The 113,197-nt window shown below is 67.9% G+C and carries 105 protein-coding genes and 1 other RNA gene (1 of these 106 running past the window's edge); 58 read left to right on the forward strand and 48 right to left on the reverse strand.

The window, feature by feature from the left end; all coding sequences use genetic code 11:
• The 5 genes from AC099J_RS22215 to AC099J_RS22235 all read right to left on the reverse strand — a co-directional run.
• A protein-coding gene (locus tag AC099J_RS22215) for a CHASE2 domain-containing protein (RefSeq protein WP_479617468.1) crosses the window boundary here: on the reverse strand, positions 1-1,626 show its 5' portion. Its footprint begins 543 nt before the window's first position; 1,626 of the gene's 2,169 nt are visible here — the first part of the coding sequence; the start codon lies at positions 1,624-1,626; the stop codon falls past the left edge of the window.
• A gap of 112 nt (positions 1,627-1,738) precedes the next feature.
• Complete coding sequence (locus AC099J_RS22220) at positions 1,739-3,664, reverse strand: FecR family protein (protein WP_479617469.1); 1,926 nt, start codon at positions 3,662-3,664, stop codon at positions 1,739-1,741.
• 74 nt (positions 3,665-3,738) lie between these two features.
• Positions 3,739-5,064 carry a surface lipoprotein assembly modifier gene (locus AC099J_RS22225; RefSeq protein WP_479617470.1) on the reverse strand — a complete coding sequence of 442 codons (1,326 nt, stop codon included), beginning with the start codon at positions 5,062-5,064 and terminating at the stop codon, positions 3,739-3,741.
• A 227-nt stretch (positions 5,065-5,291) separates the two neighbouring features.
• Positions 5,292-5,789: a substrate binding domain-containing protein gene (locus tag AC099J_RS22230; RefSeq protein WP_479617471.1), complete on the reverse strand. Its 498-nt coding sequence runs from the start codon at positions 5,787-5,789 to the stop codon at positions 5,292-5,294.
• Positions 5,761-6,213, reverse strand: a complete 453-nt coding sequence (locus AC099J_RS22235) for a LysR family transcriptional regulator (RefSeq protein ID WP_479617472.1) — start codon at positions 6,211-6,213, stop codon at positions 5,761-5,763. The genes AC099J_RS22230 and AC099J_RS22235 overlap by 29 nt, the downstream gene beginning before the upstream one ends.
• 175 nt (positions 6,214-6,388) lie before the next feature.
• Between AC099J_RS22235 and AC099J_RS22240 the strand changes: the two genes are divergently transcribed.
• Together AC099J_RS22240 and AC099J_RS22245 are read left to right on the forward strand one after the other, a co-directional pair.
• Complete coding sequence (locus tag AC099J_RS22240; protein ID WP_479617473.1) at positions 6,389-6,808, forward strand: carboxymuconolactone decarboxylase family protein; 420 nt, start codon at positions 6,389-6,391, stop codon at positions 6,806-6,808.
• A 70-nt stretch (positions 6,809-6,878) separates the two neighbouring features.
• The gene (locus AC099J_RS22245; protein ID WP_479617474.1) at positions 6,879-7,844 is read left to right on the forward strand and encodes a Bug family tripartite tricarboxylate transporter substrate binding protein; all 966 of its coding nucleotides are present in this window, start codon (positions 6,879-6,881) and stop codon (positions 7,842-7,844) included.
• A gap of 76 nt (positions 7,845-7,920) precedes the next feature.
• Here the strand turns inward: AC099J_RS22245 and AC099J_RS22250 are convergent, their stop codons facing one another.
• The 6 genes from AC099J_RS22250 to AC099J_RS22275 all read right to left on the reverse strand — a co-directional run bounded on the left by AC099J_RS22250 (position 7,921) and on the right by AC099J_RS22275 (position 11,683).
• Positions 7,921-8,889: a toll/interleukin-1 receptor domain-containing protein gene (locus AC099J_RS22250; protein WP_479617475.1), complete on the reverse strand. Its 969-nt coding sequence runs from the start codon at positions 8,887-8,889 to the stop codon at positions 7,921-7,923.
• An 86-nt stretch (positions 8,890-8,975) separates the two neighbouring features.
• A complete protein-coding gene (locus AC099J_RS22255) occupies positions 8,976-9,314 on the reverse strand; it encodes a type II toxin-antitoxin system PemK/MazF family toxin (RefSeq protein ID WP_479617476.1) in 339 nt (112 codons plus the stop codon).
• A gap of 4 nt (positions 9,315-9,318) precedes the next feature.
• Complete coding sequence (locus AC099J_RS22260; protein ID WP_479617477.1) at positions 9,319-9,516, reverse strand: hypothetical protein; 198 nt, start codon at positions 9,514-9,516, stop codon at positions 9,319-9,321.
• Between the two features lie 163 nt (positions 9,517-9,679).
• Entirely contained in the window at positions 9,680-10,390 is a 711-nt protein-coding gene (locus tag AC099J_RS22265; RefSeq protein WP_479617478.1) for an SDR family NAD(P)-dependent oxidoreductase, read from the reverse strand.
• A gap of 35 nt (positions 10,391-10,425) precedes the next feature.
• Complete coding sequence (gene phhA / locus AC099J_RS22270; protein ID WP_479617479.1) at positions 10,426-11,340, reverse strand: phenylalanine 4-monooxygenase; 915 nt, start codon at positions 11,338-11,340, stop codon at positions 10,426-10,428.
• A 10-nt stretch (positions 11,341-11,350) separates the two neighbouring features.
• The gene (locus AC099J_RS22275; RefSeq protein WP_479617594.1) at positions 11,351-11,683 is read right to left on the reverse strand and encodes a 4a-hydroxytetrahydrobiopterin dehydratase; all 333 of its coding nucleotides are present in this window, start codon (positions 11,681-11,683) and stop codon (positions 11,351-11,353) included.
• A 115-nt stretch (positions 11,684-11,798) separates the two neighbouring features.
• On the opposite strand from AC099J_RS22275, the gene AC099J_RS22280 reads away from it, so the two are divergent.
• The gene (locus tag AC099J_RS22280) at positions 11,799-12,284 is read left to right on the forward strand and encodes an Lrp/AsnC family transcriptional regulator (protein WP_479617480.1); all 486 of its coding nucleotides are present in this window, start codon (positions 11,799-11,801) and stop codon (positions 12,282-12,284) included.
• Positions 12,285-12,394: 110 nt separating this feature from the next.
• Here the strand turns inward: AC099J_RS22280 and AC099J_RS22285 are convergent, their stop codons facing one another.
• Both AC099J_RS22285 and AC099J_RS22290 read right to left on the reverse strand, forming a co-directional pair.
• Positions 12,395-13,834: an amidase gene (locus AC099J_RS22285; protein WP_479617481.1), complete on the reverse strand. Its 1,440-nt coding sequence runs from the start codon at positions 13,832-13,834 to the stop codon at positions 12,395-12,397.
• 140 nt (positions 13,835-13,974) lie between these two features.
• Positions 13,975-14,418: a universal stress protein gene (locus AC099J_RS22290; RefSeq protein ID WP_479617482.1), complete on the reverse strand. Its 444-nt coding sequence runs from the start codon at positions 14,416-14,418 to the stop codon at positions 13,975-13,977.
• A gap of 105 nt (positions 14,419-14,523) precedes the next feature.
• Here AC099J_RS22290 and AC099J_RS22295 point away from each other — a divergent pair, with 105 nt between their 5' ends.
• On the forward strand, positions 14,524-16,926 hold the full coding sequence (locus AC099J_RS22295) for a heavy metal translocating P-type ATPase (RefSeq protein WP_479617483.1): 2,403 nt from the start codon (positions 14,524-14,526) through the stop codon (positions 16,924-16,926).
• The gene (ccoS, locus tag AC099J_RS22300; RefSeq protein ID WP_479617484.1) at positions 16,926-17,060 is read left to right on the forward strand and encodes a cbb3-type cytochrome oxidase assembly protein CcoS; all 135 of its coding nucleotides are present in this window, start codon (positions 16,926-16,928) and stop codon (positions 17,058-17,060) included. Before AC099J_RS22295 ends, ccoS begins: the two co-directional genes overlap by 1 nt.
• A 45-nt stretch (positions 17,061-17,105) precedes the next feature.
• Here the strand turns inward: ccoS and AC099J_RS22305 are convergent, their stop codons facing one another.
• Complete coding sequence (locus AC099J_RS22305) at positions 17,106-17,363, reverse strand: DUF2442 domain-containing protein (RefSeq protein ID WP_479617485.1); 258 nt, start codon at positions 17,361-17,363, stop codon at positions 17,106-17,108.
• A gap of 292 nt (positions 17,364-17,655) precedes the next feature.
• Here AC099J_RS22305 and ccoN point away from each other — a divergent pair, with 292 nt between their 5' ends.
• Genes ccoN through AC099J_RS22340 form a run of 7 tightly spaced genes read left to right on the forward strand, consistent with a single transcriptional unit; the run spans position 17,656 to position 22,757 of the window.
• Positions 17,656-19,092, forward strand: a complete 1,437-nt coding sequence (gene ccoN, locus AC099J_RS22310) for a cytochrome-c oxidase, cbb3-type subunit I (RefSeq protein WP_479617486.1) — start codon at positions 17,656-17,658, stop codon at positions 19,090-19,092.
• Positions 19,093-19,113: 21 nt separating this feature from the next.
• Positions 19,114-19,737 (forward strand): cytochrome-c oxidase, cbb3-type subunit II, encoded by a 624-nt coding sequence (gene ccoO / locus AC099J_RS22315; RefSeq protein ID WP_479617487.1) that lies wholly within the window; start codon positions 19,114-19,116, stop codon positions 19,735-19,737.
• A 9-nt stretch (positions 19,738-19,746) separates the two neighbouring features.
• On the forward strand, positions 19,747-19,884 hold the full coding sequence (locus AC099J_RS22320; protein ID WP_479617488.1) for a cbb3-type cytochrome oxidase subunit 3: 138 nt from the start codon (positions 19,747-19,749) through the stop codon (positions 19,882-19,884).
• 15 nt (positions 19,885-19,899) lie between these two features.
• Positions 19,900-20,799 carry a cytochrome-c oxidase, cbb3-type subunit III gene (gene ccoP, locus AC099J_RS22325; protein ID WP_479617489.1) on the forward strand — a complete coding sequence of 300 codons (900 nt, stop codon included), beginning with the start codon at positions 19,900-19,902 and terminating at the stop codon, positions 20,797-20,799.
• 16 nt (positions 20,800-20,815) lie between these two features.
• Entirely contained in the window at positions 20,816-22,249 is a 1,434-nt protein-coding gene (gene ccoG, locus AC099J_RS22330; RefSeq protein WP_479617490.1) for a cytochrome c oxidase accessory protein CcoG, read from the forward strand.
• Positions 22,250-22,267: 18 nt separating this feature from the next.
• Positions 22,268-22,516, forward strand: a complete 249-nt coding sequence (locus tag AC099J_RS22335; protein WP_479617491.1) for a nitrogen fixation protein FixH — start codon at positions 22,268-22,270, stop codon at positions 22,514-22,516.
• A gap of 4 nt (positions 22,517-22,520) precedes the next feature.
• A complete protein-coding gene (locus AC099J_RS22340; RefSeq protein WP_479617492.1) occupies positions 22,521-22,757 on the forward strand; it encodes a hypothetical protein in 237 nt (78 codons plus the stop codon).
• A gap of 68 nt (positions 22,758-22,825) precedes the next feature.
• Here the strand turns inward: AC099J_RS22340 and fnr are convergent, their stop codons facing one another.
• Positions 22,826-23,545: a fumarate/nitrate reduction transcriptional regulator Fnr gene (gene fnr, locus AC099J_RS22345; RefSeq protein WP_479617493.1), complete on the reverse strand. Its 720-nt coding sequence runs from the start codon at positions 23,543-23,545 to the stop codon at positions 22,826-22,828.
• Between the two features lie 111 nt (positions 23,546-23,656).
• Between fnr and hemN the strand changes: the two genes are divergently transcribed.
• The 4 genes from hemN to AC099J_RS22365 all read left to right on the forward strand — a co-directional run bounded on the left by hemN (position 23,657) and on the right by AC099J_RS22365 (position 29,580).
• Entirely contained in the window at positions 23,657-25,081 is a 1,425-nt protein-coding gene (hemN, locus tag AC099J_RS22350; protein ID WP_479617494.1) for an oxygen-independent coproporphyrinogen III oxidase, read from the forward strand.
• A gap of 89 nt (positions 25,082-25,170) precedes the next feature.
• On the forward strand, positions 25,171-25,884 hold the full coding sequence (locus tag AC099J_RS22355; protein WP_479617495.1) for a sulfite exporter TauE/SafE family protein: 714 nt from the start codon (positions 25,171-25,173) through the stop codon (positions 25,882-25,884).
• A gap of 280 nt (positions 25,885-26,164) precedes the next feature.
• Complete coding sequence (locus AC099J_RS22360; RefSeq protein ID WP_479617496.1) at positions 26,165-27,463, forward strand: HD-GYP domain-containing protein; 1,299 nt, start codon at positions 26,165-26,167, stop codon at positions 27,461-27,463.
• Positions 27,460-29,580: a putative bifunctional diguanylate cyclase/phosphodiesterase gene (locus AC099J_RS22365; RefSeq protein ID WP_479617497.1), complete on the forward strand. Its 2,121-nt coding sequence runs from the start codon at positions 27,460-27,462 to the stop codon at positions 29,578-29,580. The genes AC099J_RS22360 and AC099J_RS22365 overlap by 4 nt, the downstream gene beginning before the upstream one ends.
• Positions 29,581-29,613: 33 nt before the next feature.
• On the opposite strand, the gene AC099J_RS22370 is transcribed toward AC099J_RS22365, so the two are convergent.
• Positions 29,614-31,116: a Ppx/GppA phosphatase family protein gene (locus AC099J_RS22370; protein WP_479617498.1), complete on the reverse strand. Its 1,503-nt coding sequence runs from the start codon at positions 31,114-31,116 to the stop codon at positions 29,614-29,616.
• Between the two features lie 199 nt (positions 31,117-31,315).
• Here AC099J_RS22370 and pstS point away from each other — a divergent pair, with 199 nt between their 5' ends.
• The 7 genes from pstS (at position 31,316) to phoR (ending at position 38,040) form a co-directional block, all read left to right on the forward strand.
• Complete coding sequence (gene pstS / locus AC099J_RS22375) at positions 31,316-32,356, forward strand: phosphate ABC transporter substrate-binding protein PstS (protein ID WP_479617499.1); 1,041 nt, start codon at positions 31,316-31,318, stop codon at positions 32,354-32,356.
• 83 nt (positions 32,357-32,439) lie between these two features.
• Positions 32,440-33,441 (forward strand): phosphate ABC transporter permease subunit PstC, encoded by a 1,002-nt coding sequence (gene pstC, locus AC099J_RS22380; protein ID WP_479617595.1) that lies wholly within the window; start codon positions 32,440-32,442, stop codon positions 33,439-33,441.
• A complete protein-coding gene (gene pstA / locus AC099J_RS22385) occupies positions 33,438-34,331 on the forward strand; it encodes a phosphate ABC transporter permease PstA (protein WP_479617500.1) in 894 nt (297 codons plus the stop codon). The genes pstC and pstA overlap by 4 nt, the downstream gene beginning before the upstream one ends.
• A gap of 24 nt (positions 34,332-34,355) precedes the next feature.
• A complete protein-coding gene (gene pstB / locus AC099J_RS22390; protein ID WP_479617501.1) occupies positions 34,356-35,141 on the forward strand; it encodes a phosphate ABC transporter ATP-binding protein PstB in 786 nt (261 codons plus the stop codon).
• Positions 35,142-35,166: 25 nt separating this feature from the next.
• Positions 35,167-35,868, forward strand: a complete 702-nt coding sequence (gene phoU, locus AC099J_RS22395; RefSeq protein WP_479617502.1) for a phosphate signaling complex protein PhoU — start codon at positions 35,167-35,169, stop codon at positions 35,866-35,868.
• Positions 35,868-36,626 (forward strand): phosphate regulon transcriptional regulator PhoB, encoded by a 759-nt coding sequence (gene phoB / locus AC099J_RS22400; RefSeq protein ID WP_479617503.1) that lies wholly within the window; start codon positions 35,868-35,870, stop codon positions 36,624-36,626. Before phoU ends, phoB begins: the two co-directional genes overlap by 1 nt.
• Before the next feature lie 64 nt (positions 36,627-36,690).
• Positions 36,691-38,040 (forward strand): phosphate regulon sensor histidine kinase PhoR, encoded by a 1,350-nt coding sequence (gene phoR / locus AC099J_RS22405; RefSeq protein ID WP_479617504.1) that lies wholly within the window; start codon positions 36,691-36,693, stop codon positions 38,038-38,040.
• Between the two features lie 15 nt (positions 38,041-38,055).
• On the opposite strand, the gene AC099J_RS22410 is transcribed toward phoR, so the two are convergent.
• The 5 genes from AC099J_RS22410 to trxA all read right to left on the reverse strand — a co-directional run bounded on the left by AC099J_RS22410 (position 38,056) and on the right by trxA (position 43,373).
• Positions 38,056-39,390, reverse strand: coding sequence for an MATE family efflux transporter (locus AC099J_RS22410; protein ID WP_479617505.1), 1,335 nt, complete (start codon positions 39,388-39,390; stop codon positions 38,056-38,058).
• 17 nt (positions 39,391-39,407) lie between these two features.
• Positions 39,408-41,120 carry a hypothetical protein gene (locus tag AC099J_RS22415; protein ID WP_479617506.1) on the reverse strand — a complete coding sequence of 571 codons (1,713 nt, stop codon included), beginning with the start codon at positions 41,118-41,120 and terminating at the stop codon, positions 39,408-39,410.
• A gap of 87 nt (positions 41,121-41,207) precedes the next feature.
• A complete protein-coding gene (locus tag AC099J_RS22420; RefSeq protein ID WP_479617507.1) occupies positions 41,208-41,465 on the reverse strand; it encodes a type B 50S ribosomal protein L31 in 258 nt (85 codons plus the stop codon).
• Between the two features lie 120 nt (positions 41,466-41,585).
• On the reverse strand, positions 41,586-42,848 hold the full coding sequence (gene rho, locus AC099J_RS22425; RefSeq protein ID WP_479617508.1) for a transcription termination factor Rho: 1,263 nt from the start codon (positions 42,846-42,848) through the stop codon (positions 41,586-41,588).
• Positions 42,849-43,040: 192 nt separating this feature from the next.
• Entirely contained in the window at positions 43,041-43,373 is a 333-nt protein-coding gene (trxA, locus tag AC099J_RS22430; protein WP_479617509.1) for a thioredoxin TrxA, read from the reverse strand.
• A gap of 144 nt (positions 43,374-43,517) precedes the next feature.
• Here trxA and AC099J_RS22435 point away from each other — a divergent pair, with 144 nt between their 5' ends.
• Positions 43,518-44,804, forward strand: coding sequence for a TIGR03862 family flavoprotein (locus AC099J_RS22435; protein ID WP_479617510.1), 1,287 nt, complete (start codon positions 43,518-43,520; stop codon positions 44,802-44,804).
• Between the two features lie 68 nt (positions 44,805-44,872).
• Here AC099J_RS22435 and ffs read toward each other — a convergent pair.
• Positions 44,873-44,969: signal recognition particle sRNA small type (ffs, locus tag AC099J_RS22440), an RNA gene on the reverse strand.
• Between the two features lie 120 nt (positions 44,970-45,089).
• On the opposite strand from ffs, the gene dnaX reads away from it, so the two are divergent.
• The 5 genes from dnaX (at position 45,090) to AC099J_RS22465 (ending at position 50,863) form a co-directional block, all read left to right on the forward strand.
• Positions 45,090-46,982 carry a DNA polymerase III subunit gamma/tau gene (gene dnaX, locus AC099J_RS22445; protein WP_479617511.1) on the forward strand — a complete coding sequence of 631 codons (1,893 nt, stop codon included), beginning with the start codon at positions 45,090-45,092 and terminating at the stop codon, positions 46,980-46,982.
• Positions 46,983-47,014: 32 nt separating this feature from the next.
• Positions 47,015-47,347, forward strand: coding sequence for a YbaB/EbfC family nucleoid-associated protein (locus AC099J_RS22450; protein WP_479617512.1), 333 nt, complete (start codon positions 47,015-47,017; stop codon positions 47,345-47,347).
• 12 nt (positions 47,348-47,359) lie between these two features.
• Positions 47,360-47,950 (forward strand): recombination mediator RecR, encoded by a 591-nt coding sequence (gene recR, locus AC099J_RS22455; protein ID WP_479617513.1) that lies wholly within the window; start codon positions 47,360-47,362, stop codon positions 47,948-47,950.
• Between the two features lie 126 nt (positions 47,951-48,076).
• Complete coding sequence (locus AC099J_RS22460) at positions 48,077-49,123, forward strand: ABC transporter substrate-binding protein (protein ID WP_479617514.1); 1,047 nt, start codon at positions 48,077-48,079, stop codon at positions 49,121-49,123.
• A gap of 114 nt (positions 49,124-49,237) precedes the next feature.
• Positions 49,238-50,863 carry a methyl-accepting chemotaxis protein gene (locus AC099J_RS22465; protein ID WP_479617515.1) on the forward strand — a complete coding sequence of 542 codons (1,626 nt, stop codon included), beginning with the start codon at positions 49,238-49,240 and terminating at the stop codon, positions 50,861-50,863.
• Between the two features lie 49 nt (positions 50,864-50,912).
• On the opposite strand, the gene AC099J_RS22470 is transcribed toward AC099J_RS22465, so the two are convergent.
• Both AC099J_RS22470 and gloB read right to left on the reverse strand, forming a co-directional pair.
• On the reverse strand, positions 50,913-52,460 hold the full coding sequence (locus AC099J_RS22470) for a transglycosylase SLT domain-containing protein (protein WP_479617516.1): 1,548 nt from the start codon (positions 52,458-52,460) through the stop codon (positions 50,913-50,915).
• The gene (gloB, locus tag AC099J_RS22475) at positions 52,457-53,251 is read right to left on the reverse strand and encodes a hydroxyacylglutathione hydrolase (protein WP_479617517.1); all 795 of its coding nucleotides are present in this window, start codon (positions 53,249-53,251) and stop codon (positions 52,457-52,459) included. Before gloB ends, AC099J_RS22470 begins: the two co-directional genes overlap by 4 nt.
• On the opposite strand from gloB, the gene AC099J_RS22480 reads away from it, so the two are divergent.
• Complete coding sequence (locus tag AC099J_RS22480) at positions 53,250-54,074, forward strand: class I SAM-dependent methyltransferase (protein WP_479617518.1); 825 nt, start codon at positions 53,250-53,252, stop codon at positions 54,072-54,074. The two genes, gloB and AC099J_RS22480, sit on opposite strands and share 2 nt — an antisense overlap.
• Entirely contained in the window at positions 54,071-54,520 is a 450-nt protein-coding gene (rnhA, locus tag AC099J_RS22485) for a ribonuclease HI (protein ID WP_479617519.1), read from the forward strand. The genes AC099J_RS22480 and rnhA overlap by 4 nt, the downstream gene beginning before the upstream one ends.
• A 34-nt stretch (positions 54,521-54,554) precedes the next feature.
• Here rnhA and AC099J_RS22490 read toward each other — a convergent pair whose 3' ends face one another.
• Positions 54,555-55,922, reverse strand: coding sequence for a serine hydrolase domain-containing protein (locus AC099J_RS22490; protein ID WP_479617520.1), 1,368 nt, complete (start codon positions 55,920-55,922; stop codon positions 54,555-54,557).
• A gap of 90 nt (positions 55,923-56,012) precedes the next feature.
• Between AC099J_RS22490 and sbcB the strand changes: the two genes are divergently transcribed.
• Positions 56,013-57,467: an exodeoxyribonuclease I gene (gene sbcB, locus AC099J_RS22495; protein WP_479617521.1), complete on the forward strand. Its 1,455-nt coding sequence runs from the start codon at positions 56,013-56,015 to the stop codon at positions 57,465-57,467.
• Positions 57,467-58,336 carry an NAD-dependent protein deacetylase gene (locus tag AC099J_RS22500; RefSeq protein WP_479617522.1) on the forward strand — a complete coding sequence of 290 codons (870 nt, stop codon included), beginning with the start codon at positions 57,467-57,469 and terminating at the stop codon, positions 58,334-58,336. Before sbcB ends, AC099J_RS22500 begins: the two co-directional genes overlap by 1 nt.
• Here the strand turns inward: AC099J_RS22500 and AC099J_RS22505 are convergent.
• The 3 genes from AC099J_RS22505 to AC099J_RS22515 form a co-directional block, all read right to left on the reverse strand.
• Positions 58,305-59,009: a glutathione S-transferase N-terminal domain-containing protein gene (locus AC099J_RS22505; RefSeq protein ID WP_479617523.1), complete on the reverse strand. Its 705-nt coding sequence runs from the start codon at positions 59,007-59,009 to the stop codon at positions 58,305-58,307. The genes AC099J_RS22500 and AC099J_RS22505 overlap by 32 nt on opposite strands.
• 132 nt (positions 59,010-59,141) lie before the next feature.
• Complete coding sequence (locus AC099J_RS22510) at positions 59,142-62,918, reverse strand: patatin-like phospholipase family protein (RefSeq protein ID WP_479617524.1); 3,777 nt, start codon at positions 62,916-62,918, stop codon at positions 59,142-59,144.
• A gap of 137 nt (positions 62,919-63,055) precedes the next feature.
• Complete coding sequence (locus AC099J_RS22515) at positions 63,056-64,342, reverse strand: amidohydrolase family protein (protein WP_479617525.1); 1,287 nt, start codon at positions 64,340-64,342, stop codon at positions 63,056-63,058.
• Positions 64,343-64,704: 362 nt separating this feature from the next.
• Here AC099J_RS22515 and AC099J_RS22520 point away from each other — a divergent pair, with 362 nt between their 5' ends.
• From AC099J_RS22520 to AC099J_RS22530, 3 genes are all read left to right on the forward strand, one after another.
• Positions 64,705-65,142 carry a hypothetical protein gene (locus AC099J_RS22520; protein WP_479617526.1) on the forward strand — a complete coding sequence of 146 codons (438 nt, stop codon included), beginning with the start codon at positions 64,705-64,707 and terminating at the stop codon, positions 65,140-65,142.
• Complete coding sequence (locus AC099J_RS22525) at positions 65,129-65,323, forward strand: hypothetical protein (RefSeq protein ID WP_479617527.1); 195 nt, start codon at positions 65,129-65,131, stop codon at positions 65,321-65,323. Before AC099J_RS22520 ends, AC099J_RS22525 begins: the two co-directional genes overlap by 14 nt.
• Positions 65,324-65,828: 505 nt before the next feature.
• Positions 65,829-67,013, forward strand: coding sequence for a sensor histidine kinase (locus AC099J_RS22530; RefSeq protein WP_479617528.1), 1,185 nt, complete (start codon positions 65,829-65,831; stop codon positions 67,011-67,013).
• Between the two features lie 108 nt (positions 67,014-67,121).
• Here AC099J_RS22530 and AC099J_RS22535 read toward each other — a convergent pair whose 3' ends face one another.
• Entirely contained in the window at positions 67,122-68,069 is a 948-nt protein-coding gene (locus tag AC099J_RS22535; protein ID WP_479617529.1) for a LysR family transcriptional regulator, read from the reverse strand.
• A gap of 101 nt (positions 68,070-68,170) precedes the next feature.
• Between AC099J_RS22535 and AC099J_RS22540 the strand changes: the two genes are divergently transcribed.
• From AC099J_RS22540 to AC099J_RS22555, 4 genes are all read left to right on the forward strand, one after another.
• The gene (locus AC099J_RS22540) at positions 68,171-69,025 is read left to right on the forward strand and encodes an SDR family oxidoreductase (protein WP_479617530.1); all 855 of its coding nucleotides are present in this window, start codon (positions 68,171-68,173) and stop codon (positions 69,023-69,025) included.
• A gap of 46 nt (positions 69,026-69,071) precedes the next feature.
• Positions 69,072-71,063: a ferritin-like domain-containing protein gene (locus AC099J_RS22545; RefSeq protein WP_479617531.1), complete on the forward strand. Its 1,992-nt coding sequence runs from the start codon at positions 69,072-69,074 to the stop codon at positions 71,061-71,063.
• 252 nt (positions 71,064-71,315) lie between these two features.
• Positions 71,316-71,681: a YciI family protein gene (locus AC099J_RS22550; protein ID WP_479617532.1), complete on the forward strand. Its 366-nt coding sequence runs from the start codon at positions 71,316-71,318 to the stop codon at positions 71,679-71,681.
• A 3-nt stretch (positions 71,682-71,684) separates the two neighbouring features.
• Complete coding sequence (locus AC099J_RS22555; RefSeq protein ID WP_479617533.1) at positions 71,685-72,932, forward strand: RNA polymerase sigma factor; 1,248 nt, start codon at positions 71,685-71,687, stop codon at positions 72,930-72,932.
• 373 nt (positions 72,933-73,305) lie between these two features.
• On the opposite strand, the gene AC099J_RS22560 is transcribed toward AC099J_RS22555, so the two are convergent.
• Genes AC099J_RS22560 through AC099J_RS22570 form a run of 3 tightly spaced genes read right to left on the reverse strand, consistent with a single transcriptional unit; the run spans position 73,306 to position 76,846 of the window.
• Positions 73,306-74,229 (reverse strand): ABC transporter permease, encoded by a 924-nt coding sequence (locus tag AC099J_RS22560; protein ID WP_479617534.1) that lies wholly within the window; start codon positions 74,227-74,229, stop codon positions 73,306-73,308.
• Between the two features lie 11 nt (positions 74,230-74,240).
• Positions 74,241-75,284, reverse strand: coding sequence for an ABC transporter permease (locus tag AC099J_RS22565; RefSeq protein WP_479617535.1), 1,044 nt, complete (start codon positions 75,282-75,284; stop codon positions 74,241-74,243).
• A complete protein-coding gene (locus AC099J_RS22570; RefSeq protein WP_479617536.1) occupies positions 75,281-76,846 on the reverse strand; it encodes an ABC transporter ATP-binding protein in 1,566 nt (521 codons plus the stop codon). Before AC099J_RS22570 ends, AC099J_RS22565 begins: the two co-directional genes overlap by 4 nt.
• 266 nt (positions 76,847-77,112) lie before the next feature.
• Between AC099J_RS22570 and AC099J_RS22575 the strand changes: the two genes are divergently transcribed.
• The 3 genes from AC099J_RS22575 to AC099J_RS22585 are packed head-to-tail and all read left to right on the forward strand — an operon-like array spanning position 77,113 to position 79,132.
• Positions 77,113-77,493, forward strand: coding sequence for a response regulator transcription factor (locus tag AC099J_RS22575; RefSeq protein ID WP_479617537.1), 381 nt, complete (start codon positions 77,113-77,115; stop codon positions 77,491-77,493).
• The gene (locus AC099J_RS22580) at positions 77,490-78,101 is read left to right on the forward strand and encodes a chemotaxis protein CheC (protein WP_479617538.1); all 612 of its coding nucleotides are present in this window, start codon (positions 77,490-77,492) and stop codon (positions 78,099-78,101) included. Before AC099J_RS22575 ends, AC099J_RS22580 begins: the two co-directional genes overlap by 4 nt.
• Entirely contained in the window at positions 78,098-79,132 is a 1,035-nt protein-coding gene (locus AC099J_RS22585; protein ID WP_479617539.1) for a GGDEF domain-containing protein, read from the forward strand. Before AC099J_RS22580 ends, AC099J_RS22585 begins: the two co-directional genes overlap by 4 nt.
• 29 nt (positions 79,133-79,161) lie before the next feature.
• Here the strand turns inward: AC099J_RS22585 and AC099J_RS22590 are convergent, their stop codons facing one another.
• The 7 genes from AC099J_RS22590 to AC099J_RS22620 all read right to left on the reverse strand — a co-directional run bounded on the left by AC099J_RS22590 (position 79,162) and on the right by AC099J_RS22620 (position 87,134).
• Positions 79,162-80,163, reverse strand: coding sequence for a BMP family protein (locus AC099J_RS22590; protein ID WP_479617540.1), 1,002 nt, complete (start codon positions 80,161-80,163; stop codon positions 79,162-79,164).
• A gap of 67 nt (positions 80,164-80,230) precedes the next feature.
• Positions 80,231-80,860, reverse strand: coding sequence for a uracil phosphoribosyltransferase (gene upp / locus AC099J_RS22595; protein ID WP_479617541.1), 630 nt, complete (start codon positions 80,858-80,860; stop codon positions 80,231-80,233).
• Between the two features lie 10 nt (positions 80,861-80,870).
• Positions 80,871-82,133, reverse strand: a complete 1,263-nt coding sequence (locus AC099J_RS22600; RefSeq protein ID WP_479617542.1) for a URC4/urg3 family protein — start codon at positions 82,131-82,133, stop codon at positions 80,871-80,873.
• Entirely contained in the window at positions 82,130-83,389 is a 1,260-nt protein-coding gene (locus AC099J_RS22605; RefSeq protein WP_479617543.1) for a GTP cyclohydrolase II, read from the reverse strand. Before AC099J_RS22605 ends, AC099J_RS22600 begins: the two co-directional genes overlap by 4 nt.
• A gap of 73 nt (positions 83,390-83,462) precedes the next feature.
• The gene (locus tag AC099J_RS22610; protein WP_479617544.1) at positions 83,463-84,425 is read right to left on the reverse strand and encodes a threo-3-hydroxy-L-aspartate ammonia-lyase; all 963 of its coding nucleotides are present in this window, start codon (positions 84,423-84,425) and stop codon (positions 83,463-83,465) included.
• Positions 84,422-85,510, reverse strand: coding sequence for a metal-dependent hydrolase (locus AC099J_RS22615; protein ID WP_479617545.1), 1,089 nt, complete (start codon positions 85,508-85,510; stop codon positions 84,422-84,424). The genes AC099J_RS22610 and AC099J_RS22615 overlap by 4 nt, the downstream gene beginning before the upstream one ends.
• 106 nt (positions 85,511-85,616) lie before the next feature.
• Complete coding sequence (locus tag AC099J_RS22620; protein ID WP_479617546.1) at positions 85,617-87,134, reverse strand: helicase HerA-like C-terminal domain-containing protein; 1,518 nt, start codon at positions 87,132-87,134, stop codon at positions 85,617-85,619.
• Between the two features lie 66 nt (positions 87,135-87,200).
• On the opposite strand from AC099J_RS22620, the gene AC099J_RS22625 reads away from it, so the two are divergent.
• The 11 genes from AC099J_RS22625 (at position 87,201) to rng (ending at position 97,703) form a co-directional block, all read left to right on the forward strand.
• On the forward strand, positions 87,201-87,920 hold the full coding sequence (locus tag AC099J_RS22625) for a YebC/PmpR family DNA-binding transcriptional regulator (RefSeq protein ID WP_479617547.1): 720 nt from the start codon (positions 87,201-87,203) through the stop codon (positions 87,918-87,920).
• Between the two features lie 82 nt (positions 87,921-88,002).
• On the forward strand, positions 88,003-89,292 hold the full coding sequence (gene purD, locus AC099J_RS22630; protein WP_479617548.1) for a phosphoribosylamine--glycine ligase: 1,290 nt from the start codon (positions 88,003-88,005) through the stop codon (positions 89,290-89,292).
• A 73-nt stretch (positions 89,293-89,365) separates the two neighbouring features.
• Entirely contained in the window at positions 89,366-90,286 is a 921-nt protein-coding gene (gene hemF / locus AC099J_RS22635) for an oxygen-dependent coproporphyrinogen oxidase (protein WP_479617549.1), read from the forward strand.
• Positions 90,277-90,894: a nicotinate (nicotinamide) nucleotide adenylyltransferase gene (nadD, locus tag AC099J_RS22640; RefSeq protein WP_479617550.1), complete on the forward strand. Its 618-nt coding sequence runs from the start codon at positions 90,277-90,279 to the stop codon at positions 90,892-90,894. Before hemF ends, nadD begins: the two co-directional genes overlap by 10 nt.
• The gene (rsfS, locus tag AC099J_RS22645) at positions 90,891-91,679 is read left to right on the forward strand and encodes a ribosome silencing factor (protein ID WP_479617551.1); all 789 of its coding nucleotides are present in this window, start codon (positions 90,891-90,893) and stop codon (positions 91,677-91,679) included. Before nadD ends, rsfS begins: the two co-directional genes overlap by 4 nt.
• Positions 91,680-91,685: 6 nt before the next feature.
• Entirely contained in the window at positions 91,686-92,165 is a 480-nt protein-coding gene (gene rlmH, locus AC099J_RS22650) for a 23S rRNA (pseudouridine(1915)-N(3))-methyltransferase RlmH (RefSeq protein WP_479617552.1), read from the forward strand.
• A 15-nt stretch (positions 92,166-92,180) separates the two neighbouring features.
• Positions 92,181-94,073: an ABC transporter ATP-binding protein gene (locus AC099J_RS22655; protein WP_479617553.1), complete on the forward strand. Its 1,893-nt coding sequence runs from the start codon at positions 92,181-92,183 to the stop codon at positions 94,071-94,073.
• A complete protein-coding gene (locus AC099J_RS22660; protein ID WP_479617554.1) occupies positions 94,070-94,672 on the forward strand; it encodes a Maf family protein in 603 nt (200 codons plus the stop codon). The genes AC099J_RS22655 and AC099J_RS22660 overlap by 4 nt, the downstream gene beginning before the upstream one ends.
• A gap of 374 nt (positions 94,673-95,046) precedes the next feature.
• Positions 95,047-95,361, forward strand: coding sequence for a hypothetical protein (locus AC099J_RS22665; protein ID WP_479617555.1), 315 nt, complete (start codon positions 95,047-95,049; stop codon positions 95,359-95,361).
• Between the two features lie 93 nt (positions 95,362-95,454).
• Positions 95,455-95,910, forward strand: coding sequence for an SRPBCC family protein (locus AC099J_RS22670; RefSeq protein WP_479617556.1), 456 nt, complete (start codon positions 95,455-95,457; stop codon positions 95,908-95,910).
• Between the two features lie 278 nt (positions 95,911-96,188).
• The gene (gene rng / locus AC099J_RS22675; RefSeq protein WP_479617557.1) at positions 96,189-97,703 is read left to right on the forward strand and encodes a ribonuclease G; all 1,515 of its coding nucleotides are present in this window, start codon (positions 96,189-96,191) and stop codon (positions 97,701-97,703) included.
• 86 nt (positions 97,704-97,789) lie between these two features.
• Here the strand turns inward: rng and AC099J_RS22680 are convergent, their stop codons facing one another.
• The 5 genes from AC099J_RS22680 to AC099J_RS22700 form a co-directional block, all read right to left on the reverse strand.
• Positions 97,790-99,742, reverse strand: a complete 1,953-nt coding sequence (locus AC099J_RS22680) for an acyl CoA:acetate/3-ketoacid CoA transferase (protein ID WP_479617558.1) — start codon at positions 99,740-99,742, stop codon at positions 97,790-97,792.
• A 5-nt stretch (positions 99,743-99,747) separates the two neighbouring features.
• Positions 99,748-100,875, reverse strand: coding sequence for a zinc-dependent alcohol dehydrogenase family protein (locus AC099J_RS22685; RefSeq protein WP_479617559.1), 1,128 nt, complete (start codon positions 100,873-100,875; stop codon positions 99,748-99,750).
• On the reverse strand, positions 100,865-102,556 hold the full coding sequence (locus tag AC099J_RS22690) for an acetolactate synthase large subunit (protein WP_479617560.1): 1,692 nt from the start codon (positions 102,554-102,556) through the stop codon (positions 100,865-100,867). The genes AC099J_RS22685 and AC099J_RS22690 overlap by 11 nt, the downstream gene beginning before the upstream one ends.
• 1,623 nt (positions 102,557-104,179) lie before the next feature.
• Positions 104,180-104,326 (reverse strand): hypothetical protein, encoded by a 147-nt coding sequence (locus AC099J_RS22695; protein ID WP_479617561.1) that lies wholly within the window; start codon positions 104,324-104,326, stop codon positions 104,180-104,182.
• A gap of 236 nt (positions 104,327-104,562) precedes the next feature.
• Positions 104,563-105,474 (reverse strand): substrate binding domain-containing protein, encoded by a 912-nt coding sequence (locus AC099J_RS22700; protein ID WP_479617562.1) that lies wholly within the window; start codon positions 105,472-105,474, stop codon positions 104,563-104,565.
• A 138-nt stretch (positions 105,475-105,612) separates the two neighbouring features.
• Here AC099J_RS22700 and AC099J_RS22705 point away from each other — a divergent pair, with 138 nt between their 5' ends.
• From AC099J_RS22705 to AC099J_RS22720, 4 genes are all read left to right on the forward strand, one after another.
• Positions 105,613-106,584 carry a Bug family tripartite tricarboxylate transporter substrate binding protein gene (locus AC099J_RS22705; protein WP_479617563.1) on the forward strand — a complete coding sequence of 324 codons (972 nt, stop codon included), beginning with the start codon at positions 105,613-105,615 and terminating at the stop codon, positions 106,582-106,584.
• A gap of 1 nt (position 106,585) precedes the next feature.
• On the forward strand, positions 106,586-107,488 hold the full coding sequence (locus tag AC099J_RS22710; RefSeq protein WP_479617564.1) for an alpha/beta fold hydrolase: 903 nt from the start codon (positions 106,586-106,588) through the stop codon (positions 107,486-107,488).
• Positions 107,485-107,847 carry a hypothetical protein gene (locus AC099J_RS22715; RefSeq protein WP_479617565.1) on the forward strand — a complete coding sequence of 121 codons (363 nt, stop codon included), beginning with the start codon at positions 107,485-107,487 and terminating at the stop codon, positions 107,845-107,847. Before AC099J_RS22710 ends, AC099J_RS22715 begins: the two co-directional genes overlap by 4 nt.
• 535 nt (positions 107,848-108,382) lie before the next feature.
• Complete coding sequence (locus AC099J_RS22720) at positions 108,383-108,619, forward strand: hypothetical protein (protein ID WP_479617566.1); 237 nt, start codon at positions 108,383-108,385, stop codon at positions 108,617-108,619.
• Positions 108,620-109,443: 824 nt separating this feature from the next.
• On the opposite strand, the gene AC099J_RS22725 is transcribed toward AC099J_RS22720, so the two are convergent.
• The 4 genes from AC099J_RS22725 to tnpA all read right to left on the reverse strand — a co-directional run bounded on the left by AC099J_RS22725 (position 109,444) and on the right by tnpA (position 112,094).
• The gene (locus tag AC099J_RS22725) at positions 109,444-109,665 is read right to left on the reverse strand and encodes a hypothetical protein (RefSeq protein WP_479617567.1); all 222 of its coding nucleotides are present in this window, start codon (positions 109,663-109,665) and stop codon (positions 109,444-109,446) included.
• On the reverse strand, positions 109,662-111,269 hold the full coding sequence (gene tnpC, locus AC099J_RS22730) for an IS66 family transposase (protein WP_479617568.1): 1,608 nt from the start codon (positions 111,267-111,269) through the stop codon (positions 109,662-109,664). Before tnpC ends, AC099J_RS22725 begins: the two co-directional genes overlap by 4 nt.
• Before the next feature lie 105 nt (positions 111,270-111,374).
• A complete protein-coding gene (gene tnpB / locus AC099J_RS22735) occupies positions 111,375-111,665 on the reverse strand; it encodes an IS66 family insertion sequence element accessory protein TnpB (protein WP_479617569.1) in 291 nt (96 codons plus the stop codon).
• Between the two features lie 39 nt (positions 111,666-111,704).
• Positions 111,705-112,094, reverse strand: coding sequence for an IS66-like element accessory protein TnpA (gene tnpA / locus AC099J_RS22740; protein WP_479617570.1), 390 nt, complete (start codon positions 112,092-112,094; stop codon positions 111,705-111,707).
• Between the last annotated feature and the right edge of the window lie 1,103 nt (positions 112,095-113,197).

Here is a 113,197-nt window from a genome sequence, read left to right on the forward strand (position 1 = left end):
CTCGCGGTGGTCGGGCTGGGGAATGGGGGCCGAGAACATGATGGCGATGCCGTCGCCGACGATGCGGTCCAGCGTGCCCTGGTGCTTGAAGGCCACGGCGATCATGCCGTCCAGGTAGTCGTTCAACAGCCCCACAGCCTCGCTCGGATCGATGCGTTCCATGAGGCCGGTGAACCCCGCGAGGTCCGAGAAGATGAAGGTGCAGTGCTGCCGTTGGCCACCCAGCGCCAGCTGCTCTGGGTGCTGGACGATGTGCGCCACCAGGTTGGGTGAGACATAGCGCGAGAACGCTTGCGAGACCCATCGGCGGCGCTTCTCGCTGGTGTGGTGGCGCAGCAAGGTCGGCACGATGAAGGCGCCGATGATGCCGAGCGCGGGTGTCAGCGGATCGAGCAGCAGGCGATGGTCGGTGAACGCCCACCACGAGGTGGCGCCGATGGTGCCCAGCACGGCAGCCGCTGCCGCACTGGCGACGGCCGGCCTGGTGGTCAGGGCCAGTGCGCCGACCGCGATGCCGCCCAGCAGCAAGGTCAGGGCCTCGACGGCCTGCGCCCATGCCGGCCTGGACAGCAGGCCATCGGTCAGGATCTGCTCCATCGCCTGGGCGTGGATTTCCACGCCCGGCACCACATGGCCCTGGGTGCCGAAGCGCAGATCCAGCAGGCCTTGCGCGGAGCTGCCCACCAGCAGCAGCCGGCCTTCCAGTTCGCTGGCCGGTACCTGGCCTTGCAGCAGCTTCCACGCCGGGATGGTGCGCGCAGGCGCTGGCGGCGCGTAGTGGACCCACAGCTCGGCGGTCTGCGTCGTCGCAATGGCGTGACCGCCGACGCGGACCTCCTGCACGCCATCGGCCTCGGTCAGCACGGTGATGTTGCGCTGGCGCTGTGCCACGCGCAGCATCTCGGTGACCAGGCTGGGCAGCAACTGGTCGCCGACCCGCAGCAGCAGGGGCACCCGGCGCACGACGCCGTCCGAGTCTGGCAGGAACGCCAGGGCGCCCAGCCCGGCGGCATGGTCGGCCAATGGCTGGACCGGGCCGATCGTGCTTGCGAAATCCCGCAGGAAGGGGGCCGCCGGTGGGCCGAGCACCACGAACCGGGCCTGGGCAGGCAGCGATGCGGGGGCGGTGGCGCCGGGCGGTGCCGATGGTGCTGGCGTCGGCCGCAGTGCGAAGCCCAGCACCACGCCGCCGCCGGTCATGGCCTGCGCAAACACCGTGTCGTGGTCGGGCCGCACATCGGTGATGGCGCACTGGGTCGGCGACACCTGCCCGTTGCCTGCGGCCGCTGCCGGTGATGTCCTGTCGGGCTCGGCGAACACGACGTCGAAGCCCAGCGCCGCCGCCTTGGCGGCCGTGGCCTGCATGGCCAGTTGGGCCATGGTGGTGCGCGGCCACGGCCACTGGCCGATGCGCGCCAGGCTCTCCTCGTCCACATCGATGATGCGCACCGCCGTGTCTTGCCACACCCGCGGCTGCCAGCGCTGGTACTGATCGAACACTGCGTGGCGCAGGGTGCGCAGCCACGGCGGGTCCGCCAGCAGAACAGCAGCGGCCAGCAGCAGCAGGACCAGCCAGCCGGCCGCCTGCGCTGCGGTGCGCCAGTGGCGGCGGCGCGGCGAAGTCACGACGGGCGCGAGGCCGGGCTCTGCGGCCCGCGCATCCCCACGGGCCCGTCGGGGCGAGACGTTGTGCGCGCCAACACGCTGCGTTACCAGCGAGCGGGCAAACGACTGGCCCTCATGGCTTGAAGACCATGGCGCCAGTCACCACGCCCAGGCTGCTGCTGAACCCATAGAGCAGCCCGGCACGCGAGCTGCCGGCCCCGCCCACCAGGCCGCGCACGGCGGCCCCGTTGCCGAGCGCGCCTCGGCAGACACTGGCGCAGCCGGCGCCGGTGCTGGCGATCGATGCGGCGCCCGCGAAGCCGTAGGTGCCCGTCTGCTGCGCGGTGCCGGTCAAGGAGAAGGTCTGGCTGGAGACCGGCACCGTCAGCGCGAACGATGCGAAGCCGCCCGAGGTGCCGGGGAACGTGACCCGCAGGCTTCCACCCGCTGCGTTCTCCACGCCCGTGGCCACCAACTGCCCACGGGTCGAGGTGATGGTCGTGGCGGTCGAGCCGAACGAGTTGAACGTCTTCACCACCGGGAGCGAGGGCGTGCCCGAGAAGGTGAAGTAGTGAAGGGCGCGCGTCTGGCCCTCGCCACCCCTGTCGTCGTCATCGTCGTCGTCGTCATCATCGTCGTCATCGTCATTCGGGCCGATGTCGTGCCTGCCATCCGTCCAGCGGCCCCACGCGATGTTGCCGTCCGAGTGCGTCTGCGTCGTCTTGCCGTCGCTCAGAAACCTTGTTCCAGACCCCTCGCGTTCCCGCACTTCGGTCAGCTGCGTTCCGGTGAATTTGCGGTGGCCCACCGCTGTCAGTGCTTCCGTATCGCCGTTGCGGTCGCTGGTGACCGCCATGACCGTGCCCAGGCTCGACGGCATTGGAGTTTCGACCAGCGGTGGTGGCGCCGGCGTGGGGCCTGGCGCTGGGGCGGGGCTCGGGGCTGGAGCCGGGCCTGGCGCGGGGGAGGGTGCCGGAGAAGGAGAAGGAGACGGCCCAGGCGCAGGTGCGGGTGCAGGTGCAGTCCCAGTTGCGGGCGCAGGTGCAGGTGAGGGTGAAGGTGAAGGTGAAGGCGACGGCGACGGCGACGGCGACGGCGACGGCGACGGCGACGGCGCGCCTGGCCCGGCTGCCGGTGGCGCAGGTGGCGGATCGATCGGCGCGGGGGCCGGAGCGCCAGTCGGCGGCGAGAAACTGCCTGGGGCTGGCGCCGGCGCCACAACGGCGACGTCACCTGGAGGCGTTGGCTGATTCGGCTGGCCGGCATCGGCATCCGGGGCGACCAGACTCTGCAAGTACGTCTGCACCTGCTCCCCAGCAGAGCGCACGACGGCCGACGATGCGGTGGCGACCACCGTGGGCGTGGCAGGCTGGGCGGCGGCATCGGCCGAAGCGGTCTCCTGCGCCGGCGCCGGCGCGGCAGCACTCGTGGTGGCCGGCACCACGGTGGAGACCAGTTTCGACATGACGGGCTGGGCCGTGCGGCTGGCGGCAAACGCCGACATGCCGCGTGCGACGTCGCTGCACCCGGTGTCATTGCACAGCGCCACGCGGCCCCCGGCCACATTGACCGTGAGGCCGTCGCGCAGCACCGCGGTGTATTCCGTGCCGCGGATGCCGATCAGGCCGACCGGAGTTTCCATCCGGTAGTCGTCGGGGCGGGCCTTGCCGATCAATCCACTCACGGTGCGCAGGCCGCCCTTGAGCAGGCTCATGAAGCCTTTGGCGCCAGCGCCACCGGCAGCGCCCATGTGGTATTCGTCCAGGCGCAGGGCCGAGCCCGGATGCAGCGAGATCATGCCGCCATCGACCATGCGCAGCTGCACACCGCCGCTGCCGGTTTCGATGGTGTCACCGGAGGACAGCGTCATGCCTTGTGCGGCGGCGCGGCGCTTCCCGTCCGCCTGCACCACGCTGGCGCCGGCCGTGGCGAAGATGACCGTTGCGGATGGCGTGGATTGCGCATGGGCGTATCCGGTGATCGCGAGGGCAAGGCCGATCGCGCTCAGCTGCGGAAGCCGACGCCATGCAGTGGCGTTCGGGTGGCGTGGCATGTTCATGATGGTGGTTTCAATGGCTTGCGCCAGTGGCCGCGTGGCGGACAGGCTCGATGGGCAGAGGATGGAGCGCGGCTTCAATTGAACTCCCGGCGCACGGCCAGCTGCCAGACGACACGGCGGTAGGCATACAGCACGACATTGGAGTCGGCGCGTGCAAAGGACAGTTGCGGGGAGATGCGCCACAGCGGCGAGGGCGTGAAATGCACACCGGCCGTGAAGTCGAGCTGCCGGTCTTCGCGGCGGGTATCGAAGAATGGCTCGGTGCCGCCGTGGCGGCGGCGCTCGTACTGCAAGGCGGCAAAGACCACCTTGCCGGTGCCGACCATGGCCTCGGCGCCCACGCGAACGCCCAGCGCGCGGTGGCCGTAGTTGTCAAAGCCGGTGCCGCGGGCCTTCTCGTCGGCGTGGTACAGACTGGCGTAGGCGACCTGGCGGCCGTCATGGAACGCGCGCGCATAACCTGCTCCCACCACGGTGCGGTCGGCATCGCGGGCGTTGTCCTGCGCGTAGGCCAGCCGGCTCTGCTGCGCGAAGACGCTGAGCTGCGAGCGCTTGTCCAGCGTGTATTGCCACTGCACGGTGGCGCCGGATGCGCGGCGATAGCGGCGCTGGTCGATGTCGTACTGCGTTGTCTGCAATGCTGCGGAAAAGCGGCTCGCCCCCGTGGTGTATGAAACACCTGCGCTGGCGTCCACGTGGCGGTTGTCCATCTGCTCGACATTGCGGTGGTAGGTGCCGCGCGTGTTCACGGACGCATCGAGTTCCCAGGCGGCGGTCAGTGGCAGCCGCAGGCCCACGCCTGCGCCCAGGCCGGCGAACGTGTCGCCACGCTGCTGGTTTTCGGGCGCCAGGTTGAAGACGATGCCGCCGAACGCAGGCAGCGCGAACTGCCCAGCGGCCGTGGCGCTGTTGACGTTGCTGTCGTGGCCAAGGAAGGCTTCCACATGGCCCCGCCAGATGCTGGCGGCGGTGTCGGTCACCTCGGGTTCGATGGCGCCCAGCACGCGGTCGATCGCCGCAGCGGCCTCGGCCGGCATCTGACCGCGCCGCGCCGTGCGCAGCTCGGCGCGGGCGTTCGCCGGCTCACCGGCGGCCAGGTAGGCCCGCGCCAACTCGGCGCGCGCGAGGTTGTTGTCGGGCGTCAACGCGACCACGCGTTCCAGCGCAAAGATGGCGCGCGTGGGCTGTCCTGCGTCCAGCGCGGCGATGCCCAGCAGGTAGCTGTAGTGCGGATCGCCGGCGCGCTGTGGCTCGACCGGCTCCAGCAGGCGAAAGGCGGCCTGCGGCTGGCCCGCCGCCATCAGCGCACGCGCCTGGTCGAGCATCGGATCAGTGGGCTGTGCGGCGGCACAGAACGTGAGAAACGCCAACGTGACGGATGCGGCCGTCTTGTGGGCCATGCGGCGCAAAGCGCGGGCTGAACGGGAATGCAAAGCTTTGAATCCGGGGTTACGCGTTGTGTTGTTGTTGTGCTGTTGGGGTTCCTCTGAGGAGGGCGATTAGTCCATATTTTCGACTGAACCAATAAAAACTTTAGTGCAGAAATCGATCAAATAAACTCGTTGGCGGCCGGACAGGCGCCGTCGTGGTGGTGCAGCACCCGCCGCAGCGATGCGCCGCTGCGAGGTCACGGCCGGTATGGCGCAGCCCAGGCCGGCGGCGTCCGCGCCCACGCTTGCAAATGCTCCAGCAGCAACCGCACGCGCCCCGGCAGATGCCGCCGCGATGAATACAGCGCGACGACATCCAGCGGGCGCGGCGGTGTATCGGGCAGTACCTGCTCCAGCCGGCCGGCGCGCAGGTCGTGCTCGACCATGTAGACCGGATGCACCGACAAGCCTTCTCCGCGCAGCGCCGCCTGGTGCAGCACGTCACCGAAGTTCGCGCACAGGCTGCCGCGCACGCGCACGGCGATCTCATCGGCCCCGGTGCCGCCGAAGCGCCAGATGCCGGTCGGCGACTTGATGGTGTGCACCAGGCAGTTGTGCCGCGCCAGGTCGCGCAGGCTGCGTGGCCGGCCGGCCCGCCGCAGGTAGGCGGGCGATGCCACCAGCACCTGGGGCGCGGTCAGCAGCGGCAGCGCGACGTGGCTGGCGTCATCCAGAGCCGAGGCAATGCGCACCATCACATCCAGCCCGTCGGAGACCAGCGCCGAGCGGCCGTCGTCGATGGAGGAGCGCGATCTGGATGTCCGGGTGCTGGCGCGAGAAATCGGTGACCAGCGGCAGCAGCTGGTGCGTGCAGAACGATTGCGGCGCGCTGACGCGCACCACGCCGCGCGGGGCCGTCACGGTGTCGCGCACGTCGGCCACGATCTCGTCGTAGCGCTCCAGCAGCAGGGCGCCGTTCTCCAGCACGCGCAGGCCGGCATCCGTCAGCCCCACCTGCTTGGTGGTGCGCTGCAGCAGCTGCGCGCCGAGATCGCGCTCGAGCTGGGCGATGTGCTTGCTGACGCTGGCGCGTGACATCGACAGGCGGTGCGCAGCCAGCGTGAAGCTGGTGGCGCGTGCCACTTCGGCGAAGACGTGCAGGCAGGCGAGGCGGTCCATGGCGGTTGCGGGCGTTGTTTCCAAATTGGAACGAGGCATTTTCGGCAGACAGTGCCGCAACACCACCCGTGCTTCCCATAATCGGCACGCACGCCCATGCACCGTTGAACATCTGCTGACCTGGCGTTTCCATTCGGGAAGCAACGGCGCACACCCTACAAGGACCACGCACCCCATGAAAAGTGAAACCTACGAGGCCGGTCTGGCCGTGCGGCGCCAGGTGCTCGGTGACGCGTATGTCGATGCCGCGCTGGCACGCGCGGACGAGTTCACCGGCCCGCTGCAAGACTTTCTGACCGAGCACGCCTGGGGGGCTGTCTGGACGCGCGCGGGCTTGTCGCTGAAGCAGCGCAGCATGCTGAACCTGGCCATCCTCACGGCCATCAACCGGCCCGCCGAACTTGCCATTCACGTGCGCGGCGCGCTGAACAACGGCGTCACGCGCGACGAGATGCGCGAGATCTTTCTGCACTGCGGGGCCTATTGCGGCGCACCCGCCGCGCTGGACGCGTTCAAGACAGCAGCGCGCGTGTTTGCCGACATCGAGGCCGAGAAGGCTGCGCCGGCATCACCTGCGGCATCACCTGCGGCCTGAGCGCAGCCGTCACCGTGGGCGGCTGGCCGCTCCACTTCCCGTTTCTCGACACCATCCACCAGGAGACTCCATGCAACGAAGGCTTGTCTTGCAAGCCGGCGCCGCCGCGGCGCTGGCGCCTGCCGCCCATGCCCAGCCAGCGCTGGAGCGCACCGTGCGCATCGTCGTGCCGTTCTCGGCCGGTGGGCCCACGGATGTGCTGGCGCGCGTGCTGGCGCCGCTGCTGTCCGAATCGCTCAAGCGCACCGTCATCGTGGAGAACCGCGTGGGCGCCACCGGCGCCATCGGTGCGGTGCACGTGGCCAAGGCCACGCCCGATGGCGATACGCTGCTGCTGGGCACCAGCAGCATCATGGCGGCCAGCCCCAACCTGTCGAGCAAGCTGCCCTACGACCCGGTGCGCGATTTCGTTCCCGTCTCGTTGATCGCCACCATCGAGAACGTGCTGGTGGTGCACCCCAGCGTGCCGGCGCGCACGGTGCAGGAGCTGATCGCCTATGCGCGCGCCAACCCCGGCAAGCTGACCTACGCCAGCTCCGGCGCCGGCAGCACCTACCACCTGGGCGGCGAGCTGTTCCGCGCGCAGACCGGCATCGACATCACGCACGTGCCCTACAAGGGCGCGGCGCCGGCCATCCAGGACGTGCTGGCGGGCCATGTGAGCATGATGTTCGACAACATGTCGTCGGCCATCCCGAACATCCAGGCCGGGCGCGTGCGTGCACTGGGCGCGGCCAGCCTGAAGCGCTATCCCAGCCTGCCCGATCTGCCGACGATTGCAGAGTCCGGCGTGGCGGGCTATCAGACCACGATCTGGCTGGCGTTCTTCGCGCCGGCCGCCACGCCGCCGGCGGTGCTGGAGCGGCTGGGCACACAGGTGCACGCGGCCGTGAATTCGTCGGCGTACCGGGAGCGGCTGCAGGCGCTGGACATTCAGCCGGCGACCAGCACGTCGGCAGAGCTGGCGGGCTACCTCAAGGCCGAGTTGGCCAAGTGGAACAAGGTCGTGAAGGACGCGGGCATCAAGGTGGAGTAAGAGCCGTTGCGGCGGCGCGGGCCCGTTGGCGTCCGAGGCGCGCCGCAGCGTGGGCGGGCGGGCGACATCGGCCGCGTCAACGTGCCGCGGCCGAGGCCGCTGCTGCAGGCGTAGCCGCAGCCACAGCCACGCGCGTGGCTTCGAACTCCAGCGGCTTGTTGCTGTCGAACGCGCCGCTGGTCTGCATGCGCAGCGCCAGCCGTTCGTCGGGCGGCTGGCCCCGCAGCTCGGCGCTGTAACGGTGCGTCAGCTCGCGCGATTCGCTGCCCATCGTCTGCTGGGTCCGCGTCTCGAAGTGCAGGTTGACGCCGTCGAACTCCAGCTTGTCGATGGCGCGCGGGTACTTCAGGAAGGACGCTGTGCCCGTCAGCTGCCCGGCGTGGCGCTTGAACTCGAAGCGCTCCGTGTGCCTGGCGCCCCAGCCGTAAGCGACTTCGGCTTGCCAGGTGCCGACCAGCCGCGCAGATGGGTCGGCCGGTTCGGCCGACCCCCAGGGCTTCAGCCAGCACAGCGCCGCGACGGCACTGGCGGCAACGGCCGCGCCCCCCAGCGCCCAGGGCCAGACGCTGCGTTGGCGGGGCCGGGGCGGCGCGATGGCGTCGGCCAGGCGGGCAATGTCGGCATCCCAGTGCGCATCGGCCAGGCTCAACGCATTGCGCCGCGCCAGTGGTTGCATCGGCGTGGGCAGGTCGTCCTCGATCGGCATTTGGGCGCCGGGCAGCAGCACCGGCACCACGCGCGCGCCGCTCTCCAGCGCGATCGCCACCTCCAGCCGCACGAAGTCGTCGGGCTCGTCGATGCGCCGCTGACCGGGCGCCTCCCCGCCGGCCCAGCGCGGGCCGATCAGCACCAGCACCGTCTGCGCACCAGCCAGGCGCGTGCGGATCGCGGCAGCGAAGTCTTCACCCGGCGGAATGTCGAGCACATCGCGGAAGACGCTGCCGCGGCCGATGCGCTTCTCCAGCGCTTCTTCCAGCCGGCCGGCGTAACCGGCGGCATCGTCACGGCGGTAGGAGATGAAGATGCGGTTCGCGGTGGGGTCCATGGGGTGCGATGGAGGTGCCGCGTTGTCCCCCGCGGCACGGGCTCATTGTGGGCCGAGGGGGAGCGGCCAACTCGTCCAGTGCCGCGTCACGGCCCGATGACGCGGGAAAGAATGGCCCGCAGATTGACACGATCCGCTCCGGTCAGCGACCCCATGGTCCGCACGACGAGTGATTGCTCGATGGTGGTGAGCACGGGCTTGAAGACGGACAGTTTGACGAGCCCGGCGCCGTGCCAGTCCGTAACCATGGCCTCACCAAAACCCAGAGGCTGGCGAATCTGGCTCGTGATGGCCATGATGATGTAATCCCGGCGATCGGCGTTGTAGCCGGCGCTGGAGACCACCACAGCGGGACGCTTTTTCGTGCCGGACTGATCGGTGAACGGAAACGGCACCAGCACAACATCGCCGAATGAACAAGACACCGGTTCAGAGCGCGTCGTAGACAGCGTCTTCGTCGTTGTCCCAGACGGCAGCGAAGCTGGCTTCACTGGCCAGCGCTGCGCCCTGGGTCAGACGGCTTTCATCCTCGCGGGCGCGCAGGAAGTCAACGAAGTCTTCGACCTCGGCCATGCGTTGCGGCGGCAACTGCCGGATCTTGTCAATGAGGATGTGGTCCGCCTTCATGGATGGTCTCCCGTGCTTGCGATCAGTGGTTCGTGGCGACGCAGATGCCTTTGGGGGCTCCAGCGACCCGCTGCGTGGTGATTGTCAACGCTGATCGGATAACTTTCTACCGTACGAACGGAACACCACCATGCTGCCGCTACGCGGGGCGCGGAGTGGCCTGTCAGCTCAACCCCGTCACCGGCACAGCCGCCCCATGCACGGCCCGCGCCGCGTCGGACGCCAAAAACACGATCACGTTCGCCAGATCTCCCGGTGCCACCCAGCGCGCCGGGTCGGCGTCCGGCATGTCCTTGCGGTTCTCGGGTGTGTCGATGATCGTGGGCAGCACGCAGTTCACGTTGATGCCGCGCTCGCGCAACTCGGCGGCCATGCTCTCGGTCAGCCGGATCACGGCGCTCTTGGATGCGATGTAGGCGCCCATTTGCGCCGCGCCTTTCTGGGCGGCGAAGGCGCCGACGTTGACGATGCGGCCCTGGCCGGCGGCCAGCATGTGCGGCACCACGGCCCGGACCATGTGCAGCACGGTGCGGGCGTTCAGGTCGAACAGAAAATCCCAGTTGGCAGAGCTGGTCTCGTGCACGGCTTCGCCCATGCGAAAGCCGCCCGCCAGGTTGCACAGCACGTCGATGCGGCCGAATTGGCGCATCGCGGATTGGGCGGCGTTCACGGCCTCGGCGCTGTCCAGCAGGTTGGCGGACACAAAGGCGCGCGTCGGGCCTTCCTCCGCGCCGAAGGCCGCGACAAGCGCTTCGCGATGGCGGTCCACCAGCACCAGGTTGACGCCCTGCGCGGCAAAGGCCGTGGCGACGGCGCGGCCCAGGTTGCCGGCGGCGCCGGTCAGCAGCACGGTCTTGTTCTTGAATTGGGTCATATGGAGATCTCCGTTGTGCGCACGGCGGTGCGCGCTTACGCCGTTTCCTTGGCCTGAACGCGGCGCGCGGCGTGGTAGCTGCCCGTGCCTCGGGTGATGACGCGGTCTTGTGGCAGCACCATGCCCGGGGTGTAGCCATCGTCGTCGCGCACGCGGTCGTACAGCGGCGCGAAGTCGATGCGGGCCAACTCCAGCAAAGCGTCCAGGTGCTCGATCACGAAATAACTTTCCTGGAAATCGTCGATGCGGTAGTGCGTGCGCATGACGCGCTCCAGCTCGAAGGCGATGCGGTTGGGCGAGGGATCTTCCAGTGCGAACAGCGTCTCGGTGTAGCTCGATGCGATGCCGGCGCCGTAGATGCGCAGGCCGTCTTTCTGCTGCACCAGGCCGAACTCGACCGTGTACCAGTAGACCCGGGCCAGCTTGTCCAGCACGCCCAGCGTCTTGGCGCGCAGGCCACCCTGGCCGTAGGCCTGGATGTAGTCGGCAATCGCAGGGTTCATCAGCATCGGCACATGGCCGAACACGTCGTGGAAGACGTCGGGCTCTTCCAGGTAGTCCAGCTCGTGCGGCTTGCGGATGAACTGGCCCGAGGGAAAGCGCCGGTTCGCCAGATGGTCGAAGAACACGTCGTCCGGTACCAGGCCGGGCACGGCCACCACCTGCCAGCCGGTCTTCTTCATCAGCACATCGCTGAGCGCGCGGAAGTCGGGGATCTGCTCGGCGCCGATCGGCAAGTCGTGCATGCCCTGCACGAAGGCGTCGCAGGCGCGGCCGGGCAGCAGCTTGCTCTGGCGCTCGAAGAGCGTCTTCCAGACACCATGTTCTTCGGCGGTGTAGTTCGCCCAGCCTTGGTCGATGGTCCAGTCGGCCGAGGGCGGCGCGGCGTCTTCGGCGGCCAGGCCGTGCTTGGTCTTGGCGGGGGCTTCGGCGGTGGGGGTGTTCAGCATGGCGTCGACCTCAAGCGGTGCAGCGGGCGGCGGCGTGGTCGGCCAGCCGGGCCAGGTCGATGTCGCGCGCGGTGAGGCCGTCGGCATCGTGCGTGGTGAGCACGATGGTGACGCGGTGGTACACGTTCGACCACTCCGGGTGGTGGTTGCGCTTCTCGGCCTGCAGGGCCACGGCCGTCATGAAGCTGAAGGCGGTGACGAAGTCGATGAACTCGTACTGCCGTGTGATCAGCCCGCCGCGCTCAGGGCCATAAGTCCAGCCGGGCAGGGTGGCCAGAGCGGCGCTGCGTTCGGCATCGGTCAGCCGCTGGGGGGCGGCGGTGGGGGGTGTGGGGCTGGCCATGGTGGAGGCGTCCGTGTTCGGGTGGGCGAAGGCTCCACTGTAGGCCGCGAGCGTTGCAATTTCCATGGCATCTGGCGTCAGGTAATCCCTCGCTTGTGCAAGAATCTGGCGCCATATGCCAAACGACGCACCATCAGACCTGGATACGCTGGACCGGCGCATCGTCGCGCTGCTGCAGGAGCGGGGCCGCGCTACCTTCGACGAGCTGGGCGCGGCCGTGGCGTTGTCGTCGTCCACGGTGCTGCGCCGCGTGCGCCGGCTGGAGGAATCGGGCGTCATCACCGGTTACCGCGCGACGGTGGACGCGCGGCGCGTGGGCCTGGCTTTGTCGGCCTATGTGAACGTGAGCCTGGAGAAGCAGTCTGCCGGCAAGGGCACGTCGACACAGGATTTCCGCGCCGCCGTGGCGCTGTGGCCCGAGGTGATGGATTGCGTGGCGCTGACGGGCGAGATGGACTATCTGCTGCGCGTGGCCGTGCAGGACATGGCGCACTTTTCACGCTTCATCACCGACAAGCTGCTGGCGCATCCGGCGGTGCGCGATTGCAAATCCAGCTTCGTGATGGAGGTGCTGAAAGCGGCCGCCGCCGTGCCGGTGTAGCTCGGCTGGCGCGCCGCGCGTGACGTGCGTGGGCGGGAACGCCTGAGCCGGCGCCCCGCCGAGGCGCGGCACCTGGCAGGGCTGCGCCGGGCCAACACGGTCATGGCATGTCAGTCCGCCAGACCATCCGGCCAGCGGTGCCCCCAGGGCGCGGCGGCTTCGTAGGCCGCGCCGATGTCCAGCAGCAAACTGTCGCCCCCGTACGGCCCGATCAGCTGCAGGCCGATGGGCAGGCCCTCGCGCGAGGGCGTGGCCGGCAGCGCCAGGCCCGGCAGCCCGGCGGCGTTGACCCAGCCGGTGTAGGCGGCGTGGCCGCGCGGGCCGACTTCCTGGCCGTCGATCTGCGTGGGGTAGGCCTCGTGCGCGGGCCAGGGCAGGGCAGCGGCGGCCGGCATGGCGATGACGTCGTAGTGCGCGAACATGGCGGCGCTGTCGCGGCGCAGCTGCGTCACCATGCCCATGATCTGCCAGACGCGCGAGCCCGACACGCGCCGGCCCGCCTCGGCGCCGGCCTGGTACTTGGCGCTGGCCCGCGCCTCCCAATCAGGGTGTTGGTCGAACATGGCCGCCAATCCCACCTGGCCGATCTCGGACCAGGCCTGCATCACGAAGCGCACATCCAGCGGCAGCGCGCCGGTGTCGACCTGGTGGCCCAGTGCCGCCAGCTGGCGCATGGCGGCGCTGCAGCTTTCGGCGATCTGGCGGTCCAGCGGATTGGCATCCAGGTGCTCGACGTACAGCACGCGCAGGCGGGCCGGCGCGGGTGGGCGGGTCTGTGTCGCCCAGGCCGCCGCCATGGAAGATCGGTCCGCCGGCGACGGCCCGCGCAGCGCCTCGAACAGCAGCCGCACATCGGCCACCGTGCGGCCGATCGGTCCGATGCAGTCGAAGTCCAGCAGCAGGCCGGGCAGCGTGTGCTGCCGGGGCCACGCGCTGAGCGAAGGCTTCAGGCCCACCAGCCCGGTGTGCGAGGCCGGCCGGCGGATGGAGCCGCCGCCGTCCTGTGCGATCGCCAGCGGCCCCATGCCTGCGGCCACGGCCGCCACCGCGCCGCCGCTGGAGCCACCGGGCGTGAGATCGGGCGCCCACGGGTTGCCGGTGACGCCGAACACCGGGTTGGCGGTGTAGCCGTCGTTGGCGAACTCGGGCACGTTGGTCTTGCCCAGCAGCAGCGCGCCGCCTTCGCGCGCACGGGCCGCTGCCAGTTCATCGAAGCCTGGGCGGTGGTCGGCCAGCGCCGGTGTGCCGCAGGTGGTCGGCAGATCGGCCAGGTACAGGCTGTCTTTCACCGTCATCGGGATGCCGTCCAGCGGCGACAGTGGCTGGCCCGACGCGAAGCGTTGGGTGCTGGCCTGCGCCTCCTGCAGCACGGCCGCGTCGCGGCGCGACACGACCGCCTTCAGCCGCGGGTTGACCGCGTCGATGCGCTGGTGAATGGCCTGCACCACGGCCAGCGGCGTGAGGCTGCCCTCGCGGTAGCGTTGTTGCAGGGTGGTGGCGGGCAGCGCCCACAGGGCGTCGGGTGGGGTGGAGGGTGCGGGTGGCGTCATGTCCATCATGATCGCCGCATACGGCAACGCGCCCCAGATGGCGTCTGCAAAGGCTCGGGCCGGCCAGCCCTGGGTCAACGATCAGGTCGACCTGGAGGCCATCTTCAGGAGCTGACGGCGCGCCGCCGCCCGGCCCGCCCTCAGCGCAGCACCAGCACCGGAATGTGCGAGTGCGTCAGCACATGCTGGGTCTCGCTGCCCAGCAGCAAGCGGCCGATGCCCCGGCGCCCGTGCGATGCCATGACCACCAGGTCGCAATGGTGCTTCTTGGCCGTGGAGATCACCGCCTCTGCAACCTGATCGGAATGCACGACCACCGGCGACACGGTGACCTCGCGCTCCAGCCCGGCGGCCTGTACCGATTTGAGCTCCAGCATGGCGGCGGTCGCCCAATGCTCTTCGGTGCGGGCGACCTCTTTCAGGTCGATGGCGATCGAGCCTTCGAAATAGCTGACAGGGTAGGGCGCGATCACCTTCATCGCGACCACGGTGGCGCCTAGCTTGGCGGCCAGCTGCAGCGCGCTGTCGACGGCCTTTTTCGAGAGTTCGGATCCGTCGGTGGCGACAAGAATGCGTTGGTACACGGTGAGCTCCTGGTGGTTGTGTCATTTCAGAATAGTGGGCCCGTCGGCCGTTCGCATTGATCAGCATCAAGACGCAGCGGGATGGGCGCCTTAAGCTTCGCACCCATGTCCACTGCCGATACTGAGCCCCTGCGCGCCCATGGCCCCGCCAAGCCCGCACTGGCGTGGATCGACGATGCGCGCGAGTGGCCGGCGTTCAGCCGCGCCGTGCCTGCGCAGGGCGCTGATGCGTGGGAATCCAGCCTGGCCATCGAAGGCATGACCTGCGCCGCCTGCGCGCTGAACGTGGAGGCCGCGCTGCGCGGCGTGCCCGGGGTGGTGGCGGCCGAAGTCGGCGCCGCCAGCCAGCGTGCCCGCGTGGTCTGGCGCGCCGACGCGGTGCGCCCTTCGCAGTGGCTGGCGGCGGTGCGTGCGGCAGGCTATTTCGCCGCGCCACTGGACGATCTGGACCTGAAGACCGAGCGGCTGCGCTCCTCGCGCCGCATGCTGTGGCGCTGGGGCGTGGCGGGGCTGTGCATGATGCAGGTGATGATGTATGCGTATCCGGCCTACACCGCAGCGCCGGGCGACATCAGCGCCGATGCGCAAGGGCTGTTGCGCTGGGCGTCATGGGTGCTGAGCCTGCCGGTGATGCTGTTCGCGTGCGGGCCATTCCTGCAGGCTGCGCTGCGCGACCTGCGCGCGCGCCGCGTGGGCATGGACACGCCGGTCGCGCTGGGCATCGTCATCACCTTTGCCGTCAGCACGCTGGGCACCTTCGAGCCGCAGGGCATCTTCGGCGCCGAGGTGTATTTCGATTCGCTGACCATGTTCGTCTTCTTTTTGCTCAGCAGCCGCTGGCTGGAAGCGCGCCTGCGCGAGCGCACCGGCGGCGCGCTCGACCTGCTGCTGCGCCGCCTGCCCGACGGCGTGCAGCGCGAGCGGGCCGATGGCGCTTTGGAGCGCGTGGCCGCGCACCGCGTGGCCGTGGGCGATGTGCTGCACGTCAAGCCCGGCGAGGCCTTTGTCGCCGATGCGCTGGTGCTGGAGGGGCACACGCTGGCCGACGAGGCGCTGCTGTCCGGCGAGTCGCGCCCGGTGCCGCGCGGGCCGGGCGATGGCGTGCTGGCCGGCAGCTACAACCTGGCTGCCGCCGTGCGGGTGCGCGTGAAGGCCGTGGGCGAGGCCACACGGTTCTCGCAGATCGCCACGCTGATGGACGAGGCCGCCCGCTCACGCCCGCGCATGGCGCAGCTGGCCGACCGCATCGCACGGCCCTTCCTCATTGCGGTGCTGCTGGCCGCGGCCGGCGCTTGTGCCTACTGGTGGCCGCAAGACCCTGGTCACGCGCTGATGGTGGCCGTGGCCGTGCTGGTCGTCACCTGTCCGTGTGCGCTGTCGCTGGCCACACCGGCGGCCATGCTGGCCTCGGCCGGTGCGCTGGCGCGGCGTGGTGTGCTGGTGCGCCGGTTGCAGGCGCTGGAGGCATTGGCCAAGGTGGACACCGTTGTCTTCGACAAGACCGGCACGCTGACGCGCGACGCGCTGGCGCTGGGCGAGGTGCGCACGCGCCCCGGCATCGCGCGTGAGCAGGCGCTGGCCATGGCGGCGGCGCTGGCCGGGCGCTCGCTGCACCCGGCCTCGCGCGCGCTGGCCGCAGCCGGGCGGGAGGGGCCGAACGCCGACCACTGGCAAGTCTCCGATCTCGCGGAAGAGGCGGGCGCCGGCATCCGCGCGCGTCTGGCGCGCAACGGCTGGCCGTGGCCGGGCGAAGTGCGCCTGGGTTCGGCCGCGCATTGCGGCCTGCGCCCCGACCAGTCCGAAGAGGGCGCGCTTTTGCAGGCGCGAGGTGGAGGCGCGGCTGTCCACGCTGCACCTGGCGGGGCAATGGCGGTGTGGTTGTGCGATGAACAAGGCATGCTTGCCTCGTTCGAGCTGCACGAAGACCTGCGTGCCGATGCCAAGGCCACGGTGGCGCAGTTGCAGAGCATGGGGTTGCAGGTGCATCTGCTTTCCGGCGACGCCAGCCCGGCCGTGGCGCGTGTGGCGGCGGCACTGGGCATCGCCCAGGCGCGGGGCGGCTGTTCGCCGCAGCACAAGCTGCAAGCGCTGCGCGCGTTGCAGCGGCAAGGCCGGCACACGGCCATGGTGGGCGATGGACTGAACGATGGGCCGGTGCTGGCCGGCGCCGATGTGTCCTTCGCGTTCGGCCACGCCGTGCCACTGGCGCAGGCCCAAGCTGATTTTGTGGTGCCGGGCGATGCGCTGGGGCGCGTGGCCGACACGCTGGCGCTGGCCCGCCGCACGCTGACTGTCGTGCGCCAGAACCTGGCCTGGGCGGCGGTCTACAACGCCGTCTGCGTGCCGCTGGCCGTGGTGGGGTGGATGCCGGCGTGGCTGGCCGGGCTCGGCATGGCGCTCAGCTCGCTGCTGGTGGTGCTGAACGCACTGCGGCTGTCGGTGGCGCTGCCGCCGCTGGAGATCGGACCGGCGCCTGTGCGGCTGCTGCTGCCGGTGGAGGTACGCTGATGGACATTCTTTTCCTGCTGATTCCGCTCTCCGTGGTGCTGGTCTTCTTCATCCTCGGCGGCCTGTGGTGGGCGATCGAGCGCGGGCAGTTCGAAGACATCGAAGCCGAGGGCGAGCGCATCCTGCGCGATTGAAGAGCGCGGACCGCCACGCCCGTCGGTGTCGACGATGGTCAGTCGTCAGCCACAAGCTTTGTCATGAAGCGGGAAGGCTGCCGGATTTCGCAGCGAGGCCACCGACACATCGATGTCCAGCTGAGGCCAGTACAGGTGGTCGTCACTCGGCCTTTCCACGGCGATGAGCTGCTCGATGGTCGCCTTCTTGAACCAGGGGAAATCCGCGAAGGGCACGGCCAGTTCCTCGTCGCCGAGCAGCAACCAGAACCCATGCGTCGAGACGTGGGTGACTTCAGCCGCCGAGATGTCGATACCAGGCATCTTGGATCTCCTGCAAATGCGCGCTGACGACGGCCTGCGCGCGATTCTTCGCGCGAGAAGAAGAACAAGCGGAACGGACCGTCGCGGACGATGGTGGGTGCCATTGGGTCAATGCAGCCGATGGGGTGAGGTCGGTTCGTGCCAGGCGCCGCGCCTTGATTGCTTGCAGTGTGATCCGCGCTGTGGTGCCTCCCCGACGCGCTGCTCTGCCCTTGACCTGCATCAAAGCACAACGCGCCTCACCCTTTGACACTGCATGCAACGCGCATGGAGCGCCAACTGAGAGGCGAGGATGGAACAGTCGAACAACAAGGCCGCGGTCTACAACGACACCGTGGTGCGCCAGTTCACGGTGATGGCCGTGGTGTGGGGCGTGGTGGGCATGCTGGTGGGTGTGATCATCGCGGCCCAGCTGACGTGGCCCGAGCTCAACCTGGGGATTCCGTGGCTCAGCTACGGGAGACTGCGGCCGTTGCACACCAACGCAGTGATCTTCGCTTTCGGCGGCTGTGCGCTGTTCGCCACGGCCTACCATGTGGTGCAGCGCACCTGCCAGGTGCGCCTGTTCAGTGACAAGCTGGCGGCCTTCACGTTCTGGGGCTGGCAACTGGTGATCGTGGCCGCAGCCATCAGCCTGCCCATGGGCTACACCTCCGGCAAGGAATACGCCGAGCTGGAGTGGCCCATCGACATCCTGATCGCGCTGGTCTGGGTGTCGTACGCGGTGGTGTTCTTCGGCACCATCGGCATCCGCAAGGTGCGCCACATCTATGTGGCCAACTGGTTCTACGGCGCGTTCATCATCGCCGTGGCGCTGCTGCACATCGTCAACAGCATGGCCATGCCCTCGGGCCTGTTCAAGAGCTACTCGGCCTACGCCGGCGTGCAGGACGCGATGATCCAGTGGTGGTATGGCCACAACGCGGTGGGCTTCTTCCTCACGGCAGGCTTCCTCGGGATGATGTACTACTTCATTCCCAAGCAGGCCGAGCGCCCGGTCTACAGCTACCGACTGTCCATCGTGCACTTCTGGGCGCTGATCTTCACCTACATGTGGGCCGGCCCGCACCATCTGCACTACACGGCGCTGCCGGACTGGACGCAGTCGGTTGGCATGGTGTTCTCGCTGATCCTGCTGGCGCCTTCCTGGGGCGGCATGATCAACGGTGTGATGACGCTGTCGGGCGCCTGGCACAAGCTGCGCGACGACCCGATCCTGCGCTTCCTGATCGTCTCGCTGTCGTTCTACGGCATGAGCACGTTCGAGGGGCCGATGATGTCGATCAAGACCGTCAACGCGCTCAGCCACTACACCGACTGGACGGTGGGCCACGTGCACAGCGGCGCGCTGGGCTGGGTCGGGCTGATCTCGATGGGCTCGCTGTACTACCTGATCCCGCGGCTGTTCGGCCAGAAGCAGATGTACAGCGTCAAGGCGATCGAGCTGCACTTCTGGAGCGCCACCATCGGCATCGTGCTGTACATCGCCGCGATGTGGATCGCCGGTGTCATGCAGGGCCTGATGTGGCGAGCGATCAACACCGACGGCACCCTCACCTACACCTTCGCCGAGTCCGTCAAGGCCACCTACCCGTTCTACGCGGTGCGCCTGCTGGGCGGCCTGTTGTACTTCGGCGGCATGTGTCTGATGGCCTGGAACATGGTGATGACCATGCTGAACGCGCGCCCGGCGACGGTGGCCATCCCGCAAATTGCGGCGGCCCATTGAACATCACGAACGAGAAAGACCATGTCGCAGAACACCCAGAAGCCGTCGACGCACGAGAAGATCGAGACCAACAACTTCCTGATGATCGTGCTGATCCTGCTGGTGCTGGTGGTCGGCGGGTTGGTGGAGATCGTGCCACTGTTCTTCCAGCGCTCCACCACCGTGCCCGTGGCGGGCGTCAAGCCCTACACCGCGCTGCAATTGGCCGGGCGTGACATCTACGTGCGCGAAGGCTGCTACAACTGCCACTCGCAGATGATCCGCCCGCTGCAGGCCGAAACGCTGCGCTACGGCCACTACTCGCTGGCTGGAGAATTCGTCTACGACCGCCCGTTCCAGTGGGGCAGCAAGCGCACCGGCCCGGACCTGCACCGCGTGGGCGGCAAGTACAACGACGAGTGGCACCGCATCCACCTGATCAACCCGCGTGACGTGGTGCCCGAGTCCAACATGCCGGCCTATGCCTGGCTGGACAAGGATCTGGTCGATGCCCCGCAGACGGCCGCCAACATGCGCGCGCTGTGGCGCCTGGGCACGCCCTACACCGACGAGGAGCTCGCCAAAGCGGCCGAAGACGTGAAGGGCAAGACCGAGATGGAAGCCATGATCGCTTATCTGCAATCCCTCGGCCTGGCGGTCAAGTAAGGACTGACCATGGACATCAACGTTTTGCGTTCGCTGGCCACCGTGGCCTCCCTGGTCTGCTTTCTCGGCATCTGGGTCTGGGCCTGGTCCCGGCGCAACCGCCAGGGCTTCGACGAAGCCGCGCAACTGCCGTTCGAACAAGACTGACGACACGAGAACATCATGAGTGACTTCACAAGCGGCTTCTGGTCGATTGCCATCATTGCGGTGACCCTGGGCGGCATCGCCGGCTGCATGCTGCTGCTCTGGGCGGCTGGCAAAGCCCGGGTTTCGCCCACGGGCGACAACTCGACCGGCCACGTCTGGGACGGCGACCTGCGCGAGATGAACAACCCCCTGCCGCGCTGGTGGGTGTGGATGTTCGTCCTGACCACCATCTTCGGCATCGTCTATCTGGTGCTGTACCCCGGCCTGGGCGACAAGCCCGGCACGCTCAACTGGACGTCCACCGGCGAGCACCAGGCCGACGTGCAGGAACTGCAGGACCGCACGGCCCCTCTGTACGCGCGCTTCGCCGCCATGGGGGTGCCCGAGATCGCCAAGGACGCCCAGGCCATGGCCATTGGCGAGCGGCTGTTCATGAACAACTGCGCGCAGTGCCACGGCTCGGATGCACGTGGCAGCAAGAGCTTTCCCAATCTGTCGGACGGCGACTGGCTGTTCGGCGGTGCGCCGGAGCAGATCCTGGAATCCATCACCAAAGGCCGCATGGGCGTGATGCCGCCGATGGCTGCAGCCGTGGGCTCGCCGACCGACGTCAAGAACGTGGCGCATTACGTGTTGAGCCTGTCCGGCGGCGCCCACGATTCGGTGCGCGCTGCGCTGGGCAAATCCAAGTTCACCGCCTGTGCAGCCTGCCACGGCAGCAACGGCAAGGGCAACCCGCTGCTGGGCGCCCCCAACCTGACCGACAACATCTGGCTGCACGGCTGGGGCGAAGATGCCATCGTGGCCATCATCAACAACGGCAAGACCAACCAGATGCCCAGCCAGACTGGCAAGCTGGGCGAGGCGCAGATCCGCGTGCTGGCGGGGTACGTCTACGGCCTCAGCAACAAGTGATGCAGCGGTAACCCCCATGGCAAGCCGCAAGGTGATCCCGATCCAGCCCGGCAAGACATCGGGCGAGGGTGAGCTCGTCTCTCTGTTCGAGGCGCACCAGACCATCCACCCGCGCACGGTCAGCGGCCTGTTCACCAACTGGCGCTGGGGCATGGTGTGGCTCACACAACTGGTGTTCTACGGCATGCCGTGGCTGCAGTGGGGCCAGCGCCAGGCCGTGCTGTTCGACCTGGAGGCGCGGCGCTTCTACATCTTCGGCCTGGTGCTGTACCCGCAGGACTTCATCTACCTGTCCGGCCTGCTGGTGATCTCGGCGCTGTCGCTGTTCCTGTTCACGGCGGTGGCCGGGCGGCTGTGGTGCGGCTTCACGTGCCCACAGACGGTCTACACCGAAATGTTCCTGTGGATCGAGCGCAAGATCGAAGGCGACCGCGGCGCCCGCATCAAGCTGGAAGCCTCGGCCATGACGATGGAAAAGTTCGTCAAGAAGTGGTTCAAACACATCGTTTGGCTGATGGTCGGGCTGTGGACAGGCTTCACCTTCGTCGGCTACTTCACACCGGTGCGCGAACTGGCCATGGCCTTCTTCACTACGCAGATCGGCCCGTGGCAGGCGTTCTGGGTGTTCTTCTACGGGCTGGCCACGTATGGCAACGCCGGCTTCCTGCGCGAGCAGGTCTGCAAGTACATGTGCCCCTACGCGCGCTTTCAGAGCGCGATGTTCGACAAGGACACGTTGATCGTCAGCTACGACACCGCGCGCGGCGATCCACGCGGGGCACGCCCGCGCAACACCGACCCGGCCGCGCGTGGCCTGGGTTCGTGCATCGATTGCACGCTGTGCGTGCAGGTCTGCCCGACCGGCATCGACATCCGCAAGGGCCTGCAGTACGAGTGCATCGGCTGCGGCGCCTGCGCCGACGTCTGCGACGGGGTGATGGACAAGATGGGCGACGCGCGCGGGCTGGTGCGCTTCACCACGCAGCAGGGGCTGGCGCAGGGCTGGAGCCGCGCGCAGATCTGGCGCCGTGTGATGCGTCCGCGCGTGCTGATCTACTCCACGCTGCTCGTCGTGATCAGCGTGGCGCTGCTGACCAGCCTGCTGATGCGTACGCCGTTCAAGGTCGACATCGTGCGTGACCGGGGCGCCATGGCACGCATCGTGGCCGGCGGCATCGAGAACGTTTACCGTCTGCAGATCATGAACGCGACGGAATCGCACCAGCGCTTCCAGATCACGGCCAGTGGCCTGGCCGGGCTGACGGTGGCCTCCGAGGCCGTGGTCGAGGTCGATGCCACGCAGTCGCGTTGGGTGCCGGTGCGGCTGCAGTTGCCGTATCCGCAACAGGGCGGCACGGCCGTCGGTTCGCACCCCATCCATTTCGAGGTACGCATGCTGGATGGCGACGGCCAGCTGCGCGAAAAGTCTGTGTTCCTTGTTCCGCGTTGAATGCCAGAGGTGATCTCCATGCCCAACCCCCAAGCAACTCCAAGCGTGCGCCCCTGGTGGCGCTACGGCATGGTCTGGATGGTGATCGCCGGCCCGCTGGCGGTGGTGATCGCCGGCGTCGCCACGGCCGTCATCGCGTTCCGTGGTGCCGACCCGGTCGTCCGCAGCAGCCACCCTGCGGTGCGGGCACAGAACCAGCCCATTGCGCTGCAGCCGGCCCTGGTCGGGCGCAACCACGCCGCCACAGGTGTGGCCCCGGCGCGCTGACACCATGTGGATGCGACGCGTGATGTGGATCGGCTGGCCGGCCTTCCTGGCGGCCGGCGTGCTGGAAATGCTGGTGTTCGCCTTGGTCGACCCGCATGACCTGCACTGGCTGGGCCGCGAACTGAACTGGTCGCCGATGGCGGTCTATGCGGCCAGCTTCTTCAGCTTCTGGGCGGTGGCGATCGGCTGCAGCGCGTTGACGCTGCTGCTGGCGACGCCGGAGCGGGGCGCGCAGCGTTAGACGGCGCTCGCGCCGTCGACACCCCGCCGGGCCGTGTTGCGCCGGCCGCCGCCTGGGCCGCAGGCCGTTCAGTGGCAGACCAGCGGGTTGACGATGCGCTGCAGCGCGTCGGAATCCAGGATGCGCAGGTGGCGCTGCTTGACTTCGACGATGCCGTCTTCCGCGAACTTGGAGAAGGTGCGGCTGACCGTCTCCAGCTTCAGCCCCAAATAGCTACCGATCTCCTCGCGCGTCATGCGCAGCACCAGCTCGCTGCGAGAGAAGCCACGCGCGTGCAGACGCTTGACCAGGTTCAACAGGAAGGCGGCAACGCGCTCTTCGGCGCGCATGCTGCCCAGCAGCAGCATCACGCCATGCTCGCGCACGATCTCGCGGCTCATGATCTTGTGCACGTGGTGCTGCAAAGCATTGACTTCCCGTGACAGCTCTTCGAGCCGGTCGAAGGGCATGACGCACACTTCGGCGTCTTCCAGTGCCACGGCGTCGCAGTTGTGCTGGTCGTTGACGATGCCGTCCAGCCCGATCACTTCGCCAGCCATCTGGAAACCGGTGACCTGTTCGCGGCCATCGTCGGTGGCCACCGTGGTCTTGAAAAACCCGGTACGGATGGCATAGAGCGAGGTGAATTTGTCGCCACTGCGGAACAGGGTGGTTCCGCGTTTGACGGGGCGCCGTGTGGCCACAACCTCGTCGATCCGTTGCAGTTCCTCCGGGTTCAGCAGCATGGGCATGCAAAGCTCACGCAGGTTGCAGTTGGAACAGGCGACTTTGATCGTGTGCGGGTTCATGGCGTCCTTTCATGACGTGGCGCAAATTGTCGCAAAACCACTGCGATAGGACTTGATGTGGGTCAAGGACACGATACACGAGCGGCGTCACAGTGCGCCTCTGGAGTGACCATGAACCCACCGCAGCTACTGGCCGCGCAAGCGACTGCCCCCGTGCCCCTGGATGTGTTGCGCCGCCTCGACAAGCCGGGGCCACGTTACACCTCTTATCCGACGGCGGACCGGTTTGTCGAGGCTTTCGATGCCGACGACTGGTTGCAGGCGATGCGTCAGCGCCGCGTCGGCGCGGCTGGGCGTGTGCTGCCGCTGTCGCTGTATGTGCACATTCCGTTCTGCGAATCGCTGTGCTACTACTGCGCCTGCAACAAGACCATCACACGGCACCACACGCGCGCCACCCGCTACCTGGACCATCTGGAGCGCGAGATCGGCCTGTACGTGCAGGCGCTGGGGTCTGGGCAGGCGGTGTCGCAGCTGCACCTGGGCGGTGGCAGCCCGACGTTTCTGAGCGACCACGAGCTGGCCCGGCTGATGGCGATGCTGCGGTCCCAGTTCACGCTGGCCCCGGGCGCCGAATGTGCCATCGAGGTCGACCCGCGTACCGTGGATGCCGGCCGCCTGCAGGCGCTGGCGGCGCTGGGTTTCAACCGCCTGAGCTTCGGCGTGCAGGATTTCGACCCGGCCGTGCAAAAAGCCGTGCACCGCGTGCAGCCCTGGGAACAAGTGGCCGCCCTGGTGCAAGCCGCGCGCGAGGTCGGCTTCGAATCGATGAATCTGGACTTGATCTACGGCCTGCCGCTGCAGACGCCCGATTCGTTCGCACGCACGCTGGCGCAGGTGGTCACGTTGCGGCCCGAGCGCATCGCGCTGTATGGCTATGCCCACCTGCCCGAGCGCTTCAAGCCCCAGCGGCGCATTCACGCTGCGGAACTGCCTGACGGCCCGGCGCGCGTGGACATGCTGGCGGCGGCATTGGCGACGTTCCAGGAGGCCGGTTACGTGCACGTGGGCATGGACCATTTCGCGCTGCCCACCGACAGCCTGGCCGTGGCCCGGCGCCAGGGCCGGCTGCACCGCAACTTCCAGGGCTACAGCACGCAGCCCGATTGCGATCTGGTGGCCCTGGGCGTCTCGGCGATCGGCAAGTTCGGTGCCAACTACGCGCAGAACGCCAAGTCACTGGAGGTGTATGGCGACCTGCTGGACCAGGGCCGGCTGCCGATCGAGCGCGGGCTGGCGCTGTCGCGCGACGACCTGCTGCGCCGCAGCGTGATCATGGCGCTGATGTGCCAGGGCGAGCTGCAGTTCGAGTCGATCGAGCTGGCCTGGCTGATCGACTTCCGCCAGACCTTTGCGGCCGAGCTGGAGGCCCTGCGCCCGTTCGAAACGGACGGGCTGGTGCAGATCGACGCCGGGCCGGGCGGCGGCCTGCGCGTGACGGCCAAGGGCTGGCTGCTGGTGCGTGCGGTGGCCATGGTCTTCGACGCCTACCAGGCGGCCGATCGCAAGCGGGCGACGTTCTCTCGCATCCTCTGAAATGACACTGCCCCCACGTTTACCGCTTCGCGTATCGCTGCCCTCCGAGGGGACGCGCCAGCGGCTTCGGGCGGCCGGGCGCCACTGACATGGCCGTCGAACTCGGCACGACCGCACTGTTGATGGGCCTGGCCGGTGGGCCGCATTGCGCACTGATGTGTGGCGCAGCCTGCGCCGGCATCGGCCGTGGCGGCGCAGCGGGCGGGCAGCGGGCGCTGGTGCTGTTTCACTTCGGGCGGGCGGCCGGCTACGCGGCCATGGGTGCGCTGGCGGCCTGGTCGCTGCAGGGCCTGGGCTGGTTGGGCGGTGCCAGTGTGGCGCTGCGGCCGGCCTGGTCGTTCATGCATCTGGCGGCCTTGGCGCTGGGTGTGGTGCTGCTGGTGCGCGGCCGCCAGCCGGCCTGGCTGGAGCGTCACGGCAAGGCACTGTGGCAGCGCGCCCGCGCGCGGCTGCCGGCGCGCGCCGGCCCTTTGTGGCTGGGGATGGCCTGGGCACTGATGCCATGCGGGCTGCTGCAGGCGGCGCTGATGACCGCTGCGCTGACCGGCCACCCCGCGGCCGGCGCCAGCGCCATGCTCGGCTTTGCAGGTGGGTCTGCGCTGTCGCTGTGGGCCGCGCCCTGGTTGCTGCAGCGGCTGCCGGCGTGGACTGCGGCCGGTGGCCCCGCTGCATCTGTGGCACGCATCGACACCGGTGCTGCCTGGGGCACGCGCGCGGCTGGTCTGGCGCTGGCGGCCAGCTCTGCCTGGGCGCTGTGGCGCGGGCTGGTGCATGACCAGGCGCCCTGGTGCCTGCCAGGTTGAGGGCGGGGTGCCCCCGTCGGGCGGTCGGGCTGGGCCTGCCGGATCGCTGCCAGGGTGGCCGTCAGGCGCGTGGGTTTGCGCCAAACGACGGCGCCTGTTCCGCGTGTCGGCAGGTTGCACTGTGCACATGCGCTGCCCGGCATCGGGCGCCACCGCGCCTCGTTCAGGGTTCGTTTGTGCGCGAATTGAACGATTAGTGTCGCGCACTTGCAGCAGTTGTTACCGAGTGTCAAACAAGCGCGACATAATATTTGCATGCAAAAAGCCCCCTCAGCCACCCATGGATGACATTTCGTCGCGCATGATCGATGTCGGTCAGCTGCGGCGCGGGCTCTTCGTGCAACTGGATCTGGGGTGGATGGACCACCCCTTTCCGAAGGGCAGCTTCAAGATCTCCTCGGACGACCAGATCCGCACCATCCGCGGCCTGGGCCTGACCCAGGTGCGCTACTTCCCGAACAAGAGCGACCCGGCCGAGCCCTTTGACCAGCCCGAGATCCGCGGCAACCAGCCGGCCGGCGTGACGGTCCACACGGCCAGCGAACGCCTCCAGATGGAAGCAGAAGCCCTGTTCGCCCAACACCGCCAGCGGCTGGAGGCGCAGGAGAACAGCCTTGCGCAATGCGAACGCCGATTCGGTGAGGTGGTGCACACCTACCAGGGTGTGGTGGCCGAGGCGGCCCTCAAGCCCGTGGAGGTGCGTGAGCGGTGCGAGGTGTTGGTGGCCAGCTGCGTGGCCGAGGTGCTGATGGACGGCGAGGCCGCCATCCGGCTGCTGTCCGAGGCGCCCGGCGAACGCAGCGCGACGCATCCGGTCAATGTCATGGTCATCTCGCTGCTGCTGGGCAAGGCGCTGGGCATGCCGGCGCAAGAGCTGGCAGACCTGGCGCTGGCGGCGCTGTTGCACGACCTGGGCAAGTCCCAGTTGCCCGAGCGTCTGCGTTGGGCGGACCCGGCCTTCACGGCCGGCGAGATGCAGATCTACGGTGAGCACGTGGGCGAGAGCGTCAAGCTGGCCAAGCGCATGGGCGTGCCGCAGCGGGCCATCCAGGCCATGGCCGAGCACCACGAAATGGTGGACGGCAGCGGCTTCCCGGGTGCGCTGTCCGGCGACCACATGAGCATCGGGGGCAAGGTGCTGGCGCTGGTGAATGCTTACGACAACCTGTGCAACCCGGGCCGGCTGGTGCATGCGATGACCCCGCACGAGGCCCTGTCGCTGATGTTCGCCAACCAGCGCACGCGCTTCGACACTGCGGCGCTCGGCGCCTTCATCCGCATGATGGGGGTGTACCCGCCGGGCTCGGTGGTGCAACTGGTCAACGACCGTTACGCGCTGGTGGTGTCGGTCAACCCCGCCCGGCCGCTCAAGCCGCGCGTGGTCGTGCACGATGCGGCCGTGCCACGCGAAGACGCGTTGATCGTCGATCTGGAGGCCGTGCCGGAGCTGGGCATCCGCCGCAGCCTGAAGCCCGCCCAGCTGCCCCGCGCGGCGCAGCAGTATCTGGCGCCGCGCCAGCGCGTGCGCTATTTCTACGAAAGGCCGCCGACCGGCACGCCCGCCGAGGCGCGCAGGTGAGCGGCGGCAGGCCGCCCACGCGTGGCCCCCAACCGGCTGCGGACAGCGAAGCTGCCCCTGCCAACGGCGAGCTGCTGGCCCCTCTGGTCGACTGCCTGCTGGAGGCCGTGCTGATCGTCGACGCGGCCAGCCTGCGCGTGCTGCACGCCAACCCGGCGGCCCAGGCGCTGACGCAGTTGCGGGCCGAAGATGTGCGCGGCCAGCGCGTGGAACTGCTGTGCCCTGCGCCGGAGGACCAGTTCTTCTGGGCCGAGGTGGCGCAGGGCCTTACCGATGTGATCCATTCCGAGACACTGCTGCGCCGCGCCAGCGGCCAGAGCCTGCAGGTGGAGCGCCGCGTCAGCCGGCTGTGGCTGGGCGACGGCACCAGCGTGTTCGTCGTCGGCCTGCACGACCGCACGCCACTGCAGCGCGTGCAGCATCAGCTGGAGATGATGCTGGCCGAGATGCAGGCCACGCTGGAATCGACTGCCGACGGCATCCTGGTGTCCGATCTGGACGGCAGCACCACCGCCTGCAACCGGCGCTTCAGCGAGTTGTGGGACCTGCCCGAGGCGCTGCTGGTGCGGCGCGACGACGAGGCCATGCGCCGCCACATGGCCGATTGCATGCGCGACCGCGACGGCTACCTGCGCCGGCTCGACGAGATCGTTGCCAGCCCGTTGGGCGAGGCGACCGACCTGCTGGAGCTGCGCTCGGGCAAGCTGCTCGAACGCACCACGCTGCCCAAGCAGAGCCAGGGCCGATCGGTCGGCCGCGTCTATTCCTTTCGCGACATCACCGAGCAGCGGGCCAGCCAGCAGCGCATCGAGCAGCTGGCCTACACCGACCTGCTGACGGGCTTGCCGAACCGGCTGCTGATGTCCCAGCGCATCGACTACGCGCTGCGGCTGGCCGAACGCGAGGGTGGCGAGTTCGCCGTGCTGTTCATCGACCTGGACCGCTTCAAGAACATCAACGATTCGCTGGGCCACCCATTCGGCGACCGCGTGCTGGTGGACGTGTCGCGGCGCCTGCAGGACTGCCTGCGCCAGGTCGACACGCTGTGCCGCCTGGGCGGCGACGAGTTCCTGGTGCTGCTGCACAAGGCCGACGTCACCGCCGCCGAGATGGTGGCGCGGCGGGTGATCGACGCGCTGGCGCAGCCGTTCGAGCTGGACGCGCTGCAGTTCTCGATCAGCTGCAGCATCGGCGTGGCCATGTTCCCGGCGGATGGCGTGTCCATGGACGTCCTGATCCAGTGCGCCGACACCGCCATGTACAGCGTCAAGGAGCGCGGGCGTGCCAACGTCGGCTTCTACCAGCCGCGCATGAACATGGAGCTGCTGGCGCGCATGAAGATGGAGCACGCCACGCGCCGGGCGGTGGAGGGCGGCGTGCTGCTGCTGCACTACCAGCCGCAAGTGCTGCTGGCCACCGGCGAGGTGCTGGGTTTCGAGGCGCTGGTGCGCTGGCCCGATCCCGAGCGCGGCATGATCCCGCCGGCCGATTTCATCCCGCTGGCCGAGGATTCAGGCTACATCGTCACGATCGGCACCTGGGTGCTGCGCGAGGCGGTGCGCCAGGCCGCGCAGTGGCAGCAGGCCGGCCAGCCGGTGCCGGTGTCGGTCAACGTCTCGCCGCTGCAGTTTCAGCAATCCGATTTCGTCGACAAGGTGGCTGCGGCGATCCGCGACCACGGCCTGGCGCCGCACTTGCTGGAACTGGAGCTGACCGAATCGATTTTGCTGCGCGACGCCGCCGAGGCGCTGCAGCGGGTCAACGAACTGGCGGCCCTGGGCGTGCAGTTGGCCATCGATGATTTCGGCACCGGCTATTCGAGCCTGGCCTATCTGAAACAGCTGCCGATCCGCAAGCTCAAGATCGACCGCTCCTTCATCCGCGGCCTGCCGGCCGATGAGAACGACCTGGCCATCGTGACCGCCATCGTGCAGATGGCCCGTGCGCTGCGCATGACGACGGTTGCCGAAGGGGTGGAGACCGAGGACCAGCGCGCGCTGCTGTCCACGCTGCGCTGCGACCAGTACCAGGGGTACCTGTGCGCGCCGGGCGTGCCGGCCGCGCAGGCACTGCGCTATCTGGGGCGCAGCGCACCCTGCGGCATCACGGAGACCTGAGCAGGCTGGCGCAAAGCGCCGCCGCCCGGTCGCTCAGAACCCATGCAAGTGCAGCGGCCAGGGCGTCTTGCCCCAGGCGGCGGCTTCCTCGCGCAGCAGGTGCGCCGATTGCGGGAAGGTGTCGGCCCAGCCGGCACGGCAGGTCAGCGTGCGCAGAGCCTGGTCGGGGCGGCTGCTGAGCTGCAGGCCGCGCACGTCGGGGTCACGCCGCGCGTGGCAGAGGATCACCGCCAGCCGCAGCGCCAGCAGTTGCTGGGCCAGCGTGGGATCGTTCAGCTCGGCCTCCAGCTTGCGCAGCTTGCCGCGGTGGCCCAGCACCAGCAGGCCCAGGCGGTGCAGCTCGGGCATGGCAAAGCCGGGTGCGTCGGCGTGGTCGAGCACATAGGCGCCGTGGCGGTGGTAGTCGCCGTGCGAGATCATGAACCCGATCTCGTGCAGCTGCGCGGCCCAGCCCAGCTTGCGCTGCTGGCGGTCGACCTCAGCGGCCGGGCGGCCGCTGCCGACCTGCAACTGCTCGAAAAACTGCAGTGCCACCGCGCGCACGCGGCCAGCCTGGGCCAGATCGGTGTCGAACTTCAGCGCCAGGCGGCGCACCGAGGCGGAGCGCACGTCGCTGTCCGCAGCGTCACGCTCCATCAGGTCATACAGCACCCCATGGCGCAGCGCACCTTCGGCAGCGTGCATCTCGTCGATGCCCAGCAGGTCGAATACGGACAGCAGGACGGACAGGCCACCGCCGATGACGAGCTTGCGGTCGTCCTTCATGCCCTCGATGCGCAGCCTGTCGATCGTTTCGGCCTTCAGCAGCCGCTCCATCAGCCATTCCAGCCCGGCACGGGGGATCAGCCCGGGCGTCCAGCCGGCTGCGGTCAGCATGTCGGCCACGGCGCCCACGGTGCCAGAGGCGCCGTAGGCGGCTGTCCACTGGTTCTTGCCGTAAGCGTCCAGCGCTTCGTCCAGCACGGCCTTGGCGGCGATCTGGGCGACGCGGAAGGCGTCGGCCTTGAACTCGCCCCGGGGAAAGTAGCGCATCGACCAGGCCACGCTGCCGACGCGGAACGAGTCCATGACCCGCGCGTCGTAGCCCTGGCCGAGGATCATCTCGGTCGAGCGTCCGCCAATGTCCACCACCAGGCGCTTCTCGTCGGATTGCGGCAGCAGCCGGGCCACGCCCTGGTAGATCAGCCGGGCCTCTTCGCGGCCGGGAATGACGTCGATCGGAAAACCCAGGATCTCGTGGCCCCGGGTCAGGAATTCCTCGCGGTTGCGTGCTTCACGCAGAGTCTGCGTGGCGACGGCGCGCACCTGGTGCTTGTCGAAACCGGCAAGCCGCTCGCCGAAGCGGGCCAGGCAATCGAGCCCCCGCTGCATGGCGTCGGCCGAGAGATTGCGTTGTTCGTCCAGGCCGTTGCCCTGGCGCACGACCTCTTTGAGGTACTCGGTGCGGCGAATCTGGCCATGGTCAATACGGCCGATCTCCAGCCGAAAGCTGTTGGAGCCCAGATCGAGGGCGGCGAGTCGTGTTCCGTTTTCCATGGCTGGGGCGCGATCGTAGCACCTGTGTTGCATTGCAACAATGCAGGTGTTGGGCGGGCTGCAACGCTCGCTCAGACGCTGCGGTGATGGGGCATTTTTGTCATGTTGCTGTCACACAACCTTCGTAAATTGCGGACCACTGCAGGCGGCAACCGCTGCCTGGCATTGCGTCCCGCAACCACTTCCTCGAGAGGTTTTCATGAACTCCATCACCCGTTTCTCCACCTTTGGCCTGCTGGGCCTGGCCGTTGTCGGCACCAGCTTTGCCCAGGACGTGACCGGCGCCGGCGCCAGCTTCCCCGCGCCCCTGTATTCCAAGTGGGCTGCCGACTACAACAAGGCCACCGGCACCAAAATTAACTACCAATCCGTGGGCTCCGGCGCCGGCATCAAGCAGATCGAAGCCAAGACCGTGGATTTCGGCGCCAGCGACATGCCGCTGAAGGATGAGGACCTGGCCGCTAAGGGGCTGATGCAGTTCCCCACGGTCATTGGTGGCGTGATTCCTGTGGTGAACATCCAGGGCATCAAGCCCGGCGAGATCAAACTGACCGGCCAGGTGCTGGGCGACATCTTTTTGGGCAAGATCACCAAGTGGAACGACCCCGCCATCGTGGCACTGAACGGCGACGTGAAGCTGCCCGACGCTGCCATCGCCCCGGTGCGCCGCGCCGACGGTTCGGGCACGACATTCCTGTTCACCAACTACCTCTCCAAGGTCAATGCCGAGTGGAAGTCCAAGGTCGGTGAAGGCACGGCCGTGAACTGGCCCGTTGGCGCGGGCGGCAAGGGCAACGAGGGGGTCGCCGCATTCGTGGGCCGCCTGCCCAACTCGATCGGCTATGTCGAGTACGCCTATGTCAAGCAGAACAAGATGACCTACACGCTGCTGCAGAACGCATCGACCAAGTATCCACAGCCCGACGAAGACTCCTTCAAGGCTGCTGCCGCTGGTGCACAGTGGGACAAGACTTTCTATCAGATCCTGACGAACCAGACCGGCGACAATGCCTGGCCCATCACCGGTGCCACTTTCATCCTGATGCACAAGAAGCAGGAGAAGCCAGCGGTTGCCGCATCGGCACTGAAGTTCTTCACGTGGGCCTACAAGGACGGCGACAAGACGTCCAGCGACTTGGACTACGTGCCCATGCCCGCCTCGGTCAAGGGCGTGATCCAGAAGTCCTGGGACCAGATCACCGACTCTTCCGGCAAGCCGGTTGCGATGGCCGCGAACTAATCGCTGTCTGACCCCCGCCTGACCTGACCACCCGAGCCACTGCCGTGTCTTCTACACTTCCAGCGAACGGCACCCCTTTCGATATGTCCGGCAAGGGTGCCGGCAAAGGGGGTGAACGCGCGATGACAACACCTCCCCCCAAAAAGGCCCGCAGTGGCCCCATGGCCGACCGCCTGTTCGGCTGGGCCGCCAAAGGCGCAGCGTGGATCACGCTGCTGCTGCTGATCGGCATCCTGGCGTCGCTGATCCAGGGTGCCTGGCCCGCGATCGCCAAGTACGGGCTGAGTTTCCTCACCAGCACCACCTGGGACCCGGTGCAGGAAGAGTTCGGCGGCTTGGTCATGATCTACGGCACGCTGATGACCTCGATCATTGCGTTGATCATCGCGGTGCCAGTCAGTTTCGGCATCGCGCTGTTCCTGACCGAGCTGTCGCCGGCCTGGCTCAAGCGCCCGCTGGGCACGGCCATCGAGCTGTTGGCTGCGGTGCCTTCCATCGTCTACGGCATGTGGGGCCTGTTGGTGTTCGGCCCGATCCTGGCGACCTATGTGCAGCAGCCGCTGCAAAGTCTTTTTGACGGCGTGCCCTACCTGGGTGCGCTGGTGTCGGGGCCCCCGGTGGGCATCGGCATTTTGTCGGCCGGCATCATCCTGGCCATCATGATCATCCCGTTCATCGCCTCGGTGATGCGCGATGTGTTCGAGGTCACGCCCCCGCTGCTCAAAGAGTCCGCTTATGGTCTGGGTGCGACCACCTGGGAAGTCATGTCCAAAGTGGTGCTGCCCTACACCAAGGCCGGCGTCGTTGGCGGCATCATGTTGGGCTTGGGCCGCGCTTTGGGCGAGACCATGGCCGTGACGTTCGTCATCGGGAACATGAACCAGCTCGATTCGCTGAGCTTGTTCCAGGCCGCCAACTCCATCACCTCGGCCCTGGCCAATGAATTTGCTGAAGCCGGGGCTGGCCTGCATCAGGCAGCGCTGATGTACCTGGGCCTGGTGCTGTTCTTCATCACGTTCGTCGTGCTGACCTGTTCCAAGCTGCTGCTGTCCCAGTTGCGCAAGGGCGAGGGATCCAAGTCATGAACACTTCTACGACGGGGCAGATGCTGCTCGACAAGGCCAATTTCGAGGCTGGCCGCCAGGCCAAGTTCGCACGCCGCAAGTTCATGAACCAGGTCGCGCTGACCCTCTCGCTCGTCGCCATGGTGTTCGGTCTGTTCTGGCTGGTTTGGATCCTATGGGAGACCATCCGCCTGGGGGTCGGCGGCCTGGCGCTCGCCACGTTCACCGAGATGACGCCACCACCCAACGAAGTGGGCGGCATCGCCAACGCGATCTACGGCTCGTTCCTGATGGTCATGGTGGCCACGTTCGTCGGCACACCGATCGGCATCATGGCCGGCATCTACCTGGCCGAGTACGACCCCAAGGGCTGGCTGGCTTCGGTCACGCGTTTCGTCAACGACATCCTGCTGTCGGCGCCCTCCATCGTGATCGGTCTGTTCGTCTACGCCGTGGTCGTCTCGCAGATGCGGGCCTTCTCGGGCATTGCCGGCTCTATCGCGCTGGCGCTGATCGTGATCCCGGTGGTCATCCGCACGACAGAGAACATGCTGCAGCTCGTGCCGCCTGGCCTGCGCGAAGCCGCCTATGCACTGGGCACGCCCAAGTGGAAGGTGATCATGAGCATCACGCTGCGCGCCGCGCGGGCTGGCGTTGTCACCGGCATCCTGCTGGCCGTGGCCCGCATCGCTGGCGAGACCGCGCCGCTGCTGTTCACCGCGCTGAACAACCAGTTCTGGACCTCCAGCATGGGCGAGCCGATGGCCAGCCTGCCGGTCACGATCTTCAAGTTCGCGATGAGCCCCTACGAGAACTGGCAGCAACTGGCATGGGCCGGTGTGTTCCTGATCACGCTGGCGGTGCTTGGCCTCAATATTCTGGCCCGCGTGCTGACGCGTTCCAAGCATTAACCGAATTTCCAAGAGAGAACCGATATGTCCGCCAGCATTGCCGCCCCCGTGGCCGAGCGCGCCAAGATCTCCGTCAAGGACCTGAACTTCTATTACGGCAAGTTCCACGCTCTGAAGAGCATCAACCTGGAAATTCCTGAACGCAAGGTCACGGCCTTCATCGGCCCGTCCGGCTGCGGCAAGTCCACGCTGTTGCGCACCTTCAACCGCATGTTCGAGTTGTACCCGGAGCAGCGCGCCGAGGGCCAGATCGTGCTGGACGGCGAGGATCTGCTGAAGTCCAAGCAAGACGTGGCACTGGTGCGTGCCAAGGTCGGCATGGTGTTTCAGAAGCCCACGCCGTTCCCGATGTCGATCTACGACAACATCGCCTTCGGCGTGAAGCTGTTCGAGAACCTGAACGCGACCGACATGGACGAGCGCGTGGAATGGGCGCTGCGCAAGGCCGCGCTGTGGACCGAGGTCAAGGACAAGCTGCAGCAAAGCGGCTCGGGCCTGTCCGGCGGTCAACAGCAGCGTCTGTGCATCGCCCGCGGCATTGCCATCAAGCCCGAGGTGCTGCTGCTAGACGAGCCCTGCTCGGCACTCGACCCGATCTCCACCTCGAAGATCGAGGAGTTGATCACCGAGCTCAAGAACGATTACACGGTGGTCATCGTGACCCACAACATGCAGCAGGCCGCCCGCTGCAGCGACTACACGGCCTACATGTACCTGGGTGATCTGATGGAGTTCGGCGCCACCGAGGAGCTGTTCTTCAAGCCCAAGCGCAAGGAGACCGAGGATTACATCACCGGTCGATTCGGCTGATCCAGGCTCTCAAGAGGAACACCCTATGGCGGACAAACATCTTTCCACGCAATTCGACGCTGAGCTGAACGGCGTCTCCAGCCGCGTGATGGAGCTCGGCGGATTGGTCGAAGCCCAGATCCGCAAAGCCATCTATGCGCTGTCGCAGTTCAGCGTTGAAGTGGCCGACGAGGTCGCTGCGACCGAGCACCGCGTCAACGCGATGGAGATCGAGATCGACCGCGAGCTGGCCTCCATCATCGGCCGGCGCCAGCCCACGGCGCGCGATCTGCGCCTGCTGCTGGCCATCTCCAAGACCACGGCCAACCTGGAGCGCGTTGGCGACGAATCGGCCAAGATCGCGCGCATGGTCAAGTCCATCATCGAAAGCGGCTCTGCGCGCTCGCTGCCCACTCTGGATCTGCGGGTGTCGGCCGACCTCGCCTCGGGGCTGCTGCGCAAGGCGCTGGACGCGTTCGCGCGCCTGGACACGGCCGCTGCCGTCAGCATCCTGAAGGAAGACGATCTGATCGACCAGGAGTTCGATGGCTTCGTGCGCAAGCTCATCACCTACATGATGGAAGACCCGCGCACGATCTCGGCCAGCCTGGATCTGCTGTTCCTGGCCAAGGCCATCGAGCGCATCGGCGACCACTCCAAGAACATCGCCGAGTTCATCATCTACATCGTCAAGGGAGCCGACGTGCGCCACACCAGCATGGAGCAGGTCGAGTCGGCGGTTCTGTAATGAAGCACCTGCCCCGAGTCTTGATCGTCGAGGACGAGCCGGCGATTGCCGAACTGCTGGCCGTCAACCTGCGGCACAGCGGCTTCCAGCCGATCTGGTCCATGGACAGCGTGACCGCGCAGCTCGAGATGGATGCAGTGCTGCCCGACGTGATCCTGCTGGACTGGATGCTGCCGGGTGAGAGCGGCTTGTCGCTGGCGCGCAAGTGGCGTGCGGACCCGCGCACCAGGGGCGTGCCCATCATCATGTTGACGGCACGTAGCGACGAGCAGGACCGCGTGTCGGGTCTGGACGCCGGTGCCGATGACTACATCACTAAGCCGTTCTCCACCAAGGAGATGCTGGCCCGCATTCGTGCTGTGCTGCGCCGCCGCGCGCCCGAGCAAGCCGGTGGCTCGGTGCAGATCGGTGCGCTGCTGCTGGATGCATCGACGCACCGTGTCACCTTCGACAGCCAGCCGCTGAAGATGGGTCCGACCGAGTTCAAGCTCTTGCACTACCTGATGCAGCACGCCGAGCGCGTGCACAGCCGCTCGCAGCTGCTGGACCGCGTCTGGGGTGACCACGTCTTCATCGAGGAGCGCACGGTGGACGTGCACGTCAAGCGCCTGCGCGAGGCGCTGGGCGCAGCCGGCACCATGGTGGAGACGGTGCGCGGCGCCGGCTACCGCATCACGGCACAGCCGGTGGTGGCACCGGTGCTGTCCGACGGCGGCGCACGCGGCGCACAGACGCCGCAGGCTTCGCCCTCGGTCTGACCATCGCGGGCACGGCCGCGCCGGCCTGGGCGCCGGCGGCCTGATTGCTAAGAGAATCGGCGGCATGTGGTTGCGTTTCCTGAGTTTTCTGTTGGTCCAACTCGCCGGCGCCTTGCTCGGCTGGTGGTTGGGCCGGTGGCCTGGGGCCTGTGTCGGTGCGGTGCTGGCCGGAGCGCTGTGGTGGGGTATCGACCTGTTGCGGGCCCGCCGCATGCTGAACTGGCTGCGCGAAGGCGAGCTCGCCCAGCTGCCGCGCATGGGCGGGCTGTGGGGTGAAATGTCCGACCGAATGCGGCGCCTGCTGCGCCAGCACGAATCGCGGTTGCAGACGAGCGACCTGCGGTTGCAGGAGTTCCTGCAGGCGATCCAGGCCTCGTCGAACGGTGTGGTGCTGCTGGACGCCGACGGCCGCATCGAGTGGTGCAACCAGATGGCAGCCTCGCACTTCGGCATCGACGGCGATCGCGACCGGTTGCAGCTGATCGGCAATCTGGTGCGCGACCCGGGCTTCACGGCCTACTACGCGCAGCCCGAGCGCAGCCCCGGTGCCGTGCTGGCCGGGCAGGGCGACAGCGCCGGCCGGCCGGTGCGGCTGGCCGTACGCCTGCATGCCTATGGCGAGGGCAAGCGGTTGCTGCTGTCCAACGATGTGACGGCGCTGGAGCAAGCCGAGGCCATGCGGCGAGATTTCGTTGCCAATGTGTCGCACGAGATCCGCACACCGCTGACCGTGCTGATGGGGTTTGTGGAGACGTTGCAGTCGCTTGCGCTGGACGAGTCCGATCGCGCACGGTATCTGGAGCTGATGTCACAGCAGGCCGCGCGCATGCAGTCGCTGGTCAGCGATCTGCTGACGCTGTCGCGCATCGAAGGCAGCCCGCCGCCGAGCAAGTCCGAATGGACACCGCTGGTCGAACTGATGGCGCGCTGCGAGGAGGATGCGCAGGCCTTGTCGGCGCTGCTCACTGCGGGCCAGGGCTCGGGGCATGTGCTGCGCTTCGACTGCACGCCAGACGCCGCATTGGCCGGCTCTCGCAGCGAGCTGCTCAGCGCCATGTCCAACCTGGTCAGCAACGCCCTGCGCTACACGCCGGCGGGCGGCAGCATCACCGTGGTCTGCAAGGTCTTGGCCGGCGGGCGGGCCGAGTTCTCGGTGACGGACACCGGCCCCGGCGTTGCGCCCGAGCACTTGCCGCGGCTGACTGAGCGCTTCTACCGCGTGGACGGCAGCCGCTCGCGCGAGACTGGCGGCACCGGACTGGGTCTGGCCATCGTCAAGCACGTCGCGCAGCGCCATGGTGCCGAGTTGCGCATGCAATCGACGCTGGGCCGCGGTTCGCGCTTTGCCATTGACTTTCCGCCGCAGCGCGTGCGCACGGAGTTGCAGTTGCGCAGCGCGCCGGTCCAGGCCTAGCGCGGCGGCGCTCTGTCAGCGCGCGCGCGAGGCGCGCTGCAGCAGCACCAGAAAGATCACCGCCACCAGGCCGAGCGCGACAGCCCCGGCCATCCAGAACGCCGCAGGCGACTGCAGGGCGGGCCAAGGTCCGATGCCCTGGTAGGCCAGCACGTAGCCACCGGCCAGCCCCAGGCCCCACAGCAGCACGCCGTAGACGAGCAGCGGCGCCACCGTGACGCGGTAGCTGCGCAGCACGAACACACACATCGCCTGCACCGTGTCGGCCAGGTGGTACAGCGCGACCCAACCGATCAGTGCGCCGGCACTGACGGCGACAGCGGCGCTGCCGGCGTAGAGCGCGGCGATGGGGCCGCGCAACAACCAGGCCGATGCGGCCAGCACCAGCGCGGAACCGATCGCCAACGCCAGCCCCGTGCGCAGGCTGGCCCGTGCGCCCGCCGCGTTGCCCTGGCCCAGCCACCAGCTCACGCGTGCGCTCGTGGCCAGGCCCAGCGACAGTGGCGACATGTACAGCACGGCCGTCAGGTTGGCAGCGATCTGGTGAGCGGCTGACGCCTGGGTACCCAGTCGGGCGATCAGCAGCGCCATCAACGTGAACGAGGTGACCTCGACCATCACCGCCAGGCCGCCGGGGACGCCCAGGCGCAGGAATTCTGCGATGCGCCGCCAGTCCGGCGCCTCGAGTGCCTGCCAGATGCGCAGCTCGCGGTACAGCGTCTGCGTGTGCAGCGTCCAGAGCGCCACGCCCAGCATGGCGTAGTTGACGACCAGCGTCGCCCAGGCGCAGCCCACGGCGCCACCGGCTGGCAGGCCCGCGCCGCCGAAGGCAAACCACAGCGACAGCGGCACCTTCAGCGCCAGCCCGCCGACCTGCAGCCAGGTAACCAGCTTCGGGTGGCCCAGGCTCTGGTTCAGCGTGCTGTACAGGCGAAACAGCAGTGCGGGCGGCAGCGCCAACGCCAGCACTGCCAGGTAGCCCGTGATTTCCGCCTGCAGCGCGGGCGGCACCTGCGCCCAGCGCAGCAGAGCGGCAGGCGCCAGCAGGACCGCGCCGCCGAGAACCGCGCAACATGCCGCCAGGTACAGCGCCTGGCGGACCGAGGCGCCGATGTCGCCCGTGCGGCCGGCGCCGCGCAGTTCGGCCCACACGGGCAGCAGCGCCTGCAGCACGCCCATCAGCGCCACGAACACGCTGATGTAGATGGCCGAGCCGACCGACAGCGCGGCCAGCGCGGCTTCGGAATGGCGGCCGGCGACCATCGTATCGGTCACACCGAAGGCCATGACGGCCAGCTGGCCCACCAGCACGGTGGCCGCGTGCCGACCGATGACGGACAGATCGGACATGGGGGCCGCGGCGGCGGTCAGCGGCGGAACAGCAGGACGTCCTCGTCCTTGTCCGCAGGCCGGCGGACTGAGGCGACCAAGGTCCACTGGCCCGCCGGGATGTCCTGGCGGAACGTGGGCAGGGCGTCCGAGTCCACCAGCAGCCAGGGGCAGGAGGGCGTGGCGGTGGCCGGCTGCAACTGCATCTGCCCGTGGTGGCGGAATGCAGCCACCTGGGCGCGCGTGAAGCCATAGGTCTCAACGCAGCCTGGCGCATCCATGCGGGCCTGCACGTTGCGCACCAGCGGGCCGTAGCTGCGCGCGTAGTTCAGCGTGGGCAGGCCCAGCGTCGTCAGGAGCACCCAGCACAAGGCCGTGCCACCGGCGGGCAGCACCAGGCTCTTCCAGATGGCCGACGGGTGGCGGCCCACGCGCCAGCGCACCAGCCAGGCCCAGATGCCAGTGGCCGCGAGCGCGATCACGAACGCTGTGAGCGAGAAGCTGGGCACGAAACCCGGCGCCAGCTTGGCCACGTTGGCCGCCGGCTTGGCGGGCACGCCGGTCTGGAGCGAGATCCAGATCACCCAGATGGCGATGGCCGAGCTGGTGAAGAACAGCAGCGTGAACCAGTCGATCAGTGCACCCACGCTGCGGCCGAACGTGGGCAGCGCGAATGCGGCCAGCGCCGCCAGCGCGGGCAGGCCCAGCAACAGCGAGCGGTCGGACGAGGGCGTCAGCAGCGTGCACCCCAGCACCACAGCCAGCATCCACAAGGGAATCGCAAAGTGGCGGTCGGGCCGGCCGCCGCTGAGTTGGCGGCGCCAGCGCCACAGCGTCCATAGCGCCATCGGCCAGACGGGCCAGGTGAACCACAGCAGCAAACGGCCCAGGCTGCGCCAGGTGGTCCACTGCGGTGCCGGCAGCGCGATGCGCCAGCGCCATAGATCGAGCGACCAGGCCAGTGCCCCAGCGGCCAGCGTGACCAGAAGGATGGCCAACGCGACCAGGCGCTGGCGCCGGGACACTTCGGGAGGTGCCGGCGAGACATCGTCGTCCAGCAGGCTGATGGCGGCGCCGCCCAGGCCGAACAGGAGCGACAGCGCGGGCGCGCCCGATAGCGACAAGCCGACCAGGCCGGCGGCGGTGGCGGCCAGCGCCATCCGCGGGCGCCAGGGCAGGGTGGACAGGCCGAAGAAGACCAGTGCCGTGCAGCACAGCTGCGTCTGCGCGGGCGTGATCTCGTGCGACATCTGGGCCAGGCCCAGGCAGGCGATCAGCGCCAGCAAGCCGCCATCGGCCAGCGCGCGCGAATAGTCGCTAGGCCGCGCCTCGCCCCCGAACGCGAAGGCCACCGGCTGTGCGCGCGGTGATCGGGCCAGGTAGTAGACGGCATACCAGGTGGCGCTCAAGGTCAGCAGCAGCAGGGCGACGAACGGCAGGCGTGCAGCCAAGGCCGGGTCCAGCCATTCCGGGGCGATGCGCAGGCCCCACGCACCCAGCCAGAACGGCAGCAGCACACCGCTTTCGGGCAGGCCCATCAGCGTCGGGTTCCACCACGAGCTGCTGCCGGTGGCGAGCTCGACCATGTATCCAAAGGCGGCGACGTCAGCGCTCTTCAACGGGTCGCGGCCAATGAAGCCGGCCAGCACATACGCCGCGCACAACAGCAGCAGCGCCGCGCGCGGCAGCGGCCGCACGGCGCTCTGCGCCACGATGGCGGGGCTGGGCTGTTGAAGGAGGGAGTCGCGCATCAGCGAGGCGTCGCCGTGTCGGCAACAAAAAGGGCAGCGCGGTTGAACCGGGCTGCCCTTGTCGCCGACCGCGGCAGGCGGAGCTGCTTACTTGGCAGCCGTCTTGCCGAAGCGGTTGCGGAAGCGCTCCACGCGGCCACCCATGTTGTCCACGGACTTCTGCGTGCCCGTGTAGAAGGGATGCGATTCGCTGGAGGTGTCGAGCTTGTACAGCGGCAGTTCACGGCCGTCGTCCATCTTGACCATTTCCTTGGTGTTCACGCACGAACGGGTGACGAACTTGAAGTTGTTCGACAGGTCCACGAAGCACACTTCGCGGTAGTTCGGGTGGATGCCTTCTTTCATGGGAATTCCTTGGGTAGTCAGTTGCGAGAGCCGTCGCGTGCCTTGCACGAACCGATCGTGCAATCCAAAGCGCGGGATACTTTTCGCGAAAAGCCTGCGATTATGGCACAGGCCACTGCATCAACCGCCTCGGCGCATCATGTCGAAGAACTCGTTGTTATTCTTCGTGGCGCGCATGTTCTTGAGCATCAATTCCATCGATTCGATCTCGTCCATGTTGTACATGAACTGGCGCAGGATGCGGCTCTTCTGCAGGATCTCGGGCGCCAGCAGCAACTCTTCGCGGCGTGTGCCGCTGCGGTTGAGCTGCAGCGAGGGGAACACGCGCTTTTCGTACAGGCGGCGGTCCAGGTGAATTTCGCAATTGCCCGTACCCTTGAACTCTTCGAAGATGACTTCGTCCATGCGGCTGCCGGTGTCGATCAGCGCCGTGCCGATGATGGTCAGCGAGCCGCCTTCTTCGACATTGCGTGCGGCACCCAGGAAGCGCTTGGGGCGCTGCAGCGCGTTGGAATCGACACCACCCGTCAGCACCTTGCCCGAGGACGGCACGACGTTGTTGTAGGCGCGGGCCAGGCGCGTGATGGAGTCCAAAAGGATCACCACGTCCTTCTTCAATTCGACCAGGCGCTTGGCGCGCTCGATCACCATTTCGGCCACGTGCACGTGGCGCGCTGCCGGCTCGTCGAAGGTGGAGGCGATGACTTCGCCCTTGACCGAGCGCTGCATCTCGGTCACTTCTTCAGGCCGCTCATCGACCAGCAGCACCATCATGTAGCTGTCCGGGTAGTTGGCGGCGATGGCGTGGGCGATGTGCTGCATCATCACCGTCTTGCCGCTCTTGGGCGGCGCCACCAGCAGCGCGCGCTGGCCCTTGCCGATGGGCGCGACGATGTCGATGATGCGGCCGGTGATGTTCTCTTCGCCCTTGATGTCACGCTCGAGCTTCATCTGCTCCTTGGGGAACAGCGGGGTCAGGTTCTCGAACATGACCTTGTGCTTGTTCTCTTCGGGGCCGCCGCCGTTGACCTTGTCCAGCTTGTTCAGCGCGAAGTAACGCTCGCCATCCTTGGGCGTGCGCACTTCGCCTTCGATCATGTCGCCGGTGTGCAGGTTGAAGCGGCGCACCTGGCTGGGGCTGATGTAGATGTCGTCGGTGCTGGCCGTGTAGCTGGTGTCCGGGCTGCGCAGGAAGCCGAAACCATCGGGCAGGATCTCCAGCACACCGTCCGCAATGATCTGCTCGCCTGCGCGCGCGCGCTTCTTGATGATCGCGAACATCAGCTCCTGCTTGCGCATGCGCCCCGTGTTCTCGATTTCAAGCTCTTCGGCCTGCCGGAGGACTTCGGACACGTGCAGTGCCTTGAGTTCGTTTAAGTGCATGGGATGACTCCGTCGGGGAGTTCGGTAATAGCAACGCGGGGGAGAGGGGGGGCGGCAGAGGCTAGAAGCGCCTCCTCACCGAATCGAACCAGGGCCGTGTGGGCCGCCTGGCGAGCTGACGCGATTATGACAGCAAAGCGCGTGGTGCCGAGAGGCCGATGCAGGGATCGGCCGGGCGAGCGCGCTGGGGACTCAGGCCAGTTGCTGGTCGATGAATGCGGTCAGCTGGGCCTTGCTCATGGCGCCGACCTTGGTGGCAGACAACTCGCCGCCTTTGAACAGCATCAGCGTGGGAATGCCGCGGATGCCGAACTTTGCGGGGATGTCACGGTTCTCGTCCACATTCATCTTGGCCACCTGCAGTTTGTCTGCGTAACCGGTGGCCACTTCGTCCAGGATCGGGGCGATCATCTTGCACGGGCCGCACCACTCTGCCCAGTAATCCACCAGGACCGGCTTGGTCGCCTTCAGGACATCCGCTTCGAAACTTGCGTCGGATACGTGCTTGATCAATTCGTTGGCCATGAGCTTCCTCTGTGGATCGTCGGTACGGCTAAAGTCGCGGCATTGTGACAGAAACCAAGTCCCGAAGTGGCTCGCCGCCGCCTATCGACGCCATAGCACCAGCGCATTGTCTGCGTGCCCTGAAACCCTTGCGTCGCGCCGGTCATGGCGCTTGAAAATTCGCCCCGCGCTTGTGCGGTGGCGGTGGTCGGCGCAGGGCCGGCCGGGCTCATGGCAGCCGATCGCTTGTCGCAGGCCGGCATGCAGGTCGACTTGTATGACGCCATGCCTTCGGTGGGCCGCAAGTTCCTGCTGGCCGGCAAGGGCGGGCTCAATTTGACGCATGCGGAACCTCTGCCGCGCTTCAAGGAGCGCTATGGCGCCAGATGCGCCGACGTTGCGCCATGGCTGGCGCTGCTTGGCCCGCAGGACGTTCGGGACTGGGCGCAGGCGCTGGGCATCGGCACCTTCGTCGGCAGCTCGGGCCGCGTCTTTCCGACCGAGATGAAAGCCGCCCCTCTGCTGCGCGCCTGGCTGCACCGGTTGCGCAGCCAGGGCGTGCGCCTGCACATGCGCCACCGGTGGACGGGGTGGGCGCAGGACGATGCAAAGACGCTCACCTTCGAGACGTCGCAGGGCCTGCAGCGCGTGCGAGCCGATGCCGCCGTGCTGGCCTTGGGCGGCGCCAGCTGGCCGCGGCTCGGGTCCGACGGTGCCTGGCAGGCCCCCCTGGCGGCGCGTGGCGTGGCCATCGCGCCGCTGCGGCCGGCGAACTGCGGTTTCGACGTGGCAGCGACGCCGCGCGCAATGCGCGCGACGGGCTGGAGTGCGCACTTCGAACAGCGCTTTGCCGGCCAACCGTTCAAGTCCGTGGCATTGCGCTGTGCCGACGGGCACGGCGGTTGGTTCATGCGCAAGGGCGAGTTCGTGGCCACGGCGGGCGGGGTCGAGGGCAGCCTGGTCTACGCGGCATCCCACCTGTTGCGCGACGCCATCGCGCGCGATGGCGAGGCCACGCTGTGGCTGGACCTGCTGCCCGACCGCTCGCCCGAGCAGGTGTTGGCTGCAGTCGCCCATCCGCGCGGCGCGCGCTCGTTGTCCAGCCACCTGAAAAGTCGCCTGGCGTTGGACGGCATCAAGCTGGCGCTGCTGCACGAACTGCTGGACGCGGACACCTTGCACCAACCCGCCGCGCTCGCCGCCGCGATCAAGTCACTGCCGTTGCGGCTGGCGGCTGCGCGACCACTGGCCGAGGCGATCAGCACGGCCGGCGGCGTGCGAATGGACGCGGTCGACGCTGCGCTGATGCTGAAGGCCGCACCCGGCGTTTTCTGCGCCGGCGAGATGCTCGACTGGGAGGCGCCCACCGGTGGCTACCTGCTCACCGCATGCCTGGCAAGCGGTGCCGTGGCCGCACGCGGCGTTCTTGCGCATCTGCAGCCGGCTGCCTGATCGGCATATCCGCCACGGCACGCCGCAGCGCGCCGATGGGCGCAGGGAAAAATTTGGGGAGAGAGGGGGGTGACGAGCCTTGACCCCGGCACTGGCTACACAGTTAGGGCTGCTTGGTTCCCCACCTGACCCGGTTGGCCGCTTCACCATGCGGGAAGGCCCGTCGAGGCGGATTGTAGCCGCGCCGGGAACCCTGCCCGGCCGCCCGACCGGGCGTGCCCCGCAGCCGAAGGACAAGGCTTCCCGGTCGGCCTTGCTGCGGTGCGGCATTCGTAGAATGCGCCGATGTCCTATCTCGTGCTGGCCCGCAAGTTCCGTCCCAAGACCTTCGGCGAGATGGTGGGCCAGGAGCACGTGGTGCGGGCGCTTGAAAACGCGCTGACCAGCCAGCGGCTGCACCATGCCTACCTCTTCACCGGCACGCGCGGTGTCGGCAAGACCACGGTTTCGCGCATCCTGGCCAAGTCGCTGAACTGCCAGGGCCCGGACGGGCAGGGTAGCGTGACGGCCACGCCCTGCGGGGTGTGCCAGGCCTGTGCCGACATCGACGCCGGCCGCTTCATCGACTACACCGAGCTGGACGCCGCTTCCAACCGCGGCGTGGACGAGGTGCAGGCGTTGTTGGAGCAGGCCGTCTACAAGCCGGTGCAGGGCCGCTTCAAGGTCTTCATGATCGACGAAGTCCACATGCTGACCAACACCGCTTTCAACGCCTTGTTGAAGACGCTGGAGGAGCCGCCCGAGTACCTCAAGTTCGTGTTGGCCACGACCGACCCGCAGAAGGTGCCGGTCACCGTGCTGTCGCGCTGCCTGCAGTTCAACCTGCGGCCGATGGCGCCCGAGACCGTGCGTGAACACCTGGCGCGCGTACTGGCGACTGAGGGCGTGGCCGCGGACGATGCGTCCCTGCGCTTGCTGGCGCGTGCGGCCCGCGGCTCGATGCGCGACGCGCTGTCGCTGACCGACCAGGCCATCGCCTTCGGTGCAGGGGCGCTGGAAGAAGCCACCGTGCGCCAGATGCTGGGCAGTGTCGACCGCAGCCATGTGCTGCGTTTGATCGCCGCGCTGGCCGAGGGCGATGGCCGGGCCGTGGTGGACACCTGCGAGGAACTGCGGCGGCTGGGCCTGTCTGCCGCGTCCACGTTGGAAGAGATGGCCGTGGTGCTGCAGCGCATGGGCGTGCTGCAGGCCGTGCCAGACGTGACCCCCGATGCCGGCGACGATCCCGATGCGGCCCAGTTGGTTCTGCTGGCGCAGGCCATGCCTGCCGATGAGACCCAGCTGCTCTACAGCATCTGCCTGCACGGCCGTGCCGAATTGGGCCTTGCGCCGGATGAATACGCCGGCCTCACCATGGTGCTGCTGCGCCTGTTGGCGTTCAAGCCGGAACACGCGGCCGAACAGGCACCGGCTGAAAAAAAAACTCCGCGTGACGCCGGCCCCCGGCTGACGGCCGTCGCCGCGCCGCAGCCGCAGCCGCAGCCGCAGCAGCCTGCGGTCGATCCCGAACCCGACCCCGAGCCAACTACATCTGCGCCTGCGCCTGCACCTGCACCTGCACGGACACCTACGCCTGCCGACCGCGCCACGGCGCAACGCACACCGGGCGAACATCTGCGCGTGGTCGAGATGGCGCCGGTGCAAGTCCAGGCCGAAGCAAAGGTGTCGGCGCCCGCCGGCCCGGCTGCGAACGCCGGCGCTTCCGAGCTGGTCGAAGTCACGGTGCGCGAGCAGCCGGAACCCGGCACCCGCCAGCAACCGCACCAGTCCGCAGCCGCGCCGCGCCTGGTCGCGACAGACGAAGGCGAGCTGTGGCACCAGACGGTTGCCCAGCTGGTCGCGGCCGAGGCCATCAATGCGCTCGCGCGTGAGCTGGCGCTCCAGTCGCAATTGATCGCGCGCGATGGCGACCACTGGATGCTGCGCGTCGAGCGCGAGTCGCTGAACCAACCCGCCAGCCGCGAGAAGCTGCGCGCCGCTCTGGCCCAGGCCGGCCTGGGTGCGCGGCTGAGCGTGGAGGTCGGCGTCGTCGTCGACAGCCCGGCCCGGCGCAACGCCGCAGTGGCCGCCGAGAAGCAGCGCCAGGCCGAAGCGCTGGTGCGCAGCGATCCCTTCGTGCAGGCGATGGTGCGCGACTTTGGCGCCAAAATCGTCGCCAGCGGCATTAAGCCCCTCTGACACCCCCCATTTACACACTTAGGAGTTACAACATGTTCAACAAGGGACAACTGGCCGGCCTCATGAAGCAGGCCCAGGCCATGCAGGACAACCTCAAGAAGGCACAGGACGAACTGGCCTTCATCGAGGTCGAAGGCGAATCCGGCGCTGGCCTGGTCAAGGTCGTCATGACCTGCAAGCACGACGTCAAGCGCATCACCATCGACCCCAGCCTGCTGGCCGACGACAAGGACATGCTGGAAGACCTGGTCGCCGCCGCCTTCAACGCCGCCGTGCGCAAGGCCGAGGAAACCAGCCAGGAGAAGATGGGCAAGCTCACCGCCGGCATGCCCGGCTTGCCCGGTGGCATGAAGTTGCCCTTTTGATGCGGCCTGCGATTGGCTGATTCCGGTTCGCTGCAGGCACTGGTCGAAGGTCTGCGCCGGCTGCCCGGCGTGGGCGCCAAGTCGGCCTCGCGCATGGCCTTTCACCTGCTGCAGCACGACCGTGCCGGCGCACTTGGGCTGGCGCGCGCGCTGTCGCAGGCGGTGGACCAGGTGCGCCACTGCGCGCGCTGCCACACCTTCACCGAGGCCGAGGTCTGCAGCACCTGCAGCGACCCCAGGCGCGATGCGGCCAAGCTGTGCGTGGTTGAGACTCCGGCCGACCAATCGGCTGTGGAGCGCACCGCCGCTTTCAAGGGCCTTTACTTCGTGCTGATGGGCAAGCTCAGCCCGCTCGATGGCATCGGGCCGAAGGAGATCGGCCTGCATGAGCTCGTGGCGCGGGCCTGCGACGGGCTCGTGCAGGAGGTCATCCTGGCCACCAATTTCACCGCCGAGGGCGAGGCTACGGCCCATGTCATCGCTGCCACACTGAAAGCCCGCGGCCTGCAGGTCACCCGGCTTGCGCGTGGTGTACCAGCCGGCAGCGAGCTGGAATATGTGGACTTGTCCACGATCGCCCACGCGTTGGTCGATCGACGCTGACGCCGTGCCGCGCCCTGCGGCATCCATCGATGTGCTTACGTGGTTTCCCGGGACGGGATGGACCCGATGGGTGCCGACAGGGTGGCTGACTATCCTGAGGCACAGGCTTTGCTTGTTTCCACGACCATGGCAGTCCCCGCACTCCGCAGGCGCACCCTCACTGCAACCGGTCTGGCACTGGCGGCCTGGGTGGCTGCGCCCGCACTGCAGGCGCAGGCCAAGCCCGAGAAGACACGCCTGGCGTTGTCTGTCGGGGGCAAGGCCAGCTTCTACCACCTGCCACTGTGCATCGCCGAGCAGCTGGGCTACTTCAAGGCCGAAGGGTTGGACGTCGACATCCGTGATTTCCTGGGTGGCGCGCGTGCCGCTCAGGCGCTGGTCTCCGGCGAGGTCGACGTCTGCTCAGGCGCCTTCGAGCACACCATCTACATGCAGCAGAACCTTGCCTCCTGCCAGGCGTTCGTGCTGCAAGGGCGCGCCCCGCAGATCGCAGTCGGCGTCTCCTCGCGCACCATGGGGCAGTACAAGCGGGTGGCCGATCTGCGCGGCAGAAGGATCGGTGTGTCGGCTCCCGAATCGTCCACCAACATGGTCGTCAACCTGGTGCTGGCGCGTGCTGGCGTGCGTCTGGGCGAGGCCGAATTTGTCGGCTTCGGCACGGGTCTGGAGGCGCTGCAGGCCGTGCGCGAGGGTCTCCTCGACGCCATCAGCTACACCGACCCGGTGATGACCATGCTGGAGCAGAAAGGGGACGTGCGCATCATCGCCGACACCCGCACCTTGAAGGGCAGCCGGGATGTCTTCGGTGGTGAGATGCCGGCCGCCTGCCTGTATGCACCGACGGCGTTTTTGCTGCGCCATCCGCACACCTGCCAGGCGTTGGCCAATGGCATCGTGCGCGCTCTCAAGTGGCTGCACACGGCCGGGCCGGGCGATTTGATTCGCACCGTGCCGCAAGATTATTTGCTCGGCGACCGTGCGCTGTACCTGGCGTCGTTCCAGCGGGTGCGCGAAGCCATCTCGCCGGACGGTCTGATCCCTGAAGACGGCGGCACCACCGCGCTGCGGGCGCTGGCCAGTTTCGACCCTTCTGTGAGGGCCGAGCACATCGACGTCACCCGCTTGTTTTCCAATGCGTTCGCACGGCGCGCGAAGGATCGCTTCAAGTTGTAACGCTGAATGGCGACCCGCTGAATCGGTGAATTTGTCCGGTATTTGAGCGCAAATCAAAAACTAGTTGCACCAGCCTGGTGACTAAAATACAAGCGCCTTCGGAAGGAGCGGACCATGCGCAAGAACGAACCTGTCAGCGGACAAGAATATCAATTCCCGCCCAATCAGACGCTGGTGTCGGTGACCGATCTCAAAGGTCGAATCACCTACTGCAACCCGGCGTTCATCGAGGTCAGCGGCTTCACGCAGGACGAGTTGCTGGGCCAGCCCCACAACCTCGTGCGCCATCCGGACATGCCGCCCGAGGCGTTCCGCGACCTGTGGGACACCATCCAGTCCGGCTTGCCCTGGAGCGGGCTGGTCAAGAACCGCCGCAAGAACGGCGACCACTACTGGGTGCAGGCCAATGCCACGCCGATGATGGATGGCGAACGCATCACCGGCTTTCTGTCGGTGCGCACGGTGCCGGCGCGTGCAGCCGTCGAAGGTGCAGAGCGCCTGTACGGGCGCATGTGCGAGGATGAGAGCAACGGACGCGCACGCCTGGGATTGCGCCACGGTGATCTGGTGCGACGCGACCCGCTGGGCCGGGTGTTCCAGGCATTCGAGTTGCAAAGCACCGGCAAGATGGTGCTGCTGCAAATTGCGGCGGCAGGGGTGGTCGGCGTTGTGGGCGTCGCAGGCCAGCCCACCTGGGTGATTGCCCTGGTGGCGGCCGCGGCTGCGGCCGCCAGCGTGTGGGGGGTGCGCCATCTGACCATCGAACCGCTCAAGGGCCTGGTGGCGGATGCCAACCGGCTCGCGTCCGGTGATCTGTCGCACCGCGTGGCCACCGATGCGTCGGGCGATGTCGGTCGACTGCAGCGCGCGCTAATGCAGATGTCGGTGAACCTGCGGACCGTGGTGTCCGATGTGCGCCAGGAGGTGGGCCAGCTCGGCGCTGCGGTGGGCGAGATCGCCGCCGGCAACCACGACCTGTCTGCCCGCACCGAGACGCAGGCCAGCAACCTGGAGGAGACTGCGGCGTCCATGGAGCAGATCCACGGGACGGTGCAGCAGAGTGCGGCTTCGGCCGTGCGCGGTGCCGAGTTGGCGCGGGCCACGTCCGACGTCACCCGGCGCAGCAACGACGCCGTGCTGGCACTGTCCGAAACCATGGAAGGCATCACGCAGTCGTCGCGCCAGATCGCCGAGATCGTGCAGCTGATCGAGGGCGTGGCCTTCCAGACCAACATCCTGGCGCTGAATGCTGCGGTCGAGGCGGCGCGCGCTGGCGAAAGCGGGCGCGGCTTTGCCGTGGTGGCCAACGAGGTGCGGGCGCTCGCCCAGCGCAGCTCTGGTGCCGCGCGCGAAATCCGTCAGCTGATCGCCGATTCGTCCACCCGCGTGCACCAGGGCAGCACCCGCACGGCCGAGGCACGGGCCCGCATGCACGAGGCACTGGAGGCTGTGGCCAAGGTCAGCACCGCGTTGGAAGAGATCAGCGGGGCGGCCAGCGAGCAGCAGAAGGGCATCGCCCAGATCAACGAAGGCGTCAGCCAGATCGACGAGATCACGCAGCAGAACGCGGCGCTGGTCGAGGAACTGGCGGCCGCCGCCCAATCGTTGCAGGGCCGGGCGCAGGGCGTGAGCGACACCATGCGGCTGTTCCGCCTGGCCAGCGGCGAGGTCTCGCTGGCCGAGACGGATGCCGTGGCGCTGCGGCGCCAGAGCAAGTCGATGCAGCTGGCGACGGCCTGATCGACCGATCGAATGGACGGTGCCCAGGGGCGAGCGAGTCGCCCCCGCGTCAACGCCGCGCGCGCACCGGTCGCTTGCTGGAGGAAGCGCTGGCGCGGGCCGTGGGCTTGGCGCTGCGGCTGGTGGCGCGGGCTGCGCTGGCCCGTGTGGCCCGCACGCCTGACGCTCCGGCACGCACCGGCAGGAACAGCGTCACCGCCTCGCCCGCGCGAAAGGTCGCATTCGCCTTCACATCGTTCCAGTCCGCCACCAGCGCCGCGTTCAGACGGTAGCGCCGCGCGATGCTGGCCACGCTGTCCTTGCGGCCTGCCTTGATGACGGCCTTGCGCGTCACCGCCTCGGGCGCCAGGCTCAGATAGCCGTTGTGGGCCAGCTCGCTGGTCACATCGCCCATCTTGGCCGAACGCGGCACGATCAATGCCGAGCCGCCCTTGATCAGCATGCGCGGTGGAATGTTGTTGACACTGCGCAGGTCGGCCTCGCTCATGCCCACGCGTTGCGCGGCCGCGGCCACCGTCATCGTGGCAGGCACCGTCCAGGCACCCCAGCTGGCGTACTGGCCCTGCGTGTGAGCGTCCAGATTGCGCTTGAAGACCAGTGCGTTGTCCCAGGGCAGCAGGATTTGCGGTGTGCCGGCGACCAGAATCACCTGCTTGTTGGCAGACGGGTTCAGCGCGCGGAAGTCTTCGGGCGACACATCGGCCAGCCGGGCAGCCAGCGCCACGTCGATGTCGTGCGTGATGTCCACCGTCTGGAAGTAGGGGTGGTTCTCGATCAGCGGCAGCTCAGCGCCGAACTGCTGCGGCGTGGCCACGATGTTCTTGACCGCCTGCAGCTTGGGCACGTACAGCCGCGTCTCGGCCGGCATGTTCAGGTCCAGGTAGCCCGTGGGAAGGCCGGCCTTCTGGTTGCGCGCAATCGCCCGGCCCACGCTGCCTTCACCCCAGTTGTAGGCCGCCAGCGCCAGGTGCCAGTCGCCGAACATGTTGTGCAGCTTTTGCAGGTAGTCCAGCGCCGCCCGCGTGGACGCCAGCACATCGCGCCGGTCGTCGCGGAAGATGTTCTGGCGCAGGTCGAAATAGGTGCCCGTGGCCGGCATGAACTGCCACATGCCTGCCGCCTTGGCAGAAGACACGGCCTGCGGATTGAAGGCACTTTCGATGTAGGGCAACAGCGCCAGCTCGGTCGGCATGCCGCGCACTTCGAGTTCTTCGACGATGTGGAACAGGTACTTGCTGGAGCGCTCCGTCATGCGCTGGATGTAGTCGGGCCGGCTGGCGTACCACTGCTCGCGGTCGCGCACCAGGTCGCTTTGCAGATCGGGCATGGCAAAGCCGCGGCGGATGCGGTCCCACAGGTCGGCCGGTGGCAGTTGCAGCGTGACCGGGCCAGAGCGCGCCGAGGCGGCCGTGATGGGGGTCAGCGGGCCCGTGGGCACGATGGCCACGTGTGGCGTCACGCGGATGGCCGGCTGTTCGGCACGCACGGTGCCGATGGCGTCGGTGGGGGTCGGGGGGGTGGCGGTGTTCGGGTCGAGGTTCGCGCAGCCGGTCAGCAGCACGGCGAGGGCAAGGCAACAGATCTTGAAAACGTTCATTTGAATTGGTTCTTCCACGCGCGCAATGCGCCCAGCACGGTGGCAGCATCGTGCGCACCAGGGTCGAAAGCGCGTGCGGCGTGCACGACCTGCGGCTCTCGCACCCGCAGGAAAGGATTGATGCGCAGCTCCAGCGCGATGCTCGACGGCAACGTGGTCTGGTGCTGTGCGCGCAGTGCTTCACACTGCGTGGCGTAGTGGAGCAGATCGGCGTTGCGAGGTTCCACTGCCCGCGCAAATTTCAGGTTGGAGAGCGTGTACTCATGGGTGCAGCACACCCGTGTGTCGCCTGGCAGCGCGGCCAGTGCATCCAGCGATTGCAGCATCTGCGCCGGCGTGCCCTCGAACAGCCGCCCGCAGCCTGCAGAGAACAAGGTGTCGCCGCAGAACAGCAGCGGGCGGCCCTGCAGGTCGGCTCCGGCGTCCGCACAGAAAAAGGCGATGTGGCCCGCGGTGTGGCCAGGCACATCGAGCACCTCGAACGCCAGGCCCAGTGTGGCGGGGCCGGCCTCGATGCGGTCGCCATCGGTCAGCCGGCGCAGCGGCTCGGGCACGCGCTCGCGCGCCGGGCCGAACACCTGCGCGCCCGTGGCCTCGCGCAGCGCAGCCACGCCACCGACATGATCGGCGTGGTGGTGGGTGACTAGAATCGTCCGCAGTTGCAGGCCGTGTTGCCGCAGCGCCTCGAACACAGGCTGTGCGTCGCCCGGATCGACCACCAGGGCAGCCTGCCCATCGTGCAGCATCCAGATGTAGTTGTCGGCAAAAGCGGGCAGCGCAATGAGTTTCATGAGCGGTCAAATTATAGGTTTGCACGATTGGCTGGAGACCCCGCCCGGGCGCTATCTGCTGGGCTGGGAGCAGGCCGCGTTCGACCGGGCCGTGGCCGATGTGTTTGGCTACCACGCGCTGCAGATGGGTGTACCCGAACTCGAAGGCCTGCGGGCCAGCCGCATTCAGCACCGCTGGCTGGCCAGTGCCCAGGCGCCCGGTGGCACGTTGCGTCGGGCTGCCATCGTCAATGATTTCTCTGCCTTGCCATTCGCCGAGAACAGCCTGGACCTGGTGCTGCTGCCGCATGCGCTGGAGCTCAGCCCCGACCCCCACGCTACCTTGCGCGAGGTGGAGCGCGTGCTGGTGCCTGAGGGCCGCGTCGTCATCTGCGGCTTCAATGCCGCCAGCCTGTGGGGCCTGCGGCAGCGGCGCGCGCGCTTGTACCGACGCCTTGGTCTGGGGCAGTTGTACCTACCAGCCGAGGGTGATTTCATCGGGTATTTCCGTCTGCGCGACTGGTTGCGGCTGCTGAGCTTCGAGGTCGAATCGGGCCGGTTCGGCGGCTACCGCCCCGCAGTGGGCAGCGAGGCCATGCTGAACCGCTTCGCCTGGATGGACCGTATCGGCGAGCGCTGCTGGCCGATCCTGGGCGCCGTGTACTTTCTCGTGGCCATCAAGCGGGTGCGTGGCATGCGGTTGATCGAGCCCAAGTGGAAGCCTGCCCCCGCTCTGGCCAAGGCGCCCGTGCGGGTGGCCAACCGCGGCCGCAAGCGCCTGGCCGAGCCGGCGCTGGTCCACGGCATCTCTCACTTCATCACTACACAACAAGGACCGCGTTGAAACACGTCGAGATCTACACCGATGGCGCCTGCAAGGGCAACCCTGGCCCGGGCGGCTGGGGCGTCTACCTGAAATCGGGCACGCTCGAAAAGGAACTGAGTGGCGGCGAGCTGGGCACCACCAACAACCGCATGGAAATGATGGCCGTGATCCAGGCCCTGTCGGCGCTCAACCAGCCGTGCGAAGTCACGCTCTACCTGGACAGCGAGTACGTGCGCAAAGGCATCACCGAGTGGATCCAGGGCTGGAAGGCGCGCGGCTGGCGCACTGCGGCCAAGCAACCTGTGAAGAACGCCGAACTATGGCAGCGGCTGGACGCCCTGGTGGCCAGCGGTGGCCACAAAATCGACTGGCGTTGGGTGCGCGGCCATGCCGGCAACCCCGGTAACGAGCGTGCCGACATGCTGGCCAACCGCGGCGTGGACAAGGCTTTGGGGCGAGCCTGACCGGTGGACAGGCGCACGGCCCCGGCGCCGCGCCTCACGGCTCGTAACGCTGTCGCAGCGTGCGGGCTGCCCGGGCCTCGGCCACGCTGCGCGAGCCGCCCAGCCACAGCTCCTTGACGTCTCCCTTGGCGCTGCGCACCAGGCGTGCCTCTTCGCCGAAGCTGGCGTAGCCGTTGGCCTGCGACATCAGCGCACGGTCCTTGCCTTGCAGCGTCAACTCGGTGGCGTCGGTGAAGGGTAGGGCCAGCGCCGGCGCGATGGCAAACACCCGGTCGCGCATCGGCACCAGATCGGTGGGCCCCCACAGGCTCCAGAAACGGCCACCCCACGCGCGCGTGGCCGCCGTTGGCGCGCCGTGCCGCTCGAAGGTCTGCAGGATCTGCAGCAGGCCGTCCATCCACGGCCACGACAGGCCGTCCAGCGAGTTGCACAGGATCGAGATCGACAGCTGATGCGCTGGCAGTGCCAGGCTGCGCGAGACGAAGCCTTGCAGGCTGCCCGTGTGGCCGACCCAATCCCAGCCCTGGTAGGTGCCCTGCATGACACCCAGCCCATACCACGCCGGCACCGTGCTGTGCGGCACGCTCCAGTGGCGGCGCAGCATCTCGCGCCGGCTCGCGGCGCTCAGCACGCTGCGCCGCGCGTCGGGCAGCAGCTGCGCGTAGAAGGCCGCCACGTCGGCAGCGGTGCTGACGAAGCCCGCGGCCGCTGCCATTGCATGGGTGGGCTGGTCGCCCGGTACCACCACGCGCCGGCCGAGCAGCAGCTTGCCGGAGTGCCCGCGTGCCAGCAGCCTGGTGCTGCCCGCGTCGGCGTCGACCCGCGTCTCCTGCAGCCCGGCGGCATCGACGATCTCGCGCTGCATCCAGTCGCCATAGGTCTCGCCGGTCAACGCTTGCACCACCTGGCCCAGCAGCGCAAAGCCATGGTTGGAATACTTGAAGCGGCTGTTGGCCTCAAGCGGCGGCGCCTGTGTCAACTGCTGCATCAGCTCTTGCGGGTCGAGGAAGGGCCTGCGGTCCTGGAACTGGCCTGCGTCTGGCCCGTCGCGCGTGGTGCCGGCGGTGTGTGAGAGAAGCTGCGTCAACGTGGCCTCGGCCAAGTGAGGGTGCAGGCCTGCGACATGTTGCCCGACCGCGTCGTCGAGCTGCAGCAGGCCAAGTTCGCGCAGCTTCAGGATGCCTGCGGCCGTGAAGCTTTTGGAGTGCGAGGCGATGCGAAACCGGTGCCGTGGTGTCAGGCGCTTGCCTGCTGGCGCGTCTGCATGGCCCAGCGCCAGTTCCAGCACATTGCGCTGGCGATGGTTCACGGCCAGCGACACGCCGGGCCGCTCGGTCGCGCGCATCTGCAGCTCCATCCAGCGCGGGATGTAGTCGAGTGCGGCGCGTATCCATGGGTCCATGTCGTTCTCCTGAAAGGTTGTCGTCCGTGACCGAGAATACCGGTCGGCGGGCCCCGCATCGGCTGCCCCGCACCACCCCACCTGCACCCCATGGCCCAGACCGACCACACCTTCCTCTGGCACGACTACGAGACCTTCGGCGCCAACGTGCGGCGCGACCGGCCGGCGCAGTTCGCCGCCATCCGCACCGACGCCGCATTGAACGAGATCGGCGAGCCGATGATGTGGTACTGCCAGCCGGCGCCGGACTTTCTGCCCGACCCGGTCTCCTGCCTCATCACCGGCATCACGCCGCAGACGTGCCTGGAACGCGGCATGCCCGAGGCCGAGTTCGCCACCAGGATCCACGCCGCACTGTCGCTGCCAGGCACCATCGGCGTGGGCTACAACACCATCCGCTTCGACGACGAGATCACGCGCCACATGTTCTGGCGCAGCCTGATCGACCCCTATGGCCGCGAGTGGCAGAACGGCTGTGGCCGCTGGGACCTGTTGGATGTGGTGCGCCTGACCTACGCACTGCGGCCCGACGGCATCATCTGGCCCGAGCGGCCCGAGGGCAGCGGCGTCAGCTTCCGGCTGGAGCATCTCGCCACCGCCAACGGCCTGGCGCACGAGGCCGCGCACGATGCGCTGTCCGATGTGCGCGCCACCATCGCGCTGGCGCGGCTGATCCGCCAGCAGCAGCCCAAGCTGTTCGACTTCTGCTTCTCGCTGTGCCGCAAGGACCGCGTGGCCGCCGAGCTGGGCCTGCCCACCACGCAGCAGACGGCGCGGCCGTTCCTGCACGTGTCCGGCATGTTTGCGGCCGAGCGCGGTTGCCTGGCGCTGATGTGGCCGCTGGCCATGCACCCGACCAACCGCAATGAGCTGATCGCCTGGGACCTGCGCCACGACCCCCGCGAGCTGGACGGCCTGGCGGTCGAAGACGCGCGGCTGCGCCTGTTCAGCCGCAGTGATGCGCTGCCCGAAGGCGTCACGCGGCTGCCGATCAAGAGCGTGCACCTGAACAAGTCGCCCATGGTGGTGTCCTCGCTCAAGACCCTGAGCCCGGCCCTGGCCGCGCGCTGGTCGCTGGACCTGGACGCCCAGCTCGCGCATGCGCGCATCGCCCGCGAACTGCCCGACCTGAGCGCGCTGTGGAACGGCCTGTTCCAGCGCGATGCGCCGACGCGCGTCGACGTCGATGAAGACCTGTACGGTGGCTTTCTGGCCCCCTCCGACCGCAAGCGGCTGGACCACTTGCGCAGCCTGTCGCCGCAGGCGCTGGCCGAGGCCCGCAACAGCTTCGACGATGCGCGGCTGCACGAACTGGTGTTCCGCTACCGCGCCCGCAATTTCCCCGACACGCTGTCGCCCGAAGACGCTGCACGCTGGGCCGAGCACCGTGTCGCGCGGCTGCTGGAGGGCGAGGGCGGCGTGCGCAACGTCGACCAGATGCTGGAGGAGCTGGAGGCCCAGGGCCAGAGCGCCGATGCGCGCGGCATGGAGATCCTGGAGGCACTGCACGCCTACATGGAAGACATCGTGCCGGAACCCGATTGATGGATGCGCTCGTCGATTTCGTGGGGCGCCACCCACGCCTGTTCGTGCTGACCGGGGCCGGCTGCAGCACCGAATCCGGCATTCCCGACTACCGCGACGCCAATGGCGACTGGAAGCGGCCGCAGCCCGTTACCTACCAGGCCTTCACCGGCGACGACGCCACGCGCCGGCGCTATTGGGCGCGCAGCCTGGTCGGCTGGTCGACCATGGCGCAGGCACGGCCGGGCACGGCGCACCAAGCCCTGGCGCGGTTGGAAGAGGCCGGCCATGTGGAGCTGTTGGTGACGCAGAACGTCGACGGGCTGCACAGCGCTGCCGGCAGCCGTGACGTGGTCGACCTGCATGGCCGCATCGGCGCCGTGCGCTGCCTGGGTTGCGAGGCGCGCTCGACGCGTGCCGCACTGCAGCAGGCGCTGCTGGAGCGCAACCCGCGCTGGGCACAACTGCAGGCGCAGCCCGCGCCCGATGGCGATGCCGACCTGGAGCACGACGACTTCGCCAGCTTCGATGTTCCGCCGTGTGAGCGCTGCGGCGGCATGCTCAAGCCCGACGTCGTGTTCTTCGGCGAGAGCGTGCCGCGCGATCGTGTCGAGCAGGCGCAGCAGGCACTGGCGCGGGCCGACGCGGTGCTGGTGGCCGGCAGTTCGCTGATGGTGTATTCGGGCTACCGCTTCGCGCAGGCGGCGGCCGCACAGGGCAAGCCCATCGTGGCCGTGAACATCGGCCGCACGCGGGCCGACCCGCTGCTCACGCTGAAGGTCGAGCAGCCCGTCGGCGCGGCGTTGATGAGGCTGGCTGACGCGCTGCGGGTGGCGCCGGATGTGGCGCCAGGCGCCCTCACGGCGCAGGCGGCACGTTCAGCCCCTTGACCACGGCCGGCCGCGCGACGAAGGCTGCCAGCACGCGCTGCACTTCGCGGAAGTCGCCAAAGCCCACCAGCTCGCCCGCGCCGTAGAAGCCGGCCAGGTTGCGCACCCAGGGCCAGGTGGCGATGTCGGCGATGGTGTAGTCATCGCCCATGATCCAGTGGCGCCCGGCGACGCGCTCATCGAGCACCTTCAGCAGCCGGCGTGACTCGGCCACGTAGCGGTCGCGCGGGCGCTTGTCTTCGATGTCCTTGCCGGCGAATTTGTGGAAGAAGCCGAGCTGGCCGAACATCGGGCCGACGCCGCCCATCTGGAACATCAGCCACTGCAGTGTCTCGAAGCGAGCGGCCTCGTCGGTGGGCATCAGCTGGCCGCTCTTGCTGGCCAGGTAGACCAGGATGGCGCCGGATTCGAACAGCGCCAGCGGCCGGCCGCCCGGGCCGTTCGGGTCCAGGATGGCCGGGATCTTGTTGTTCGGGTTCAGCGACAGGAACTCGGGCGACAGCTGATCGTTCTGGTCAAAAGCCACGCGGTGCACCTCGTAGGGCAGGCCGGTTTCTTCCAGCGCGATCGAGACCTTCACGCCGTTGGGCGTGGGCAGCGAATACAGCTGCAGGCGCTCGGGGTGGCGCGCGGGCCATTTACGGGTGACGGGGAAAGCGGACAGGTCGGGCATGGGCGGTGCAGTGCGAGGGGAAGGGGAGCGCAGCATACCCAGCGCCGCGTCGGCGTGCAGTGCCCGGCCCGCCGCCCGCACGCCCAACGGGGGTAGCGCTTCGGCGGCGCGCGATGCCCTTCGGAAAGCCCTTCAGCCAGGCGCCTGCGATTTCGGAATGGGCGCTGGCCTCGCGTCCACCGGCGGCAGCGGGTGGTCTTGCAGCGTGCTGTCCGATGGCGCGACCCAGACCTCCACCGTGTTCGGCCGCGGCTTGTAGCGGGCCGACAGCGGCTCGACCTTCCAGTTCGTGAAGCCGGCCTTGGGGCCCAGCGCACGCGCACACAGCAGCGAGTCGATGTCGTGGAAGCGCACCGTCGTGCGGGCCACCGGCGGCGGGCTGGCGAAGCCGCGCGCGTTCGCCGTCTCCACCACGTCCTCGGTCGGCGGCACCTCGGCGCCCATGGCGCGCCAGATGCGGCGAAACGGCCAGACCGCGCGCTTCTGGCTGGGGCCGTAGATCTGCAGGAACACGGTAGTGCCGGCGCATTCCTGCGAGGCCGCGGCTGGCGCGGCTGCGGCAGGCGCCGAAGGGGTGGCGGGTGCGACAGGCGAGGCCGGCGCTGCGGCCGTGCCGTGGGCCGGCGCGGCCGACCCCGGCACCGGCGCCTGCAAGGCCGGCGACAGGGCGCCGTCGGCGAAGCGCCCGCTGTAGCGGCAGGCGGCAGGCGGCCCTTCGCGCGGTGAGCCGGCGGCCGATTGCTGCTGGTAGCGGCGCTCGGCCACCACCGGATCGCACGGGTGGGCGCTGGCGACGGAGCCGGCGCCGGTGTAGTCATACACCCAGTAGCGCGGCGGTGGCATGACAGCCAGGATCTCGGGCGCCGGCAGCAGGCAGCTGCGGTTGCGGTGGCCGCCTCGCGGGTCGCTGGCGGCCAACAGTGCGGCGCAGGGTTCGGGCGGCGGCCCGGTGAGGGCGCTGCACTGCTGCATCGCCGAAACATGGATGCGGCGCGCCAGGTCCGAGCGCGTGAACCAGCGTGCCTCGTCCGACGGGCACAACGTGTCGGCCGTGCGCAGCAGTGCCGCTGCGAGGTTGCCGGTGGCCACGGCATCGGTCGTGCCGGCACCACCGGGCGTGGCCTTGGCCCACAGATCGGTCAGCTCTTTCATCGCCGAGCGCTCGTCCGCCTTCTGCCGGGCAAATGCGCTGCGCGTGGTTTCGATGCCCTGCCAGGCGGCCACGCCCAGTGTGGCCGCCGCGCCCAGGCTCAGCGTGGCGCCCACGGCGGTGGCGGCGTTGCTGATGCGGGTCGGCACCCGGCCGGGCGGTGCGGCTGCAGCGGCGGCGCGCTCGTCGCGGGCCTGGGCGTGGGCGGCCTCGAAGGGCGAGCAGTCGTCGTCCTCGAAATACGCGCCCGGGTCGCGCAGCAGCGTGTTGATCCACTTGCGGTCCAGGTTCTGGCCGAGGAAGGTGCCCAGGTGAAAGTAGCTTTCCCACTGGGCTTCCGAGAAGAACTGGTCGGCGGTGGTCTCTTGCGGAAACTGCGGGTTCTGCCGCTTGAAGTTGACCAGGTCCACCGGCAGGCCCTCGCACAGGTTGGGCTTGATGACGATGAGGATGCCGTGGCTCGGCGTGGCGCCGCCATAGCGCACCTTCGCCAGCGCCAGGCAAGCGGTGCTGGCCGGCGAGGCCAGGTCGTTGAGCGAGCCGAAACGCGCCAGCCCGGCGGGTGCTTGGCCGGGCGCAGGCGTGGCGGCGGCGCGGTACTTGCCGGCAATGCGCGCGGCCGTGCGCGCGGCCTGCGCCATGGCCGGCCTGGGCCGCTGGAACAGGATCTCGGCCTTCAGGTCGATGCGCGCCTTGCGCACCAGGTTTTCCAGGTTCTCGAACTCGTAGCGCGGGTCGGCGCCGCAGTCGGCCAGCACGATGACCTCGGCCCGCTCGGCCAGCAGCGCATAGGCGCCGGTGTTCTCGAAATGCCCGCCATCGGTCAGGAACCAGTTGTCCGCGCTGCCGCCCTTGAAGCTGCCGAAGGTCTCGCTCAGCACACCGCAGGACTTGGTGAACAAGCGGTTCCAGGGCCGCCGCGTGCCGGTGCGCGCCGACTGGTCCCACCAGAACCCCAGGCGGATGCCGGCGAACGTGGCCAGCGCCGAAATGCCGCCGCGCGTGAGATTGCCCAGCCCCGGCGCAATGGCCGCGCCCGATATGGCCATCCACCCGCCCAGGCTGGGCGTGCCCTGCGCCGTGGGCCGGCCCCAGGCTTCCTGCGACACCTTGGCCAGGCCGCCCGAGGCCACGGTCAGCGGCAGGCCGCGCCGGTCCTGGTTGAACAGGCCGCCGCGCGGGTCGCGTGTCTGGTTGATGCACACGTTCATCAGGTGCACCGGGGCGCCACAGTCCTGCGGCCGGTAGTCGGCCAGGGCGATGTCGTCTTCGGCGTTCAGGTCGTCGACCGGCACGCTCTTGCGGCGCACTGGCATCACCACCGGCACATCGTTCAGGGCCGACAACGGGTCGCTGCCGGCACCCAGGCGCGTGCCGTTGGCGGCACCCAGGTAGCCGCGCACCAGGCGCGCCTGGTAGAAGGCATGCAGCGAAGAGAGGTTCAGAAACTCCACGTTGCGGCTGGTCACCACGAAGAAGCCCAACAGCGGCAACGCGAAGAGGCCGAGCATCACCAGCCCGTCCCGGAACGAGGCGCCGTGGTGCGTGAACACCGCCCCCATCACCGCCTTGTGCACCAGCGAGACCCACCACACGCACAGGCAGAAAGTGAGCGCGTAGCCCAGCATGCGGCCGATGAACAGCAGCGCCGACGTGGTGGCCCGCCCTGGCAGCAGCTGCGAGGCCAGCGGCAGTACCGTGCGGATGGTGGCGGCCCACACCGCCAGCCACAGCGCGGCGGCGCCCTGGCCGGTCTCGGTCAGCGGCTCCAGCTCGAACGCCAGGAACCAGGCCGCGCGGTCGACCAGGCCGGCCAGGGCGATCACGCTGAACCAGCGGAACGAGTTGGCCAGCGTGGCGGTGAGGTAGCTGCGCGCGGTGTCCGCATGCGGTGTCGGGTCGGGGCCGGCGCGGCGCAGCGCGACCAGGCCCATCGGCACGCCCAGCAGCCACAGCACCAGCAACGACGCGGTCAGCGTCCACAGCGTGGTGCGCATGACTTCGCCGACCGGGCCGTCGCCGCTGGCCACCTGCAGGTAGATCGTGACCAGCCAGACCGTGGCGGCCAGCATGGCCAGCCAGGCGGCCAACGCCCAGAGGCCCGCCAGCTTGAGCCAGGGCACGATCCAGTAGGCCACGGCGCGCGTGGCGCCCAACAGCACCACGAACGGCAGCACCAGCCAGACCATCGGGAACCAAAGAGGGATCCAATCCGGCAGGCTGTGCACCACGGCGAACATCGGCGTCGGCCAGGCAAAGCCCAGCTGGTGCGCGCCCCACCATGCGACGAGGTTGCCCGCCGCCAGCAGCACGCCCAGCATCAGCGCGATCACGCCCAGCTCGAAGTGGATGGCCACCAGGTTGCGGATGTACAGCGCACCGACGAAGGTCGCGTCGCGCGCGCCCCGCGGGATCAGGTAGCGCCCGTTCGCACGCAGCCACCACAGAAACCAGTTGGAGCGCGATTCGGCCAGCGCGCTCTGGATGCGCAGCGCATCGCGTGAATTGCGGGCGCGCGAAAACAGCCGCCCGACCATGCCGCCGATGTAGCCGCCGCCGGAGACGGTGGACATGAGGTCGAAGCGCAGCAACAGTTTCTCGAACGCCAGCGCGCGCAACAGGCCGAAGCAGAAGGTCGCACTGCGGATGCCGCCGCCGGACAACGCCAGGCCCCACAGGCCGGCCTCGTCGCCGACCGGCTTGGAGCGTGACCAGGCGTCGCGTCGCGCCTGCACCTGCTGCATCAGCTCGTTGTCCAAACACCACCTCCCCATGCCCATGGGCGGCCGTTGGCTGGAGCTTTTGGGGCAGTGGCCGCGTGGGGTGTGCTTCAGCCTAGCCGATGCGCGCCGCCGGAGAACGATTGGTAATGTTTCGTTACATTCACACGCAGGTGCTACGGGGTGCGGCGGGTCGGCATGAACGCCGTATCCCCCGGCCGGCCCGGCAGATGCAGCTGCGTGGGCGCGGCCGGCGTTTCGGCCAGCAGCCGGCCCTGGCGCCACACTTTGAGCCGCGTGGCCCGCAGGCGGATCGCCTCCACCGGGTCGCGCGCCTGCAGCAGCACGAAGCTGGCGTCGCAGCCCGGCGCCAGGCCGTAGCGCGGCAGGTGCATGACCCGCGCCGCGTGCGTGGTGACGGCCTCGAAGCACAGCCGTGTGCCGGCCTGGCTGGTCATCTGCGCCACGTGCAGGCCCATGTGCGCCACCTCCAGCATGTCGCCCGAGCCCATGCCGTACCACGGGTCCATCACGCAGTCATGGCCGAAGGCGACGTTGACACCGGCGGCCATCAACTCGGGCACGCGCGTCATGCCGCGGCGCTTGGGGTAGGTGTCGTGCCGACCCTGCAGCGTGATGTTGATCAGCGGGTTGGCCACGACGCTGACGCCGCTTTCTGCGACCAGCGGCAGCAGCTTGGAGACGTAGTAGTTGTCCATGCTGTGCATGGAGGTGCAGTGCGAACCGGTCACACGGCCCTGCAGGCCCAGGCGCTGCGCGTGGAAGGCCACCGTCTCGATGTGGCGCGACAGCGGGTCGTCGGATTCGTCGCAGTGCATGTCGACCAGCCGGCCTTCCTCGGCCGCGATCTCGCACAACAGGCGCACGCTCTCGGCGCCCTCGGCCATGGTGCGCTCGAAGTGCGGAATGCCGCCGACCACATCCACGCCCTTGTGCAGCGCGGCGCGCAGCAGCGCCATGCCGCCCGGGCTGCGCAGCACGCCGTCCTGCGGGAAGGCGACGAGCTGCAGATCCAGGTAGGGCGCGACGCGGCGCTTCACTTCGAGCAAGGCATCGACCGCCAGGCCCGTCGGGTCGCTGGTGTCCACATGGCTGCGGATGGCCAGCAGGCCTTTGGCCACGGCCCAGTCGCAGTAGGCCAACGCGCGCTCGATCACGGCCTCGGCCTTCAGCAGCGGCTTGAGCTCGCCCCACAGCGCGATGCCCTCCAGCAGCGTGCCGCTCTGGTTCACGCGCGGCAGGCCGTAGCTGAGGGTCGCGTCCATGTGGAAATGGGGGTCGACGAAGTGGGGCGCCAGCAGCAGGCCGGCCGCGTCCAACGTCTCATGCGCTGGGGCCGCCAGGCCCTGCGTGACTTCGACGATGCGGCCGTCCTGCACGGCGACGGACATGCCGCTGCGGCCGTCGGGCAGAGTGGCGTGGGTGATGAGCAGGTCGAGCATGGGTGCGTGGTGTGCGGTGGGTGTGCGGGTGCGGTGCAAGAAGGGCGCCAGGGCAGTGTAGGGGGCGGGTGGGGTCGTTACATGCTGCGCCATGGCGGTTGCGGCGCGGGGCTGGCTGAATGCGGAGGTTGGCAGTGCAGCCTGCTGGTTTGTTGACTGGCTGGTTGAGACTGGCTGCTGACCATGGGCGTTTTGAGCTGAGTGACCGCGGCTCGCGAAACCCGCCGTTCATGTTCGACATGCGCGTCGGTCCGTTGTACTGAAAGGACAGGTTGGTGCGCATTCTGGGAAGCCGTCGCTCAAGCGCCAACCCTTTGCCGGGGTAGGCTCAGCCGATCCACAACTCATAGCGCAGGACCGCCGTGAACCCATCGCTCTCCGTACCAACCGACAACATATACAAGTTCGCCAGCCTGTTCGGCCTGGCGTTGATCATCACAGCAGTTTTCTCGTTTGTGAGCGTCTACACGTCGACGCTGTCGGAGAAGATCCGGCTCGCTGACGCCATTGGGGTACTTGAAACGAAGACCGAGAAATCGAAGGAAGAAGAGCTCAGCCTGCTCATCCGGATGAAGGAGCTTGAGGTGCGGAAGTCCAATGAGTCAAACGCTAACATCGTTCTGTTGGTGGTGTTCGGCGGGGGTTTGCTCTGCAGCCTTTGGGGCTTCGACCAATGGAAAGGCCGAGTCCAAAAGCGCGACGATCTGATCGCAGATCTTCAGCGCCAGAAGCTCGAACTGGAGGTGCAGGATCTCGTCAACAAGGCATCTGGCAAAGCGGAGCCCCATGACCGCGACTGAATGGTTGACCTTGGTGCTCGTTGCGATCACGGGCTTCTATGCGTTCACCGTCAAAGCGGCCTACAAGTTCGGCGCCAGAACGTACTCCGCGGACTGCATCATTGACCTGTATCCGATGGTGCACGCAACCTCGGTACCGGACCCGTCGCCGACGAACTCAAGAACGTCGTCAACCAACTGAAGACGCTCCAGGCGACCGTCGCGAACCTCAGCCCACAGGAGTCGGCTTTGAGGAAATGAACAGGAGCCCGCTGGCCGGCTTAAGCGGAATAGTTCGGTCCAAGGCCGCTCCGGCTACACGGGGTACACCGGGCTACACCGCATACCGACAGACGCGATTGCCTGGGGGCCGCACTCGTGGATTTTGGGCACAGCTACTTGGCTGAAGCACTGGCTTTGCGCTAGATACCAACTGTCAGCGTGTGCTACATTTTGTCGCGATCAACCTCCAGGACGACGGGTCGAACGTAGGTGTGTTAGTTCGGCCCAGGAGCCTGGCGACCGCCTCCGTGCGTTGGAGGCGGGGTTCGATCATCATCTGAGCAAGCCAGTCGATCCAGAATACTTGGAGGTCCTGGTCGGCTCGAGTCACCCAGGAGCACCTCCGTAGGATTGTTGGCCGGCTCCGAGCAGGCGGCTTGCAGGCCGATGTCGCTGAAGTGCTCCAAATTTGTAGCGGAGAAGAAATGCGACTGGCCCAATTCATCCTCGCGAACATCGAGCCCATCCTCGCGGAGTGGGAAGCTTTCGCGCGCAGTCTGTTGCCTGGGAAGGATATGACGATCGTCGCTCTCCGCGACGATGCAGGGTCGATCTTGCGAGCTACGGCGCGGGACATGCAGAACCGCCAGAGCCTCGAGCAGCAGGCGAGCAAGTCTAAAGGCGAGGGCGGCGCGGGCGGTGCTGCCAGCGAGAGGCTGGACGACGCCTCTGAGCTCCATGGTGTGGAACGGGTGGGCGCGGGTTTCCACATCACAGACGTCGTCTCTGAATACCGTGCCCTGCGCGCTAGCGTTCTGCGCTTGTGGCGAAAGAGCCTACCCCAGCCGGACCGCAACGACATCGACGACATCACGCGCTTCGACGAGTCGTTGGATCAATCGCTTGCAAGGGGCGTGGAGAGTTACTCCAGACGCATTGACGAGTCACGTCACATGTTCCTGGCAATCCTTAGCCACGACCTGCGCAATCCGTTGCATACCATCCGCATGGCTGCACACGCTGTATCGCTAAAGAGTGAAGACGCGAACACAGCCGCCTCGATGTCGATGATCAAGAGAAACACCGATGCGATGATGAGCCTGGTCAGCGACTTGATCGACTTTTCTTCCAGTGGATTAGGCCGCGCGATGCCGCTGAACCGCGGGCCCGTCGATCTCGAAGAACTTTGCCGCGAAGTGCTGGACTCGTATCGCACCGCACACCCAGGGCGCACGCTGCGCATGCGATCGGACGGCGACGTGAACGGCGTGTGGGATGCAGGCCGAATCCGCCAAGTCGTTTCCAACCTGGTAGGTAACGCCATCCAGCACGGTTCGCCCGGCGGGCCCATTGACCTGTCGGTGGTGTCACAAGAGACACCTTCTGGAGGCTCCATCGTTGTGTTGAGCGTCCACAACGAAGGCGCGCCAATCCCGCGGGACATTTTGCCGGCCGTTTTTGATCCGCTGAAGCGCTACGTATCGAGGGATACGGCAGCGCACCGGGAGTCGGGCAGCGTTGGTCTGGGCTTGTACATCGTCCGTGAAATCGTTGAGGCCAAAGATGGCACTGTCACGGTCACCTCGACGGCGGAAGAAGGCACGACTTTCACTGTTCGCATCCCGCGTTTCCTCCCGGTCGAAGGAGGCGAGAAAGCCGTGGGGCGTTGAACCGAGAGTGCATGCGGGCAGCAGGATTCGCACGGGCGGCGGCCATGGGTGGTCGAAGTTCAGCTTCGGGGCGCTGGCAGCGGCATCGGGATGGTCGCAGGGGCCGCGTCAGCGCCGCTCGGCGCCGGCCCACCCTCGAGGCCGCCAGTGCAGCCGTTCGCTTGCCGCGAAGGCTGCCAGCAGACCGTCGACCACCACGCGCACGCGGGGGCTGAGGAACTGCCGGTGCGGGTAGTGCAGGTGGATCTCGCGGTCCTCGGGATCGTGCAGATCAGGCAGCAGGCGCAGCAGGCGGCCGGCGGCGAGGTCGGCCGCGGCGTGGTGCAGCGCCACCTGGACGATGCCTGCGTGCGCCCGCGCGAGGTCGAGCTGGGCTTCGGGGTCGCTGACCCACGCGCGCGCCGTCGGCGACCAGTCGACATAAGGCTTGCGGGGCGACGGCCGCAGCTTCCAGGTCGCGCTGTGGCCGTCGGCGAAGCGCACGCCGATCAGTTCATGCTGGAGGAGATCGTCGGCGCCGCGGGGCGTGCCGCGGCGGGACAGGTACCCCGGCGACGCGAGCAGCACCAGCGGCAGGGCACAGACGCGCCGCGAGACCAGCGACGAATCGCGCGCGCGGCCGCCGCGGATGCCGATGTCGTAGCCCTCGCCCACCAGGTCGACCGTGCGGTTGTCGAGCGAGACCTCGATCTCCAGCTTGGGATGGGCCGCCAGCAGTTCCGGCAGCACCGGCAGCACGTACTCTCGACCGAACGAGGCGCCGACCGAGATGCGCACGCGGCCCGCGGGTACGGCCCGGCCCTGCGAGACGCCGGCCACCGCGTCGTCCAGCGCCCGAAGGACCGCGCGCGCCTTCTCGGCGAAGGCCTCGCCCTCGGGCGTGAGGCGGATGCGACGGGTGTTGCGGTTGAACAGGCGCACGCCCAGTTCGGTCTCGAGCGTGATGACGTTCTTGCTCACGGCGGCCGGGCTGACTTCGAGCCGCGCGGCGGCCGCGGTAAAGCTGCCGGCACTTGCCACCTCGAGAAAAGAAGTCAGGCCCTGGAGGTTGCGCATCTTCAACCCGCGGTTGTGAATGTTTGTCGATCGTAAGCCTTCATGGAATGGTTGGCGATGTCTAGAGTGCGGGCATCGCAACCGACCTGAAAGCGCTGAACATGACCTCCCCTCTTTTGATCACGGGCGCCAGCGGCACCATCGGCAAGGAACTCGTGAAGCAACTGCAGGCCCGCGGTGTTGACTTCGCTGTGATGAGCAGCAAGCCTGCCACCGTCGTGGGCGGGCTCCCGGCCGTTCGGGGCGACTTTGCGGATGCCGCCAGCCTGCGCCAGGCCTTTGCCGGCGTGCAGACGCTCTTCCTCCTGTTCCCGTTCACGCCGGAAAGCGTGGACCTGGCGCGCAACGCGGTCGAGGCCGCCAAGGCCTCGGGCGTGAAGCACATCGTGCGCTCGTCCGGAGCCGGTGCGCAAGCCGGCAGCCCCGTCGCCATCGCCGACCTGCAGGGCCGCATCGACGCGATGATCGAGCAGAGCGGCATCGCCTACACGCTGCTGCGCCCGGCGGGCTTCATGCAGAACTGGGTCAACTTCTACGCCGGTCAGATCAAGGCGGGCAGCTATGCCGCTGCCCATGGCGACGCGGCCATCACCATGGTCGATGTGCGTGACATCGCCGAGGCGGCGGCCATCGTCCTGACCAACCCGGTGGCCCACGCGGGCCGGGCCTACACGCTCACCGGCGGCGAGGCCTTGAGCACGGGCGCGCAGGTGGCGATGATCAGCCGGGCGATCGGGCGGCCAGTGCGCTACGAGGCCATCTCCCCTGAGCAGGCGGAAACCGCGCTGCGCGGGTGGGGCTTGCCCCCCGCCCAGATCGCCCTGTACAGCAGCCTGGCCTACGTCTACAGCCAAGGCTGGGCAGCCGGTCTGAGTCCCGACGTGCAGACCCTCACCGGTCATGCGCCGCGCTCCTTCGCCGACTTCGTTGCGGAGCACGTGGCGGCCTGGCAGTGAGTTGTCGAGGGTGGCCATCCAGGCCGCCGGCCCGTAGAGTCGAACCATGAACACTCGTGCTTCCCGCCCGCCCAGCCGCGAACAACTGCTGTATTGGCTTCACGAGGCCGCAGAGATCGAGCACCACCTGATGTGCTGCTACCTCTACGCCGCATTCAGCCTGAAACGCGACGACGCCGCCTGGACACCCCCGCAGCGCGCCGCCGTGACTGCCTGGCGGCGCAGCATCACGGCAGTGGCGATGGAGGAGATGACCCATCTCGCGCTGGTCGGCAATCTCGTCAATGCGCTGGGCGCGGCACCGCACTTCAACCGCCCGGCCTTTCCGGTGGAGGCCGGGCCCTATCCCGAGGGTTTCGTCATCCGCTTGGCGCCCTTCTGTGCGGCGACCATCGAGCACTTCAAGTTCCTCGAGCGGCCCGGCCATGAAGAGCTGCACGACGCCGCAGGCTTCGAACCGCAGCGCCGCTACCGGCGCGTGGTGCCCGCCGGGCGCCTGAGCCCCGGCCCGCGCGACTACACCACGGTGGGAGAGCTATACCAGACGCTGGACCAGGCGCTGACCGAACTGGCCGGCACGCAGGGCGAAGCGGCCCTGTTCGTCGGTGACCCGGCGCTGCAGGTGGACGCCAGCCTGGCACCGCTGCCGGGCGTCTCGGCGGTGACCGATCTGGCCAGCGCGCTGGCGGCCATCACCACCATCGTCACCCAGGGCGAGGGGGCGGGCGCCGAGCAGCACGATTCCCACTTCGCACGCTTCTGTCGCATCGCCGACGAGTTGTCCGCGCTGCAGGCCGCCGACCCGAACTTCGAACCCGCTTGGCCCGCGGCGACCAACCCCGTGATGAACCAGCCCGTGAAGGCCGAGAGCGAACGTGTGCACATCAGCCACGCCCGTAACTCGGCGTGGCTGGACATCGGCAACGCGCTGTACACCACGAGCCTGCGCTGCCTGGTCCAAGGGTTCAGCAGCCATGAGCGAGCGTCCAAGGGCACCTGGCTGTCTGCCAGTTTCGCGCTGATGCGGGCGCTGCTGCCCGTGGCACAAGGCCTGGCGGCGAGGCCGGCACAGGACGGCAGCGAGAAGCCCCATGCGGGCCTGACGTTCACGCCGCTGCGTACCCTGGCCGCACTGCCGGCCAATACCGCTGCGCAGGTGGTGGCCGAACGCCTGGGGCAGTTGCGCGAGCGTGCGGTCGGCCTGCCGTTGGCCCTGGTGGCGGGTGAGACTGCGGCATCGTGGCAGGCTGTCATCAATCTGCTGATACAGCAGCAATCCAGCCTGCTGGCGCTGGCCGGCCTGTCCGCGCCGATCGAGCCGCCGGTCGCGCAGCCCGCGATGTTGGCGCAGGCCGCCGCCAAGGCCGCACCTGCACTCGCGCCGGCGCTGACCACCGCCCCCATCGAAGTGGTGCGCGGCAAGGACCTCACCATCCACTTCGAGGCGCGTCGCTGCATCCATTCGCGTCACTGCGTGCTGGACGCGCCCACGGTCTTCAAGGCCAACACGCCCGGTGAGTGGATCTATCCCGACACCGTAAGCGCCGAGACCTTGGTGGGCGTGGCCATCAGTTGCCCATCCGGCGCCATCCGCTACGTACGGCACGACGGTGGTCTGGCCGAATCAGCGCCGGCGGTCAACCAGCTGCGCGTTCGCGAGAACGGCCCGTATGCCGTGCATGCGCCGTTGACGATCGCCGGACAAAGCGACGGCTGGCGCGCAACGCTGTGCCGATGCGGGCAGAGCCGCAACAAGCCCTGGTGCGACGGCTCACACGTCGGTGCGGGCTTCACGGCCAGTGGCGAGCCGCCCTCGGGCGCAACAGACCCTTTGGACGTGCGTGACGGGCCGCTCGTCATCACGCCCACACGCAACGGACCGTTGCGTGTGCACGGCAAGTTGGAGATCTGTGCGGGAACGGGACGCACGGTAGCACGCATCACCGACGCCTCTCTGTGCCGCTGCGGGCACAGCCGCAACAAGCCCTTCTGCGATGGCTCGCACGCAGCCTCGGGCTTCGAGGCCGCCGGAACCTGAGTTCGCTGGGTGACATCCAGGTACCCAAAGCGGAAGGTCGAGATCGGCCGCGATAGCCGGCCTTGCAGCGGGTCCGGCCGGAAATGCGGCGCCCGTTGCTCCACTGGTGGCCACCGGGCTAGCATTTCGCAGGCCGCAACAAAAAAGTTTTTTTGGCCGGTGTCGATTGCGCGCGGACTGGCGCATCCAGCTTGCAGGAACGCGATGGTCGCGGTCCACCCCCCACGTGCCACCGTGCACAGGAGATGACCCATGGAATACATGCTGATGTTCTTCGAAACCCCGGCTGACCTGGCCCAGCGCGACAACCCGCAAACGGCCCCCGGCTACTGGGGCGCCTGGACGTCGTATATCGGCGCCATGGCCGCCAGCGGCACCATGACCTCGGGCAACGGCCTGCAACCCCGCGAGCTGGCCACCACCCTGCGCGTGAAGGACGGCAAGCGGCAGGTGCAGGACGGACCGTTCGCCGACACGCGCGAGCACCTGGGTGGCTACGTCATCCTGAAGGTCGATTCGATCGACCAGGCGCTTGAATGGGCGGCCCGGGCCCCGTGCGCCGCCACCGGCGTCGAAATTCGCCCGGTGCTGCCGCCGCCGCCCGGCGCGCCCGTCTGAGCCATGCCAGACGCGTCGCCGCCCGGCTGGAGCCAGGCCGAAACCGCGGCGCGCGCGTCGTACGGCCGGCTGGTGGCGCACCTGGCCTGGCGCTGGCGCGACCTGGCTGCCGCCGAAGACGCGCTGTCCTCGGCCCTGCTCGCCGCGCTCGAACACTGGCCTAGAACCGGCGTGCCCGATGCACCGGACGCATGGCTCCTGACGACGGCCCGGCGCGAGCTGCTGCAGGCGGCGCGCCACCGCCGGGTGGAGCAGGCGCCCGAAACCCTGGCGGTGCTGGAGCCCGACCTGCAGGCACCCGACACGCCCGATGTGTCGGACCATCGCCTGCGGCTCCTGTTCGTCTGCGCCCACCCGGCCCTGGCGCCGGCGATGCACGCGCCGCTGATGCTGCAGGCCGTGCTGGGCCTTCATGCCGAAACGCTGGCCCAGGCGTTCCTCGTGTCGCCCAGTGCCATGGCCCAGCGGCTGGTGCGGGCCAAGGCGCGGATTCGCGGGGCGGGCCTGCGCTTCGAGACACCCGAAGCGCGTGAGCTGCCCGAGCGCCTGTCGGCCGTGCTCGACGGCATCTACGGTGCCTACACCCTGGGCACGCGCGACGCCGCGCCCGACGCCGCCGACGAGACCACGCACGGCCTGGCTTCGGAGGCGCTCTTTCTGGCCCGCCTGGTGGTGCACCTGCAGCCGGCCAGTGCGGAAGCCTGGGGCCTGCTGGCCCTGCTGCTGTATTGCGAAAGCCGCCGACCGGCGCGCTTCGACGCCGACAACGCCTTCGTGCCGTTGACCCGGCAGGACACCCGGCTGTGGGACCGCACGCTGCTCCAGGAAGCCGAGCAGTGCCTGCACCGCGCCGCCGCACTGCGCCAGCCGGGCAGCCTGCAGGTGGAGGCGGCCATCCAGTCCGCGCACTGCCAGCGCGCCCACACCGGCCAGACACCGTGGCGCGCCATCGCCCACCTGTACGGCGTGCTCGCGGCGCAGTCGCCCACGGTGGGCGCGCGCATCGGCCAGGCTGTGGCCGTGGGCGAAGCCGGCGAACCGGCGCAGGGGCTGGCGCTGCTGCTCACGATTGATGCGGCCGACGTGGCGGCCCACCAGCCGTACTGGGTGGCCACGGCCCACCTGCAGCGCGCCTGCGGTCACGTCAGCGCCGCGCGCAGCGCCCTGTCGCGCGCCATCGGGCTGACTGCCGATGCGCGGGTGCGCGCCTACCTGGCGACGCAGGACGCCGCGACCGCGGCAGCTGCCTGAGGGTGAGCGGTGGCAGCAGGGCGTCGGTACAGACCGCGCCCGTTGCCGGCGCCGGAAGCATGAGCGCGGCCGCCACGTCGGCCATGTTGCGCGCCAGGCGATCACAGTCCACATGGGCCAGCCCGTGGCGTTCAACTCACACGTTGAGCGGCAGCTTTCTGGAAGCTTGGTAGGCCTGTGCCGACGTCCGCTTCGGGCGCAGAGCACCAACTCATCGCTGCGAACAGCAGTCGCCCGTGAGCGTTGGGTGGTTTGTCGGCCCTGACCGACCGGTTATGCAAGTACAGCGGACCGATGCGCTTGTCGAAAGTGAATGACGGGTTTCGCTGCGAAGCAACCACCCGGCCAAACCCCCACCCGACGCCCCATCCCCTCACCGCTCCCCCTTCCGATACGGCTGCATCAAGGCCTGGGGGTAGCGGGCGCGGCGCGCCACCAGCACCAGCGCGGCGATGGAGAGCACATAGGGCAGCATCAAATACAGCTGGTAGGGCAGCACCGCGCCGCCCGACTGCTGCAGCCGCAGTTGCAGCGCGTCGAAGAACGCGAACAGCAGCGCCCCCAGCAGCGCCTTGCCAGGCCGCCAGGAGGCGAACACCACCAGCGCCACGCAGATCCAGCCTCGCCCGTTGACCATGTTGAAGTAGAAGGCGTTGAACGCCGACAGCGTGAGGAAGCTGCCCGCCACGCCCATCAGCGCCGAGCCGGCGACGATGGCGCCGGTGCGCAGCCGCGCCACCGACAGGCCCTGGCCCTCGGCCGCGGCCGGGCTCTCGCCCACCATGCGCAGCGCCAGGCCCAGCGGCGTGCGCATCAACGTGAACGACAGCAGCGGCACCAGTGCCAACGCCAGCAGCGTCAGCGGCGTCTGCGCGTTCAGCACCGGCAGCGGCAGCCAGTCCATGACAGCGAATGGCTGCACCGTGGGCGGCGTCTCGACCTTCGGAAAGCTGACGCGGTAGCCGTAGTACGACATCGCGGTGGCCAGCATGGTGATGCCCAGCCCGGCCACGTGCTGCGACAGCGCCAGCCCCACTGTCAGCGCCGCGTGCAGCAGGCCGAACGCGGCGCCCGCCAGCGCCGCCACCGCCACGCCGCCCCACAGCGGCAGGCCGTGGTAGACCGCCAGCCAGCCGGTGAACGCGCCTGCAACCATGATGCCCTCGATGCCCAGGTTCAGCACCCCGGCCCGCTCGCACAACAGCACGCCCAGCGTGCCCAGGATCAGCGGCGTGGCGATGCGCAGCACCGCGACCCAGAAGGCGGGGTTGGCGATGAGGTCGAGAAAATCGCTCATTTCCTCACCCGCTACTGCGTGAGCAGTGTCGCGACCAGCACGGCGATCAGCGCGGTGGCCACGATCACATCGGCGATATAGGTCGGCACGCCAACAGCGCGGCTCATCGAATCGGCGCCCACCAGCACACCGGCCACGAAGACGGCCGCAGCCAGCACACCCAGCGGCCGCAGGCCGGCCAGCATGGCGATCACGATGCCGCTGTAGCCGTAGCCGGGCGACATGTCCAGCGTGACGTAGCTGGTGCGGCCCGCCACTTCGATCGCGCCGGCCAGGCCTGCCAGCGCACCCGAGAGCAGGGCCGTCAGCACCACGGTGCGGGTGACCGGCACGCCGGCGAACGCGGCAGCCCGCGCATTGGCGCCGACGGCGCGAATGTCGAAGCCCAGCACCGTGTGCCGCAGCAGCAGCCCCAGCGCCACGGCCAGGCCGACGGCCCACAGCAGCCCGGTGTGCAGCCGCGTCTGGGGCACGAGCTTGCGCAATTCCAGCTCGGGCTTGAGCGCCACGCTCTGCGGCCAGCCCATGGCCGTGGCGTCCTTCATCGGGCCGTCGAGCAGCGCGCCGACGCCCAGCAGCACGATGAAGTTGAGCAGCAGCGTGGTCACGACCTCGTCCACGCCGAGCCGGCTCTTCATCAACGCCGGGCCCAGCAGCAGCAAGGCGCCGGCTGCCGCCGCGGCCAGCAGCATCAAGCCGAACAGCACGGGCATGGGCAGCGCGAAACCGGTGCCGCCGTGCAGGCCACCGACTGCGACGGCCGCCATCGCGCCGGCATAGAGCTGGCCCTCGGCGCCAATGTTGAACAGACGCGCCTGGAAGGCCACGGTGGCGGCCAGGCCGGTCAGGACCAGGGGGATCGCGCGGGTCAGCGTCTCGCTCCACGCGAACACCGAGCCGAAGCCGCCCTGCAGCAGCAGCGCATAGCTGCGGCCCACCGGCGCGCCGGCCCAGGCCACCAGCAGCGCGCCCACCAGCAGCGTGAAAGCCACGGCACCCAGCGGCGCCAGCAGCAGGGCCAGCGGCGAGGCGGTGGCGCGGCGCTCCAGCCTCATGCGGCACCGCCGGAGTTCGGTGTGGCCGCGCCATCCGCACCGGCCATCTGCATGCCGATGGACGCACGCGTCCAGTCGCCTGGCGCGCGTGCGGCCGACAGCCGGCCATCGCGCATCACGGCCACGGTGTCCCCCAGCGCCAGCACTTCGTCCAGGTCGTCAGAGATCAGCAGCACGGCACTGCCGGCGTCGCGTGCGGCGCGCAGTTGCTGGTGCACGTGGGCGACGGCGGCCACGTCCAGCCCCCAGGTGGGCTGGTGCGCCACGATGAGCACGGGCGCGCGACCCGGCGGGTCGTGCGGCATGCCCTGCAGCGCGCGCCCGAGGATCAGCTTCTGCATGTTGCCGCCGGACAGCGCGCGCGCCGGCGCGTCCAGCCCGGCGCCGCGCACGTCGTAGCTGCTGACGATGGCGTTGGCGTGCGCGCGCGACCGGTCGCGGCGGATCCAGCGCAGGCCGAACGGGCCCCAGCGCGAAAACGGGGGGGCGCGCAAGCGTTCGGAGACGGCGTTCTCCCACACCGTCAGATCGCCCACCACGCCGGTGCCGTGCCGGTCCTCCGGGATGCGGGCCACGCCATGGGCCACCAGCCACCCTGGTGCGGATGGCAGCGGCTGGCCCTGCAACAGCACCCGGCCCTCGCTGGCCCGCCGCGTGCCGCACAGCAGCTCCGCCAGGCTGCGCTGGCCGTTGCCGGAGACGCCGGCAATCGCCGTGATGCGGCCGGCCCGCAGCAGCAGCGACACCTGCTGCAGCCGGTCGTGGCCACGGCCCTCTGTGCTGACCTGCTCGAGCACGCAGACGGCTGCGCCCGCTGCGCCGGTGGCCGCGTGCGGCAGCGCCTGCGGCAGGGCCTCGCCCACCATCCACTGCGCCAGCTGCGTCTGTGTCAGGCCGGCCGCATCGGCCTGCGCCACCAGCTTGCCGGCGCGCAGCACCGCGACACGGTGCGACACGCGCAGCACCTCGGGCAGCTTGTGGCTGATGAAGAGGATGGACAGGCCCTGCGCCACCATCTGCGCCAGCGTCTCGAACAGGGCTTCGCTCTCGGCCGGCGTCAGCACGGCGGTGGGTTCGTCCAGGATCAGGATGCGCGCGCCGCGCACCAGCGCCTTCAGAATCTCCACCCGCTGGCGCTGGCCGACAGACAGGTCGGCCACCAACGCATCGGGCTCGACCGGCAGGCCGAAACGCTGGGCCACCTGCAGCAGCCGCGCGCGCATCGCAGCGCGGCGCGACCACGGGCGCCACAGCGGCTCGGTGCCCAGGATGATGTTGTCCAGCACGGTCAGGTTGTCGGCCAGCGTGAAGTGCTGGTGCACCATGCCGATGCCGGCGGCCAGCGCGGCCCGGGGTTGGCCCGGTGCCAGTGGAGCGCCGAAGGCTTCAATGCTGCCGGCATCGGCCACGTAGTGCCCGAACAGGATCGACATCAGCGTGGACTTGCCGGCCCCGTTCTCGCCCAGCAGCGCCAGCACTTCACCTGCGGCCAGGTCCAGCGTGATCGCATCGTTGGCCAGCAGCGGGCCGAAGCGCTTGGTGATGGCGCGCAGACGCAGCACCGGGGCGGCGGGGCGGTCAGCGGCGGTAGGGGCGGCGGCGTGGGGCAAGCGGCGGGCGGGCGACAAAGGGTTGAGTGACGTGAGCAGCTTCCGGGCCAGCGTGCGCCGATCGGCGCTTGCAGTGCGTGCATTGTGCCGGCCTGTGCCTGTTGTCAGGGTCGGCCTGTGTGGCGCCGTGTGCACTCGATTTATCAGGGCATGCCCCCTAGAATCGACCGCCTCCAACCGTCTTGCGCTGGCTTAGTGGCTGGCGCACCATTGGCCCCATGTCCACCTCGCTTCCCAAGACCCTGCTGATCGTCGACGACAGCCGCGTGTCCCGCTTGATGATCCGCACCCTGGTGGTCAAACACCGACCCGCTTGGCAGATCGTCGAGGCCACCAACGGCGATGAGGCGCTGGCCCTCGTCGCCCAGGACGTGCCCGACTTCGCCACCGTGGACATCAACATGCCTGGCCTCCTGGGCACCGATGTGGCCGAGCAGTTGCGCCGCGCGTACCCGGGTCTTGCCCTGGTGTTGTTCTCGGCCAATGTGCAGGGCAGCCACCAGGCGCGGGCGGCCGAGATCGGCGCCGGCTTCGTGGCCAAGCCGGTCAACGAAAAGAGCGTGATGCAGGCGCTCGCCTTGCTGGAATCGCACACGTGATCGAACTGACGGAGCTGCAGCAAGACGCCCTGGCTGAAGTGTTCAACGTCGGCGCTGGTTACGCGGCGGCCAGCCTGTCGGAGATCGTGGGTGACGAGGTTCAGCTGTCGGTCCCACGCCTGGCCTTCTATGCGCGGCACGAGCTGAGTGCCACTGTGCTGGCGCTGAACGGGCCGCGACTGGGTGCGGTGCGCCAGCAGTTCAGCGGCCCGTTCACGATCCAGGCTTCCCTGCTGTTCAACGAGGACAAGGCGCTGGAGATCGTGCGCGAGATGATCGGCTCGCAGCTCAGCGTGGACGACCTCGTCGACTTCGAGCACGAAGCCATGTGCGAGCTGGGCAACATCATTCTCAATGCCTGCATGTCGGCCGTGGCGGACATGCTGGCGGTGGAGATGACCAGCACGCTGCCCGAGTACACGGTCGACCAGGCCGAGGCCGTGATCGGTGAGATCACGACCGACACCGGCCGGCCGGTGGTGCTGGTGCTGCACATCGAGCTGACGATCGAGAAGCGCGAGACCCATGGCTGTCTGGTGTTCCTGCTGAGTTCCACGTCGTTCAACGAGCTGATGGCAGCCGTCGATCGTTTTCTGGCGCGCATTTGACTGACGAGACCAACGCCGGGCTGCCACCACCGCAGCCGAGCGAGCCACAACCCCTGGTGGCCTGGCCTGCGTTGGCCGATGCGGTGCTGCTGGGCCTGGTGCTGCTCGATCCGCGTGGGCGCGTGCTGCACTGGAACGCCTGGATGTGCCGCTACAGCGGCATCGCCGCGCAGGCCGCCGTGGGCCGCCGGCTGGAGACGATCTTCCCGGGCATGCTGCCGATCACGTTCTCCCACGCCGTGGACAACGCCTTGCGCCGGTGCATGCCGATCGTGCTGTCCAACGTGCTGCACCGCTCGCCGCTGCCGCTGTACAAGCGGCCCGAGGACGCCGCCGAGGATTTGCGCATGCCGCAGTCCGTGACGATCACCCCGGTGGTGTCGGCGGGCGCACCGCACCTGTGCCTGGTGCAGGTCACCGACACCAGCGTGCTGGCCAAGCGTGAGCGCGTGCTGATGTCGCGATCGGACAAGCTCTCGCGCGAGGCGCTGGTCGATGGCCTGACCGGTGTCTACAACCGCAAGTACTTCGACCAGAAGCTGCGCGCCGAACTCGAACGCGCCCAGCGCAGCCTGACGCCCGTCGCGCTCATCATGCTGGATGTGGACAGCTTCAAGCCCTACAACGACACCTACGGCCACCCATCCGGCGACCGCGTTCTGATCGAAGTGGTGCACGCGGTGCGCGAGCAGCTGAACCGCGCGACCGATATCCTGGCGCGCTACGGCGGCGAAGAGTTCGCGGTCGTGCTGCCGGCATCGGACAAGGCGGGCGCCAAGCTGATCGCGGAGAAGATCCGTCGGTCGGTGGAGGCGCTGAACATTGCGCACAGCGCGTCGGCGGTGGCCACGCACGTAACGGTCAGCCTGGGCGTGGCCTGCCATGACTCGCGCATGCCTGTCAGCGCCCCTGACCTCCTGGAACTGGCCGACCGCGCCCTCTACGATGCCAAGCGCAGCGGGCGCAACCAGGTGCGCTGGGTGATGAGCGGTGCCTCGCCGCTGGACACCTTCCCGGCCACGCAGGACTAGCCCGCGGCGGCCTGCGACTCGCAGCGAGGCTACTTGACGGACGCCTTGGGCTGCGCGTCGTCGATCTTCACGCTGAACTTGCCCGCCAGGATCTCGGCCTGCCGCGCCTTCACACGGGCCACGAGATCCGCCGGCACCTTGGACTCGAACGTGCCCAGCGGGGCCAGCTCCGAACCCTTGAACTGCATGTGCGAGTACTTGCCGAAATCGTCGGCCTTGAACTGGCCTGCCTTCACCAGCTTGAGCGCCTCGTCGATCGTCGGCTCCATGTTCCACACGGCCGTGGCGACCACCGTATCGGGGTACTGCGGCTGGGTGTCCACCACGTTGCCGATGGCCAGCTTGCCGCGCTCCTTGGCGGCATCGCTGACGCCGAAGCGTTCGGCATACAGCAGGTCGACGCCCTTGTCGATCATGGCGAAGCTGGCCTCTTTGGCCTTGGGTGGGTCGAACCAGCTGTTGATGAAGGTGATGGTGAATTCGACCTTGGGGTTGACCTCGCGCGCGCCGGCCATGAAGGCGTTCATCAAGCGGTTGACCTCGGGGATCGGAAAGCCGCCGACCATGCCGATCTTGTGCGTCTTGGTCATGCCGCCGGCGATCATGCCGGTCAGGTAGGCCGGCTCCTGGATGTAGTTGTCGAACACGCTGAAGTTCGGCGCCTGCGGCTTGGCCGACGAGCCCATCAGGAACGAGACCTTTGGAAAGTCGCGCGCCACCTTGCGCGCCGCCGCCTCCACTGCGAACGACTCGCCCACGATCAGCTGGCTGCCAGCCGTGGCGTACTCACGCAGCACGCGCTCGTAGTCGGCGTTCTTCACGTTCTCCGTGGCCTTGTATTCGATCTCGCCGCGCGCCTCGGCGGCCTTCAGCGCCTTGTGGATGCGACCGACCCACTGCTGCTCGAACGGCACCGTGTAGACGGCCGCAACCTTGAGCTTGGCCTGCGCCTGGACCAGAGACGGCAGGCCGGCGGCCAGGGCGAGGGCGAAGGCGGCGGTGCGGGTGATCAGATGACGGCGCTGGTCCACGGTTGGGCTCCTTGGGGGGTTGCTGAGGTGGGTGGATGCGTGGCTGCGCTCAGCGCAGGGGTTGTCATTATTTCGTGCCGAAGATGCGGTCGCCAGCGTCGCCCAGGCCCGGCAGGATGTAGCCGTGGTCGTTCAGCTCACGGTCGATGGCGGCGGTGTAGATCGGCACATCGGGGTGCGCCTTCTGCATCGCGGCCACACCCTCGGGGCAGGTCAGCAGGCAGACGAATTTGATCGACTTGGGGTTCAGCTCCTTCAGCCGTTCGACTGCCGCGATGGCCGAGTTGCCGGTGGCCAGCATCGGGTCGACGATGACGATGTCGCGCTCGTGCATGTCGTGCGGCATCTTGAAGTAGTACTCCACGGCCACCAGCGTCTTGGGGTCGCGGTACAGGCCGACATGGCCTACGCGCGCGCCCGGCACGATGTTGAGCATGCCCTCCAGGATGCCGTTGCCGGCCCGCAGGATCGAGACGAACACCAGCTTCTTGCCATCGATGACTTTGGAGGTCATGGTCTCCAGCGGCGTTTCGATCTCGATCTCCTGCATCGGCATGTCGCGCGTGACCTCGTAGGCCATCAGGCTGGACAACTCGTTCAGCAGCCGGCGAAAGGTGTTGGTGCTGGCGTCCTTGCGGCGCATCAGGGTCAGCTTGTGCTGCACCAGGGGGTGGTCGATCAGGTGGACGTTGGACATGTTGTTGCTTTCAGAAAACGGTGCCGTCGCTGTCGATGCTGAGGGGCGGGACACCGCCACGCAAACGTTGTGCCAGTACGCGGCCTTGGGCCCATGTGCCGCCCTCGAGCACGCAGGCCAGCGGCATCTGCGCGGCGCTGGTGCCCAGCTCGGCACGCACCAGCGGGGCGAGAGCGTCCAGCAGCGCCACGGTGAGCGCGCGCCATTCGACGATCAGCTCGTCGCCGGGCTGCCAGAGGCGTGTGGCCAGTGACGCGTCGCGCAAGCGCAGCACGCCCGCGTCCAGCAGCAGGCCGCCGTTGCGGTATTCGGGCAGGCCGGTCAGCGCGTCAATGCCCTCGACGCGCACGCCAGCCCACTGAAAGGGCTCCAGCAGCGAATAGCTGAGCCACTGCGAGAGCTTGTGGAACGGCATCCAGCCAGCAGTCATGCCGGCGCCGGGCACGGCCTCGTGGCGCCAGCAGTCGCCCAGCGGTACGCTGCCGATGGCGTTTTGCGCCGGCCAGATCGGCGAGAGAGAAACCAGCAGCTGCGACAGGATGTCGTGCGCCGCAATGCTGGCCGTGGGCGCGACGGCCGAGGCGCCCTGCGCGCTGACCAGCAGGTCGAACAGCCCGCCGGGCCGGCCTTGCGGGCCGAACACGCCCGGCTGCGCCGCCAGCGTTTCGCCCAAGCGGCGCAGCAGCAGCACGCGCCCATCCAGCCCCACCAGCGGGTTGACCGAACTGACCTGGAACGCGGCCGCCAGCCGGTCGCCGATGAGGCCGCGCAGACCCATGGCGTCCACCTGCAGCGGATGCTCCGGGTCGCTGGAGAACAGGCCGCCCATGAAGGCATGGAAGCTGGCCACGCCCAGGCCTTCGGAGCGGGTGAAGGTCTGGCCGCTGGCGCTCTCCACGTACTTCCAGTCCGGCCCGGCGCCTGCGTCCAGCAGCACGCTGACCAGGGCCAGATCGATCATGGCGCGGGCTTTCGCCGCTGCCGACAGCGCGGCCAGGCGCTCGTCCAGCAGTGCCTTGCGATCGATGCCGCCGGCCTCGAAATGGCGCCAGCGGCTGTGGAACGGAATCGCACCGCCGGGGTAGCGCTCGCGCGTCAGATCGGCCACTTGCGCGGCGGCCGCGTGCAGTGCGTCGGCATCGACTTCGAACCAGCGCGAGGCGCCCACGCGCGCGCGCTCCAGCAGGTGCCCGGCGCGTGTGCGGATGGCGGTGGTGCTACGCAGCGCGGCGGCGGCGCCTTCGGGGTGGTCAACGTCCAGTGCAAAGCTCACGCGACCAACCCCCGGCCCTTGGCCTTCTTGAGTTCTTCGGCGTCCGGCACGGCACCGGGGGTGAAGTAGCCGGCGGCCATCTTGGCATCCATCTCCACCTGCGCATCGGCGGGGATCATGTGCTCGGGGATGTTGACGCGCTGCACCACCTCGATGCCGGCGCGGGTGATGGCGTCGTACTTCATGTTGCTCATCGACACCAGGCGGTGGATCTTGCGGATGCCCAGCCAGTTCAGCACGTCGGGCATCAGCTCCTGAAAGCGCATGTCCTGCACGCCGGCCACGCATTCGGTGCGGTTGAAATACTGGTCGGCGGTGTCGCCGCCCACCTGCCGCTTGCGGGCGTTGTAGACCAGGAACTTGGTGACTTCGCCCAGCGCCCGGCCTTCCTTGCGGAAGTAGCTGACCAGGCCCACGCCGCCGCGCTGCGCACCCTGGATGCATTCCTCGATGGCGTGCGTCAGGTAGGGGCGGCAGGTGCAGATGTCCGAGCCGAACACGTCCGAGCCATTGCACTCATCGTGCACGCGGGCGGTGAGTTCCACCTCGGGATTGGCCAGGTCGCTGGGGTTGCCGAAGATGTAGGCCGTGAGGCCGCCGATCGGGGGCAGGAAGACTTCCAGGTCGCTGCGCGTCACCAGCTCGGGGTACATGCCGCCGGTTTCCTCGAACAGCACGCGGCGCAGATCGGCCTCGGTGCAGCCGAAGCGCTTGGCCACTTCGGGCAGAAACCACACCGGCTCCACTGCCACCTTGGTCACCATGGCCGCGCCGCCGGCCGTGAGGAACTTGCCGTCGGCCTTCAGGCGGCCGGACTGCAGCGCCTCGATCACCTCGGGCAGGATCACATGCGCCTGCGTCACCGCGATGGTCGGGCGGATGTCATAGCCCGCCGCCAGCTCAGCTGCGAATTCGCTGGCGATGGTGGCGCCCCACGGGTCCATGGCGACGATGCGGCCCGGCTCGCTCCACTGCGGGTAGGGGCCGATGACGTCGGTCGGCATCGTGTTGGTGAGGTCGGCCTTGTGCTCTCGCGACAGGCCGCCTGAGGCCACGGCCAGCGCGCGGTAGATGCTGTAGCTGCCGCTGTGTGTGCCAATCACGTTGCGGTGACTGCGCTTGGTGGTGGTGCCCACCACCGGGCCGCGCTCGGTGGCGGTGGCAGCGGCCCAGCGGATGGGCAGGGCGCCGAAGCCGCCGGCGTGCGAGGTCAGGCGGATGTGGCGAGGCGACGAGGCTTCTGTGGGGGTGGTCACGGGTGCCTTCCTTGGCGGTCAGGGGTTCGGATCAATGTAGCGGTGCGGGGTGGGCATGACAAGTTGGCAGCGCCTACGCCACCAACTCCGCAAAGCGCGCCAGGTCGACATTGCCGCCACTGACCAGCACACCCACGCGGGCGCCCTGCAGGTCCAGCCCGCCATGCAGCGCCGCAGCCAGCGAGAGGCAACCCGTGGGCTCGACCAGCATCTTCATGCGCTCGGCATAAAAGCGCATGCACTCGACCAGTTGCGCATCGGTGGCGGTCAGCACGCTGGTCACGTCGCGGCGGATGATGCCGAAGGTCAGCGCGCCGAGCTGCTGCGTCTGCGCGCCGTCGGCGATGGTGCGGGGCACCTCGATCTTCACGCGCTCGCCACGCGCCATGGACTGCTGGCCGTCGTTGCCGGTCTCGGGCTCCACGCCGTGGATCTGGCACTGGGGTGACAGCGCGCGGGCAGCGAGCGCGCTGCCCGACAGCAGGCCGCCGCCGCCCAGGCAGACGAAGAAGTGGTCCAGCGGGCCGACATCCTCGAACAGCTCTTTGGCGGCCGTGCCCTGGCCGGCGATCACGTCGGCATGGTCGAACGGCGGGATCAGCGTCATGCCGCGTTCCTCGGCGATGCGCCGCGTCAGCAGCTCGCGGTCTTCCTGGAAACGGTCGTAGACGATGACCTCGGCGCCGTAGCCGCGTGTCGCGGCCAGCTTGGCGGCGGGCGCGTCGTGCGGCATGACGATGACGGCCGGCATCTGCAGCAGCCTGGCCGCCAGCGCGATGGCCTGCGCGTGGTTGCCGGACGAGAACGCGATCGCGCCGCGACGCCGCTGCTCGGGCGTGAAGCGCGCCAGGGCGTTGTAGCCGCCGCGGAACTTGAAGGCGCCCATTCGCTGGAAGTTCTCACATTTGAAGAACAGCTGCGCGTTGAGCCGCGCGTCCAGAGTGGACGAGCGCAGCACCGGGGTGCGGTGCGCCACGCCGTCGATGCGTTGGGCTGCGGCGGCGACGTCGTCGTAGGTGGGCAGTGCGAGGGTCATGGAGCGGGTAGGGTGGAAGGGGTGGGCGAGGGCAGGGGCGCGGTGCGGGCCAGTGAGAAAGGCGGCTCGTCCGGCGCGGGCTCGTGCCACATGCGCTGCCACACCGCGCGCAGCGCCTGCACGCGGTCGGCCTGGGCGGCAATGGAAACCGGGGTGACGGCTTGCCAGGGTGCGGCTGGGGCAGCGCGCTCGGCCACCAGATACTGGAACGAATAGGCGCCTTCGACACCCATGCGCACGTCCGACAGAACCAGCTGCCCGCCCTGCGCTTGCGCCTTCATGAAGCCGCTGGAGAACCACAGCAGCCGCTCCACTGCGGGGGTGCCCGACAGCGCCTGCAGCGCAGCGCCATCGTGGGCGTAGCGTGCGAAGCGCATCGGTCCCCGGTCGGTGGGCAGTGCGCGGTAGCCCTCCAGCATGCCGTCGGGCGTGAGCACGACCACGCGCCACAGCAGCGTGCTGAACGGCATGGGCACGGAGAAGCGCGGCGCCTCGGCCAGGCCCAGCGGGGCCAGTGCCTGCTCGGCCTCGCGGTCGACCCACTGCTTGGCCAGCAGCGACCAGCCCAGGTAGACGCTGCTCAGCGCAAGCCCTGCGACCAGGAAGCGCCTGCCCAGCGGCCGGGCGCCTACGGCGAGCACGGCGACCACCGCCACCAGCAGCGGCAGCGTGTAGGCCGGATCGATGATGAACATGCTGGACCACATGGTGGGCTGCGGCGGCAGCGGCCACCATAGCTGCGTGCCGTACACCGTGAAGGCGTCCAGCAGCGGGTGCGTCAGCAGCGCCAGCCAGATCGCCAGCAGCCAACGCCGGGGCGACTCGCGCACGGGGCCCCACCAGCGTCTGAGCAGCCACCAGATCACGAGGCCCAGCAGCGCCAGCACCGGCAACGAATGCGAGGGGCCGCGGTGCCAGGTGACCAGCGTCACCGCGTCGGCGTCCATCCAGCGCAGCGGAAAGCTGTCGAGATCGGGCAGGGTGCCGAGCACGGCGCCGGCCAGTACCGCGCGGCGGCGGTGCAGTGCCGGTACCGCCAGCGCCGCAACGCTGCTGCCCAGCACGATTTGGGTCAATGAATCCATCGGCCGTCAATGTAGCGGATGCATTGGAGCCCTCGAGACCGTGGCCGTCCTGCGCCCCCAGGTTCAGCCGGGGGGCGAAGCTCTGGCGGACGGGCCGGTGACCGTGTCAGCGTTTGCGCCCGCCGAAGATGCCGCCCAGCACGCCCCGCAGGATCTCGTTGCCCACCTTGGTGCCCATGGTGCGCATCGTGGACTTGGCCATGGTCTGCACCAGGCCGTCGCGCTTGCCGCCGCGCGGGCCGGTGGAGCCGAACAGCAGCTCGTTCAACCCGCCCATCATGCCGCCGCCTTCGGCCGTCTTCGTCGCAGCCTCGGCCTGCGTCTGAGCGGCCCCGGCAGCGGCCTGGTCGGCTCGGCCCTTGAGCATCTCGTAGGCCGATTCGCGGTCGACCAGCTTTTCGTAGACGCCGGCCACCAGCGAGTTCTGCACCAAAACCTGGCGCTGGGCGGGGGTGATCGGCCCCAGCTGGCTGCCCGGCGGCAGCATGTAGACGCGCTCGGTGATGGTGGGGCGGCCCTTGGGGTCGAGCAGGCTCACCAGAGCCTCGCCCACGCCCAGCTCGGTGATGGCGGCCTCGATGTCCAGGCCGGGCTTGGGGCGCATGGTCGACGCGGTCGCCTTGACGGCCTTCTGGTCGCGCGGCGTGAAGGCGCGCAGGGCATGCTGCACGCGGTTGCCCAGCTGCGCCAGCACGGTGTCGGGAATGTCCAGCGGGTTCTGCGTCACAAAATACACGCCCACGCCCTTGGAGCGCACCAGCCGCACCACGAGTTCGATGCGCTCGACCAGCACCTTGGGCGCCTCGTTGAACAGCAGATGCGCCTCGTCGAAGAAGAAGACGAGCTTGGGCTTGTCCGGATCGCCGATCTCGGGCAGTTGCTCGAACAGCTCGGACAGCATCCACAAGAGGAAGGTGGCGTACAGCCGGGGCGAGTTCATGAGCTTGTCGGCCGCCAACACGTTGACCATGCCGTGGCCGTTGCTGTCGGTCTGCATGAAGTCGTTGATGTCCAGCATCGGCTCGCCGAAGAACTGGTCGCCGCCCTGGCTTTCGATCTGCAGCAGGCCGCGCTGGATGGCGCCCACGCTGGCGGCGCTGATGTTGCCGTATTCGGTGGTGAAGGTCTTGGCGTTCTCACCGACGTGCTGCAGCATGGCGCGCAGGTCCTTCAGGTCCAGCAGCAGCATGCCGCTGTCGTCGGCGATCTTGAACACCAGGTTCAGCACGCCGGCCTGGGTGTCGTTCAGGTTCAGCATGCGGGCCAGCAGCAGCGGCCCCATGTCCGAGATGGTGGCGCGCACCGGGTGGCCCTGCTCGCCGAACACATCCCACAGGTGCACCGGGCAGGCCATCGGCGCGGGGACGTCGATGCCGCGCTCGGCCAGGATGGCGGCCATCTTGGGGTTGGCGCCGGCGGCGTGGCTGATGCCGGTGAGGTCGCCCTTGACGTCGGCCATGAACACCGGCACGCCGATTCTCGAGAAATTTTCGGCCAGGGTCTGCAGGCTCACCGTCTTGCCAGTGCCGGTGGCGCCGGTGATCAGGCCGTGGCGATTCGCCAGGTTGGGCAGCAGTTCGCAGGTGGTGTTGGAGTTCTTCGCGATCAGCATCGGCTCGGCCATGGCAAGGTCCCGGTGGGTGGAAAAGTAAAATCGCGTCGAGATTAAATCAAACCAGAGGGATTCTTCGTGGCGGGACACAGCAAATGGGCCAACATCCAGCACCGCAAAGGGCGCCAGGATGAAAAGCGCGGCAAGGTATGGACCCGGGTGATCCGCGAAATCATGGTCGCTGCGCGCCAGGGTGGGGGTGATCTGTCGATCAACCCGCGCTTGCGGCTGGCGGTCGACAAGGCCAAGGCGGCCAACATGCCGGCCGACACCATCAAGCGCAACATCGACAAGGCCACCGGCAACCTGGAAGGCGTGCACTACGAGGAAATCCGCTACGAGGGCTATGGCATCGCTGGCGCCGCCATCATCGTGGACACCATGACCGACAACCATGTGCGCACCGTGGCCGAAGTGCGGCACGCCTTCAGCAAGTACGGCGGCAACATGGGCACGAACGGCTCCGTGGCGTTCCAGTTCAAGCACTGCGGCCAGATCGTGCTGGCCCCCGGTGCTGACGAAGACAAGGTCATGGAAGTGGCGCTGGAGGCCGGTGCCGACGATGTGCTGAGCGACGACGACGGCGCCATCGAGGTGCTGACGCCCTGGACCGAGCTGGAGGCCGTCAAGCTCGCACTGGAGGCCGCCGGCTTCATACCTGAAATCGCCGAAGTGACCATGCGCGCAGAAAACACCATCGACTTCGCCGGCGACGATGCCGAGCGCATGCAAAAGCTGCTGGACGTCCTGGAAGACCTGGACGACGTGCAGAACGTCTACCACAACGGCGCCCTATGAATCCCCACGCAATGCACATCGTGCCGTCGCTCGCCCTGAAGGTGGCCGTCGGCCTTCCCACTGCGACCCGTCGGGGGCCGCGATGAAAGTCCTCGTCATCGGCGGCGGTGGCCGCGAACATGCGCTGGCCTGGAAGCTGGCCCAATCTTCACGCGTGACCCGCGTCTACGTGGCACCCGGCAATGGCGGCACGGCTCTGGACGAGCGGCTCGTCAATGTGCCCATCACCGACGTGGTGGCGCTGCGCGAATGGGCGCAGACCGAGCACATCGCGCTGACGGTGGTCGGGCCCGAGGGGCCGCTGGCGGCCGGCGTGGTCGATGAGTTCCGCGCCCACGGGCAGCGCATCTTCGGCCCCACCAAGGCGGCCGCGCAGCTGGAGAGCTCCAAGGCGTTCTCCAAGGATTTCATGCAACGCCATGGCATTCCCACGGCCGAGTACCAGACCTTCAGCGACCCGGCGCTGGCCCATGCGTATGTCGATGCCAAGGGTGCGCCCATCGTGGTCAAGGCCGACGGTTTGGCGGCCGGCAAGGGCGTCGTCGTGGCAACCACGCTGGCCGAGGCGCACGAGGCCATCGACTTCATGCTGGTGGACAACACGCTGGGCGTGACCCACAACGCAGGCGGTGCGCGCGTCGTGATCGAAGAGTTCCTGCAGGGCGAAGAGGCCAGCTTCATCGTGCTGTGCGACGGCAAGAACGTGACGGCGATGGCCACCAGCCAGGACCACAAGCGCCTGCAGGATGGCGACCAGGGGCCGAACACCGGCGGCATGGGCGCTTACTCGCCCGCGCCGGTGGTCACGGCGGACGTGCACGCACGCGCCATGCGCGAGATCATCCTGCCCACCATCCGCGGCATGGAAAAGGACGGCATCGCCTACACCGGCTTTCTGTACGCCGGCCTGATGATCGACGCCAAGGGCAAGCCCAAGACGCTGGAGTTCAACTGCCGCCTGGGCGACCCGGAGACGCAGCCGCTGCTGATGCGCCTGAAGTCCGACCTGTTCGAGGTGCTGTGGAACGCCACCGAGCCCGGCCCGCACGGCAAGCTGGACCAGATCGACCTGGAGTGGGACCGCCGCATCGCGCTGGGCGTGGTGCTGGCCGCGCACGGCTACCCGCTGTCGCCGCGCAAGGGCGACGCCATCATCGGCCTGCCCGAGCCCACGGCTGACGCCGTGGTGTTCCATGCCGGCACCGAGCGCCAGGGCGAGGCGACGTTGACCTCTGGCGGGCGCGTGCTGTGCGTGACCGTGCTGGCCGACAAGGTCAAGCTGGCGCAGCAGCGCGCCTATGAGGTGGTGCGTGGCATCCACTTCGACGGCATGCAGTACCGCCGCGACATTGGCCACCGTGCAGCCAAATGAGCGCCGTGCCGGGCCGCTTCAAGCAAGCTCGCACTCGCCTTGCGGGACAGGCAGCAGGCCGGAGGATCCACCCATGACACCGACCACCCCGGCAGCGCGTTTTGGGGCTTGGCTGCGCGGCTTGCAGCAGGAGATCTGCGAGCAGTTCGCGGCCGTCGACGGCACGTCTTTTGTCGCCGACGCCTGGGCCAAGCCACCCGGCGAGACGCTGCAGGGCGAGGGGCTGACCTGCATCCTCGAAAGCGGCCCGGTGCTGGAGCGTGCGGGCTGCGGTTTCTCGCATGTGCGCGGCCCCAGCCTGCCGCCTTCGGCCACGCAACACCGGCCGCAGCTTGCCGGGGCACCGTTCGAGGCCATGGGCGTCTCGCTGGTGTTCCACCCTCGCAACCCCTATGCGCCCACAGTGCACATGAACGTGCGCATGATCTCGGCCGGGCACCCGGGCGATGTGCCGGTCTGCTGGTTCGGCGGCGGCATGGACCTGACGCCCATCTACGGCGACGAGGACGACGCGCGGCACTTCCACAGCGTCTGCCGCGACGCCCTGGCGCCCTACGGCGACGACAAGTACCCGCGCTTCAAGCGGTGGTGCGACGAGTACTTTTTCCTCAAGCACCGGCAAGAGGCGCGCGGCATCGGCGGCGTCTTCTTCGACGACTTCAGCGAGACCGGCGTGGACGGCGGCATGGCCATGACACGGGCCGTGGGCGGCGCGTTTGTCGAAGCCTACCTGCCCATCCTGCAGCGCCGCATGCACACGCCCTACGGCGAGCGCGAGCGCGCGTTCCAGCTCTATCGGCGCGGCCGCTATGTCGAATTCAACCTGGTGTGGGACCGCGGCACGCACTTCGGTCTGCAGTCGGGCGGGCGAACCGAATCGATTTTGCTGTCGATGCCGCCGCTGGCGGCCTGGTCGTATCAGCACACGCCGCAGGCCGAGTCTCCCGAAGCCCGGCTGACCGATCACTTCCTGGTGCCACGCGCGTGGGTCTGATCCCCGAGGTGCGGCGCGTCGGCGTCTATGGCGGCGCTTTCGATCCGCCGCACCGCACCCACGTGGCGCTGGTGCGCGCGGCGATGGCGCAGCTTGAGCTCGATGTGATGCACGTGCTGCCCACGGGCCAGCCCTGGCACCGGCCGCAGCAGGCCACCGACGCGGCCCTGCGGCTGGACATGGCGCGACTCGCGTTTGCGGAGCTGCCCGGTGTGGTGGTGGACCCACGCGAGATCGAGCGTCCCGGCCCCAGCTATACCGTGGAGACGCTGCGGGAACTGAAAATCCGTTATCCTCGCGCCCGTCTGTACCTGATGCTGGGCTCGGACCAGGCCCGCGCGCTGACCAGCTGGCATGCCTGGCAAGACATCCTGGACATGGCGGTCCTCGTCATCGCCGCCCGCATCGACGACACCGCGCCTTCGGGCGACGATGAACTGCCGGCCTTGCCCGGCGCACGATACGAGCACTTACAAATCGAGCCGCTGGACACCAGCGCCACCGACATCCGCCTGCGCGTGGCCGACGGCCGCGGGATCGACCATCTGGTTCCCGCTGCCGTTGCACGCTATATTGACCAACACCACCTCTACCACACTGCTCGATGACCACTGGAACCACCTCGGAATCTGTCGCCAAGAAGGACACCCAAAAACTGCAACGCTGCATCGTCGATGGGCTGGAAGACGTCAAGGCGCAGGACATCCAGGTGTTCAACACCGAGCATCTCTCCCCGCTGTTCGAGCGCGTGATCGTGGCCTCGGGCACGTCGAACCGGCAGACCCGGGCGCTGGCCTCCAGCGTGCGCGATGCGGTGCGCGAGGCCGGTTTCGGAAAGCCCCGCATCGAGGGAGAAGAGAACGGTGAATGGATCATCGTGGACTGCGGCCCCGCCGTGGTGCACATCATGCAGCCCGCCATTCGCCAGTACTACCACCTCGAAGAGCTGTGGGGCGAGAAGCCGATCCGCCTGAAGTTCGGCGCGCTCAAGCCCGTGGTGCCGGTCAAGGTCGTCGAAAAGGCGCCGGCCAAGAAGGCTCCCGCCAAGAAGGTCGCTGCCAAAACTGCCAGCGGCAGGCCGGTGAACGGAAGAACCGCCGCCAAGCTGGCGCGGAACAAGCCGGAAGTGCAGTACGCACCGCCGCGGCCGGAGCTTGAAACGCCGGTGAAGAAGGCGCCTGCGAAGAAGGCAGCCGCCAAAACCGCCGCGCCCATGAAGGCGGGCGGCAAGACAGCGGCCGCCAAGGCGCCCGTCAAACCCTCCGTCAAGGCGCCGGCAAAGACGCCGGTCAAGACGGTGGTGGTCAAGCCTTCGGCTCCCAGAGGCGCGGCTGCCAAGTCCGCCGCGGCCAAGAAGGCGCCCGCCAAGAAGGCCGCAGCCCGCCGCGCCTGACCCGGCGTGAAGCTCGCCATCGTCGCTGTCGGCCTGCGCGTGCCCGACTGGGCGCAGACGGCCTACGACGACTACGCCAAGCGTTTCCCCCCTGAACTGCGCGTCGAACTGCGCGCCGTGAAGACCGAACCGCGCGGCTCGCGCACGGTGCCCCAGGTGCAGGCTGCCGAGCGCGAGCGCATCACGGCCGCCATCGCGTCGGCGGCTGGCCGCTCGGCCCGCGTCGTGGTGCTGGATGAGCGGGGCACCTCCCTCACCACGCAGGCGCTGGCCGCAAGGCTCACGACCTGGCAGCTCGAAGGCGGTGACGTGGCGCTCGTCATCGGCGGCCCGGACGGCCTGGAGCCGGCGTTTCGCCAGAGCGCGCACGAGCGCATTCGCCTGTCCGACCTGACCTTGCCCCACGCGATGGCCCGCGTGCTGCTGATCGAGCAGCTCTACCGCGCCTGGTCCATCAACGCCAACCACCCGTACCACCGAGAGTAGAGCGCCGTCGCCCCCATGCTGGCCTGGTTCGAGCACCTGCTCCACCCCTTTCCCGACACGACGCCCCAGCCCTCGCCGCGTGGTTTCCTGGCCTTCGTGTGGGCCTGCACCGTGGGCGTGCGCCGCTACATCCTCGCGATGGTGCTGCTGACGGCCGTGATCGGCGCATTCGAGGCGCTGCTGTTCGCCATGATGGGCCGCATCGTCGACTGGCTGGGCCGCATCCCGCCGGCGCAGCTGTGGCAAGAGGAGCAGGGCCGCTTGTTGCTGCTGGCCGGCATCGTGCTGGCCAGCCCGCTGTTGATCGCCCTGCAGAGCCTGATCAAGCGCCAGACCCTGGCGAGCCACTTTCCCATGTTGCTGCGCTGGAACTTCCACCGGCTCATGCTGAACCAGAGCATGGGCTTCTACCAGGACGAGTTCGCCGGGCGCATCGCCACCAAGGTGATGCAGACGGCGCTGGCGGTGCGCGAGTTCTGGATGATCCTCGGCGACATCCTGGTGTTCGTGACGATCTACTTCGTCACCATGGTGGCCGTGGTCGGCACCTTCGACACCTGGATGCTGCTGCCCTTTGTCTCCTGGGCGGCGTGCTATGCGGTCGTGCTGCGCTGGTTCGTGCCGCGGCTGGCGCGCGTCTCCAAGAGCCAGGCCGACGCGCGCTCGCTCATGACTGGCCGCGTGACCGACGCCTATACCAACATCGCCACCGTCAAGCTGTTCTCGCACGCGGGGCGCGAGGCCGGTTTTGCGCGTTCGGCCATGGACGAATTTCTGGTCACGGCGCGCGCGCAGATGCGGCTGGTCACCGGCTTCGAGATCGCCAACCAGGTGCTGTCGGCACTGCTGATCCTGTCCACCACCGGTCTCGTGCTGTGGCTGTGGATCCAGGGCCAGGTGGGCGTGGGCGCCGTCGCGGCCGCCACCGCCATGGCCATGCGTTTGTCGGGCATCTCGCATTGGGTGATGTGGGAGATGGCCTCGCTGTTCGAACATGTGGGCACGGTGCAGGACGGCATCAACACCTTGTCGCGCCAGCAGCTTGTGCTGGACAAGCCCGGCGCCCCGGCCCTGCAGGTGCCGCGGGGCGAAGTGCGATTCGAGGACTTGCACTTCGCCTACGGCGCCACGGGCCGCGAGGTGCGCCAGGTCATCGACGGCTTGTCGCTGACCATCCGCCCGGGCGAGAAGATTGGCCTGGTGGGCCGATCGGGCGCCGGCAAGTCCACGCTGGTGCAGTTGCTGCTGCGTTTCTACGACGTGGGCGGCGGCCGTATTTTGGTCGACGGGCAGGACATTGCGGAGGTCGCGCAGGACAGCCTGCGCGCGCAGATCGGCATGGTCACGCAAGACACATCGTTGCTGCACCGCTCGGTGCGCGACAACATCCTGTACGGCCGGCCTGACGCGACCGAGGAGCAGATGCAGACCGCCGCCCGCCGCGCCGAGGCCGAGGAATTCATCGCCCAACTGGCCGACCCCAAGGGCCGGCGCGGCTACGACGCCCACGTGGGCGAGCGCGGCGTCAAACTCTCGGGCGGTCAGCGCCAGCGCATCGCGATTGCGCGCGTGATGCTGAAGAACGCGCCCATCCTGCTGCTGGACGAAGCCACCAGCGCGCTGGACTCCGAAGTCGAGGTCGCGATCCAGACCAGCCTGTACCGGTTGATGGAGGGCAAGACCGTGATCGCCATTGCGCACCGCCTGTCCACCATCGCCGCGATGGACCGGCTCATCGTGCTCGACAAGGGCCGCATCGTCGAGTCGGGTGACCACCAGAGCCTGCTGGCGCACGACGGCTTGTACGCGCGCCTGTGGGCGCACCAAAGCGGCGGCTTTTTGGGTGAAGAGGTCGACGACCCACCACCGCCATCGCCCGGCCGCGACGAACGCGCATTGTCCGCATGACCGACTTCATCTATCTCGCCTCCCAAAGCCCGCGCCGGCGCCAGCTGCTGGACCAGCTGGGCGTGCGCCATGAACTTCTGCTGGCCGACTCTGGCGAAGACGCGGAGACGCTGGAGGCTGTGCGTGGCAAGGAGGCGCCGGCCCGCTATGTGCAGCGCGTCACCGGCCTGAAGCTGGACGCCGCCGTCGCGCGCCACCGTGCACGCGGCTTGCCGGCCGCGCCCATCCTGTGCGCCGACACGACCGTGGCCCTCGGGCCCGCCATCCTGGGCAAGCCTGAAGACGCGGCCGACGCGGCACGCATGCTGCAGCAGCTGTCGGGGCAGGACCACCGCGTGCTGACGGCCGTGGCGCTGCAGCATGGCGCCAAGCGACTTCAAGCGCTCAGCCTGTCGCATGTCCGCTTCGCGCCCTTGAGCGCAGACGAGATCGCGCGCTACGTGGCCAGCGGCGAGCCACTGGGCAAGGCCGGTGCTTACGCCGTGCAGGGCAGGGCGGCGGCCTTCATCTGCGGCATGCGCGGCAGCTACTCCGGCATCATGGGCCTGCCGGTGTTCGAGACCGCGCAACTGCTGCGCCAGGTCGGCTTGGCGGTGTGACGCACGTGCCGGGACTTGTCCCGGCCACCTGTGGATATCGTTGGTGCCAGCCCCGGGAGCGCGCAGTGCACGCAGTCGGTGCCCATGCGGCTTGCGGCCAGGCCGCCTCGCGGCCACAACGATGAAGACGGCTGCGCGTCTGCAAGGCGGAGGGCCTGACTTGGATGCCGGAGGCCGATCCCGGATGCGCTGGAGATGTTGCCGCCGGTGCGACCGGTCTTGTGCCGGGCGGGGCACCGGTGTGCCGGCGAACTCGGACCGAATGCGCCACGCGCGGGGCCGCAGAACGTGACGGCGGGGCTACACTCGCGGCGCGCACATGCCCCGGGTGAGCGTCTGCCGCTCGCCCAACATCAGAAGACCGAGGAGCCATCGTGAAGACCGCCAAGACCGCATCCAAGTCCGCTGTTGCCAAGAGGCCCGCCACCAAGGCCGTGGCACGGCCACCCGCCGCTGCAGCCGCACCGACCGCAGCCACTGCTCCTGAGGCCCTGCTGCCCAACATGACCCGCGACGCGCTGGGTGAAGTCACCGAGACGCTGGAGTTCATGTGGTCGGCGACGCAAGCCGTGTTCGGCGAACAGGCCAGGCCCGAGCACGCCATCGCGCTATTGCCCTTTGCCATGGATGCCCTGGAAGTGCGCCGGTTGCTGGAAGACGCGGCCAAGCAAGGCAAGCGCAAGGCCTGAGCCGCTCCGCGCCAAACCGGCCGCGGTCGATTCCGGCGCGCGCCGCACGTTGTGGGGCGAGGGTCGTCCTCGGTTGAACCACAGGAATCCACCATGTCCACCACCCACACCGTGCGCCTGCACCGCGTCCTGCGGGCGCCTGCGGAGCGCGTCTACCGCGCGTTCCTGGATGCAGACGCATTGGCCAAATGGCTGCCGCCCAATGGCTTCACCTGCAAGGTGCAGAGCCTGGATGCCCGCGTCGGCGGCCGCTTCAAGATGTCGTTCACCAACTTCTGCACCGGCCACAGCCACAGCTTCGGTGGCACCTATCTGGAGCTGGTGCCGCACGAGCGGCTGCGCTACACCGATGTCTTCGACGACCCTCACCTGCCAGGCGAGATGGTGGTCACCGTCACCCTGGCCAAGGTACTGGTCGGTACCGAACTGGTCGCGGTGCAGGAGGGCATTCCGTCCATGATCCCGCCCGAGGCCTGCATGCTCGGCTGGCAGGAATCGCTGGCGTTGCTGGCCCAGTTGGTCGAGGCGGAGATCCCCGACGGCGCCTAAGGCGTTACGGTGCCGCTGCCGCTGCGGCTGCGCTGCCCGGCCACCTGCAGCGCCTGCGGCCGCAGGCGTGCAGCCGCGCGACTCGCGTCCTTCAGCTTGCTTGGCCATATGCGCCTGGCCGTGCTGGCACCGCAACACCAGGACGCGCTGGCCCGTGCGTGGGCCAGCGGCTAGGGTGGCGCTGCGCGTAGGATCGGCGGGCAGAATTTCAAACAACGAGGAGCCGACGTGCAGACCCATCGCAGCCCACTCCCACCTGGCCACCGCGCCATCGCGACATGCACCAGGACATCCTGATCAACTGGTCTCCACAGGAGACCCGCGTCGCCATCGTCGAACACGGCGCCGTGCAGGAGCTGCATGTCGAGCGCTCCCTTGAGCGCGGCCTGGTCAGCAATGTCTACTTGGGCAAGGTCGCCCGCGTGCTGCCCGGCATGCAGTCCACCTTCATCGACATCGGCCTGGAGCGGGCCGCCTTCCTGCACGTGGCCGACCTGCTGCCCAGCGCGACCGGTGTGCGTGGAGAGGGCGAGCCGGCCCAGCCGTCGCAGCAGCCGCGCCCCGCCGCCAGCGGCCAGGTGCCCATCGAACGCCAGGTGTTCGAAGGCCAGTCGCTGATGGTGCAGGTCATCAAGGACCCGATCGGCACCAAGGGCGCGCGGCTGTCCACGCAGATCAGCATCGCCGGTCGGCTGCTGGTGTTCCTGCCGCAGGACGAGCATGTCGGCGTCTCCCAGAAGATTCCTGGCGCCCAGCGTGATGACCTGCGGCGCCGGCTGCAGGCGCTGGTGGGCGACACCGCCAATGGCGGCGGAGGCGGCGGCTTCATCCTGCGCACCAACGGCGAAGATGCCACCGACGCCGAGCTGGCCGACGACATCGCGTACCTGCGCAAGGCGTGGGCGCGCATCCGGGCCGCTGCGTTGCGCCAGCCCGCGCCCTCGCTGCTGCACCAGGACCTGAACCTGCTGCAGCGTGTGCTGCGCGACCTGGTGAACGAGGAGACGCAGTCGATTCGGCTCGACTCGCGCGAACAGTTCGACAACCTGTCGGCCTTCGGCCGTGAGTTCATGCCGGCGGCCGTGCACAAGCTGCAGCACTACAAGGGCGAGCGGCCGATCTTCGACCTGTTCTCCATCGACGACGAGATCACCAAGGCGCTGGGCCGGCGCGTGGATCTCAAGTCCGGTGGCTACCTGATCGTGGACCAGACCGAGGCGCTGACGACAGTGGATGTGAACACCGGCGGCTACGTGGGCGCGCGCAACTTCGACGACACCATCTTCAAGACCAACCTGGAGGCGGCCGGCGCCATCGCGCGCCAGCTGCGCCTGCGCAACCTGGGCGGCATCATCATCGCGGACTTCATCGACATGGCGCCGCAGGAGCACCGCGACGCCGTACTGGCCGAGCTGCGCAAGCAGCTGGCCCGTGACCGTGTGAAGACTTCGGCCGCCGGCTTCTCACAGCTGGGCCTGGTGGAGATGACGCGCAAGCGTACGCGCGAATCGCTGGCGCACATCCTGTGCGAGGCCTGCGAGACCTGCCACGGCATCGGCGCCGTGAAAACCGCGCGCAGCGTGACCTACGACATCCTGCGCGAGATCCTGCGCGAAGCCCGCCAGTTCAACCCGCGCGAGTTCCGCGTGATCGCCTCGCCCAAGGTGATCGAACTGTTTCTAGACGAGGAGAGCCAGCACCTGGCCGGGCTCTCGGATTTCATCGGCAAGCCGATCTCGCTGCAGAGCGAGAGCGCGATGGGGCCTGAGCAATACGACATCGTGTTGATGTGAGGTTCACCGGGGGCTCACCCGGTCCCAACAGGTTCTGGGCGACGCACGTGCCCGCGCCACGGCCGGCGGTTGCGCCATGAAGGGCATCACCGTCGTGGGCTGTGCACGTCTTTGCGCAAGAACTCGACCGCTTCAGATTGTGTTTCAAAGAGGTGCGCGGCCCCCTTGCGCAACGATAGCGAGGCGCCGAGCTTCATGCGCATGAACGCACTGGTGGTGTAGCGCATCGCGGTGCTGTAGTACTGAGCGTGCAACTCCTCGACCATGGCGAAATAGCTGGCGCTGATCGTCTCGTCGATGTGGAAACCGTCGTAGTTGGCAACCAGCGCCACCTTGCGTCCGGCTTGCTGGCAACGTGCCGCGAACACCCGACGCACGCAGTCGACATCCTCCACGTCATGGATCGCATGGCCTTGGAAGTTGACGAACAGGATGTTGCGGGCCGCGTCGTAGCTCAAGCGCTCGGTGAGCTGCAGATCGAGCAACTCGGCCGCGAGCCCCATCGGGCCGACGCCGTAGAGGCGCGCATCCATGCACTTCACGTCGCCGATCAAGGGCCGAAACGACATGTGCGCCAGGATGTCACGTTCGATGTCGATGCCCGGCGCCACCTCGGTCAGCTGCAGGCCGCCCGCCTGCAGGGCGAAGACGCAGCGTTCGGTGACGTAGTGCACCGACTGCTGCTTCAGCACCGCTTGCGGGCCGCTGAAGGTGATCTGCTCCACGGCCTCGACGAACTTCGGCGTGTGGCCTTCCCGCGCGATGTGCAGCCTGCCGTCCTCGATGCGCACCTCGAGGCCGCCAGCGGTGAAGGTACCGGCGAAGACCACGCGCCGCGCGTTCTGGCTGATGTTGATGAAGCCGCCCGAGCCCGCCAGGCGCGGGCCGAACCGGCTGACGTTGACGTTGCCGGCGCGATCGGTCTGCGCCATGCCCAGGCAGGCCAGGTCGAGCCCGCCGCCGTCGTAGAAATCGAACTGCTGGTTCTGGTGCAGCAGCGCCTGGGTGTTGACCGCAGCGCCGAAGTCCAACCCGCCGATGGGCATGCCGCCGATGACGCCAGGCTCGGTGGTCAGCGTGAGGTGTTCCAGCACGCGCTCCTCCGCCGCCACGGCCCCCAGCACCTCGGGCATGCCAATGCCCAAATTGATGACGCCTCCCAGCGGCAGCTCGAAGGCGCAGCGGCGCGCGATCAGCTTGCGTTCGTCCAGCGGCGCGATGGCGATCTTGTTGACCGGCACGCGCATCGCGCCGGCATAGGCGGCGTTGTAGGCGGTGCCGTAGGTCTGGTGGTGCAGCTCCGGCGTCGCCACCACCACGCAATCGACCAGCACACCCGGCACAACCACGCGGCGTGCGTCCAGCGTGCCGGTGGCCGCGATGCGCTCGACCTGCGCAATCACCAGCCCGTTGGCGTTGTGTGCAGCCATCGCGGCCGCCTGGGCATCGAGCAGCAAGGCTTCGTGCTCCATGGTGATGTTGCCGGACGGGTCCGCCGTCGTACCCCGGATCAGCGCCACGTTGATCGGGAACACCTTGTAGAACAGCCATTCCTCGCCGTCGATCTCCATCACCCGCACCAGCTCTTCCTGCGTGCGCAGGTTGATGCGGCCGCCGCCCAGGCGCGGGTCGACAAACGTGCCCAGGCCCACCTTGCTCAAGGTGCCGGCGCGGTGTGCTGCGGCGTCGCGGTACAGGTGCGAGATGGTGCCGAGCGGCAGGTTGTACGCCTCGATCAGATTGTCGACCGCGAGTTTGGCCAACTGCGGCACCAAGGCCCAATGGCCACCGATCGCGCGCTTGACGAGCCCCGCGTGCGCCAAGCGGTTGATGCCGCGCGCTTTGCCGTCCCCAGGTGCCGCCGCGAAGACCAAGGTCAGGTCGCGCGGCTCCTGCGTGGCCACGAAGCGCTGCTCCAGCGCCACGATCAGCTCCTCCGGCGTGCCGATGCCGACGAAACCCGAGCAGCTCACGCTGTCGCCATCGCGGATCAGCGCGATGGCCTCGCTGGCGCTGACGATCTTGTCGCGGCTGTGCACGTCGGTCAGTCGAACACGACCACCTGCCGGATCGCCCGCCCATCGTGCAGCATGTCGAAGCCGTGGTTGATGTCTTCGAGCGCGATGCGGCCGGTCAAGAGCTTGTCGACCGGCAGCCGCCCCTGTTGGTACAGCGCCAAGTAGCGCGGCACGTCGCGCGAGGGCACGCAGGTGCCGATGTAGCTGCCCTTCAGCGTGCGTTCCTCGGCCACCAGGCTTACGGCGGCCAGTGGCCAGGTCGCCGTCGAGGGCGGCAGGCCGGCGGTGACGGTGGTGCCCCCACGGCGTGTGATGCCGTAGGCGAGGTCGAGCGCGCGGATGGAGCCGGCGAATTCGAAGGCGAACTCGACACCGCCCGCGCTCAGCTCGCGGATCTGCTCCAGCGCATCGGCCTGGCCGGCGTTGACGGTGTGGGTGGCGCCCAACTCGCGCGCCAGCTTGAGCTTGTCGTCCGCCAGATCGATGGCGACGATCTGCCGCGCGCCTGCGGCGTGTGCGCCGATCAGCGCGGCCAGGCCAACACCGCCCAGGCCGACCACGGCCACCGAAGCGCCAGCCTGCACCTTCGCCGTGTTGACCACGGCGCCCACGCCGGTCAGCACGGCGCAGCCGAACAACGCGGCTTCGTCGAGTGCAATGGTGCGGTCGATCCGTACCAGCGAGTGGCGCGAGACCGTCGCGTACTCGGCAAACACCGAGCAGCCCAGGTGGTGGTGGATCGACTGGCCGACATGCGAGATGCGCCGCGCGCCCGACAGCAGCGTGCCGGCGCCGTTGGCGGTGGCACCGGGCCCGCACAACGCCGGACGGCCTTCCGCGCAGGGGGCGCAATGGCCGCAACTGGGCACGAAGACCACCACGACATGGTCACCGACCTGCAGATCACTGACGCCTTCGCCCAATTCTTCGACGATGCCGGCGGCCTCGTGGCCCAAGGCCATCGGCATCGGCCGCGGCCGGTCGCCGTTGATCACCGACAGGTCCGAATGGCACAGGCCCGCGGCGACGATCTTGATCAGCACCTCGTCCGGGCCGGGCGGCGCCAGATCGACGGTCTCGATCGAGAGCGGCCGCGATGTCGCGTATGGCGCGGCAAGACCCATCTGCCGAAGGACTGCGGCTTTAATTTTCATGGGACGCCTTTGAGGATGTGGAGGTGGCCGCGACCCGGTCGCGCAGTTCATCGACCAGCACCCGGGTGTTCTCCGAATAGTCGATCGGGACCGCGACGAGCTGCACCCCGCCCTCGGCGAATGCGTCGTTCAGCGCTTGCGGCAAGCCGTCGGCCGTCTCGACGCGGCGCCCCTTGGCGCCGTACGCATCGGCATATTTGACGAAGTCAGGGTTGCCGAACGTCATGCCCCAGTCGGCGAATTGATCGACCGACTGCTTCCAGCGGATCATGCCGTAGGCGTTGTCCTGGATGATCAACACCACCAGGTTGAGCTTGAGCCGCACAGCGGTCTCGAGCTCCTGCGAGTTCATCATGAAGCCGCCGTCGCCGCACACGGCAAGCACCCGGCGCTGCGGATACAGCAGCGCGGCCATCATGGCTGAAGGCAGCCCGGCGCCCATCGTGGCCAGAGCGTTGTCCAGCAACAGCGCATTGGTCGAGCGCGTCGGATAGCAACGCGCGAACCAGATCTTGTACATGCCGTTGTCCAGCGCGACGATGCCGTCGTCCGGCATGACCTGGCGTACGTCGTGCACGATGCGCTGCGGCGTCAGCGGAAAGCGCGACTCGGTGCCGCGCGCCATGGTGCGCGCCAGGATGCCCTCACGCTGCGGCAGCAGGGCCGCCGCGCGCGGCAGTTGCCCCACCAGGCGGTCAGCCAGCAAGTCCAGACTGCGACCCACGTCACCCACCACTTCGGTATGCGGGAAGTACACCTGCTCGACAGTGGCCGGCGTGTAGCCGATGTGGATCACCCAGGGTCCGTTCGGTCCCATGATGAAGGGTGGCTTTTCGATCGTGTCGTGACCGATCGCAAGGATGAGATCGGCGCGGTCGATCGCCTCGTGCACATAGTCGCGCGCGGTCAGCGCGGCTGTACCCATCCACAACCCGTTCGGGCCTTCGGCGAGCCCGCCGCCGGCGACCGTGCCCTTGCCCATCTGTGTGTTGAAGAACGGAATGCCGACCCGGCGCACGAACTCGGACAGCTGGCTCGCCAGGCGCGGCCGGTTGGTGGCCGCGCCGCACATGATGAGCGGCCGTTTGGCGTTCTTGACCAACTCGGCGGCCCGGGCAATGGCTGCTTCGTGCGCGACCGGCAGCTCGATGGGGTGCACGGGGATCACCACGGTCTTGTCGGGTACCTGTTCGGCCGCGACGTCCTCGGGCAGTTCGAGATGCACCGGGCCGGGCCGCTCCTCGGCCGCCATGCGGAAGGCATCGCGCACCATGGTGGGAATGCTCGCCGCGCTCACGATTTGCCGCGACGCCTTGGTCAGTGGCTTCATGGTCGCGACGATGTCGACGATCTGGAAGCGTGCCTGCTGCGCCGACATGATCGCCTTCTGGCCGGTGATCAGCACCATCGGCATGGCGCCCAGGTGGGCATAAGCGGCGCCGGTGACCAGGTTCAGCGCGCCTGGCCCGAGTGTGGCCAGGCAAACGCCGGGCTTCCCAGTCAGCCGCCCATAGGTGGCCGCCATGAAGGCGGCCGATTGCTCGTGCCGCGTGAGAACGAGCTCGATGCGGGAGTGCCGCAGCGACTCGACGAGGTCGAGATTTTCTTCGCCGGGAACGGCGAAGATGCGCTCGACTCCCTCGTTCTCCAATGCAGCGACGAACAGATCAGATGCTTTCATCGCAAACTCCGGGGATGTCGATTCGGATTCAGTACGCGGCGCGGTACCGTGGCCGCTCTGGGGAGCGGAGTTCGCCGTGGCCCTGCGGCTCGACACGGATCAACTGGTCAGATGCTGCGCTGCGACCGGCCGTGAGCACGTCGGGCTGCCCGCTGTTGCGCTGTAGGACGTGGCTGTCATCTACAGGTCCTGTAGTGTCGACATTCCTTCCAGCTGAATCGTGACCGGCTGATTTCTCTTGTCGGCTCAATGTGATTTCGGCATGGCCTGAGACTTGCACTCTTCCAGAATCCACTACACCAGGAGGACGTGAATGAGTGACCAGCGTTCGAATCACCAGGTTTCTAGGCCTCCGCCAGCACCTGGTATGGCCGCGCCCAGGACAGTGGTCAACAGCTCGGCGACCGCACCTTACGTGCCCGTCAAAACCGTGCCCATGAGGCGCGGCGCCGATGACCACAAACAACAGCAGACCAGAGGGCTGCCGACCTGACCAGAACCGTGTCTGGCCCCCAGGAACAAGAAAAGCCCTGCAGAACAAGTTCTACAGGGCTTTCTTGAGACTTTCTGAGGCTTGGAGAAAAGCTCAGAAATGTGATTTTGGCGGAGCAGGCGTCCGTAGCATCGTTAGGTTTCATGCGGGTTCCAGGACCATTTTTTTCGAGACCCCCCAAAAGACCCCCCAACAAAAAATCGCTTCGGCCGCAGCGGGCACGCATGTGCGTCGGTGCAAGGGTGAACGCCGGCAACGTCTGTTCGCGCGATCACCGTGCACGGTGCCTATTACTTCTGCGCTGCGCCTGCGGTCCATGTTCCGAGCCTCTTCGCCCAATTCATCAGCAAGTGCCGGATAGATCTCCTGGCTGCGAAGCCAAAGCGCAATTCGGCCAACTCGGCATGAGCATGCCTGGAAGCAGAGTCGTTGCCGGCGTCACGGCAGGGTTCGGGTCGCTGAAGGTGTAGCGGCTGCACGGGCGACGCTTCGTAATGCGGCGCCAGGCGAAGGAGGAGGTAAAGCCACTCGTCCGCCAGTGAGCTTGCCTTTTTGGCTTGACGTTGAGCCTCCAGGCGAGCACCCGGCGACAGCGCTTTCCAAGCGATCACGGAAAAGGTTCTGCAGCACCACAGAGAGCCCGGCCCCGAGCGGACGGCAGGTGCAGGACAAGAAGGCTGTCGTGGCCAAGCTCGAGCAGTGGCTTTCGAGCGCAGGCACGTACAGGGTGAACAGCTTGGTGATCAGAGCGGCCGCCCGAGAGACGCCTGATGAGCGCGAGTGCTAGCGCGACGGACGCCGCCGGCGCGCGCAACGGGGACAACTCTCGATGCAAACGAGGCAACTTGGTAAGCCGCCACAACGCCGCAAGAAGTGGAGCGATGCATGGGGCCGGGATCGTCCGAGAAGGCCAAGGGGCGCAGTTCCGGCGATTTCGTCGCCGCCTCCGGCGGCTGAGGCATGCAGTTCCTGCCCTGGCCCTTACGTCTTGGCCCTAGTCCTACATCAGCGCGGCACTCGGTCACCCAACGGTTTTCCGTCGAGTGTATTTTTTGGGTCGAGCAACTTGCTCGCAACTCAAAGGAGACGGAAATGGCGAACCGATCCAACCGGTCCACCGGCGGGACCAATCAAGACAATTCGGCACAGCCGAACCAGCGCCACCGAACCAACCCGGGCAGCAGGGCCAAGGCCAGAAACCCCAGGACCAGCAGCAGCATGACATCGGCAACAAGCAGGCCGGTCAGCAGGGTCAGAAGCCGCCAAGGATGGGCCAAGGCGGGAACTCAGATCAGCAGTCGGGGGGCAGCAAGTCCTAGCGGCTGGGCGGAGCAGGCGTAAATCCAGCTTGCTTGCGCCGCCGTCAATTGAGATTGGTACGGGGCGCGTGCGAGATCGGTTGCCTGCGCGTCAGCATTCCTTAGACTGCGTAGCAACCATTAAGGCGCGGTGAGGACAATTGGATGGTGCTGATTTCAGGGCAGCAAGTAGCAAGCGGGAGCCGCAGTTGTCATCAGGCACGTCGGGGTGGAAGCCCCCCGGATAGAACGGCTGCAACATACTCGATGTAGAGATTCACTTTGGGAGGCGCATTGCGCCCATGCGGAGCCAGGACCGCGGCGATCGTCTGCGGCTCGCCGGCCCAGTCGTTCAGCAGCACCCGCAGCTGCCCGGTCGCCACCAGATGGCGGGCGGCGACTTCGAACGGCCGCGCCAGGCCGCACCCGCTCAACGCCGCGTCCACCAGTCCAACGCCGTCGCGTGACACCACACGGACCGGCACATCGACGTCGCAAGTTTCGCATGCCTTCGAGAAGCTCCATCGTGTGTTCGGGGCTTCGTCGCGGCGCGCATAGACCACCGCGCAGTGCTGCGTCAGCTCGCTCGGGTGACGCGGCTCGGCGCGTGCGGCCAGGTACGCTGGCGCCGCGCAGACGATGGGCCGCGTCGAGCCAAGCGGGCGTGCGATCAAGCTGGAATCGGCCAGCGCTCCAATGTGCAGGACCAGGTCCAGGCCATCGTCGACCACCGCGGCAGCGGCATTGGTGATCACGGTTTCGACCTTCAGATCGGACTGCCTGTCGAGGAAGGGCTTCAGCGTCGTCATCATTGCGTAGCGCAACCCCGGATGCAGGCCGATCCGCAGCGTGCCGCGCGCCTGCACGCCTCCACGGCGACCGGTGCTTTCAGCGACGTCGATGTCCGATAGGATCTGCCGGCACTGGTCGTAGTACACCGAACCGTCCGCGGTCAGCGACAGGCCCCGGGTCGAGCGGTTCAGCAGCGAGAACCCAAGCTCTTTCTCCAGCGCAGAGATCACCTTGCTCAAGGCCGAGGGCACAACCTCCAGCGCCTGCGCAGCGGCCGCGAAGCTCCTGGCCTCGACCGCACGGCAGAAGAAGGTCATCGCGCGAAGCTTGTCCATCGCATCCTCCTGGCGTGGCGCCCACGACCGGTTCCGCAGCGGCACGGGTGAAATTCCGGCAGCCGCCTTTCGGATGGCCAACGCTGCCACTAGCCTACGTACGCTGGTCCTTGCCATCCAGCCCGAAAGGAGACTGTCATGATTCGACGCAATGTGCTACGCGCGCTTTCACTTGGCGCCCTGGGGGCCATCGGCCGCGATGCGCGGCCCCAGGCCTACCCGAGCCGGCCCATCACCCTGCTGGTCGGTGGCGCGCCTGGCAGTGTGCCCGATATGATGATCCGGCCCATCGCACAGCGGTTGTCGGCAGCGCTCGGCCAACCCGTCGTCGTGGAGAACCGGCCCGGCGCTGCGGGCAGCGTAGCGATGACAGCGCTGGTGCACAGCGCCGCAGACGGCCATACGCTGGCGCTCGCGACGATGTCGCAGGCCGTGTTTAACGCCTATCTGTTCGCCAAGCTGGCCTACGACCCGCTGCGCGATCTGGAGCCCGTCGCACTGCTCGTCTCGGGGGCGATGGCCTTGGTCGCGCACCCGTCGTTTCCGGCAAGCTCGCTGGGCGAGTTCGTCACCTTGGCGAAGGCGCAGCCGGGCAGGTACTTCGTCGCAATCCCGCAGTCCGGTTCGCCGCCGCACATCGTCGCGCTGTTGCTGAACCGCGCGACGGGAATCGACGTGACGATGGTGCCGCACAAGTCGGGCAGCGATGCAGTGAACGCAGTCGTCTCTGGCGAAATCGCCCTGCTGGTCGATGCGCCGACGATCGTCACGAATCACGTCCGGGCCGGCAGATTGAAGGCCTTGGCGGTCACTGGCCGCCACCGTGAGCCCTCACTACCCGAGAGCCCGACCGCAAGGGAAGCCGGATTTGACCTCCAGGGCGAGGCATGGATCGGGCTGGTTGCGCCGCGCGGCACGCCGGCCTTTGTCGTGCAGCGCCTCAGTCGCGAGGTGAGCACCATCCTCACGGAGCCGGAGATGACGGCGTCGATGGCCAATCTGGGTTTTCGGACGATGACTTCGACGCCGCAGGACTTCCGCACCTTGGTTCAGGACGAACACAGGAAGTGGTCCGAGTTGATCCGCGACGCCGGATTGAAGATCGAATGAGATGCACGTACGCGGCGACGTCTCCGACGGCTCCGGCCCTTCGGCGCTGGTGCGGGTGCTGCGCATCGACGGCATCGAGCTGCACTACACGGACGAAGGCAGTGGCGCCACCGTCATCCTGCTGCATGGCGGCATGGGCGATCTGTCGTCTTGGACGCATCATGTTCGAGCGCTGTCGCCACACTATCGGGTCGTCAGCTACAGCCGCCGCCGAAGCCACCCGAACCGAAACGGCAACGCGCCCTGCCTGCGCTTCGCCGACTGCTTGAACGAGGACATCGCCGACCTGCTCGCGCTGCAGGCCAGACTCCATGCGGGCCGGGCGCACTTGCTCGGCACCTCCTATGGCGCGTTGGTGGCGCTGGCGGTCGCCTTGCGTGCGCCGGACAAGGTCGCCAGCTTGGTGCTGGCCGAACCGCCGCTGCATCGTTGGGCACGCACCAGCGCAGGCGGCGAGCAACTGTTTGGTGCGTTCATGCAGGACGTGTGGCAGGCCGCGGCGCAAGCGTTCCGTCGAGGGATGCAGCGCCGTGCCATGCAGTTGCTGGCGGACGGGATGTGGGGGCGGCCGATGTTCCAGACATGGCCTGAAGAGCGCATCACGGCGGTGATGCGCAATGCACACGCCATGAAGGCGCTGACCCAGTCGCGCGACCCTTTTCCAAACGTGGCTAGGTCTGCGGTGGCAAGTCTGGCGGTGCCGACCTTGCTGGTGCAAGGAGACCAAACAAGCGCGCTGCATCGTCAAGTGATGACCGAACTGGGTGACGTGATGCGCGATGCGGTGCGAGCAACCATCTCGTTGGCCGGCCACGGCTCGCCGAATGAGAACCCGGCCGGCTTCGAGGAGGCGGTCGTCCACTTTTTTAATGCGATTCGGCGCGCTGACGGTGAGACGCGGTGAACGTCGCCTCGGAAACTATCAGAGACTGGGCATTGGCGGGCGAGCCGTTCGCATGGGTCCTGGCCGGCGTACTGGTCGCTTCACTGTTCATCATCTTCAACGCTGTGCGCGTGTTTCTCTACATTCCACAGATCGTTACTTGCTGGACAGACACTCAGGGTTGCAGGGCTGTCAACCTCTACACATGGACCGGTTGGATGATCGCCAACGCTTCGACCGGGCTCTACATGTGGATGTTCCAGTCAGACGTCCTCGGTTTGTGCCTAAACCTTGGGAATGCGTTGATGTGCGCAGTGACGGTGGCAGTCACTCTGATCAAGCGAAAACAGCATTACCGCGACCAATCGGCAGCTGAATAAAATCGCTGGCTTTGGGATGGCAAGGCAAGTGCAGCACACTGTGCTGAGGCAAAGCTTTTTTTGCGCCAAATGCTCATCGAGCTGGGCGAGGGTTTGCGTAGTGCAGCAAAACAGCAGCGCACTGGACCACGCCGCTTTCGAATTCGCTGGGGTCCGCGAAGTCGAGGACGATGGGCCGAGGCGTTGTCCCAAAAGTTGCCATTGCGGCTCATGCTGGCGATCAGGCCGTGCTGGGCCGATACGTCGGGGTGTCCAGTTGCTGGGGGGTCTTGCGGCTCTTGACATCGCGCTGCTGCCCGGGTTGGTTCGGCTGCGACAGATTTTGGCAGTGGAATTCGTCAGGGCGCAGCATCCACATGGCGGTGCAGTGGATGCGGCGGCCGCGTGCGGATCCTGCCCCCTGGGCAGGCAGGGATCGCACCCTGGCGCCACGATGTGGCCCGGCGCTCCCGCTGCGGCAGGTCCTTCGGGCCGTTCCTGTTGCAAAAGGCCGGTCACGAATGTAGGATTAGTCTTACAAATTGAACAAGTCCGTATGCCCACAGACCTTCTAAAGGCCCTCGAGCACGCCAAGTTTCCTCTGGTAGTGAGGGGCCGGTATGAAATGGATTGTCTGCGTGTGCTGGAAGCGGCAGAGCTTGTAGAAGTCGTCTTCACACATCATCCGGACGATGGCGCTGAGGTTGCGATGATCCTGCACATCACGCCGATGGGACGGGCAGAGATCGAGCGCTGTCGACATGACGCCGCGCAGAGCCAAGGTGATGTGTGAAGGACCCGTGGGCAATCGGACCGTGCGTCAATGCCATGTAGTCGTGCCGAGACGACCAGACCAAACACCAACGACTCCCGAGAAGCTATGCCTGGCTACCTGCTGGTGCGCGACACCGACAACGCAATTCACGTACTGGATGACGACTGCGACGGCCACGGCTTGGCCTCTCGCCGCGAGCGGCACGGCAACCCGAGAGCATGATTGACCCTGCACCGATGGAGCTAGATGCTCACGGGCGACCTGCCGGGCGTGGCGCTTCGCGGTGGTGTCAAGCGGGATGGCCAGTTCAACGGTGCCATGCCGGCCGACGACAAGCCGTTCAACCAAATCCCCACCCAACGCAAGGTAGGCCCTGCGCGGCGGTCTGGTCTTAGGCTGGCTCGATCTTGAGATCGGCGATGCCACCGCCTATTGGGCAGCGGCTTAACCACGTGCTCAAAGGCATCCTGGCGACGGGCAAGACGGAGAAAACGTCCGCGTCGAGAGCATGCTCAGTCTGCTGGTCAAGTGAGCCGAACAGTCCGCCAATCTGGTCTAGCTGCGACAGCCCGACCTGGCAGGGACTGGCCAGAACGCCAGACCAAAGCGTCGGTATCAGGTGTAGCGCCTCGACCGCATGGTTGTCGAGCTACCAGGGTTAAATGCGCCATCCGATGGGATCGCCTCAAGCCATTTTGTCCCCTGCGTTGCGCTTGCGAGTGCCGGCAGACTCCTTTGCAGACGTCTAGCGGTCGGCAGCTGAGCGTGATGCGGAGGCTTTTCCTCCAAATTTGCCCCCTTTTCGTTAGCGTCCAGGCACGCCGTCTTGACAGCGCCGTTCTTCAGCCGCCGTTGACTTCATCGACCACGGTGCCGTCGTCGTAGTAGCGGCCGAGCGCGCGGTCCAGCCGCCGGAGCAAGGCGTTCAGCGTCTCGCCGTCGCGGCGCGCGAGCATCGCCAGGCAGTTGTGGCCGTCGGCAGCAGTCGCCGCGCAGCCCACCCCATGGAGGTCCCCGACCGTGATCTCGCCGCCGTCATCGATCAGCGCTTCGATGTGCTTCATGCCGGTGCTGTTGCCTGCGGCTTTGGTGCCGACCACCGGTGAGGCAGCAACTCGTCGATGCGGTGGTTCGGATGGCCCTGCAGCCGCTCGAGCACGTCCTTGAGGTAGACCCACGGATCATGGCCGTGCAGCTTGGCCGACTGCACCAGGCTCATGACCACGGCCGCGCGCTGACCGGCCATCTCGCTGCCCGCAAAGAGCCATGCCTTGCGCCCCATCGCCCAGGGCCGCATCAGGTTCTCGATGTGGTTGTTGTCCACGCTGACAGCACCGTCGAGGAGGAAGCGCCCGAGCGCACTCCAGCGTTTGAGGCTGTAGTCCAGTGCGCCGGCGATGCCGCTGCCGTCGGGCACCCGGGTGCGCTCGTGCCGCATCCACGCATGCAGCTCGTCCCACACGGGCCGGGCGTGCAGCAGGCGATGCGCCAGCCTGGCCCGCGCGAGCATCCCGCGCGTCTGGGCCTCGATCTGGTAGAGCCTGGCGATGCGCCCCACCGCCTGCGCTGCCACGGGACTGGCATGGGCCTTGGCCAGTTCGTCGAACTTGCGCCGCGCGTGCGCCAGGCAGCCCGCCTCGATACAGCCTTCTCGTTTGAAGACGGCAGCGTAGCCGCCGTAGTCGTCACAGGTGAGCGTGCCGCGCCAGCCGGTGAGGAACTGCATCGGGTACTTGGCGCCACGTCCTGCGCAGAAGTCGTAGACGACGCCGGCCAGGGCGTCGTGCTCGCCGCGCGCATAGGCCCACACGTAGGCCTTGGCGGTCTTGCCCGCGCCGGGCACCAGCATCCTGACCGGCGTCTCGTCGGCGTGCAGCACAGGCGCACTCAGGATGAAGGCGCGGTGCGCCTCGTACAAAGGCATCAGGCTGGCACCGCCCGCACCCGACCAGGACGCCAGCGTGGAGCGCGGGGTGTGCACGCCCGAGCGCGCGTTGACGGCCTCTTGCCGGTAGTACGGCAGGTGGTCCACGAAGCGCGCCACCAGCGTGTGCGCGATGAGGCCAGCGCTGGGCATGCCCTTGTCGATGATCTGCGGCTCCACCGGCTCTTGCACGAGTTGCTGGCAGCACTTGCAGACCCACTTGCCGCGGATGTGCCGATGCACGAAGAACTCGGCGGGGACGATGTCCAGCCGCTCGCTCACGTCCTCGCCGATGCGCACCATCGGCTGGCCGCACGCGGGCGTGGGGCAGTGGGTGTTCTCGGGCTCGTGGCGGTGCTCGACGCGGCGCAGGTGCTCGGGCAGCTTCTCGCGCCGGGGCTGGCGCTTGGGCAGCGGTGGCGGGGCCGGTGCGGTGTCGCCCTGCAGCGTCTGCAGTTGGGCTTGCAGGTCCGCTTCGTCCTCGGCCAGCGTGTCCTCGAACATCTGGCGCTGCTCGGCGTTCATCGCCTCGGTCTTCGCACCGAACTTCCACGCCTTCAGGCGCGCCAGCTCGAAGGTGATGCGCTCGATCTTGGCGTCCTTGAACTTGATCTCGCTGTCGCGCCGTGCCAGCTGATCGTCCTTGGCGGCCAGTTGTGCCAGCAGCGCCGTGGCCAACTGCACTGCGGCATCGTGGCTCAGGCCTTGGAGGTCCTGGGCTTGGAGGGCACGCACGTCGAGCATGCGGCCATTGTGGGCACCAGCGTTGTACCCGTCATCGGGGGATCATCGGATTGCCTGGCGCACAGGCCTTCCCAGGCCGTGCGCCAGGGCGAGGTCACACGTGCGTCAAACGTGTGTGATGACCTGCGCTTGGACCAGGCTCTGCCATGGCAGGCCCAGCACGAGGGCATCGAACTGCGCCTGTGTGAGCGCAGGCACCAGGCCGCGCGTGGCACCGGGCCACACGAAGCGGCCCTGGTTCAGCCGCCGCGTGGCGCACCATACGCCGAAGCCGTCGTGCACGAGCAGCTTGATGCGTGTTCCACGCGCGTTGGCGAACAGGTAGCCGTGGTGCGCCTGGGCCGCGCCGAACACCTGCACGACGCGGGCCAGCAGCCGGTCGGTGCCCGCGCGCATGTCCAGCGGCGGCCGCCAGCCACATGGCGTCGATGCGGATCACCGCAGCAACTCGCGCATCCAGGCCGCGCACGCGCCGGCGGCCTCGCTTGGCCAGGTCACGGTGATCGCCGTGGCACCGCGGCGCAGTTCGATGCGGATGTCCGGCGCGCTCAAGGCATTCGGCGCGGGCAACTGCACGGGAACGAAGGCCGCTGCGTTGCCTTCGCGCCTGGGCGTCGCGAGGGCAGCAGCGCCAACGCCATCGCGCTGCATCTCGGCCTCGCGCACCCAGCGGCGCGGCAGGTTGGCGTTGATGCCATGGGCCATCGCCACCGCGGCCATCGAGATCCCCGGCTGCATGCACGCTGCGACTGCGTTGGCCTTGAATTCGTCGCTGTGCAGGCGACGGCGCCGCCGTGCGAGGGGCTGATCGGAGATAGTGTTCACGTGTCCACCAAGAGTTGAGGTGGACACGAGCGTCCTTTGGTGCCAGCACCAATTCAAGATGGGATGGCTGGCCGCTTACCCCTTTTCGAGAACACGCGTTGTTCTCTGGGCCGCCGCGGCCGGACCCGCTGGCATCGCCACCGCCAGACTCTAGCTGCGCTAGCCCACCGGTCAGGTTTTGCAGCGCACCCTTGATGGCGGCGTACGCGACGAGCGTTGGGTTCGGTTTGTCCGCGTTGGTCGGCCATCACCCAGGGGAGCGCTGTTCGCCATGCGGTCCGACGCCACCGCGCTCCACGCCGCGGTTCGCGAGTTCCTCCGGCAGTTGATGTCTTGCCCTGAGGCGCGGGACGTCTGAAATCTGCGGACCCGCCTTAGACGCCACCTAACGCGAGGGCAGGTCAATCACGCCAATGGATCTTTCTGATCGGCCCACACGCCCTGAGCATCAACGCCGTGCTGCTGACCAACCAGCGCGCACTGCGCATCTTCCCGGCCTGGTGGTCGAAGACTGGACCGAGAACCTCGATAGGGAAGGGCGCCACCTGAGTGTCTGCGGGTGGGCAATAGCTACATGATAAGTACAGCTATCTATGTGGTGTTTTCAGTTTTGGTCAGACTGTTACGGTTAAACATGTGCTTGGCAGTGGCTCAGCCGTTGATCGGAAGTAGGGCGGCTTGCACCACTCAAAAGTCAACGCAAGTGGCCGACGCTAGGTGTTCATTCGGGTCCGGGCCTTGAACAGCTTGCTTGCGCGAGTTGCGCCGGTGACAGTTTGGTTTGCGGCCGCGTTTGGGCATTCCTTCGGATCTGGAAGGTCGCAAGTACCACTGCTGTGGCGCTACTTCGTGCGCGGCGACCATCTGGAGTGGTCAGACTGGTGGGTGAGCGCCGGGATATGGCGACGAATGGGCACCGAGTTCGATGCAGACTGAAGGCGCGCGGATTGCCTCGACGAAGTGCCGGCCGGGAACGACCTGTCTAGGCGTCATCCCGCACGTGCGCCAGTGGGTGCTATCGGAGTCCATCCCGCTGCCCCCGCTGCTGGCCGCGCATGCCAACGCTGCCCTGCGCAGTGGCGCCAACGACCGCCAGGCACTGG

The sequence above is a fragment of the Rhodoferax sp. RT4P68 genome (genome assembly GCF_056521305.1).

Bases quoted from the DNA above. Each gene is read 5' to 3' on its own strand.
- AC099J_RS22220 (WP_479617469.1), bottom strand. From the start codon at position 3,664: ATGAACATGCCACGCCACCCGAACGCCACTGCATGGCGTCGGCTTCCG.
- AC099J_RS22225 (WP_479617470.1), bottom strand. From the start codon at position 5,064: ATGGCCCACAAGACGGCCGCATCCGTCACGTTGGCGTTTCTCACGTTC.
- AC099J_RS22230 (WP_479617471.1), bottom strand. From the start codon at position 5,789: ATGGTGCGCATTGCCTCGGCTCTGGATGACGCCAGCCACGTCGCGCTG.
- AC099J_RS22235 (WP_479617472.1), bottom strand. From the start codon at position 6,213: ATGGACCGCCTCGCCTGCCTGCACGTCTTCGCCGAAGTGGCACGCGCC.
- AC099J_RS22240 (WP_479617473.1), top strand. From the start codon at position 6,389: ATGAAAAGTGAAACCTACGAGGCCGGTCTGGCCGTGCGGCGCCAGGTG.
- AC099J_RS22245 (WP_479617474.1), top strand. From the start codon at position 6,879: ATGCAACGAAGGCTTGTCTTGCAAGCCGGCGCCGCCGCGGCGCTGGCG.
- AC099J_RS22250 (WP_479617475.1), bottom strand. From the start codon at position 8,889: ATGGACCCCACCGCGAACCGCATCTTCATCTCCTACCGCCGTGACGAT.
- AC099J_RS22260 (WP_479617477.1), bottom strand. From the start codon at position 9,516: ATGAAGGCGGACCACATCCTCATTGACAAGATCCGGCAGTTGCCGCCG.
- AC099J_RS22265 (WP_479617478.1), bottom strand. From the start codon at position 10,390: ATGACCCAATTCAAGAACAAGACCGTGCTGCTGACCGGCGCCGCCGGC.
- phhA (WP_479617479.1), bottom strand. From the start codon at position 11,340: ATGCTGAACACCCCCACCGCCGAAGCCCCCGCCAAGACCAAGCACGGC.
- AC099J_RS22275 (WP_479617594.1), bottom strand. From the start codon at position 11,683: ATGGCCAGCCCCACACCCCCCACCGCCGCCCCCCAGCGGCTGACCGAT.
- AC099J_RS22280 (WP_479617480.1), top strand. From the start codon at position 11,799: ATGCCAAACGACGCACCATCAGACCTGGATACGCTGGACCGGCGCATC.
- AC099J_RS22285 (WP_479617481.1), bottom strand. From the start codon at position 13,834: ATGACGCCACCCGCACCCTCCACCCCACCCGACGCCCTGTGGGCGCTG.
- AC099J_RS22295 (WP_479617483.1), top strand. From the start codon at position 14,524: ATGTCCACTGCCGATACTGAGCCCCTGCGCGCCCATGGCCCCGCCAAG.
- ccoS (WP_479617484.1), top strand. From the start codon at position 16,926: ATGGACATTCTTTTCCTGCTGATTCCGCTCTCCGTGGTGCTGGTCTTC.
- AC099J_RS22305 (WP_479617485.1), bottom strand. From the start codon at position 17,363: ATGCCTGGTATCGACATCTCGGCGGCTGAAGTCACCCACGTCTCGACG.
- ccoN (WP_479617486.1), top strand. From the start codon at position 17,656: ATGGAACAGTCGAACAACAAGGCCGCGGTCTACAACGACACCGTGGTG.
- ccoO (WP_479617487.1), top strand. From the start codon at position 19,114: ATGTCGCAGAACACCCAGAAGCCGTCGACGCACGAGAAGATCGAGACC.
- AC099J_RS22320 (WP_479617488.1), top strand. From the start codon at position 19,747: ATGGACATCAACGTTTTGCGTTCGCTGGCCACCGTGGCCTCCCTGGTC.
- ccoP (WP_479617489.1), top strand. From the start codon at position 19,900: ATGAGTGACTTCACAAGCGGCTTCTGGTCGATTGCCATCATTGCGGTG.
- ccoG (WP_479617490.1), top strand. From the start codon at position 20,816: ATGGCAAGCCGCAAGGTGATCCCGATCCAGCCCGGCAAGACATCGGGC.
- AC099J_RS22335 (WP_479617491.1), top strand. From the start codon at position 22,268: ATGCCCAACCCCCAAGCAACTCCAAGCGTGCGCCCCTGGTGGCGCTAC.
- AC099J_RS22340 (WP_479617492.1), top strand. From the start codon at position 22,521: ATGTGGATGCGACGCGTGATGTGGATCGGCTGGCCGGCCTTCCTGGCG.
- fnr (WP_479617493.1), bottom strand. From the start codon at position 23,545: ATGAACCCGCACACGATCAAAGTCGCCTGTTCCAACTGCAACCTGCGT.
- hemN (WP_479617494.1), top strand. From the start codon at position 23,657: ATGAACCCACCGCAGCTACTGGCCGCGCAAGCGACTGCCCCCGTGCCC.
- AC099J_RS22355 (WP_479617495.1), top strand. From the start codon at position 25,171: ATGGCCGTCGAACTCGGCACGACCGCACTGTTGATGGGCCTGGCCGGT.
- AC099J_RS22360 (WP_479617496.1), top strand. From the start codon at position 26,165: ATGGATGACATTTCGTCGCGCATGATCGATGTCGGTCAGCTGCGGCGC.
- AC099J_RS22370 (WP_479617498.1), bottom strand. From the start codon at position 31,116: ATGGAAAACGGAACACGACTCGCCGCCCTCGATCTGGGCTCCAACAGC.
- pstS (WP_479617499.1), top strand. From the start codon at position 31,316: ATGAACTCCATCACCCGTTTCTCCACCTTTGGCCTGCTGGGCCTGGCC.
- pstC (WP_479617595.1), top strand. From the start codon at position 32,440: ATGTCCGGCAAGGGTGCCGGCAAAGGGGGTGAACGCGCGATGACAACA.
- pstA (WP_479617500.1), top strand. From the start codon at position 33,438: ATGAACACTTCTACGACGGGGCAGATGCTGCTCGACAAGGCCAATTTC.
- pstB (WP_479617501.1), top strand. From the start codon at position 34,356: ATGTCCGCCAGCATTGCCGCCCCCGTGGCCGAGCGCGCCAAGATCTCC.
- phoU (WP_479617502.1), top strand. From the start codon at position 35,167: ATGGCGGACAAACATCTTTCCACGCAATTCGACGCTGAGCTGAACGGC.
- phoB (WP_479617503.1), top strand. From the start codon at position 35,868: ATGAAGCACCTGCCCCGAGTCTTGATCGTCGAGGACGAGCCGGCGATT.
- phoR (WP_479617504.1), top strand. From the start codon at position 36,691: ATGTGGTTGCGTTTCCTGAGTTTTCTGTTGGTCCAACTCGCCGGCGCC.
- AC099J_RS22410 (WP_479617505.1), bottom strand. From the start codon at position 39,390: ATGTCCGATCTGTCCGTCATCGGTCGGCACGCGGCCACCGTGCTGGTG.
- AC099J_RS22415 (WP_479617506.1), bottom strand. From the start codon at position 41,120: ATGCGCGACTCCCTCCTTCAACAGCCCAGCCCCGCCATCGTGGCGCAG.
- AC099J_RS22420 (WP_479617507.1), bottom strand. From the start codon at position 41,465: ATGAAAGAAGGCATCCACCCGAACTACCGCGAAGTGTGCTTCGTGGAC.
- rho (WP_479617508.1), bottom strand. From the start codon at position 42,848: ATGCACTTAAACGAACTCAAGGCACTGCACGTGTCCGAAGTCCTCCGG.
- trxA (WP_479617509.1), bottom strand. From the start codon at position 43,373: ATGGCCAACGAATTGATCAAGCACGTATCCGACGCAAGTTTCGAAGCG.
- AC099J_RS22435 (WP_479617510.1), top strand. From the start codon at position 43,518: ATGGCGCTTGAAAATTCGCCCCGCGCTTGTGCGGTGGCGGTGGTCGGC.
- dnaX (WP_479617511.1), top strand. From the start codon at position 45,090: ATGTCCTATCTCGTGCTGGCCCGCAAGTTCCGTCCCAAGACCTTCGGC.
- AC099J_RS22450 (WP_479617512.1), top strand. From the start codon at position 47,015: ATGTTCAACAAGGGACAACTGGCCGGCCTCATGAAGCAGGCCCAGGCC.
- AC099J_RS22460 (WP_479617514.1), top strand. From the start codon at position 48,077: ATGGCAGTCCCCGCACTCCGCAGGCGCACCCTCACTGCAACCGGTCTG.
- AC099J_RS22465 (WP_479617515.1), top strand. From the start codon at position 49,238: ATGCGCAAGAACGAACCTGTCAGCGGACAAGAATATCAATTCCCGCCC.
- AC099J_RS22470 (WP_479617516.1), bottom strand. From the start codon at position 52,460: ATGAACGTTTTCAAGATCTGTTGCCTTGCCCTCGCCGTGCTGCTGACC.
- AC099J_RS22480 (WP_479617518.1), top strand. From the start codon at position 53,250: ATGAGCGGTCAAATTATAGGTTTGCACGATTGGCTGGAGACCCCGCCC.
- gloB (WP_479617517.1), bottom strand. From the start codon at position 53,251: ATGAAACTCATTGCGCTGCCCGCTTTTGCCGACAACTACATCTGGATG.
- AC099J_RS22490 (WP_479617520.1), bottom strand. From the start codon at position 55,922: ATGGACCCATGGATACGCGCCGCACTCGACTACATCCCGCGCTGGATG.
- sbcB (WP_479617521.1), top strand. From the start codon at position 56,013: ATGGCCCAGACCGACCACACCTTCCTCTGGCACGACTACGAGACCTTC.
- AC099J_RS22500 (WP_479617522.1), top strand. From the start codon at position 57,467: ATGGATGCGCTCGTCGATTTCGTGGGGCGCCACCCACGCCTGTTCGTG.
- AC099J_RS22505 (WP_479617523.1), bottom strand. From the start codon at position 59,009: ATGCCCGACCTGTCCGCTTTCCCCGTCACCCGTAAATGGCCCGCGCGC.
- AC099J_RS22515 (WP_479617525.1), bottom strand. From the start codon at position 64,342: ATGCTCGACCTGCTCATCACCCACGCCACTCTGCCCGACGGCCGCAGC.
- AC099J_RS22525 (WP_479617527.1), top strand. From the start codon at position 65,129: ATGACCGCGACTGAATGGTTGACCTTGGTGCTCGTTGCGATCACGGGC.
- AC099J_RS22530 (WP_479617528.1), top strand. From the start codon at position 65,829: ATGCGACTGGCCCAATTCATCCTCGCGAACATCGAGCCCATCCTCGCG.
- AC099J_RS22535 (WP_479617529.1), bottom strand. From the start codon at position 68,069: ATGCGCAACCTCCAGGGCCTGACTTCTTTTCTCGAGGTGGCAAGTGCC.
- AC099J_RS22540 (WP_479617530.1), top strand. From the start codon at position 68,171: ATGACCTCCCCTCTTTTGATCACGGGCGCCAGCGGCACCATCGGCAAG.
- AC099J_RS22545 (WP_479617531.1), top strand. From the start codon at position 69,072: ATGAACACTCGTGCTTCCCGCCCGCCCAGCCGCGAACAACTGCTGTAT.
- AC099J_RS22550 (WP_479617532.1), top strand. From the start codon at position 71,316: ATGGAATACATGCTGATGTTCTTCGAAACCCCGGCTGACCTGGCCCAG.
- AC099J_RS22555 (WP_479617533.1), top strand. From the start codon at position 71,685: ATGCCAGACGCGTCGCCGCCCGGCTGGAGCCAGGCCGAAACCGCGGCG.
- AC099J_RS22560 (WP_479617534.1), bottom strand. From the start codon at position 74,229: ATGAGCGATTTTCTCGACCTCATCGCCAACCCCGCCTTCTGGGTCGCG.
- AC099J_RS22565 (WP_479617535.1), bottom strand. From the start codon at position 75,284: ATGAGGCTGGAGCGCCGCGCCACCGCCTCGCCGCTGGCCCTGCTGCTG.
- AC099J_RS22575 (WP_479617537.1), top strand. From the start codon at position 77,113: ATGTCCACCTCGCTTCCCAAGACCCTGCTGATCGTCGACGACAGCCGC.
- upp (WP_479617541.1), bottom strand. From the start codon at position 80,860: ATGTCCAACGTCCACCTGATCGACCACCCCCTGGTGCAGCACAAGCTG.
- AC099J_RS22610 (WP_479617544.1), bottom strand. From the start codon at position 84,425: ATGACCCTCGCACTGCCCACCTACGACGACGTCGCCGCCGCAGCCCAA.
- AC099J_RS22615 (WP_479617545.1), bottom strand. From the start codon at position 85,510: ATGGATTCATTGACCCAAATCGTGCTGGGCAGCAGCGTTGCGGCGCTG.
- AC099J_RS22620 (WP_479617546.1), bottom strand. From the start codon at position 87,134: ATGGCCGAGCCGATGCTGATCGCGAAGAACTCCAACACCACCTGCGAA.
- purD (WP_479617548.1), top strand. From the start codon at position 88,003: ATGAAAGTCCTCGTCATCGGCGGCGGTGGCCGCGAACATGCGCTGGCC.
- hemF (WP_479617549.1), top strand. From the start codon at position 89,366: ATGACACCGACCACCCCGGCAGCGCGTTTTGGGGCTTGGCTGCGCGGC.
- rsfS (WP_479617551.1), top strand. From the start codon at position 90,891: ATGACCACTGGAACCACCTCGGAATCTGTCGCCAAGAAGGACACCCAA.
- AC099J_RS22655 (WP_479617553.1), top strand. From the start codon at position 92,181: ATGCTGGCCTGGTTCGAGCACCTGCTCCACCCCTTTCCCGACACGACG.
- AC099J_RS22660 (WP_479617554.1), top strand. From the start codon at position 94,070: ATGACCGACTTCATCTATCTCGCCTCCCAAAGCCCGCGCCGGCGCCAG.
- AC099J_RS22670 (WP_479617556.1), top strand. From the start codon at position 95,455: ATGTCCACCACCCACACCGTGCGCCTGCACCGCGTCCTGCGGGCGCCT.
- rng (WP_479617557.1), top strand. From the start codon at position 96,189: ATGCACCAGGACATCCTGATCAACTGGTCTCCACAGGAGACCCGCGTC.
- AC099J_RS22685 (WP_479617559.1), bottom strand. From the start codon at position 100,875: ATGAAAATTAAAGCCGCAGTCCTTCGGCAGATGGGTCTTGCCGCGCCA.
- AC099J_RS22690 (WP_479617560.1), bottom strand. From the start codon at position 102,556: ATGAAAGCATCTGATCTGTTCGTCGCTGCATTGGAGAACGAGGGAGTC.
- AC099J_RS22700 (WP_479617562.1), bottom strand. From the start codon at position 105,474: ATGGACAAGCTTCGCGCGATGACCTTCTTCTGCCGTGCGGTCGAGGCC.
- AC099J_RS22705 (WP_479617563.1), top strand. From the start codon at position 105,613: ATGATTCGACGCAATGTGCTACGCGCGCTTTCACTTGGCGCCCTGGGG.
- AC099J_RS22710 (WP_479617564.1), top strand. From the start codon at position 106,586: ATGCACGTACGCGGCGACGTCTCCGACGGCTCCGGCCCTTCGGCGCTG.
- AC099J_RS22720 (WP_479617566.1), top strand. From the start codon at position 108,383: ATGCCCACAGACCTTCTAAAGGCCCTCGAGCACGCCAAGTTTCCTCTG.
- AC099J_RS22725 (WP_479617567.1), bottom strand. From the start codon at position 109,665: ATGAAGCACATCGAAGCGCTGATCGATGACGGCGGCGAGATCACGGTC.
- tnpC (WP_479617568.1), bottom strand. From the start codon at position 111,269: ATGCTCGACGTGCGTGCCCTCCAAGCCCAGGACCTCCAAGGCCTGAGC.
- tnpB (WP_479617569.1), bottom strand. From the start codon at position 111,665: ATGCGCGCGGGCACCGACCGGCTGCTGGCCCGCGTCGTGCAGGTGTTC.